General features: G+C 42.5%; 92 protein-coding genes and 3 pseudogenes (1 of these 95 running past the window's edge). 40 read left to right on the top strand and 55 right to left on the bottom strand.

What is annotated here, in order from left to right; all coding sequences use genetic code 11:
* Positions 1 to 1267, top strand: the 3' portion of a protein-coding gene (gene recN, locus HWQ43_RS22790) for a DNA repair protein RecN (protein ID WP_292738261.1). 482 nt of this gene lie to the left of the window's left edge; only the last 1267 of its 1749 coding nucleotides appear in the window; its start codon lies beyond the left edge, outside the window; its stop codon occupies positions 1265 to 1267.
* A 23-nt stretch (positions 1268 to 1290) separates the two neighbouring features.
* On the opposite strand, the gene HWQ43_RS22785 is transcribed toward recN, so the two are convergent.
* The 8 genes from HWQ43_RS22785 to HWQ43_RS22750 form a co-directional block, all read right to left on the bottom strand.
* Positions 1291 to 1965 (bottom strand): hypothetical protein, encoded by a 675-nt coding sequence (locus HWQ43_RS22785; protein WP_292738260.1) that lies wholly within the window; start codon positions 1963 to 1965, stop codon positions 1291 to 1293.
* A 326-nt stretch (positions 1966 to 2291) separates the two neighbouring features.
* On the bottom strand, positions 2292 to 3560 hold the full coding sequence (efeB, locus tag HWQ43_RS22780; protein ID WP_292738259.1) for an iron uptake transporter deferrochelatase/peroxidase subunit: 1269 nt from the start codon (positions 3558 to 3560) through the stop codon (positions 2292 to 2294).
* Between the two features lie 106 nt (positions 3561 to 3666).
* Entirely contained in the window at positions 3667 to 4854 is a 1188-nt protein-coding gene (gene efeO, locus HWQ43_RS22775) for an iron uptake system protein EfeO (RefSeq protein ID WP_292738258.1), read from the bottom strand.
* A 34-nt stretch (positions 4855 to 4888) separates the two neighbouring features.
* Positions 4889 to 5722: an iron uptake transporter permease EfeU gene (gene efeU / locus HWQ43_RS22770; RefSeq protein ID WP_292738257.1), complete on the bottom strand. Its 834-nt coding sequence runs from the start codon at positions 5720 to 5722 to the stop codon at positions 4889 to 4891.
* A 223-nt stretch (positions 5723 to 5945) separates the two neighbouring features.
* A complete protein-coding gene (locus HWQ43_RS22765) occupies positions 5946 to 7214 on the bottom strand; it encodes an MFS transporter (RefSeq protein ID WP_292738256.1) in 1269 nt (422 codons plus the stop codon).
* The gene (locus HWQ43_RS22760) at positions 7180 to 7653 is read right to left on the bottom strand and encodes a MarR family transcriptional regulator (protein ID WP_292738255.1); all 474 of its coding nucleotides are present in this window, start codon (positions 7651 to 7653) and stop codon (positions 7180 to 7182) included. Before HWQ43_RS22760 ends, HWQ43_RS22765 begins: the two co-directional genes overlap by 35 nt.
* A gap of 19 nt (positions 7654 to 7672) precedes the next feature.
* Complete coding sequence (locus tag HWQ43_RS22755; RefSeq protein ID WP_292738254.1) at positions 7673 to 8527, bottom strand: ABC transporter permease; 855 nt, start codon at positions 8525 to 8527, stop codon at positions 7673 to 7675.
* Complete coding sequence (locus HWQ43_RS22750; protein ID WP_292738253.1) at positions 8484 to 9335, bottom strand: ATP-binding cassette domain-containing protein; 852 nt, start codon at positions 9333 to 9335, stop codon at positions 8484 to 8486. The genes HWQ43_RS22755 and HWQ43_RS22750 overlap by 44 nt, the downstream gene beginning before the upstream one ends.
* Before the next feature lie 262 nt (positions 9336 to 9597).
* On the opposite strand from HWQ43_RS22750, the pseudogene HWQ43_RS22745 reads away from it, so the two are divergent.
* The 3 genes and pseudogenes from HWQ43_RS22745 to HWQ43_RS22730 form a co-directional block, all read left to right on the top strand.
* A pseudogene (locus HWQ43_RS22745) lies at positions 9598 to 9886 on the top strand (ISKra4 family transposase); the annotation flags it as partial.
* 744 nt (positions 9887 to 10630) lie between these two features.
* Complete coding sequence (locus tag HWQ43_RS22735) at positions 10631 to 10822, top strand: hypothetical protein (protein ID WP_292738387.1); 192 nt, start codon at positions 10631 to 10633, stop codon at positions 10820 to 10822.
* A 335-nt stretch (positions 10823 to 11157) separates the two neighbouring features.
* Positions 11158 to 12621 carry an MFS transporter gene (locus HWQ43_RS22730; RefSeq protein WP_292738252.1) on the top strand — a complete coding sequence of 488 codons (1464 nt, stop codon included), beginning with the start codon at positions 11158 to 11160 and terminating at the stop codon, positions 12619 to 12621.
* 266 nt (positions 12622 to 12887) lie between these two features.
* On the opposite strand, the gene HWQ43_RS22725 is transcribed toward HWQ43_RS22730, so the two are convergent.
* The 12 genes from HWQ43_RS22725 to HWQ43_RS22670 all read right to left on the bottom strand — a co-directional run bounded on the left by HWQ43_RS22725 (position 12888) and on the right by HWQ43_RS22670 (position 29807).
* On the bottom strand, positions 12888 to 13094 hold the full coding sequence (locus HWQ43_RS22725) for a hypothetical protein (protein ID WP_292738250.1): 207 nt from the start codon (positions 13092 to 13094) through the stop codon (positions 12888 to 12890).
* 237 nt (positions 13095 to 13331) lie between these two features.
* Positions 13332 to 14036: a UDP-glucose 4-epimerase gene (locus HWQ43_RS22720; protein ID WP_292738249.1), complete on the bottom strand. Its 705-nt coding sequence runs from the start codon at positions 14034 to 14036 to the stop codon at positions 13332 to 13334.
* 319 nt (positions 14037 to 14355) lie between these two features.
* On the bottom strand, positions 14356 to 16563 hold the full coding sequence (locus HWQ43_RS22715; RefSeq protein ID WP_292738248.1) for a family 1 glycosylhydrolase: 2208 nt from the start codon (positions 16561 to 16563) through the stop codon (positions 14356 to 14358).
* A gap of 676 nt (positions 16564 to 17239) precedes the next feature.
* Entirely contained in the window at positions 17240 to 19675 is a 2436-nt protein-coding gene (gene glf / locus HWQ43_RS22710) for a UDP-galactopyranose mutase (protein WP_292738247.1), read from the bottom strand.
* A 1286-nt stretch (positions 19676 to 20961) separates the two neighbouring features.
* Positions 20962 to 21978, bottom strand: coding sequence for a glycoside hydrolase family 43 protein (locus HWQ43_RS22705; RefSeq protein ID WP_292738246.1), 1017 nt, complete (start codon positions 21976 to 21978; stop codon positions 20962 to 20964).
* A 288-nt stretch (positions 21979 to 22266) separates the two neighbouring features.
* Positions 22267 to 23076 carry a phytanoyl-CoA dioxygenase family protein gene (locus tag HWQ43_RS22700; RefSeq protein WP_292738245.1) on the bottom strand — a complete coding sequence of 270 codons (810 nt, stop codon included), beginning with the start codon at positions 23074 to 23076 and terminating at the stop codon, positions 22267 to 22269.
* A gap of 165 nt (positions 23077 to 23241) precedes the next feature.
* The gene (locus tag HWQ43_RS22695; RefSeq protein WP_292738244.1) at positions 23242 to 23628 is read right to left on the bottom strand and encodes a signal peptidase I; all 387 of its coding nucleotides are present in this window, start codon (positions 23626 to 23628) and stop codon (positions 23242 to 23244) included.
* A complete protein-coding gene (gene galK / locus HWQ43_RS22690) occupies positions 23618 to 24700 on the bottom strand; it encodes a galactokinase (RefSeq protein WP_292738243.1) in 1083 nt (360 codons plus the stop codon). Before galK ends, HWQ43_RS22695 begins: the two co-directional genes overlap by 11 nt.
* A 5-nt stretch (positions 24701 to 24705) precedes the next feature.
* Positions 24706 to 25800 (bottom strand): M24 family metallopeptidase, encoded by a 1095-nt coding sequence (locus HWQ43_RS22685; RefSeq protein ID WP_292738242.1) that lies wholly within the window; start codon positions 25798 to 25800, stop codon positions 24706 to 24708.
* A gap of 186 nt (positions 25801 to 25986) precedes the next feature.
* Entirely contained in the window at positions 25987 to 26499 is a 513-nt protein-coding gene (locus HWQ43_RS22680) for a hypothetical protein (RefSeq protein ID WP_292738241.1), read from the bottom strand.
* A 372-nt stretch (positions 26500 to 26871) separates the two neighbouring features.
* Complete coding sequence (galT, locus tag HWQ43_RS22675; protein WP_292738240.1) at positions 26872 to 27972, bottom strand: galactose-1-phosphate uridylyltransferase; 1101 nt, start codon at positions 27970 to 27972, stop codon at positions 26872 to 26874.
* Complete coding sequence (locus tag HWQ43_RS22670) at positions 27951 to 29807, bottom strand: glycoside hydrolase family 2 TIM barrel-domain containing protein (protein WP_292738239.1); 1857 nt, start codon at positions 29805 to 29807, stop codon at positions 27951 to 27953. Before HWQ43_RS22670 ends, galT begins: the two co-directional genes overlap by 22 nt.
* Positions 29808 to 30482: 675 nt before the next feature.
* On the opposite strand from HWQ43_RS22670, the pseudogene HWQ43_RS22665 reads away from it, so the two are divergent.
* Positions 30483 to 30749, top strand: a pseudogene (locus HWQ43_RS22665) (hypothetical protein); the annotation flags it as partial.
* Positions 30750 to 30796: 47 nt separating this feature from the next.
* On the opposite strand, the gene HWQ43_RS22660 reads toward HWQ43_RS22665, so the two are convergent.
* The 4 genes from HWQ43_RS22660 to HWQ43_RS22645 form a co-directional block, all read right to left on the bottom strand.
* The gene (locus tag HWQ43_RS22660) at positions 30797 to 31690 is read right to left on the bottom strand and encodes a ribose ABC transporter permease (protein WP_292738238.1); all 894 of its coding nucleotides are present in this window, start codon (positions 31688 to 31690) and stop codon (positions 30797 to 30799) included.
* Between the two features lie 84 nt (positions 31691 to 31774).
* Positions 31775 to 32758, bottom strand: coding sequence for an ABC transporter permease (locus tag HWQ43_RS22655; RefSeq protein ID WP_292738237.1), 984 nt, complete (start codon positions 32756 to 32758; stop codon positions 31775 to 31777).
* Positions 32703 to 34295, bottom strand: a complete 1593-nt coding sequence (locus tag HWQ43_RS22650) for a sugar ABC transporter ATP-binding protein (RefSeq protein WP_292738236.1) — start codon at positions 34293 to 34295, stop codon at positions 32703 to 32705. Before HWQ43_RS22650 ends, HWQ43_RS22655 begins: the two co-directional genes overlap by 56 nt.
* A 302-nt stretch (positions 34296 to 34597) precedes the next feature.
* Positions 34598 to 35599, bottom strand: a complete 1002-nt coding sequence (locus HWQ43_RS22645) for an ABC transporter substrate-binding protein (protein WP_292738235.1) — start codon at positions 35597 to 35599, stop codon at positions 34598 to 34600.
* Positions 35600 to 35793: 194 nt separating this feature from the next.
* On the opposite strand from HWQ43_RS22645, the gene HWQ43_RS22640 reads away from it, so the two are divergent.
* On the top strand, positions 35794 to 36096 hold the full coding sequence (locus HWQ43_RS22640) for a type II toxin-antitoxin system PemK/MazF family toxin (RefSeq protein WP_292738234.1): 303 nt from the start codon (positions 35794 to 35796) through the stop codon (positions 36094 to 36096).
* Between the two features lie 54 nt (positions 36097 to 36150).
* Here the strand turns inward: HWQ43_RS22640 and HWQ43_RS22635 are convergent, their stop codons facing one another.
* Both HWQ43_RS22635 and HWQ43_RS22630 read right to left on the bottom strand, forming a co-directional pair.
* Positions 36151 to 36840 (bottom strand): SAM-dependent methyltransferase, encoded by a 690-nt coding sequence (locus HWQ43_RS22635; protein ID WP_292738233.1) that lies wholly within the window; start codon positions 36838 to 36840, stop codon positions 36151 to 36153.
* Between the two features lie 43 nt (positions 36841 to 36883).
* Positions 36884 to 37429 (bottom strand): dual specificity protein phosphatase family protein, encoded by a 546-nt coding sequence (locus HWQ43_RS22630; protein ID WP_292738232.1) that lies wholly within the window; start codon positions 37427 to 37429, stop codon positions 36884 to 36886.
* A gap of 545 nt (positions 37430 to 37974) precedes the next feature.
* Here HWQ43_RS22630 and HWQ43_RS22625 point away from each other — a divergent pair.
* The 3 genes from HWQ43_RS22625 to HWQ43_RS22615 are packed head-to-tail and all read left to right on the top strand — an operon-like array spanning position 37975 to position 39071.
* Positions 37975 to 38184 carry a DUF2997 domain-containing protein gene (locus HWQ43_RS22625; protein ID WP_094328129.1) on the top strand — a complete coding sequence of 70 codons (210 nt, stop codon included), beginning with the start codon at positions 37975 to 37977 and terminating at the stop codon, positions 38182 to 38184.
* 39 nt (positions 38185 to 38223) lie between these two features.
* Entirely contained in the window at positions 38224 to 38610 is a 387-nt protein-coding gene (locus HWQ43_RS22620; RefSeq protein ID WP_292738230.1) for a DUF1257 domain-containing protein, read from the top strand.
* Positions 38610 to 39071: a ferredoxin gene (locus HWQ43_RS22615; RefSeq protein WP_099099908.1), complete on the top strand. Its 462-nt coding sequence runs from the start codon at positions 38610 to 38612 to the stop codon at positions 39069 to 39071. Before HWQ43_RS22620 ends, HWQ43_RS22615 begins: the two co-directional genes overlap by 1 nt.
* A 158-nt stretch (positions 39072 to 39229) precedes the next feature.
* On the opposite strand, the gene HWQ43_RS22610 is transcribed toward HWQ43_RS22615, so the two are convergent.
* Both HWQ43_RS22610 and HWQ43_RS22605 read right to left on the bottom strand, forming a co-directional pair.
* Positions 39230 to 39424, bottom strand: a complete 195-nt coding sequence (locus tag HWQ43_RS22610; protein ID WP_366932884.1) for a YiaA/YiaB family inner membrane protein — start codon at positions 39422 to 39424, stop codon at positions 39230 to 39232.
* A gap of 326 nt (positions 39425 to 39750) precedes the next feature.
* The gene (locus HWQ43_RS22605; protein ID WP_292738229.1) at positions 39751 to 41349 is read right to left on the bottom strand and encodes a DUF4335 domain-containing protein; all 1599 of its coding nucleotides are present in this window, start codon (positions 41347 to 41349) and stop codon (positions 39751 to 39753) included.
* A 42-nt stretch (positions 41350 to 41391) separates the two neighbouring features.
* Between HWQ43_RS22605 and HWQ43_RS22600 the strand changes: the two genes are divergently transcribed.
* Positions 41392 to 41565, top strand: coding sequence for a hypothetical protein (locus HWQ43_RS22600; protein ID WP_292738228.1), 174 nt, complete (start codon positions 41392 to 41394; stop codon positions 41563 to 41565).
* 34 nt (positions 41566 to 41599) lie between these two features.
* On the opposite strand, the gene HWQ43_RS22595 is transcribed toward HWQ43_RS22600, so the two are convergent.
* A complete protein-coding gene (locus HWQ43_RS22595; protein WP_292738227.1) occupies positions 41600 to 42205 on the bottom strand; it encodes a DUF3038 domain-containing protein in 606 nt (201 codons plus the stop codon).
* 725 nt (positions 42206 to 42930) lie between these two features.
* Between HWQ43_RS22595 and HWQ43_RS22590 the strand changes: the two genes are divergently transcribed.
* The 3 genes from HWQ43_RS22590 to HWQ43_RS22580 all read left to right on the top strand — a co-directional run bounded on the left by HWQ43_RS22590 (position 42931) and on the right by HWQ43_RS22580 (position 45127).
* The gene (locus HWQ43_RS22590) at positions 42931 to 43845 is read left to right on the top strand and encodes a molybdate ABC transporter substrate-binding protein (protein WP_292738226.1); all 915 of its coding nucleotides are present in this window, start codon (positions 42931 to 42933) and stop codon (positions 43843 to 43845) included.
* Between the two features lie 72 nt (positions 43846 to 43917).
* A complete protein-coding gene (locus tag HWQ43_RS22585; protein ID WP_292738225.1) occupies positions 43918 to 44145 on the top strand; it encodes a ferredoxin family protein in 228 nt (75 codons plus the stop codon).
* A gap of 19 nt (positions 44146 to 44164) precedes the next feature.
* Positions 44165 to 45127 (top strand): HEAT repeat domain-containing protein, encoded by a 963-nt coding sequence (locus HWQ43_RS22580; protein WP_292738224.1) that lies wholly within the window; start codon positions 44165 to 44167, stop codon positions 45125 to 45127.
* Between the two features lie 36 nt (positions 45128 to 45163).
* On the opposite strand, the gene HWQ43_RS22575 is transcribed toward HWQ43_RS22580, so the two are convergent.
* On the bottom strand, positions 45164 to 45676 hold the full coding sequence (locus tag HWQ43_RS22575) for a 2'-5' RNA ligase family protein (protein ID WP_292738223.1): 513 nt from the start codon (positions 45674 to 45676) through the stop codon (positions 45164 to 45166).
* 100 nt (positions 45677 to 45776) lie between these two features.
* On the opposite strand from HWQ43_RS22575, the gene HWQ43_RS22570 reads away from it, so the two are divergent.
* Positions 45777 to 46808: an Mrp/NBP35 family ATP-binding protein gene (locus HWQ43_RS22570; protein ID WP_292738222.1), complete on the top strand. Its 1032-nt coding sequence runs from the start codon at positions 45777 to 45779 to the stop codon at positions 46806 to 46808.
* Positions 46809 to 47002: 194 nt separating this feature from the next.
* Here the strand turns inward: HWQ43_RS22570 and HWQ43_RS22565 are convergent, their stop codons facing one another.
* Both HWQ43_RS22565 and HWQ43_RS22560 read right to left on the bottom strand, forming a co-directional pair.
* A complete protein-coding gene (locus tag HWQ43_RS22565; protein WP_292738221.1) occupies positions 47003 to 47875 on the bottom strand; it encodes a CmcJ/NvfI family oxidoreductase in 873 nt (290 codons plus the stop codon).
* Between the two features lie 44 nt (positions 47876 to 47919).
* A complete protein-coding gene (locus tag HWQ43_RS22560) occupies positions 47920 to 48591 on the bottom strand; it encodes a glutathione S-transferase family protein (protein WP_292738220.1) in 672 nt (223 codons plus the stop codon).
* Positions 48592 to 48864: 273 nt separating this feature from the next.
* Between HWQ43_RS22560 and HWQ43_RS22555 the strand changes: the two genes are divergently transcribed.
* On the top strand, positions 48865 to 49614 hold the full coding sequence (locus HWQ43_RS22555; protein ID WP_292738219.1) for an aspartate/glutamate racemase family protein: 750 nt from the start codon (positions 48865 to 48867) through the stop codon (positions 49612 to 49614).
* Positions 49615 to 49633: 19 nt separating this feature from the next.
* On the opposite strand, the gene HWQ43_RS22550 is transcribed toward HWQ43_RS22555, so the two are convergent.
* Positions 49634 to 49807 carry a hypothetical protein gene (locus HWQ43_RS22550; protein WP_292738218.1) on the bottom strand — a complete coding sequence of 58 codons (174 nt, stop codon included), beginning with the start codon at positions 49805 to 49807 and terminating at the stop codon, positions 49634 to 49636.
* Between the two features lie 568 nt (positions 49808 to 50375).
* On the opposite strand from HWQ43_RS22550, the gene HWQ43_RS22545 reads away from it, so the two are divergent.
* The 8 genes from HWQ43_RS22545 (at position 50376) to HWQ43_RS22510 (ending at position 61734) form a co-directional block, all read left to right on the top strand.
* Entirely contained in the window at positions 50376 to 51692 is a 1317-nt protein-coding gene (locus tag HWQ43_RS22545) for an MFS transporter (RefSeq protein ID WP_292738217.1), read from the top strand.
* Positions 51693 to 52516: 824 nt separating this feature from the next.
* Entirely contained in the window at positions 52517 to 54349 is a 1833-nt protein-coding gene (locus tag HWQ43_RS22540; RefSeq protein ID WP_292738216.1) for a vanadium-dependent haloperoxidase, read from the top strand.
* An 85-nt stretch (positions 54350 to 54434) separates the two neighbouring features.
* Positions 54435 to 55517, top strand: coding sequence for a hypothetical protein (locus HWQ43_RS22535; protein ID WP_292738215.1), 1083 nt, complete (start codon positions 54435 to 54437; stop codon positions 55515 to 55517).
* A gap of 236 nt (positions 55518 to 55753) precedes the next feature.
* Positions 55754 to 56665, top strand: a complete 912-nt coding sequence (locus HWQ43_RS22530) for a formylglycine-generating enzyme family protein (RefSeq protein WP_292738214.1) — start codon at positions 55754 to 55756, stop codon at positions 56663 to 56665.
* 6 nt (positions 56666 to 56671) lie between these two features.
* Positions 56672 to 59053: a sulfatase-like hydrolase/transferase gene (locus HWQ43_RS22525; protein ID WP_292738213.1), complete on the top strand. Its 2382-nt coding sequence runs from the start codon at positions 56672 to 56674 to the stop codon at positions 59051 to 59053.
* A 120-nt stretch (positions 59054 to 59173) separates the two neighbouring features.
* The gene (locus HWQ43_RS22520) at positions 59174 to 60046 is read left to right on the top strand and encodes a bile acid:sodium symporter (RefSeq protein ID WP_292738212.1); all 873 of its coding nucleotides are present in this window, start codon (positions 59174 to 59176) and stop codon (positions 60044 to 60046) included.
* A gap of 195 nt (positions 60047 to 60241) precedes the next feature.
* Positions 60242 to 60685, top strand: coding sequence for a hypothetical protein (locus tag HWQ43_RS22515; protein ID WP_292738211.1), 444 nt, complete (start codon positions 60242 to 60244; stop codon positions 60683 to 60685).
* A gap of 359 nt (positions 60686 to 61044) precedes the next feature.
* Positions 61045 to 61734: an SDR family NAD(P)-dependent oxidoreductase gene (locus HWQ43_RS22510; RefSeq protein ID WP_292738209.1), complete on the top strand. Its 690-nt coding sequence runs from the start codon at positions 61045 to 61047 to the stop codon at positions 61732 to 61734.
* A gap of 13 nt (positions 61735 to 61747) precedes the next feature.
* On the opposite strand, the gene HWQ43_RS22505 is transcribed toward HWQ43_RS22510, so the two are convergent.
* Complete coding sequence (locus HWQ43_RS22505; RefSeq protein WP_292738208.1) at positions 61748 to 64054, bottom strand: FAD/NAD(P)-binding protein; 2307 nt, start codon at positions 64052 to 64054, stop codon at positions 61748 to 61750.
* A gap of 196 nt (positions 64055 to 64250) precedes the next feature.
* On the opposite strand from HWQ43_RS22505, the gene HWQ43_RS22500 reads away from it, so the two are divergent.
* Positions 64251 to 64436 carry a DUF433 domain-containing protein gene (locus tag HWQ43_RS22500; protein ID WP_292738380.1) on the top strand — a complete coding sequence of 62 codons (186 nt, stop codon included), beginning with the start codon at positions 64251 to 64253 and terminating at the stop codon, positions 64434 to 64436.
* 17 nt (positions 64437 to 64453) lie between these two features.
* On the opposite strand, the gene HWQ43_RS22495 is transcribed toward HWQ43_RS22500, so the two are convergent.
* Complete coding sequence (locus HWQ43_RS22495) at positions 64454 to 65743, bottom strand: hypothetical protein (protein ID WP_292738207.1); 1290 nt, start codon at positions 65741 to 65743, stop codon at positions 64454 to 64456.
* A 48-nt stretch (positions 65744 to 65791) separates the two neighbouring features.
* Positions 65792 to 66283 carry a hypothetical protein gene (locus HWQ43_RS22490; protein ID WP_292738206.1) on the bottom strand — a complete coding sequence of 164 codons (492 nt, stop codon included), beginning with the start codon at positions 66281 to 66283 and terminating at the stop codon, positions 65792 to 65794.
* Between the two features lie 250 nt (positions 66284 to 66533).
* Between HWQ43_RS22490 and HWQ43_RS22485 the strand changes: the two genes are divergently transcribed.
* Positions 66534 to 69908 carry a caspase family protein gene (locus HWQ43_RS22485; RefSeq protein ID WP_292738205.1) on the top strand — a complete coding sequence of 1125 codons (3375 nt, stop codon included), beginning with the start codon at positions 66534 to 66536 and terminating at the stop codon, positions 69906 to 69908.
* Between the two features lie 407 nt (positions 69909 to 70315).
* Positions 70316 to 70636, top strand: coding sequence for a hypothetical protein (locus HWQ43_RS22480; protein ID WP_292738204.1), 321 nt, complete (start codon positions 70316 to 70318; stop codon positions 70634 to 70636).
* A 106-nt stretch (positions 70637 to 70742) separates the two neighbouring features.
* Here the strand turns inward: HWQ43_RS22480 and HWQ43_RS22475 are convergent, their stop codons facing one another.
* The 9 genes from HWQ43_RS22475 to HWQ43_RS22435 all read right to left on the bottom strand — a co-directional run bounded on the left by HWQ43_RS22475 (position 70743) and on the right by HWQ43_RS22435 (position 84654).
* A complete protein-coding gene (locus HWQ43_RS22475; RefSeq protein ID WP_094348336.1) occupies positions 70743 to 71066 on the bottom strand; it encodes a DUF2103 domain-containing protein in 324 nt (107 codons plus the stop codon).
* Positions 71067 to 71077: 11 nt separating this feature from the next.
* Positions 71078 to 71404, bottom strand: a complete 327-nt coding sequence (gene clpS, locus HWQ43_RS22470; RefSeq protein WP_292738203.1) for an ATP-dependent Clp protease adapter ClpS — start codon at positions 71402 to 71404, stop codon at positions 71078 to 71080.
* A 286-nt stretch (positions 71405 to 71690) separates the two neighbouring features.
* Positions 71691 to 73721 (bottom strand): FAD-dependent oxidoreductase, encoded by a 2031-nt coding sequence (locus HWQ43_RS22465; RefSeq protein WP_292738202.1) that lies wholly within the window; start codon positions 73719 to 73721, stop codon positions 71691 to 71693.
* 241 nt (positions 73722 to 73962) lie between these two features.
* A complete protein-coding gene (locus HWQ43_RS22460; RefSeq protein WP_292738201.1) occupies positions 73963 to 75273 on the bottom strand; it encodes a hypothetical protein in 1311 nt (436 codons plus the stop codon).
* A 7-nt stretch (positions 75274 to 75280) separates the two neighbouring features.
* Entirely contained in the window at positions 75281 to 77257 is a 1977-nt protein-coding gene (locus tag HWQ43_RS22455) for a DNA cytosine methyltransferase (RefSeq protein ID WP_292738200.1), read from the bottom strand.
* A 191-nt stretch (positions 77258 to 77448) separates the two neighbouring features.
* Positions 77449 to 81468, bottom strand: coding sequence for a DUF4912 domain-containing protein (locus HWQ43_RS22450; protein WP_292738199.1), 4020 nt, complete (start codon positions 81466 to 81468; stop codon positions 77449 to 77451).
* A 416-nt stretch (positions 81469 to 81884) separates the two neighbouring features.
* Complete coding sequence (locus HWQ43_RS22445; protein ID WP_292738198.1) at positions 81885 to 82991, bottom strand: precorrin-8X methylmutase; 1107 nt, start codon at positions 82989 to 82991, stop codon at positions 81885 to 81887.
* Between the two features lie 3 nt (positions 82992 to 82994).
* Positions 82995 to 83543: a hypothetical protein gene (locus HWQ43_RS22440; RefSeq protein ID WP_292738197.1), complete on the bottom strand. Its 549-nt coding sequence runs from the start codon at positions 83541 to 83543 to the stop codon at positions 82995 to 82997.
* The gene (locus HWQ43_RS22435; protein ID WP_292738196.1) at positions 83530 to 84654 is read right to left on the bottom strand and encodes an AAA family ATPase; all 1125 of its coding nucleotides are present in this window, start codon (positions 84652 to 84654) and stop codon (positions 83530 to 83532) included. Before HWQ43_RS22435 ends, HWQ43_RS22440 begins: the two co-directional genes overlap by 14 nt.
* A 223-nt stretch (positions 84655 to 84877) precedes the next feature.
* On the opposite strand from HWQ43_RS22435, the gene HWQ43_RS22430 reads away from it, so the two are divergent.
* From HWQ43_RS22430 to HWQ43_RS22410, 5 genes are all read left to right on the top strand, one after another.
* Positions 84878 to 86818: a heavy metal translocating P-type ATPase gene (locus HWQ43_RS22430; RefSeq protein WP_292738195.1), complete on the top strand. Its 1941-nt coding sequence runs from the start codon at positions 84878 to 84880 to the stop codon at positions 86816 to 86818.
* A gap of 233 nt (positions 86819 to 87051) precedes the next feature.
* Positions 87052 to 87912 carry a 16S rRNA (cytidine(1402)-2'-O)-methyltransferase gene (gene rsmI / locus HWQ43_RS22425; RefSeq protein WP_292738194.1) on the top strand — a complete coding sequence of 287 codons (861 nt, stop codon included), beginning with the start codon at positions 87052 to 87054 and terminating at the stop codon, positions 87910 to 87912.
* Positions 87913 to 88302: 390 nt separating this feature from the next.
* Positions 88303 to 88581, top strand: a complete 279-nt coding sequence (locus tag HWQ43_RS22420; RefSeq protein WP_292738193.1) for a GlsB/YeaQ/YmgE family stress response membrane protein — start codon at positions 88303 to 88305, stop codon at positions 88579 to 88581.
* A 59-nt stretch (positions 88582 to 88640) separates the two neighbouring features.
* Positions 88641 to 89552 carry a hypothetical protein gene (locus tag HWQ43_RS22415; RefSeq protein WP_292738192.1) on the top strand — a complete coding sequence of 304 codons (912 nt, stop codon included), beginning with the start codon at positions 88641 to 88643 and terminating at the stop codon, positions 89550 to 89552.
* A 701-nt stretch (positions 89553 to 90253) separates the two neighbouring features.
* Complete coding sequence (locus HWQ43_RS22410) at positions 90254 to 93877, top strand: response regulator (RefSeq protein ID WP_292738191.1); 3624 nt, start codon at positions 90254 to 90256, stop codon at positions 93875 to 93877.
* On the opposite strand, the gene HWQ43_RS22405 is transcribed toward HWQ43_RS22410, so the two are convergent.
* Together HWQ43_RS22405 and HWQ43_RS22400 are read right to left on the bottom strand one after the other, a co-directional pair.
* Positions 93848 to 94576: a Uma2 family endonuclease gene (locus tag HWQ43_RS22405; protein WP_292738190.1), complete on the bottom strand. Its 729-nt coding sequence runs from the start codon at positions 94574 to 94576 to the stop codon at positions 93848 to 93850. The two genes, HWQ43_RS22410 and HWQ43_RS22405, sit on opposite strands and share 30 nt — an antisense overlap.
* A gap of 224 nt (positions 94577 to 94800) precedes the next feature.
* A complete protein-coding gene (locus HWQ43_RS22400; protein WP_292738189.1) occupies positions 94801 to 95817 on the bottom strand; it encodes a ribose-phosphate pyrophosphokinase in 1017 nt (338 codons plus the stop codon).
* A 734-nt stretch (positions 95818 to 96551) separates the two neighbouring features.
* Between HWQ43_RS22400 and HWQ43_RS22395 the strand changes: the two genes are divergently transcribed.
* The 3 genes from HWQ43_RS22395 (at position 96552) to bioD (ending at position 99486) form a co-directional block, all read left to right on the top strand.
* Positions 96552 to 96725 (top strand): hypothetical protein, encoded by a 174-nt coding sequence (locus HWQ43_RS22395; RefSeq protein WP_292738187.1) that lies wholly within the window; start codon positions 96552 to 96554, stop codon positions 96723 to 96725.
* 347 nt (positions 96726 to 97072) lie between these two features.
* Positions 97073 to 98791: a serine/threonine-protein kinase gene (locus HWQ43_RS22390; RefSeq protein ID WP_292738185.1), complete on the top strand. Its 1719-nt coding sequence runs from the start codon at positions 97073 to 97075 to the stop codon at positions 98789 to 98791.
* The gene (gene bioD, locus HWQ43_RS22385; protein WP_292738183.1) at positions 98791 to 99486 is read left to right on the top strand and encodes a dethiobiotin synthase; all 696 of its coding nucleotides are present in this window, start codon (positions 98791 to 98793) and stop codon (positions 99484 to 99486) included. Before HWQ43_RS22390 ends, bioD begins: the two co-directional genes overlap by 1 nt.
* Before the next feature lie 2 nt (positions 99487 to 99488).
* Here bioD and HWQ43_RS22380 read toward each other — a convergent pair whose 3' ends face one another.
* Positions 99489 to 100391, bottom strand: coding sequence for a phosphorylase (locus HWQ43_RS22380; protein WP_292738379.1), 903 nt, complete (start codon positions 100389 to 100391; stop codon positions 99489 to 99491).
* A 330-nt stretch (positions 100392 to 100721) separates the two neighbouring features.
* Between HWQ43_RS22380 and HWQ43_RS22375 the strand changes: the two genes are divergently transcribed.
* Both HWQ43_RS22375 and HWQ43_RS22370 read left to right on the top strand, forming a co-directional pair.
* Entirely contained in the window at positions 100722 to 101984 is a 1263-nt protein-coding gene (locus HWQ43_RS22375; RefSeq protein WP_292738181.1) for an HhoA/HhoB/HtrA family serine endopeptidase, read from the top strand.
* Between the two features lie 354 nt (positions 101985 to 102338).
* A complete protein-coding gene (locus tag HWQ43_RS22370) occupies positions 102339 to 102590 on the top strand; it encodes a hypothetical protein (protein ID WP_292738179.1) in 252 nt (83 codons plus the stop codon).
* 257 nt (positions 102591 to 102847) lie between these two features.
* Here the strand turns inward: HWQ43_RS22370 and aroF are convergent, their stop codons facing one another.
* The 7 genes from aroF to ldpA form a co-directional block, all read right to left on the bottom strand.
* Positions 102848 to 103906 carry a 3-deoxy-7-phosphoheptulonate synthase gene (gene aroF / locus HWQ43_RS22365; protein WP_292738177.1) on the bottom strand — a complete coding sequence of 353 codons (1059 nt, stop codon included), beginning with the start codon at positions 103904 to 103906 and terminating at the stop codon, positions 102848 to 102850.
* A gap of 286 nt (positions 103907 to 104192) precedes the next feature.
* On the bottom strand, positions 104193 to 104663 hold the full coding sequence (locus HWQ43_RS22360; RefSeq protein WP_292738175.1) for a PAM68 family protein: 471 nt from the start codon (positions 104661 to 104663) through the stop codon (positions 104193 to 104195).
* Positions 104664 to 104674: 11 nt separating this feature from the next.
* Complete coding sequence (gene rpsO / locus HWQ43_RS22355; RefSeq protein ID WP_094348354.1) at positions 104675 to 104944, bottom strand: 30S ribosomal protein S15; 270 nt, start codon at positions 104942 to 104944, stop codon at positions 104675 to 104677.
* Positions 104945 to 105545: 601 nt separating this feature from the next.
* Entirely contained in the window at positions 105546 to 105869 is a 324-nt protein-coding gene (locus HWQ43_RS22350; RefSeq protein WP_292738173.1) for a hypothetical protein, read from the bottom strand.
* Positions 105870 to 106047: 178 nt separating this feature from the next.
* Entirely contained in the window at positions 106048 to 106227 is a 180-nt protein-coding gene (locus tag HWQ43_RS22345) for a chlorophyll a/b-binding protein (RefSeq protein WP_094348356.1), read from the bottom strand.
* A 451-nt stretch (positions 106228 to 106678) separates the two neighbouring features.
* Positions 106679 to 108412, bottom strand: a complete 1734-nt coding sequence (locus HWQ43_RS22340) for a R3H domain-containing nucleic acid-binding protein (RefSeq protein ID WP_292738171.1) — start codon at positions 108410 to 108412, stop codon at positions 106679 to 106681.
* 82 nt (positions 108413 to 108494) lie between these two features.
* The gene (ldpA, locus tag HWQ43_RS22335; protein WP_292738169.1) at positions 108495 to 109655 is read right to left on the bottom strand and encodes a circadian clock protein LdpA; all 1161 of its coding nucleotides are present in this window, start codon (positions 109653 to 109655) and stop codon (positions 108495 to 108497) included.
* Between the two features lie 267 nt (positions 109656 to 109922).
* Here ldpA and HWQ43_RS22330 point away from each other — a divergent pair, with 267 nt between their 5' ends.
* From HWQ43_RS22330 to HWQ43_RS22315, 4 genes and pseudogenes are all read left to right on the top strand, one after another.
* Positions 109923 to 112877 (top strand): PAS domain-containing protein, encoded by a 2955-nt coding sequence (locus HWQ43_RS22330; RefSeq protein ID WP_292738167.1) that lies wholly within the window; start codon positions 109923 to 109925, stop codon positions 112875 to 112877.
* Positions 112878 to 112889: 12 nt separating this feature from the next.
* Positions 112890 to 113618: pseudogene (locus HWQ43_RS22325) on the top strand (PAS domain-containing protein); the annotation flags it as partial.
* 6 nt (positions 113619 to 113624) lie between these two features.
* The gene (locus HWQ43_RS22320; protein ID WP_366932883.1) at positions 113625 to 114632 is read left to right on the top strand and encodes a histidine kinase dimerization/phosphoacceptor domain -containing protein; all 1008 of its coding nucleotides are present in this window, start codon (positions 113625 to 113627) and stop codon (positions 114630 to 114632) included.
* Positions 114629 to 115282 carry a response regulator gene (locus tag HWQ43_RS22315; protein ID WP_292738165.1) on the top strand — a complete coding sequence of 218 codons (654 nt, stop codon included), beginning with the start codon at positions 114629 to 114631 and terminating at the stop codon, positions 115280 to 115282. The genes HWQ43_RS22320 and HWQ43_RS22315 overlap by 4 nt, the downstream gene beginning before the upstream one ends.
* The last annotated feature ends 61 nt before the right edge of the window (positions 115283 to 115343 follow it).

Raw genomic sequence — 115343 nt, 5'->3', positions numbered from 1 at the left:
CCATAAAGTCGCCACGAGCTTTAGTAGTTACCAACAGGCGCATTTAGCACTAGAAAAACGCCGGACATCAGAACGGGAAAGGTTGCAACAACTCGACTTGCTCACTTATCAAGTGCAAGAACTGGGAGCAGCCAATCTCAGTGAATCTAATGAATTGGAACAGTTGGGACAAGAACGGGAACGCCTAAATCATGTCGTCGATTTGCAACAAATGAGTTACAAAGTTTATCAGGCTTTGTATCAAAACGATCATGAAACCCCAGCCGCAGGAGATCTACTGGGAGATAGTGAGGCGACACTAAATGACATGGTGGAATACGATAGCCAACTACAATATCTGTTGGAATTGGTGCGGGACGCGCAAGCTGCGGTAATGGAAGTGGGAAGGCAAATTAATGCTTATGGGGACGGTTTGGAAGCCGATCCGCACCGATTAGAAGAGGTGGAAGAAAGAATTCAGGAGTTAAAGCAAATTTGCCGCAAGTATGGGCCGACACTTACCGAAGCGATCGCTTATTACCAACGTATCCAAGGAGAATTAGCCCAACTTAACGACAGCGAACAATCTATCGAAAACTTGGAACAGCAAGAAAAGGCATGTTTTGAAAAACTCACCCAAGCAAGTAATCAATTAACTCAACTGCGGAGTAAGGCAGCTGCTAATCTAGAATCACGTTTGATAGCTGAACTCAAGCCCCTAGCGATGGAAAAGGTGAAGTTTCTGGTTGAAATATTACCAGCTTTCCCAACTGCGATGGGAGCAGATAAAATTACCTTTACATTTAGTTCCAACCCTGGAGAACCACTGCAACCTTTAACAGAAGTTGCCTCTGGTGGGGAAATGAGTCGCTTTTTACTGGCGCTGAAAGCTTGTTTTTCTCAGGTTGACGTGGCTGGGACAATGGTATTTGATGAAATTGATGTTGGGGTTTCGGGAAGGGTAGCCCAAGCGATCGCGGAAAAATTATACCAGCTAAGTCAACGTAACCAAGTGTTATGTGTTACGCATCAACCTTTAGTTGCGGCAATGGCCGATCGGCATTTTCGTGTAGATAAGCAAACTATTAATCAAGGCAAAGGTAAAAAAGCCAACAATGACAATGCCGAACAGCGTACCGTTGTCAGAGTTACTACCTTGGATAATTTAAACACCCGTCGGGAAGAATTAGCACAATTAGCTGGTGGTAAATCTGCAAGTGACGCGATCGCTTTTGCAGAATCTCTGTTGTTGCAAGCTGCTAACCACCGACGAAGGGAACATACTTGACCAAACAATTACAAATTACGAATTTAGGCTGCTAATTCTGAAAGGCGTAAACCAGTGATATTCTCACAGGAAAAAGTCTCTTTACCTATCAATGGGCGGCAGATAAGCTCTATAATTTGGCCTGCCCAGTTGCGTAAAAACCATTGGGACAAGGAACCATCCTCTTGAGGAGTCATAGACAAAGGAAGAAAACCCTTCTTTTCCCAGACTTTTGCTCCTGCATAGATATCATCAACAAGAATGGCAACGTGATGGACAGTATTAAAACCTTGCTCCTGGAATAAGTGAGCAATCTGTTCATCTGGTGCATTCGGTGCAAGCATTACCAAAATCATGCCTGACGGCATTAAGACTGAGAGAAAGTACATGCTAGCATCTTCAGGCAATATGTTTTGCTCAGGACAAAAATCATCAGGCCATTTTCCTGGGCCTTCGGTGATTTTGGCATCATAGTTGATCAGAGTCTTAGCATAGTCTGTGAGAGTTTCTGAATCAGAAAACAACAGTACATAATGATCTACGATAACTCGTTCACCAAATAGATGTATGCAAAAGGATGAGTTTAAAAATTCTGGAGTCTTGCACCCATCTTTATACAAGAGCAATCCATCACTTTCCATAAAAGGCGACTCCTTATTCATTGAAGTCGAGGCTAAGTTAAAACCTTTTCCAGCGTCTGCTGGAAAGTTATTGCTCATAATACTCACCGATAAAAACAATCTGATCTATAGTATTCAAAATTTAGGCTTATAACCCAATACGGTTCAGTTAAGGGTAAAACTCTTTGTCAAATTCAATTTTTTTAACGAACCGCCAAGGACGCCTTCGCGCAGGGTCTTGTCAGAGAAGGACGCAAAGAGAAGAAAGAAATGCTTAACTGAACTGTATTGGCTTATAACCAGGCGCTTATATCTACCATTATACTAAGATTGCTTTGAGCCAATCTCAAGCACCTGCAATGCGATCGCTTTTGCGGAATCTTTGTTCTTATAAAATTCAAAATTTAAAGATAAATCTACACAATCTACACCGATGATGCTTCTAGTAATGACTGACCAAGATAACCTCCTTCAGCTTTGACACCAGGTAAAGCGAAGAAATATCCACCACCAATCGGGCGAATGTACTCCTCCAAAGGTTCCCCAATCAAGCGATTTTGCACCGTCACAAAGCCCTTTTCTAAGTCAGCCTGAAAACAGACAAACAACAAACCCATATCTAACTGTCCAGCTTTGTCAAACCCGCGTGAATAGTTGAAACCACGCCGCAGAATCAAACTCGACTCTGATTTGCGTGGATTAGCAAGGCGGATATGAGCATCTAGGGGGATTTGTTGACCCTTTGGGTCTTGAGCATAATTGGGAATGTCTTTCTCGTGCTTCATCCCCAAAGGTGCGCCAGAGTCCTTATTGCGGCCAATAATTGTCTCTTGCTCCTGTAGTGGAGTCCGATCCCAACGTTCGACTAAGTTGCGGATCACTCGCACCACTTGATAGCTTCCTCCTACTGTCCAAGCTGGTTCGCCACTATTTGGCTGTACCCAGACAATCCGATTCATCAATTTTTCATCACTAGCATTTAGATTTGCCGTCCCATCTTTAAAACCAAGCAAGTTACGCACCGTAGATTTGCCTTGTTTTTTGTGGGTATTCGGCGGTAGAAAACCTTCTATTTGCCAACGCAAAGTTATCAAGTCAGGCAAGTTCTTAATGATGTCGCGTAAAGCGTGGAGATTCGATTCCTCAGTATTCGCACAGAATTGTAACAGTATATCCCCATGACATAAATCTGGGTCAAGCTGATCATTGGGAAAACCTGGCATAGTGTCTAAGCGTTTGGGTTTTATTTTGCCAAGTCCAAAACGGTTATCGAACAACGAGTCACCCACTGCTAGAGTGATTGTCAGATTATTGGGAACCACCACAGGCCCAAGAATCCCCGAATCACTGGGTGGAAATTTGGGGTCGCGCGACTTGGGTGTTCCCCCTGCCATGAGAAACTGGATGCGCTCAGTTAAAGTTTTGAACAACCGCACTAAATCTGCTTTATTTTGAGCAGTTGTATCAAATGCGACCATCAAACCAGAAGCAGGAGTAGGGGTAAGAATACCTGCTTGGTGAAGCCCAAAGAACGGCACAGTCTCTTCAGATGGGTCTTCAGTAGTTTCCAAAAGAGTGCGATAGCCCAAAGTGGTCAAAGCTGCTACTCCACTTGCTGCTGCCATACCGATGAGCAAATCACGACGGCCTAGCTTGCGAGTAATGCGTAAACTTGGTTGCTTTGTAATAGACATAGTTTACAAATTAGACATTTGATGAAATTAAATATGCGTTATCCACAACCTTTGTAGAGACGTAACACTACTACGTCTCTAGATTCTTTTTCACTTTTATGTCTAATTAATTAACGCCCAGAGTGCCGCGCAGTTGAGACAAATCTTCAGAAAGGGCAGCGATCGCTGTTTTCATGTCTTTCTTGTCTATTTCACTCACCTTGTCGTAGGTAGCAAAACCACGATCAGGGGTTTTGTATTTAGCAAGTTTTTGGTTAACTTTGGTGAAATTTGTATCAACACGCGCCAGTAAATCTGGATTGGCTTTTTGAATGACGGGGCGCAATAACTCCACAATCTTTTGGGAACCCTCTACGTTAGCGCTGAAGTCCCAGAGGTCAGTATGGCTGTAACGGTCTTCTTCACCAGAAATTTTGGTAGCCGCCACTTCTTCAATCAAGCCAGCAGCACCGCCTACCATATTTTTCGGTTCAATGGTCAAGGTAGCAATGCGCTTTTGTAGCTCTAGTCCATCTTTCTGTAGCTTTTGGGCAAAGGGTTTCATGCCTTTTGTAGTTTTGTCCTGGAATAAAGCTTTCTCTATGCGATGGTATCCAGTGAATTGTGGATCGGCTTCTTTTTTGGCAAAGTCATCAGCACGGGAATCCATGCTTTTGTCAAGGTCAGAGAAAAGTTCAGCTATCGGTTCTGCACGTTCCCAGTGGACATGGGTAGAGGCATAGAGTTTCTGCGCCTTAGCAAGGTCGCCAGCAATCACGGCATCTGTGAAGGTCTTGTTGTCTGCCACCAGCTGGTCAGTTTCTTTAGTGACGTAGACTTTGTATTCTGCGATCGCACCGACTAATTGACCTTGATCTACAGTCCCTTTAGCTTGAGAATCCCCTCCTGCCTTTACTGTAAGTTTCCCTTTGGGATTGCTGCGTAAACCACAAGCCATATCATACTCACCCGGTTGTAGATTGGCTTTGAGTTTTTGAACGAAGCCAGGAGCAATATTTTCCCGTTCCTCAACGACTTTCACCCCAGACAATATCTCCCACTCCATAGGTTTGCTGCTTTTGTTGGTCAGCACAAAACTGTTTTGCCCAGATGTTACTGTCAGCTGATTGGGTTCGCAACCTTTATCTGTCACAGTCAAAGCAGTTTCCGCAGAATTGTTAGCAGAGGTATCACTGGCTACTTTAGCCTCTGGAGTATTATTTATGGCAGTATCGCTTGATTTGTTGGATTCACAGGCAGCTACTGTCAAGGCAATTAGACAGATAATTGTTGAATATTTTAAAATACTTTTCATTGTTGTTGTATTTTCCTAAAAATTATTGAAGTAGCTAAGAATGGCTTGCTGTAGTCTTCTGTCCAGCCTTTTCCCCCAAGAAGAACAGCGACATGGTAGGAATTAGATAGCCAAAATAGGCGATCGCCTCGCTAACGGTGGGAGCATCGTTATAGCCAAAAAATCCTGCCAAAAGTGAACCGATAAACCCGTTATTGGGAAGTACCCCACTAGCATCAAATACCACTGTTTGTAGTAAATTCCACACTCCGGCTTCATGGAAAGCTCTCACCCCACTTCCTAAAAGTCCAGCAGCAACCAGGATAATGAAGGCTCCCGTCCATTTAAAAAATCGCCTCAAGTTGATGCGAATACCACCCTGATAGATGCCTACACCGACAGCTAGTGCGGCTGCATATCCAAACAATGCTCCCACGGGAGCTTGAATTCCCAAATTTTGCTGAAACGTGGCTAGCAAAAACACTACTGTTTCCAGACCTTCCCGCAGCACTGCAAAGAATGACATCCAAACTAGTGCTGTACCCCATTTATCCCCCGACTGAATAGCAGTTTCAATTTGAGACTGTAACTCGCCTTTCATCGAACGAGCCGCACGACGCATCCAGAAAACCATCCAGGTGAGAACCCCAACTGCGACGATGGAAATTACCGCTTCAAATAGTTCCTGTTCTTTTTGCGGAAACTCCTGACTGGTTATTTGCAAAATAATCCCAGCAGCTAGACAAATAAAAGTCGCTAGTGCGATGCCAATCCAGACTGACTTCATCAAATGGGTACGCCCAGTTTGCTTAAGATAGCTGGCAATGATACCCACGACAAGCGCAGCTTCAACGCCCTCTCGGAACATGATCAAGAAGGGAAAAAGCATGGATAACCTTATTAACTATAATTACTATCAAATCATCATGAGAATAATAACTTACTTGAGAACATTTGTATATAAGTGCAATTTAAAAAATCTCTAAAATCCTGGAAGAATAAATTTTCGGATCAAGGACTGCAATAGTCAACAACAAGATCCCCGACTTCTCTAAGAAGTCGGGGATCTAACTCTTGTGATTTGAACGAATTAAAATAATTGATACGTACTTCTACTTGTACTCCTGCAAAGCTCCTAACTTGCTAATTCCCGGCCAAATCATTGCCGTAGCAATCACCACTACAATTGTGCCAATTCCACCACCCACAACGGAAATTACCGGGCCAAATAAAGCAGCAGTCAAGCCTGATTCAAAGCCCCCTAATTCATTCGAGGCACTAATAAATACGCTATTAATAGCAGCAACTCTACCACGCAAATGATCTGGTGTTCTGATTTGAACTAATGTATGGCGAATTACAACGCTAATACTATCTAGTGCGCCACCAAGAATCAGCATTAACATAGATAGCCAAAAGGAACGAGAGAGTCCAAAGATAATTGTGACAACCCCAAAGCCAACTACTGACCACAATAAGGCTGGGCCTGCTTTGCGTAACGGTGGTAAATACGCTAGGGTAATCGCCATAGTCAAAGCACCGATGGAGTGTGCTGCTTGTAGATATCCCAACTCCACTGGGCCCACGTGTAAAATATCTTTGGCAAAAATGGGTAGCAATGCGATCGCACCACCCAACAATACTGCAAACATATCTAATGTGATCGCTGCTAAAATTAACTGATTCTGCCAAACAAATTTAGCGCCAGCAGCAAGCGCTTGGAGTGAGATTGGTTCGGTTGAACGGATGACTTTTTGCTGTTTGATCGCCAGCGTTAAAATAAAACACAGCAACGCTGCGATCGCTGCTAGCACATAAACTCCTGTAGCACTTCCTAGTAGTGCAATACCAAATCCTCCGAAGGCTGGGCCGATAACAGCAGCTAACTGAAAGCTACTACTATTCCAGGTGGCTGCATTGGTAAAAGCACTGACAGGTATTAATTGCCACATCAAGGCATCACTGGCAGGTTTAAGAAATGCCCTCGCTACACCTGTTAATACTAAGCAGGCGTAAATTAGAAAAATTGCACCTTGAGTATAGGAAAGTACCCCTAAAGCTAGGGAGCAGAGAGCTAGCAACATTACCGAGAGTAACATGGTCACTTTGCGATCGCGGCGATCGGCAACATCTCCGGCAATTAAGGTGAGAATAATCATCGGCAATACTTGCGCCAGCCCCACACCGCCTAAAGCGATCGCTGAGTTAGTCCGCTCATAGAGTTCCCAGCCGATAGCTACAGTTTGCATTTGCGATCCCACGAACAGCAGCACGCGTCCGATGGTAAATAGCCGATAGTCTCGAAACTTAAAGGCTGCAAAGGGATCGTGCTGTGCAACCTCAAAGTTATGGGGCTTTGAGTTCTGTTTTCTCGAAGACATTTTTTAGTAGAGTTAAGCCTTCTTCAATGTTGGAAATTTGGTCTTCTGAAAGACCTTTCAGCAAATCGGTAATATGAGCGCGAGTTTGATCTTGGGATTGCTTGAGATGGTGTTTTCCATCTTCAGTTAAATTGAGCAGCACCCGCCGCCGCTCTTGAGGATGAGCAATCCGTTTCACAAAGTCGCGTTGTACCAAGCGTTCTATGGTTGCTGATGCCGTGGCAGAGGTGACACCTAAATGCTCTGCCAGGTCAGATAATGAAGCCCCAGGATTGCGGTTGATAAATGCTAGCGATCGCAATTGAGGTATAGATAAAAAAGCGGCACTATGGGCACGCATATCCGCTCGGATAAACCGCATCATTAATGGAACTGTTTCCATTACTCTAGCGGCACATTCTTCGGAAGTTGCACCTTGATTAGGTTTATCCAAGGTCATGGGCTTGTTGTTCTCCTAGTTACATGGCCACCCGTGGATAAAGTTTTCCACCAATGATGGCCAAAATTATTAATGTGAATAAGAGAATTGTACAATCCAGACCAAAGCCATAGATGCTAGTGCCGTTCAACAGCATGGTACTACGTAACCCGTCAACTAGATAAGTCAATGGATTTAAATGGGAAATGAACTTTAACCAACTGGGCATCAAAGAAATCGGATAGATGGCATTGCTTGCAAAAAATAACGGCATGGTTAACAATTGTCCAATACCCGTCATCCTTTCTCGGCTTTTCACCAAACAGCCAATAATTAATGAAAAAATACAAAAGGAACCCGCCCCCAGCATGACTAGCAGCAGTACTTGGAGAATAGCTAGGGGATTGAGATTTAGTTTGACACCTAATAACAATGCTAATCCGTAAATGAATATTACCTGAGATAAGCACCTCACCCCACACGCCAGGGCTTTACCCAACACCATCGCCACGCGAGGCGTAGGACTAGCTAAAAATTTATGGACAATGCCTAAATCTCGCTCCCAGATTAGCGTCATTCCACCACTAAAAATTGCCACAAACAGAATACTCTGAGCCAAGATGCCAGCAGAAATGAAGTCCAAATAGGGTAAGTTGCCTGTTGGAATCGCGCGAGTTCGGGCGAAAACTTGCCCAAAGATTAGGAGCCATAAAGCTGGTTGCACAGCCCGAACAACTAAATCAGTGGGATCGTGACGGAGTTTACGGATTTCCAATTCAGCGATCGCCAGGGTTTTCGTAACTAGCTCTTTAATTGCAGAGATCAAATTTACTCGGACAGTGGGTGGTGCTTTAACCCAACCGTTGAGCAGTACGTCTGGTTCTTGCTGTGTCACGGTAGTTCACTCCTGATGTTAACTGGTCGCCTGTATAGTGAATAAAGACATCATCCAAAGTTGCATTTGGGTTATTTAAAGAAGCTTTTAAATCGCTTGGTGTACCTGTGGTAACAACTTCACCTTGCTGCATAATCGCCACTCGGTTACACAGGCTATCCGCTTCTTCTAAAAAGTGGGTTGTTAAAAATATAGTTGTGCCGTAATCAGCACAGAGTTGTAGTACAAGTTGCCATACTTGAGTTCGAGCGATGGGATCTAGTCCGACAGTCGGCTCATCAAGAAACAGAATTTGGGGTTGATGTAGAACTGATATGCCAATTTCCAGCTTGCGAATCATCCCACCAGAGTAGTTTCGTACCAAGCGTTTCGCCGCATCTTGCAAACCCATGTATTCTAAAATTTCATAAATGCGGCGATCGCGTCCTTTGGCAGGTATTCCATACAGCTTGGCGAAGATTAAGAGATTTTCGTACCCCGTGAGGCTACCATCAGCAGATAGCGCCTGAGGTACATAACCGATAGCCCGTCTCACAGGATTAGATTGACGAGCCACGTCATAGCCAGCTAAGGTTGCTTTCCCTGCACTGATAGGCAGCAAGGTTGTCAACATTTTAATAACTGTACTTTTCCCTGCACCATTGGGACCAAGCAGTCCAAATACTTCGCCCTGTTCCACAGATATACTCAGGTTATTAACTGCAGTTAACTTACCAAAACGGCGTGTGAGTCCCTGAGTTTCCAAAATCAACCGTTTTGGTTCGCTAGGAGATTGCGATCGATTTATCTTTCCCGTCAGTATTGTCACAAGTTTGATGCACTTCTATTAATTAGTTAAGCTAACTATTAGCTTCTCAATAGATTTGTCTGAAGTCAATAGACTTGTGGCATAAATTTGAATCAGAGTAAAAGGAATCCCCAGAGAGTTATTCGCTGCGTGAGCGAAGTTCCGCCTGCCAGCTTTCAAAATTGCGCTGAAACTCCTCCACCTTTTTGAGTCTTGCATCTAGGTCACGGGTTGCCGTGCTGTTGACCTGAATTATCTCGTTCATCTTGGTGTTATAACTGATTCAGGATTACCGACCGCCACGGGAGTTATTGAGGGTGCCTGTCGTTATTTGATTAAAGACAGGATGGATATTATTGGGGCTAGATGGAGTCTTGCTGGTGCTGAGGCTGTTCTACGTCTTCGTTCTCTCTACATTAGCGGTGATTGGGATGAGTATTGGCGCTTTCATTTGCTGCAAGAGCATAAACGCAATCACCTCACTTTATACAAAGGTAGTATTCCTTTAATGAAGCAAGTTATTCAAGCTCGTTGTTCTTATTACCCCTTCACCTCTTGCAATGCCTGTCTAAACTCTATTCTGCGTCTTTCTAAAAGAGTTGCACCCAATTGATTTGGGTGGTGCATTGAAGAAAGGAGCAATCCCTGTGATAAAAAGCTAGGATAGAAATTTATAGTAAAATAATTTTCTCAAGACTTATGCAATTAGTCTTAGATTAGTTATTCAGCATCTCTGGGATTAGGAGGTAAATAGACAAACAGCGTATCTGGGAAATTTTCTCTCCACATTATCTAAAAAGACTACTCAAATAAGTTAAATTTCAACCCCAATCCTAACTATTGGTTATATAAATGCAGCATTCTTTATGTCTATGTGTACTAGTAGAAGCTAAATTTCAATATTCCTATATAAAGGTATTAATCCTCAAGAATGATTTTGAAAAAATTCTATTATTATCTCTTTACTAAAAATTAATTAAATGCTAAATTTTTATTATACTAAAGCCTCTAACAAAATTTGTATTAACTTTATGTCAAATAATTGACTTATTGGATAGAAGCCTAACCACAGTTATATGTTAGTTTTTTAGAGGATGTTTTAAAAGTCTTCTGGTCGGTAGCAAAACGTTTTATATCCCCGTAAAAAAGGGGGACTTATAGAGAATTTGCCCCCTTTTTTAGGCCTTGTCATTACCAACATATTTTGTTTCTACCGCTCAGTTTATGACGAATTAATAGTAAAATGTTAGTTTAATAAAGCTCGTAATCTAAAATTATCAAAATTACGAAAACCATATTCTAACCTTTTTATAAGCTTGAGTTTATTGCTCTGTGATGATTTAACTTTAGGTGAGTTTTGGAAGTGTGTTGCTCGTTTGGGTAGTTTTCTCGGTCGTAAAAGTGATGGGCTTCCTGGTTGGCAAACTCTATGGCGCGAATGGTGTCGATTAATGGATATCTGCTGGGCTATCGATTTTTCAACCCAGTCTTTGGAAAAATATTGGTAATGACAAGCCTTTTTAATGGGGGTTGGGGGTATCAATAAGTGTCTAAAATTACAGCCAACCACTTTTAAAACATCCTCTTATATTAAAACAGTTTATAGCCAATACTTACTATGGACTAGTCTTCTAGACAAGTAAGTAATTGCAATGTCTTAGAACTTATTGATTAAATCTTATATGGCGGTTCTTGATTGAGTGAGGTACAAGAACCCCACCACCGCAAGCAAAGAGAGGGCTAAAATGTACCTTGTATGGGTTAGGAAATGCTATATAAGTTTTGCTAATTTTGGTTAATAGTAGCTATAACAATTTAACTCTTTAAATCTTGACTAAATAATATGGTTCAGCCCCAAGAAGATGACATTTCAGTAGAAGCTAGTTCTCTTCCCCCTGTACCTATTCAAGAAATCTCAGAGGATAGGGCATTAACAGAGACGGTACTTTTTCCAACTCCAAAACTGTTTCTAAAAATTTCTAAGCCAGAAATTCGCCAAAGTCTCAGGACACTAACTTATGAAAGTGTCTTGGCTGCGGTTCTTTATAGCATCATCGGCGGCGCATTGCTCAGTAATTTCTTGCTAGAGTTAGGCGCTGGCCCAGTCGAAATTGGTCTACTCGCCGCTATCCCTCAGATGGTGAATTTACTCCAACCACTGGGAGCGTATTTAGTAAACCGAAGTACCAGCTTCCGTTGGTATTTTATGTGTATTTTCATCCCGTCGCGGCTGCTATGGTTGATTCTTCTACCAGCGATTTGGTTGGTTACTTCATCTCATATCACTGGATACCAAGTAGTACAGTTGACATTAGCAATTCTCTTAGTAGCTAATATCATCGAAGCTTTTGGTCGTGCGCCTTGGCTGGGGTGGTCAGCTGTATTAGTACCTCAGCGATTGCGAGGGCGATATTTCGGCTTTCGCAATAGTATTCTCGGTTTGACTAACCTTATTGGTGTACCTCTGCTAGGTTTAACGGTATCAGCTTGGCCTGGTGGAACTCTTCAAGGTTATGGCATAGTCTTGGTTTTAGGAATCATACTAGGGGTAATCAGTGTGGGCTGTCAGTTCTGGATGACTGATATAAACCCGCAGCTTTTAAAAGTTGGGGATTCAGACACATCACACCCGCAGACCCAAGGAATAGATTTTAGCTTCCTTAAAGATGGCAATTTTTTGAAGTTTGTGCTTTACCTGAGCATCTGGTGCTTTGCTGTTAACATCAGCGCTCCCTTCTTTAACCTCTATATGCTGGATAACCTGGATATAGATATTAGTGTGGTAACGATTTATCACGGCTTAGGAACTGGTGCAAATATGCTAATGCTGCTTTTGTGGGGCAAACTGGCTGACCGGATTGGGAATCGCCCGCTACTACTATTAGTGGGGGTCTTAGTCGCGGTGACACCTCTGCTGTGGCTTTTAGTTGGAAGCGATCAAATTTCTTTTTGGATGTGGCTACCTCTATTGCACGTACTAGCTGGCGGGACATGGGCCGCAATTGATTTGTGTACTAACAATTTGATGATGGGAATAGCACCGCTACGTTATCAGTCGAGTTATTTTGCGATCGCAGGTGCAATTGCTGGTATCACTGGAGCAATGGGTATTACTGTCGGTGGCTTTCTAGCAACTTTGCCTGGTGCTGCGGGTTTGCTGGGGCTATTTGTTATCTCAGGCTTACTACGGATGCTTGCAATTGTACCCTTAGTTTTTGTTCAAGAGCAACGCTCTATACCACTAGGCCAGCTAATGGGATTCCTATTCCCAATCAAGCAGTCAACTGATCTGATAGAAGTGGAATAATAAGTTTTCAATTATGTATTTCAACAACATCCCAGTAAACTATAGAGTCTTTGAGCATCACGAATAGCGTTTCCATCGGGGTCGTTGTTGAAATACACACCACTAGTACCGATTTGTAACTTACTCATTCAGTTATCTCAGTTATATTATTCTTCTGATGTTATGCAATGTAAAATTAATTAAATTTGCTCGTAGTAAGCGGCTATAGCCCTATTTTAAAAGCTATAGCCGCTTACTACAAACATTTAATATCCTTAAAATAATTTTCAAGCTAGTAGTTTTTGGCTGAATTTTTGGAGTTGAAATTGAATCCAATTACCGCCCTTGGCTATACATTGATGGCAGATATCTCCATAGCCTTCGCCTTGGTCATTGCATACAATTAATCTGGCTTCATCTGTCTGAAAATTTTCCTGGCAAATTAAACATATTTTGCTAATGTCGCCTGTATTACATTCTATTTGAAATTTCATGTCTTTTCTGCTGGATACATATATTTAAATGAAGTGAAAATTATGTATTTTAGGTTTATATTTTTCCGCCTTTTATTTTAATTTAATCTACCAAACGAAATAAGCACATTAGCTTTTCCATAATGCCCATTTTAATTGTTAAGCTTTTTGTAATTACACCAATTTTCTAACATCGGCATACAGATACTTTCTCTAGAAATTCAGATGAAATCTGGATTTCTTAATTAAGATTACGAATTACGAATTATTTATGTTGTGATGCCACTGCCAAGCATGGGCGATAATTTCGTTCAGATTAGGATACTCTGGATGCCAACCCAATATTTTAGTTGCTTTGTCGCTGCTGCCAACTAAAATAGGAGGGTCGCCTGGTCTGCGATCGCGTTCTTCACCCAGCAACCCATTAGTGTCAGCACCTGCGGCGTTAAAGTAACGGAAACGTACAGACTTTAAATTATAGGCTGTATCAAAATCAGATAGAATTCTTTCTACCATCCACTTGCTAGTAGCGTAGGGACTAATGGGATCTTGCGGATGTTCTTCGGTAAGGAGAACGAACTTTGGCACACCATAAAGAGCGCAAGTAGAAGAAAAAATAAATTTGTTAACTGACGCGGCAAGCATTGCTTTTAAAAGTGTCAGAGTGCCTGCAACATTATTTTGGTAATATTTGGCTGGGTCGGTAACAGATTCACCCACTGCGATATAAGCAGCAAAATGCATAACCGCAGTTATATTGTAAGTTGAAAATATGTCATCGAGAAGAGAGCGATCGCTCAAATCTCCAACAATCAATTTTACCTGTAAAACATCTTCTACAAGTTCTCGACGTCCGTTCGACAGATTATCTAAAACGATTACTTCATAACCTGCGTTTTTCAGAGCTAATACAGCATGGGAGCCAATATATCCGGCTCCTCCCGTTACTAAAATAGTTGACATAATTTTGCGATGGGAAATTGGGAATGGGGCATGGGGCATTGGGCATAGGAGACAAGGAAGAGGGGGAGACAAGAGAGAAGCTTGAATAATAATTCTCCCCTTGTCCTCTCTGTCGCGCTGCTCCCTTCCTTTCAAGGGTAGGTATTTTGTATTTGGTGATTTTTTGGCTATTTCAGCCGATGCTTAAATCCTAAAACGACCAAACCACGTTAAACAATTGAGAATTTTCTCAACTATTTTTGAGATTCTAAAAAACCTACCCTTGTGAGATGCTCCCTTCCCTCTGCTCCCCTTAAAATTAGATTGTCCAGCCAGACTACTAATTTCTTTCTTCCAAGTAGCGAGAAATTGCATTGTCAAGGTGTGGCATTAATTCACCTCGATTGCTACCGAGAACACTGTAAGCTGGACGGGGAGCAATCCAACCAAGTTCTTGTGTAGGACGAGCAATTAGATTGCTGACACTTACACCTGCTTTTTTCGCCGCTAATCGTGCCAAGTCAGACCAAGCAATAGCACTTTTGTTAGCCAAATGCCACAAACCGTTCTCGCCATCAATCAATAAATCAAGGCTGGTATGGACAAGATCGGGTACATAAGTAGGTGAAACGATCGCATCTTCGGCTGCGACAAAAGTATTTCCAGCAGCTAATTGTCGTAGGGCGATCGTGACAAAGTTGTAATCATCCCACGGGCCGAAAAATGCGCTGGTGCGAATCATTAGTGATGCCGGATGAGCCTGCAATACTAACTTTTCTGCCAAAACTTTGCTGCATCCATATACATTGAGGGGCGCAACGGTATCAGTTTCGACATAAGGATTAGACTCAGCACCATCGAATACCAAATCTGAAGAGAAAGTTACCAGCGCCACATTATGTTGAGCGCAAGCAGCAGCTAAAATCGCTGCCCCTTCAGCGTTTACCTTCAAACAAATATCAGGTTCACGTTCGGCATCGTCCACCCGGACGTATCCCGCAGCGTTCACAACTGCCCACGGTTGCAACTCGGTAAGTACTTTATTGACGGAAGCAGGATTGGCAATATCCATATCTTGCCGTCTTAGCAGGCAATATGAAATTCCTCGCACTTGACACAACCGAGCAAAAGCCTTGCCTAGTGTTCCTGTGGCTCCGACGATCGCTAGGGGACGATTGGAAGCAGGGGAGGAAAACGGGAGAGATGGGGGAGATATGCGACAACTGACGGCTGGGTATAATAGGCGCTCTTCTCGATGCCACCATCCTGGTGTATCAAGTAATGGATGATTGGGTTTATGTCCAGTGGCTAAATCTCGCACCATTTTAGCGATCGCTGTTTGTCTAGGGCGTGATGAACGCAAATCGAACACGCCTGACTCGTAGTATCCTGCGGAGCGAGTCACTAAACTATTCCAATCGTAGCTGCCGAGAAGTGCCCAAGCAGTCACAGCCCGAACATCTGCACCTTGGTTTCTTAATTCTTGTGCTGCATTCCACACTTCATTGAGCCAGCGTAGTTGTTCCTCACGAGTGCAACTCAAATGAACTTCAGTGACAGCAAGGGGCAGTTTGTAGCGTTCCCATGTCTCTTTGAGCAATGTCCCCGGCCCTGCCAAACCCTCAGCACAAACTCGCACTGCCTCTACATCTGCATACTTGTCCCGACCATTACCACCATGCGTCCAAGCTGGATAGTTTTCTAGGTTTTCATCTAAAAAGCGTTCGCTCGTCAGGTAATGGTTAATGCCAATAATGTCAGGCGGACAGGTATATTGCAAAAATTCTTCAAGTTCAGACTCGCCGATGCCACAATCGCGCAAGTAACCCCACATTGAATGAGTTGGGTTGATTCGGCCACACAATAAATCCAAACTCAACCAACGACGCTCGTTCTCAAATTCTGCTTGATAAGCCAGCTTTAGTGTACTATGAGTTTTACCCAAATCCTCAGTTTGTACGAGTTGAGCATTGGGGTTGACTTCCCGGATTGCCTGCATCGAAAGAGCGATCGCTTTACACTCTCCTAACAAAGCACGGGCAAAAGTTAAATCATCTTTTCCGTGAGGATACCAGTGACCGTACATTCCACTAAATCGTGCTGTTGTCAGTGGTTCGTTTACGGGTGTGTAATGTGTAACCCAAGGATAGCGTTCTGCAACCGCACGAGCAAACACCGCTAGTTTCTCAGGAAATTCTGGATCTACCAAGCTGGTATCACGCGGCCCACTGCCATGATGCACTAATCCTACAATCGGACGGATGCCGAGTTCGCGCAAACGCCCTAGTCTTTCATCTGCCCACGACCAATCAGCATTCTCCAAACCGTTGGGCGCTATCCTCTCCCAAAGTACTGGATAACGAATCGCGTGTATGCCAAGTTCAGCGAATAAATCTAGGTCATCCAAGCGGGTTGCATGACCATTGCGTTCTAACTGATCAAAATACTCTTCACCCACACGATTAACCGTACACTCAACACCAGCCCAAACTTCTAGAGGAAGTTGTGCTTTGTTAGCGTTGAGTGTCGAGTTGAAAGCAGAAATCATAATTTACAACTCAAGCTGATATTTTATTTGATGCGTTCTTTTTGAGTTTTTTAGTTTTGTAGGGTGTGTTATGCCCCAAGCTAACGCACCGCACCATCCTAGATTTTTAGTGCGTTAGGACTAGGGCGTGTTTTCAAAGTCTTATATCTCCCCAACCCCCCTTAAAAAGCTACGGTGTACACACAAGTTATTGAATCACTACCAGTTCTCGAATTACCCCACCCTAACCCTCCCCGTGTGTATTGGGGAGGGAACTAGATTTTCCGGTTTCCCCCCTTTGCAAGGCAAGGGCTGACAGGTGTAGGTTTTTTATTTGTGCATGAGTGGGCACTCTCAAACAAAGTTCTAAACATGGTTCAAATAACGAAATTTCGTTCTTGGGTGGGAAATCAGAAATTAGCATTTGAGTTCTCAACCAACGGAAAAACCCTATTTCAGCCACATTTGTTAAATACCTACACCTGTCAGGGGACTAAGGGGGTAATTCGACTTGTGTGTACACGTAGCCTTAAAAAGGGGGGCTAAGAATCTCATCTCTTAAAGTCCCCCTTTTTAAGGGGGATTTAGGGGGATCTAAAAAATTAGGAGACTAAACGAGTAGTTTGAAAACACGCCCTAATGTCCATAACGCACCCTACTAAATACAGAGCAGTCCTAATTACGAATTACGAATTATTTAAGCCTTAACCGCAATTTGTTTGTACACAGACAAAGCTTGAGCAACACATTGATCCATGTTGTAGTACTTGTAGGTCGCTAATCGTCCTACAAAATAGATCCCTGGAGTTTCATCTGCCAGCACCTTGTATTTCTTGTAAATTTCCTGATTTTCAGAACGCGGTACAGGATAATAAGGGTCTCCCTCAGCTTTGGGAAACTCGTAAACAATACTCGTTTTAGAGTGTTCTTGACCAGTTAAGTATTTAAACTCTGTTACACGAGTATAAAGCTGTTCATTGGGATAGTTAATTACTGGCGCTGCTTGAAACACACTCGTGTTGTGCGTCTCATGCTTGAAATCAAGCGAACGATAGGGTAGTTTGCCGTAGCGATAATCAAAGTATTCGTCAACCGGCCCGGAGTAAACCATCTCGCGGCAAGGTATCGCTTTTTGAATTTCTTGATAATCAGTGTTGAGCATTACCTTGATGTTCGGGTGATTGAGCATATTGTCGAACATCCGGGTAAAGCCGTGCAGTGGCATTGCCTGGTAAGTATCGGTAAAATAGCGATCGTCACGATTAGTCCGTGTGGGAATTCTGGCAATTACTGATTTGTCAAGTTCCGATGGGTCGAGTCCCCATTGCTTACGGGTATAATTACGGAAAAACTTTTCATACAGTACTCGACCAACTTTGCTGACCACCACATCTTCACTAGTGCGGATGTTTTCTACGGGTTCAGCAAGGGATTTATAAAACTCTTCCACCTCAAATGAATTGAGATTCATGCCATACAGCTTGTTGATGGTGTCGAGGTTGATTGGAATCGGAACAAGTTGCCCGTCTACACTGGCAAGGACACGATGTTCGTAAGACCGCCACTGAGTAAAGCGTGAGAGGTATTCAAATACTTCGCGGGAGTTGGTGTGAAAGATGTGCGGGCCGTATTTGTGTACAAGAATGCCATCATCATTGTAATGATCGTAGGCATTGCCGCCTATGTGGTTGCGCTTATCTACAACCAGCACTTTTTTACCTTGAGTTGCCAAACGTTCAGCAATGACGCTACCAGAAAAACCAGCGCCGACAACCAAGTAATCGAAGACAAAATCTCTGGTAATGATATTTGGTGCTTGTTTACCAGCTGCACCTGTGGAGTTAGCTTTGTCTTCACCATCACGGGCTGCAATGGCAGAGTCAATCAGCTTCATCATGGATGCCCAAGTGCGATCCCAAGAAATCTTCTCTAAAAAGACATCTACTCGACTCAACCATTCTGAGGCTGGGGTATCTTCTTGCATTGCTTGTTCTGCGGCAGCAACGAACTCAGAAACTGTGTCTGCAATTCTCACCAGCTTCGATTCTCCATAAGGACGAACCACATCTCGAATTGAGGTAGATACTACAGGTCTACCTGCGGCAAGATATTCTGGAGTTTTGGTAGGACTAATAAAACGTGTTGACTCGTTACGCGCAAACGGCAACATGGCTAAGTCCCAGCCTGCTAAATAAGCAGGTAGTTGTTTATAATCTCTGCCACCGAGATAATGGATATTTTCATGCTGTGGCAAATTTGCGGGATCGATTTTGACAACTGGCCCAATAATTACTAAATGCCAGTCGGGGCGTGCTTCGGCAATTCCAGCAAGCAGTTCAATATCCATCCGTTCATCAATTACGCCAAAGAAACCAAGACGAGGATGGGGAATATGAGCTTGATCTTCTGGTTCTTGAACATTTCTTGCCTGGCCAAAGTGGGCGACATCTACACTGCTAGGAAAGGCATAAACGTTGGGGTGCTGGTTCACTTTACTTTCGTAAAGGCTTTGTCCGCCTGTAAATACTAGGTCTGCACGGCTGAATAATTCGGCTTCGTAATTCTTTAAAGTGGGTGATGCTCCTTGGAATGCAGACAATTCATCCATGCAATCGTATACCACAGCTTGGGGTTGCAAGTGGCGGGTAAACGCGATCGCCATTGGTGTATAATACCAACAAATGTATTTGTTGATATTATGCTCTGCAAATAAATTATTAATTAGTACTTGCAAATCTGCGTTGATTGCTTCTTCAGTTAAACCTTGTGGTAGGTGTGGTACAACCACAACTACTCCATTAGAATCTTCGTTCACATCTAAACTTGCCAAGGGTTCTTCAGAGAAAATTGGCTCCTCAATAAAGAACACTCGCTTTCCTTGGGCGCAGCGACTAAGAAGATGTTGTGGTCTTTGATAAACGAAATTCCAACGCAAATGAGATAAACAAACTATATCAGGTGTGTCTTTAAAGGTTTCTGTTGATTGAACTTTTTTGTTAGACGAAGTTAAATTCAACCGTGATGGACTCGATGATTGCGTTTGGGCTAGCTGTGATCGCTTCGTTTTACGCTGCTTCGGCGAAATAACATTGCTGACACCGTTGTTGTTGACTTGAGATTTTTCACTTGTCATAGTTCGTCTCATTATTGAAATTATTAATTCTGACTAGCCAAACGCTAATACCTTTTCTTTGTAAGGCAGCACCAAGGTTACTATCATGCAAAAGCTTGCAACATATTTTGCTGCTTTTCAATATCGAATCGGTATAATAAATACTTGGTTGCATTAAATAACAATGTACTGTTTTATATCTAACTTTTTCATCTACCCAAATAAATATAAAGTTGCTTTTTTATTAAGTCCTAAGCACTATTTTTTATAAATATCTAAAATATAAGATTAAAAAAATATTAATTTATGTAACATAATTTTTTATTTATAAACCTATGCAAATATAGTTGTGTTTGTCTGTTCGGTTTCGTACACAAGATAATTAAAACAATTCTTTTTAATATTAAAATTAATAAAATTAGCTTATTTAGAAGCTAACTTTACTATTCATATTAAATATTTTACCCTAATAGTATATGTAAATTGATACTTTTTCAAGTAACAATAAGTATTGTTTTTTACAAACTACATATTATTTTGTCATCTTGAATACATATTGTTGTAACAATTATTTTATAAACCATAGTAAATAAAGCAATTTCTTTTATTTTTGGTTTGTTGGAAACAAGTATTATAAATTTCACTCTGATGAGATATATGTTCTATATATTCTCTGAAGCTTGGGTAGGTTAAAAGCCTTTTGGCTGTGTGTAATATTGGTTGTAATTCAATTCATAAACCTCACGCGATCGCTTCTAATGATGGAGCGCTCGCGTTTTTCTATCTCAGAGTTTTCAAATAAATAGGTAGTTAGTGCTGGAAGCCTTTTAAGTAAATAGACATAATTAAATATAAAATAAACTCCTAGTTTGTAGTGAGCGATTTATCGCTCAGAGCAAGGATTATCTGGACTAAAGTCCTTACTACAAACTTTAAATTTATTTCTGCCTTTCAATTAAAATTATGACTTTAAATATAAAAACTCAAACTTAATCTTAAAACAACTGACAGAGAATACATTTAAACCTGTGACAGATAATCACAAATTTCATATTAGCTACAACGTTAGTTATCACCCTGTAGCAATCCGATAGCGAAGCGGTAGCGAGTCATCGAGCGTCTTTGATTTCTGTTCGCGCAGGAAGGCAATAGGGAATCGTCAACATCAACATACTTCCCCAGAGAAAAAAGTTAATGCCATTGTTCGGCGCTAATGTTTTGCTTAATGCATTAGCAGCGATCGCAGCTGGCTAATATAGCGTTGTTATACCAGCCAAAGTTAGCGGTGTTAATGTATCGCAAAACCTTCAATAGTTACTGATAGTCTGCGGTGTCCAGGTAGGGCCATTGCAAGATGGCCCTACTGGTTTCCAGATCAGCATATCTAAGCAGATTTGCCGCATATCCATGTTTTCCGTCCAAGCATGATAGACAACATACTCAGTCTTACCATCTGGCCCAAGAACAATAGAGTTATGTCCCGGCCCTCTAACAAAATTAGGAACAGACTTTAGCACCCGTGGCCCGCTTTCATTACCTGCATCAGAGTAAGGCCCCATCACGTTGTCAGCAACGCCATAATCTACGCCGTAGTTCTCAGTTTCCCAGCGTCCACCACTATAAAAGCAATAGTATTTCCCTTCATGCTTACGAATACAGGGGCCTTCTAAAGTATGCCAATCATAAATTTCACCGTACATCAAACGGTTGGCTAAAAACCGTTGCCAATCGGATCGCGCACGTAAAACCACTTTCCCTTCACCAGCAAGCTTAGTCATGGTTTGGAGTCGATCTACTACTAATGCTGTGCCAGCACGCACTCCATCCGATGTATCTAGAAAGTCACGGGCGTAAAACAAATACCATTGTTTATCATCATCCTGGAATGGGTGCGGATCGATCGCAAAAGGACAGGACTTTGGATCTACGACTGGCTCACCAACATCTTGATAAGGGCCTAACGGAGTATCGCTTGTAGCCACACGTAACTGATGATTTTTGTCTTCATGCCCGACAGAATAGTAGAGATAAAACTGGCGATCGCAGAAAGCAACTTCGGGGGCCCAAAAATTATCCCCAAGGGCGGGGTCTGGCCGTTGTAGTGCGTTACCAACATAATCCCAATTCACAAAGTCGAAGGAGCGTAGCAGAGGAAAGACACGTGATTTGTTATTGGAGTTAACATTTGGTGTGTCCGCTATTTCATCTACCGTTCCTTCTGCTTCTGCTGCGCCAGTGCCGATTGCATAATATACCCCTTCGTGTTGCCAAACAAAAGGGTCGGCAAAATAACCTTTGTAGACTGGATTAGTATAGGTTTGCATCTTAATTATTTATGTATGGAATGACAAAAATTATTCTTCCACTAGTGGTCTGTCCCATTAATTATGATAGGTGAATCAGCTTTTCAATTTTTCTTCTTTACCTCTTCCTTTGCGTCCTTTGCGGTTCGTTTTCTTATCTCTCTAATTTAATGAGACAAGGTACTTAGTAGTCTTCAAGCGAAGTTTGAAGGGTAAAGCACGAACCACAGAGGCGCAGAGGGCACAGAGTCACAGAAAAAAGAGATGTTTAAGAGGTGTCTCACTCGTCAAAGTTAGCTTGAAAAACTACTAGTATTTGAAATTCACGTAAGTTTCGACTTTGTTCTTAGGTAAGCTTTCTACTAACTGACACCGTAGCATCTGCTTTAGTTTTTCTGGCAGGCTTTGATAATAGTCTTGTGGGAGAGTTAAATCTACCTTTGGTGTGTGCAACCAATGCATAGCATAGCCCATGACTACCATCGGTCTTGGGTGGTTTGTCCGATTTGGGGAACCCCGATGCAGTGCTAAAGGCGATCGCACCATCACGTCACCTGGCTGCATATAAAAGGATTCCATCGGAATTTCACCACTAGCAACTTTTTCTAATCCCTCTTCTCGCGGTATAACATGGGTTCCACGCGCCATTTGGAATGGGCCGTTTTCTGCGGTTACTTCCACAAGGGGAAAGTTGACTGCAAGGGCGTAAAGTGGGGTTACTATGCGATCGCTAAATAATGGGCGAAAATCCCGATGGGTTTCCTGATAATCTGAACCCTGGAATGGGACATCAACTCCCATCTGAACCATTACGTATTCTTGGAAAAACACGCGATCTAGGATACCCATAATCACTGGATTGGCAAAAACTAACTCATTAGCAAATGGGTAAATCCAAGGCAAGGTTAGATAGTAGCGGGAAACTTCACGAGGAGCCAACCCACCTGGTTGATTTTGACGCTCGTGAAATAATTTTTCAAAAGCTTGTGCCCACTCGTCAATTAATTTTTGCTCAAAAACACCGGGAATCACACAAATTCCGTCTTGATTCAGTTTTTGAGCAAATCGGTCTAGGTCGGTAGCTGAATATTTCGCTATACCGCCTATACTTTGAACCATCTTTTTTATCCTCTTCAACTTATAACTAGAGGTGTATTAATATTAGACCTCTAGGGGATTTTTTAATTGCTCGTCGATAGTAGCGCAGTATTTTGCAAATTAGTGGCTGATGCCAATTCCCCGTAACAATTAATTAGAATTATTTATGCCTAATTACTTTGCAAACTAACTCTTTGAGGCTCCAGCCATTGCAACACTATCACCCGGCTTTGAAGGCCATCTGACAGTCAAAATAGTGCAGTCGGACTCAGCAACCCACCAATGGGATATACCTGCACACCAAAGAACATAATCACCTTCACGAGATAATAAAATTTCTCTATCTTCAAATTGCAGGCGAAATTCTCCGTGAATGAGAATTGAAAGCGTCGCAGCTTGGTTATTTACTGCCCAATCAGTTCTACTCTCACCTGCTTTGTGAACAGCCCATTTTACTTCTAGCATTTCCGTAGAACGCGGATCGTCTTCAGGGGTGATAAAGTGACCCATGAACCATCCCCAACGATTTACACCTTCAACGCCTGCATTTCCATAAACAACTTTAGGCTGCATCACTTAACTCCAAAGAAGGAACCAAAATTTGTCCGGTGTAACCTGCTTGCTTGTATTGTTCAAGAACATGAGTTGCAATACTTCTGGCTTCACCAGCCGCAACTAAAGCGACACTTGCCCCGCCAAAACCAGCACCTGTAAGTCTTGCACCAAACACTCCTGGAGTTTTTTGCAACAGTTCGACTAGAGTATCCAGGGCAGGTACGGATACTTCGTAATCATCTCTCAAACTAGCGTGGGATGCGTTCATCAATTCGCCAAAGCGCTCAGATGTTACTCCCTGCAACACTTCCAAGACGCGGTTATCTTCTGTAACCACGTGACGGGCGCGACGGCGTAAAGGTTCGGGAAGTTTTTCTGCTACTTCAACATCAGTAATATCTCGTAGTGCCTTAACTCCTAGCGATCGCGCCGCCTCTTCACACTCAGCCCGACGCTGGTTATAACCGCTACTTGCAAGTGTGCGGGGTACACCGCTATCAATAACCAAAATCTCCGCTTTCTCAGGCAAAGGCATCACCCGGCGTTCTAAAGTTCGAGTATCTAAAAACAAGATATGCTCGGTATCAGCCAAGCTAGAAGCCATCTGATCCATGATGCCGCATTGCACGCCAGCATAATGAATTTCTGCTTGCTGGGCAAATTGGGCGATTTCAACATCATCAATGGGAAGTTTCAGAAGTTGGCGTAGTGCCCGAAGTGTTGCCACTTCTAAAGCCGCGCTGCTAGACAAACCCGAACCTATAGGAACCGATGATTGGACGTATACACAAAGCGATGGGATTGTATATCCTGCTTTTTGCAAAACCTCAATACAGCCAAAAATATAACTGGCGAATCCAGACGGAGTACGATTAATATCTGAAATGCTCACTTGCTCGTTGAGATTTTCCGAGTAAAAGTAATGCTGACTATCGCTACTAAAACCTAGCTGTACCGTCGTACATTGAGGAATCGCAGTTGGCAGAACGAATCCGTCGTTATAGTCGGTATGTTCGCCGAGTAAATTTACTCTTCCTGGCGCACTCGCTTTAGTTTCAGATGGTTTACCGAATACTTGTTGAAAACCCATAATTTTTAATTATACAAAGGTACAGGGCGTAACCTTCCTTCTACCTCAACATTAGGAAAATTTGGATCAAAAGTCAGATTTTCTAACTTTCCGTCTTTCAAAATCACAAAAGTATCTTCAATTTTTGCCCCTACTAAACTAGGGTTCCAAGCGACAGCAATACCTTCTGCCAAAGTATCAGTAGTGGTTGGATTTGCTACGATTTCTCGCGCTAAATATCCAGTGCTTCCTCCCTGGTGGTGTTCGCGGATGGCATTGGGAAATCCATGCTGCTCATAAGCCTGAGCTAGGGCGTGATAAACTGCATCGAGTGTGGTTCCGGGTTGGCACAAATTCAAAATTACTGCTTCTACTTCACGCACATGGGAATGCAATTCGGCCTGTTCGCCTGAAAGCTCACCAAAACAAACAAATCGAGTCAGATTTGCATACAAACCGTAACCTCTAGCGCAAAACACCAGCATCGCTTGCCGTCCAATCTGTTCTCCGGTGGCTGTTGCATGACGGTATAGCGGTAAACGCCTCTCACCCGCTACTAGTGTCAGCGCTGGATGCAGCCCTTGCGCCCATAACGCCTCTGCACCTGCACCTGCTAACTGATATTCTGTCCAAGTTGGCTTGGCGGCTTTGAGTACCTCTGTCATTGCCTGACTAGCTTTTTGCCCAACTTGGCGATATCGGTCTAATTCACTTGACATCATTACCCGTTTATGTATTTGCAGAGATGGGGGTAACGGCTTTTCTAAATTGGAAATGGGGCGATCGCTAATTGCTATTCCGCCGCCAATTACATCACGAACGAAAGACTCACGGGCAGCATAATCAGCCCAAGGGTTGACATACACCTTAAAATTAGCAGGCAGTTCTTCATCCTTAAGACGCTGGGCTTCAATTTCATCCGTCAATACCCAGGCATCTTCAGTAGTTACTAATACTTCTGCTACGCCAGTTTCAGCAGTCAGCAGCACGGTGTTAGAAGCGCCAGCCGTTGCCCAAGCAAACCAGTCTGTACCGCGCAAACGCACGCCTTGCACTTGCACTTCGGTTTCACGCAAGGTTTCCCTGATTAACTCTAGTTTTTTGGAGACTTCTTCGTTCATAGGAAAAACACAGATAGATACAGATGATTATCAAATTTACTTAGGTCTGTCTGCGTCTGTCTGAGGGATTGAACTGACGTTTCCTGGTACAAATACCTTTAGCATAAGGAGAATGCTTTTTTGTTCTCTTTTAATCTTCGTGGTTCAAAATCTTTGGGTATTACCCACTTTAAAACTAGACTACTATCAAATTAATTGATCTAAGTTGAGACTACGAATGGAGGGTGCATTAGAACGGATTAAATTACCACTACGGAATGGCAGTCTTTTATTACATCTGATTACATCATTTGTGTTTGGTGCATTATTTTCCCAAGGGGTTGTTGACATCCACACTAGCCGAACCCGTCTTGTCCACATCTTATCATTCTCATCATTCAATTCATTCAATTCAGGAGTGTCCGTAACTGTTTCAACAATATGGGTTACACGATGACCATACGTAGCATGGTTTTGACACAAGAGAATACGTTCTCCTAGAAGAGCTTTCTTTGCATCTCTTTTTTTCTCTAATAGCTTTTTATTTTTTTCCTCTAGATTCATAGTTTCTCTGGCATTTTTGTTTAATGGCCAATGCAAATAGAACTCTTCGCCGTTCCTAGATACTTTGTAAGACCATTCTTGTCTATTCTCATGAGTATAATTTACTAATTTCAGGTATTTAACATTTAGATTATAGGGATCGGATATTTCTGTCATTGTATTTACTTGGGCTTTAGCGAAATTTATGAGTAGTTTAATGGTTTGAGTAGTGTTTAAACAGTTCCTTATTCTAGTTTAAACCAGCATATTTACCTACGTATATATACGCAATATAAATACTAGACTATCTCAATTCAATAGATAAATAGGCTATAAAGTCTGAAAAATCACACACAATACCCGATCGCCAGTAAAACTTAGGTAAAAAAATCGCAGGTTGGTGTAAACAGTCGCAACCCAACAACAACTTCGATAATGTTGGATTTTCTACCGTCAAACTAATCTGCGTAGATTGGAATTGTGATTTTTTTCTGAACAATAAGCGCATCTCGTGACGGATGCGCTTGTTTTGGTTTACCTATTTTCTCTTTATGCGGAAATCAGCATTTCAATATCTACAGCCACAGCTTGTAGTTCCTTCGCTTTCTCCTCCGGTAAAGCATCATTGGCAAACATCCCGGCTGCAAGTTCGGTTCCCGCCAGATATTTCAGCCTTTCGCTTGTCCGGTATGGTGGGAAAAACTCGGCGTGTAAATGCGCTTCAGGATGGGCTAAACCGTCAGTTGGCGCTTGGAACCAAGCCATCAAGTAAGGAAATGGGCGATTCCACAAGCCGTCATACTTGAGAGTGACAGTTTTTAAAGCTTTGGCGAGTCCCCAACGTTGTTCAGGGGTGAGATCCATAAAAGTGCTAACTGGCTCTTTTGGTGCAATCCAGACTTCATAGGGGTAACGAGCGCAGACTGGGACAAATGCGATCGCATACTCATCTTGATAAATAATCCGTTGATCGGCTGCAATCTCCTTCTGAATCAAGTCTTGCAGTAAACCCCGCCGATGTTTTTCATAATACTCCTGCTGCATTGACAGCATCCGCGCCGGAACAGGCGGTATAAAAGGATAGGCGTAAATTTGCCCGTGGGGATGGTGCAATGTTACACCTACCTCTACACCCTTATTTTCAAAGGGCAGCACGTACTGAATTTCAGGATTTAGCCCTAGTTCACGGGTGCGATCGCCCCATACTTCCAACAGCAAATCTAAATGATCCAACTCTAAGGAACTCAAGGAGGCGCTGGCATCTTGAGTAAAAACCACTACCTCACAGGCTCCATTAGCTGGTAACGTTTCCACGATGGTATCAGGTGGATTGTTTGCTGTCGAACTCATTGAGGGAAAGCGGTTATCGAACACTGCCACGTCATACTTACCTTGGGGTAGTTCCGTTGGAAACTCAGGGTTGGTGGTAGGTGCGAGGGGATTATATTCTGGGGGCGGCATGAATGTCCGCCCTTGACGGTGACTAGCATAAGCTACCCATTCACCCCGCAAGGGATGCCAGCGCAAGTGGGGATTAGCTTGCACTGGCTCATTACTAGGGCTAGGGGCTTCTAACTGGTTAGTAATTGGATAGCGACTGTATAACTTGAGTTTGCGTCCGTCGGGCTTCAACAGCTTGTGGGAGTACATAATCCTTGTCCTGAGAGGGTTGCAGCGCGGATCGCCTCAATAGGAAATTTCGGGGTGCGATCGCCGTACAATAAACCGTTAGCTTCTTGAAAGGTATCTGTTAATTGGGTGTAACAGAATCCGCTAAATAGCTCAATGTTATTAACTGTTTCCAACAGTGCAGCGTATTTCATTTGTAATTCGGAGATATTCGAGCAGTTTTCATATCCCCAAGCTTGATCGGCATTAGGTTGATCGAGAGGGGCATAGGCGATGCCACCGAACTCGGTTAACATCACTGGTTGTCCCTGATGGGGATAGTTATCCAAGGTGAGAATACGCCCCCCAGGACGGCTACGCTCAAATAAATCTGATATCTGAATATCCGGTCTGTAACGATGAGCTAATCGCTCAGGCTGGCGTTCATAGTCGTGAATAGCGAGGATGTCGGTATCGGTACTTTCCCAACCATCGTTACCAATTACTGGGCGAGTCGGATCGAGAGTTTTAGTGAGGTGATACATTGCCAACACGTAGTTACGATGAGCCGCCGTCTCAATCAAATTTGGCACACCCCAAGATTCATTAAACGGCACCCACGCCACAATACAAGGATGGCTGACATCTCGCTTGATGATTTCCGTCCATTCACGGGTCATGCGTTCCACGGCTTTCGGCGTGAAGCGGTAAGCGCTGGGCATCTCCTCCCATACTAACAACCCTAAAACGTCTGCCCAATATAAAAAGCGGGGATCTTCAATTTTTTGGTGTTTGCGTACTCCGTTAAAACCCATAGCTTTCACGAGTTCTACATCACGTCGTAATGCTTCGTCACTAGGTGGAGTCATTAATGTCTCAGGCCAATAGCCTTGGTCGAGGACTAAACGGAGATAGTAGGGACGACCGTTGAGCATAAAGCGATCGCGCTGAATGCTGACAGTCCGCATCGCTGTATAAGATTGCACTTCATCTAAAAGACGATCATTATCCCATAGCTGAATTTGGGCATCTATCAGCGTCGGCTTTTCTGGACTCCACAGTAATTCATTACGGCAATCGTCAATACCCGGATCGCTCAGAACAATGCGGCGGGTAATTTCTCCATTGAATACTTCATAACTATCGCTTGCTAAAACGCGATCGCCAGCGCTGAGTTTAATTTTAATTTGTACACCTGAAGTAGGTAAATTACCAGCCAGCCCAACTTCAAACCCAATTTCCCACCGTTCGCAGTCGGGAATCCAACGAAGATTACCGATATAAGTCTCACCTACGCGTTCTAGCCAGACTGTCTGCCAAATACCACTCGTGCGAGGATACCAAATACTATGGGGTTTCAAATGCCAATCTTGTTTACCACGAGGTTTGGCGAGGTCGTGCGGATCGTCTTGCGCCCACACTGTTACCTTTGTTGTACCACTGTCATTTAAGGCATGGGTAATATCGAGAGTGAAAGAAGTGTGTCCGCCTTCATGCTCGGCTATGTATTTATCGTTTACCCATACACGAGCGCGATAATCCACAGCGCCAAAGTGTAACAGTAATCTGCCGTCCCCTGGTGGTGTTTCAAATTCCCGCTCGTACCAGCAGTTTGGATGAAAACCGCGATCGCTAATCCCACTTTTGGTAGATTCGGGCGCATAAGGAACTTCTATATGATGAGACCATTCGTTAAAATCGCTGGGTTCGACACATTTTCCTTGGTCATCAAATGCGAATTTCCATAGCCCATTTAAAGTTTGCCAGCGCGATCGCTTTAACAATGGTCGGGGGTGTGCTGCTGTTAAGTCCACAAAATTACTATCAGTTTTAGAGGCTAATTTAACCTCATGATTCTTTATATCTAACAATTTCATCAAATTTTCTCCCTATCTATAACTCAATCAACCCCTGCTATAGATTAAATCCAGACCCAAATATTGGATTCCGGTATATAGCACGAGTTTTGACCGGATCGTTCATCGATCGGTTCGAGCTAGTAGCATTATATTTTTTCGTAGCCAATACTGATACCTTACCCACTTAGGTGTTGAAGTATAGCAATAAGTTTATATACCCCTAGCTCGTGACATTATGGCATATACATTACTAATCTTTGCCAGGTTATCTTAAAAAAAAAGCATTAAATTTAGGTCGCTAATATCTATCATAAATCTGCCACGCAATAAAGTGGTTGTCATGAAAATTTTATTTATATAAATTGTTTAAGTAAATGCTTTAAAATCATTTATTAGTCAATAAGCATTAGCAAACAAAAGAAAAATAAATAAAATCAGGTTATATAAGGGAATAACGGAACCATTCATTGAATATTGCCAGATAGATAGTCTTTTTTCCTCCAACCACGCCAATTTTGAAGATAAAGCCAAATTTGCCAGTGCAAGTGCAACTGATTTGCATAAATGCTTGGCGACATCAATTAAGCCTGCGAATTATTAGTATCGCAAGAGACACTACAAAAAAACTTACTTATATGTGTGGCCTCCTAATTGTTTGGGATGTTACTCCCGCTTTAACAGAGCAAATTCTAGCCTTTCATTTGGTTAACAACTCCCAATAAATATTTAGCACTTATCAATGGTGGCACATACTTTTCTACTATTGGAGAATCAGCCAATACAGTTGTGTCTGTTCCTACAGAAGTAATTGGTTCTAGTCCAGCTTTGGCACGTCGTTATATTAAAGCTTTGAGTGTTCCCTTTATTGAAACTTATATTGCCGGACAATCAAGTTACCTTCCCTATTTGAGTGCAGATTATGTTAATAACATTAGTCAGCAACCACTACCTTTAAGTTGAATTACATCTCTGACATCTGAACAACTACAACTTCCGTTTCAATAAACTCAGCCCCTCTGCACAATACGCTGCTGAAAAAGCACAACCAAAAGTAAGAAGCCACCACGGAGTACAAGCTGCCACCAAGGAGTAATGGTTCCCTCAAGATTTAAAAGGTTGTACATCATTCCTAATAAAAGTACACCGACTAGCGTCGGAAACACGCTCCCCTGACCCCCTGCGAGAAACGTTCCTCCCATGACGGTCGCAGCGATCGCATCTGTTTCCCAGCCAAAGGCAGCCACAGGCTGACCCGCTCCTAAACGACCTGCGAGAATAATACCAGCAAGCCCTGAAAGTAACCCGCTAAATGTGTAGACTGCTAGCTTTACTCGGTTTGGGTTCACACCCATGAGTCGGGAGGCTTCCTCGTTGTTGCCAATAGCGAATATGTGCAAACCTAATCGGCTTCTGTGCAGCATAAACCAAGCAGCAAAATATAAGAGTGCAACTATCAGCACGGGTACAGGAATCCAACCAATAAATCCTCTACCCAGCCAAACAAATCCCGATGCTGTCGATGATACGGCAATCGACCTCTCCTGGGTGATGCTCAACGCCAGCCCACGTGCAGCGCTGGCAGTGAATAAGGTAACAACAAACGGCTGAAGCCGTGCGCGAGACACGAGAAGACCATTGACCACACCGAGCAACGTGGTGCTAGCAATGCCACCGGCGATCGCCACAAAGCTTCCTTGTCCGGCAAGCATTGTGGCGACGACACCGCCCAAAGCAACCAGCGAACCCACGGACAGATCGATTCCTCCACTGAGAATCACGATAGTCATGCCCAGCGCCACGATCGCCAGCATACTGTTCTGTCGCATGATGTTCATCAGATTAAGAGGTGTCAGGAAGGTTTCATAACGAAAGGATGCGAAAACAGCCAAACTAAGGAGCATGAGCAGCACGCCCTGGGAAGTGATGAGCTTGGCAAAACGCCGCAAACCCGCAAACGCAAGAGACTTTGTGGCAGCCATGACGCGTTAAACCTCCCTCGGTCGCTGCAAAAAAATGGCGAAAAGAATGATTACGGATTTCAAAACTAATGACCAGGTAAAGGGAATCAGCAGCATATTGAAACTTGTGGAAATCACCTGCATGAGCAAGGCTCCGACAACAGTGCCAAGGACATTTGCCCGACCACCGGAGAAGGGCGTACCGCCAACAACAACAGCCGCGATCGCATCAAATTCCGCGTTGACACCAACCTTGCTCGGATCGCCCATGCCAAGCCTCGCTGTCTCCACAAGTCCGGCAACCCCGGCAAGCAGGGCACTAATTATATAGACTATATATTTCACGCGCTCCGCACGGATACCCGCAAGCCGTGCAGCCTCCTCATTGCCGCCGACTGCAACGATATAACGGCCGAAAAGCGTAGAGCGGATACAGAAAAAAGCTCCTGCGATCGCTACTGCTGCAATGACAACTTGAATTGGTATAGAACCGAGATAGCCCTTTCCCAGCGCTTCAAATGTCGGATTGACAAAAGGAACGAGCTTACCGTCTCCGATAACCTGAGCAATCCCACGCCATAAGATGAGAGCCGCCAAGGTGGTAATCAAGGCATCAAGTTTCAGACGCGAGATCAGAAAGCCATTGATAAAACCAACCAACAGAGCCGCGCTCAAAGCGAACAAGATAGCAACAGTCATCCCATACTTAATTAGCAATGCCACAATGACTGAAACCAATGCCATAGTAGAGCCAACCGTCAGGTCGATGCCACGGGAAGCAATGACAAAGGTCATACCAACGGCAACCAACATTGTTGTGGATACTTGGAGCAACATATTTAATGTGTTGCTAACTGTTGCAAAACGCGGAGTAAAGACGGCGTTCGCAACATAGAGAATTAGGAGTGCCGCAAATGCACCGAAGTTTGGATTCCACAGGGTTCCCCAACCCCGATCAGGCTTCTGCTTCTTGCTCTTCATTTGGGTTTTGCTCTGTTTGGGATTGTCCACCGACGGCTTCCTGACGATCTGCACCTTCTGCCATTGCGTGCAGAATTGCCTTTATGTTCTTCTGCTCGCCACTGAGTTCCGCGATTGACTGCCCGTCACGCAGGACGACGACACGCTGCGAGCCTTCAACTAACTCTTCCACTTCCGATGAAATCATCAGAACTCCCAGCCCTTGCTCTGCTAGTTCGGCGATTAGCTGCTGGATCTCACGCTTTGCACCAACATCAATACCACGAGTTGGCTCATCGAGAAGAAGAAGTTTTGTATTCTTGCACAGCCATCGCGCCAGAAGCACCTTCTGCTGATTGCCGCCTGATAGTTCGTGGATCTTCTGCTCGGCGCTGGCGGCTTTGATATCAAGACGTTGCATGAAACGCTCTACAAGTTCGTTCTGTTGTTTTCTGGAAACAATGCCCCATTGCGTAAGGTTCGGTAGGGCAGCAAGCGTGAGGTTTTCGCGCACCGAAAGCTCAGGGATGATGCCGTCCGCTTTACGATCCTCTGAAAGGAAAGCTATGCCAGCAGCGATCGCATCATGAGGATCGCGCAGGGATAAAAGACTACCTTCGAGTTTTACAATTCCACCCTCAAGTGGTTCAGCCCCGAACAAGGCACGCACCGTTTCACTACGACCAGAGCCGAGCAAACCCGCAAGCCCAACGATTTCGCCATGCCGCATTTCAATGGAAACACCATTGAGCCGTTTTTTATATTTGAGAGCTTCCGCTTGGAGTAGCACTGGCTGACAAGGCGTGTTTTGCGACTGTCCTGAGAACGCCGTGACTCCTTTGCTCACCTCTTCAGGCTTACGACCTAGCATAAAACAAACGAGTTCCAGACGAGTGAGCGTGGACAGCGATCGCGTCACAATGTTGTGCCCATCACGCAATACTGTCACGCGATCGCATACGGCGTAAAGTTCTTCAAAACGGTGGCTGACGTAGACGATGGATGTCCCTTCCGACTTTAGTCGCCGCATAACATCAAAAAGAACAGCAACTTCAGTTTCCGTCAGCGAACTTGTGGGTTCATCGAGGATCAGCACCCGCGCACCAAAGGAGATGGCGCGGGCGATCGCTACCATCTGGCGATGGGCAATATTTAGCGAACCAACCACTGAGTGCGGGTCGATATGCAACCCCAGGCGCTCTAGGATATCGGCCGCCCTAGCGTTCATAGCCCGTCTGTCAATGATGCCGAAGCGATGCGGCTCTCTGCCCAGAAAAATATTCTCGGCAACAGTTCGGAAACCCACGAGTTGAATTTCCTGGTAGACGGCTACGATACCTGCCGCCTGCGCTTCAGTCGGGTTTTGGAATGCAACGGTTTTCTGGTCGTACTCTATAACACCCGAATCACGTCGATAAGCCCCCGTCACGATCTTAATCAGGGTCGATTTGCCAGCGCCATTTTCTCCGACCAGTGCATGAATCTCGCCTGCCTTCAGTTCAAAATCCACACCCCAGAGCGCTGGCACGCCGGAAAAACTTTTTTTTATACCCGTCATGCACAGGACATTTCTAGTCGCCTGATTCATCGGCTTTACCTAGTTTTTGTCTTAATTGCCGATAGTGGAGATCCTTCACTTTGCACTATAGTAAGTAATATTTATTTATCTATCGTGGAGGCTCAGGAAAATTCCAGGTTATCTTTTTTCTATTTTAGGGTGAGAACTACTTATACCAATTCTCAAAAATCCGGCAACACATTCAAACCCCGAAACCCAAATAATAGACTTTCTTAATTACGAATTACGTTAGCGTAGCGGGGCGTAGCGGGGCGTAGCGGGGCGTAGCGGGGCGTAGCGGGGCGTAGCCCATTACGAATTACAAATTGGTATTAGTATGCTTCATCTATAAAATCCTTAGCGTTGGTCACGTCGAAGAGTCTGTCCTTGAGAATAATCCGAGGAGGAATTTTCTTACCAGCAAAATACTCTTCCATCGTGGCGAAAACAAGTGAGCCAAAACGCGGGTTCGACTCGACACTCACGCCAAGCTCACCACGAATTATCGCCTCAAGCGCGGCTTTCTGACCATCGATTGAACCGACCATCACATCCTTACCAGGCTTCATACCTGCGGATTTGAGAGCCTGGATCGCACCTAATGCCATTTCGTCGTTGTGAGCATACACTGCGGTAATATCGGAACCCTTAGCCTGGATGATGTTTTCCATTACACGTTGGGCCGCAGCCCGCGAAAAATCTGCCGTCTGCGTGGCGATGATTTTCATGTTGGGATAAATGGCGATCGCATTACGAAACCCCTTAGCCCGATCAATTGCGACCGATGAACCGGCTGTTCCAGTGAGTTCCACGATGGATGCCTTGCCGTCGGTTGCCTTAGCCAGCCATTCGCCAACACGGCGGCCTTGGGCGATAAAATCCGACCCCAGAAAACTGACGAAATGTTCGCCTGGTCTTCCCGCCGCTTCACGGTCGATCAGAAAAACCGGTATTTTTGCCGCTCTTGCTGCTTCTAGGGCAGGCGTAAGACCCTCATACTCACGTGGTGCGAGAAATATGACATCAACTTGTCGTGCGATTAGATCCTCAATGTCGGCAAATTGCTTCGATGTCTGCCCCTGAGCATCCGTCATCAGAAAATCGTAAGTTTTTTTACGCTTGGCAGCCTCCTCCTTAATGCTGTTCGTTTCAGCAATGCGCCACGGGCCGATGTTCTCCGTCTGCGAAAATCCGACAATTTTTTTTGTTTTCTCGCGTATACAACCAGACAGCGAGAAAGCCGCAACAGTAATCACAGCGTAGGCGCTAAATACCAAGAACTTTGGCATATAGGCTCCGATACCTGAGCATCCAAAACAGGTTTTATTCTTCATAACCCAATTATGTCTGAACGCTAAATTGAGCTGATCTCATATTTTGCCGACATCACAGAAGTATTGCCTAAAGTATAAATTACCATTTTGAAGAGAAATGATGGCTTCATAACGTGAGTCACGGAAGTAGCTTTTTATAAGGAATTAAGCCCGCAAATGTGTAACTGTTCAGGGGGGTAGTCAATCGATTTGATGTGTTTTTGGTAAACCTCGACCCAACAGTTGGCAGTGAGATTCAGAAGACAAGACCCTGTGTAGTAATTTCACCAGATGAAATGAACAAATATATTGGCACGGTGATTGTTGCTCCGATGACAACTAAAGGACAGCTTTATCCGACTCGTGTCACTTGTGAGTTTCAGGGCAAGGATGGGCAAATCGTTCTGGATCAAATTCGTACTGTTGACAAAGCTCGATTAGTCAAAAAGCTAGGTCAGATTGACTCTGATGAACAAAAAGCAGTTTTAGATACCTTAACTGAAATGTTTGCTGAATAATATACCTAACAATCTATACACCGGATGGTTATACCAATTATTTATAGATACGAATTATATAACATATCTGGTTATCTTCAACATTTGGTTTCCACCAGGCTGTAGTTCGTATTCAACCTTTTCAATATCTATTTTATAACCAATTGAAGTGTAATATCTTACGATTTCATCTAAATGTTGTGAGTGTTTCCACATTAAAGTTAAGAGGGGAAATATTCTGACTTCTTTAGCAATACGCAACATCTCACCTACAGAATCTAGGTGAAAATCGTAATCGAGATGGTCTGAATATAAAAACAGTAAATGTGAACAAAGCGCTATGTCAAATTCTTGATTATTAAATGCCAATTTTGGCAATTCACCGATTGTATATCTGTTGCTTTTTTTGCCAGCTTCATAATCAGACAAAAATTCTCCAATAACTTTGACTCGATTGTGTCGCAAATCATCCGGGGATTTATGATAGCTCCATACCCACTGATTTGATGTAGCCTTTACTTGATTAATGATGTTATCTACCACTTTATTAAATCTTTTCAATATTTCATCACTGGAAAATTGGTACAGAGGGTCAACAGAAACTACACTTTTATCCTGACGTGTCATTTCTGCATTAAAGCTTGCCGGCCCATCCCCAATCCCAATGATTCTTTTATTTAAATCTGCATTTGTTAAATTGAATATTTTTGTATATTCATCCATTGACCTTCCAAAAGGAACTATTTTATCTAGAACCATTGCCATAGAATTTACCTCATCAATAGACTGATTAAACAGGATCATAGGATCAAAATGTTTTATTCAGTGCGAGACGGCAATCATTCAGAAGCACGCCAAGCTCTTTTACAACTGTCAAGGGATTTCTACCTCTAAATACAGCAGCGATCGCAGCTTCATAAGGATTTCTACCTGTTATTTTGACAGCATTTATTGCGGCTTGATTTGATAATCCTCGGACACTAACTAGCCATGCCGCTAATACATGTCCAGTACGTCCAATTCCACCAGAGCAATGTACAACTACTTTCTCATTTTCTTTATCTGCTTCTATTAAGAAAGGAAGTATTTTTTGTGTGAGGGTTTCTAAATCAGCTAAATGGAAATCTGCAATTGGTGCCCAACAAACTACCTGATTCCCAAATTCTTGTTTGTATATATTTAGAAGATCGGAGTAAGAAGCTAGCTGTTGTTCATCAAGAAGACAGCAAACACGCTTGATATTTTGGCGCTTCATGAATTCTATCCAATCCTGAACATTCTTGTCAGTGTATCCAGGTCGTGCAGCACCAAAGACTATTTGCTCCTTTTCCCAAGCTGGGGCAAACTTGTACATATTTAGCCTAGAGTCGAGGTTGGTAAATCTCACCAATGGCAAAAAATAGCTATGGCTGCGCCAACACTTTCAGCAATCGCAGTTTAAAAATCCCTTTACACCCAATGCCAACTAAAGTCACTAATGTCTACGTAAGTATACCCCATTATCTTGCTGTAGTCTGACACTGCGCTCTGTAAAATCTTAAGATAATAAGCTAAATCGAAGGGTAATAATAAAGTTTTTCAAGAAATTTTATATTTTTGTGAATTATCTTGCTGCCTATACTACCTCTAATGCTTATTTTTAGGACTTTTGCAGCTTACTTAGCTAGCTCCAGTAGTTACCTTGACTAATCAATGAGGTTAAGAGAAACTAACTAAATACTGATGTATGTGCTTATAATAATAATAAGTTTTGTAAAGATTCTGAGATATATATGTTGAAAGATGGAACATTAGTTAACAAATGGCGAGTTTGTATCTAAAAATGTTCCTACGGCTATATTTTTAGCCTTCTGCTAAGGCAGTACAATTTAAGCGTACTTATCCTGGTTGACCAAAAGAATGGAGACATTAGAGTTCATAATCTATCCAGACGGTCGGGTACAAGAGAAAGTCACTGGCATTGTGGGTAATTCTTGCGCTGAAGTTACAGCAGCAATAGAGGCACAGCTGGGGCAAGTACTTAATCATGAGCCAACCTCAGAATATTTCGCCGCGAAGGTGCAGCAATCTAATGTGGCGAATACACACACCACTTACAGCGATTGGTAAGTTTTCACAGTAGTTTAGTGTTATTAATTTACAACCACCATGTCACACTTTAGCCAAATTAAGACTCAAATCCGTAACCTTGATTCTTTGAAAGATGCTTTGACTGAATTGGGCGTAGACTGGAAACCCGGCCCACGCGAAGTCCGTGGCTATCGCGGTCAAACCCATCCTGCGGAAGTTAGTATTGAGCAGGAAAATGGCTATGACATCGGTTTTAGATGGAATGGCAAAGAATATGAATTGGTGGCTGACTTGCAATATTGGCAGCAAAATTTGTCTGTAGATGGATTTTTGCGCCAAGTAACACAGCGCTATGCTTATCAAACAGTTGTGAAAGAAACCACTCGTGTTGGTTTTCAAGTTTCTGAACAACAAAAAAATGAAGATGGTTCAATTCGCCTGGTAGTACAGCGCTGGAGTGCGTAATGGCTGATTTTCTGCCGTCGCCGGAAGAACAAGAAGATAACCGTTCCGGTTTGGAACCAGAACTAGGGGGTTTTTTACGGGATGCCCCAGAACGTTCTGGTTTAGAACCGGAATTGGGTGGTATATTGCGCCAAAATGGTGTTTATGTTGACGAAATCACCTGTATTGGTTGTAAGCATTGCGCTCATGTTGCCCGTAACACCTTTTATATTGAACCAGATTACGGGCGATCGCGCGTGGTTCGGCAAGATGGGGACGCTGAGGAAATTATTCAAGAAGCAATTGACACTTGTCCAGTTGATTGCATTCATTGGGTTGATTACACTGAACTGAGAAAGTTAGAAGACGAGCGCAAATATCAGGTAATTCCTTTAGTGGGTTATCCTGTAGAACAGGCAGTTGTTGCTAGCGAACGTCGGCGTAAAAAGCAAAAGTTAAAAACCAAAAAATCCCGTTATTAAGATAAAAACGTTAAATCAATATAATAAAGGACTGGTATATCCAGTCCTTTTGTTTTTCGTTATGTAGTTAATTTCTGATGTAAGGATAATTTTGAATTCCCTGTAAGGGCTAACTCTCTTCATTTGAAATTTAGAGGATCGTGTTGTAAAAGCAATTTTTATACTTTTGCCTCGTCTAACCTCGCAGTTAATCTTCTTATTTCATGTAAGTCTCTAGTAGTTTTTGCCAAAGTAAAAGTTGAGCCAACAGAGAAAGCCATACCCATACCCATAAAGCCTTTTACCAGCCATTTACAGGTAAGTTTACAATACCAAAGGTGGTCAGAGAAATAGAAATCACAAAAGCTGCCCAAGTTTGAATAACCCAAGCTACACTGTCTTTTTGGGTACCAATTGTTTGCATATTTCTTACCTTTGATATGAGTTATTAATACCAATTCTTAATTCGTAATTAAGAAGCGTAAGATTTAATCTGGGTTTCCAGACTTGTATCTATAGTTTAGTTTTGGAGAATTGGTGTTAACAGTAATTATATTTATTGGTAGGTTTACTGATATCAAAAGTAAGACCAGTTTCATAACTGGACTTTAACAGGTAAGCTCAAGAGCTATTGTAATTAGTAGAAACTGGCACAAGATTTGTACCAGTTTTACAAGTGGCATTAAAAGGATGAGTTTAGTTATTCATCCGGAAAAGTCTGTACCTTGCCATCAGGACTGAGAACAACTCGAATTCTGACATTTTGTCCATTTTTATTAGCGGAAACAAAAGGTTTGCCAACTTCAGGCATCCCAGCGTTATCAACGAATTCTCTTGCTGCCTTATTAAGGGGAAAAATTCGTTCAATTGTGCCGTCAACACCAACTATCAAACTGTACTCTAATGTTTGTCCCAGTCCAGTAGGTGGTTGCCAACGCTTTATTAGATATTCTCTAGCTTCTGCTACTTGAGGTGTGTCAAATAATGTGCCAGTAGCTACTTCTCTGGATGTGGGGTTTTTAGCTGCGTCCCCTAATTGATCGATAAATGGATTATTAGCAGCAGTTCTAGAAGAGGGAAGTTGTGAAGTAGGTTTCTCTCCAGCAGAAGATTGCTGCAAGGAACTGATTCTTTCGTCTAACTGTTGTGAAGTTAGTGGGGAGGGTTGGGTTGGGGTATTGACACGATTTTTATTGGGTATGGTGTCAAGAGATGGAGGGAGGACTGGTGAGATATTAGTTGGTAAGCTATTTGCGTTAGAAGATAGTCTGGGTGGCAAATTCCGCAGTTGAGGGATAGCACCGGGTTGGGAACTTGACCCGGTTGGATTCTGTCCCAGATTTGGTAATATGGCAATTTCCTGTCCTGGGATTTTGCTGGATGGTGCGTTAGCTCGATTACTAGGAAGGGTTGCAGTCGTCCCTTGAGGTATTGTCAATGCATTTGGTAGTGGTGGAGAGAAACTAGAACTAGGCGCTGTTAGAGGTGCTTGGGGTAAAGTGGATGTGGAAAGTGGAGGGGTGGAACCTAGCAAATTACTTGATGGAGGAGTTAGCCCAGGTTCAGGTGTGGGAAAGTTTAGTGAGGATGAAGGTTCTAGAGCAGTCTTTACTGCTTCTGAATTTGATGTTTTGGCTGTCTGCTGTTGCTTTTCTCTAATATTGTTAGCATATTGCCAAGTAACTGGTAAAAAACCTATACCTAATACTAATACTGCGGCAATAGGCGCCCAAGCAGGGAACCTCAGAGTCGAACCTGTACTGTTGAGACTTGGAAGTGCCATGACATCAGTTAAGTATTCATCTAAAGCACTTGCCAAATCGAATAGTTGCAGCAAACTGAGTTGAATTACGGGGCCAGATGAATAATTAGCAAGAGAACCAAGAAATAGGTTGTGAGTTAAATAGCTGCTTGGTTCTAAGTGGATATTTGCCCCTGGAATCTGGGTACTAAAGGCATTTAATGTTTTCGTTGAAGACTTTAATTCTGGCTCATCCAGTGCTGTGCTTGACTGGTGAGTACCGGAGAAACTGACCCAAAAGCTCTCTGGAGACTGTTGGAGGAATTGCTGTACATAGTTGGTGACAGCATCACATAAAGCTTCGAGTTGCTCGCGATCGCCCCGAATTGGAAATCTTTGTTCTTCTGGTAGTCGGGGATCGTCAAAACGTAGCTCAAAGCTCAGATGTTTAAGGACAGTTTTCCCCATCCAACGGGACAAAGGTGAGCTTTGTGCGAATACTTCTAGCGTGCAAGTCGGTGGTGTGTAGCAACGAATAACTGAATTTGATAGAGGCATGACAGGAACTACGAAGAAGACTATATTGGGATTTTGCAAAAATTGAGCCAGTTGCTTGCAAAGAAAAGTTGGAACGGTGGATTCCTCCACTCAGCAATTTGTCAGGTTCTTTCCGTTGTGCAAACTGGCGTGCAAGGAGAAAGCATTGCTGATAAGTGCATCGCCCAAGAGCTAATGACCATCAAAAAGGAATCCTTACCTAGCAAACTTTCATGAGCAAATTTTGATTGAGGAATTTCAAATCTAAAATTTAAAATTTTGTTGAACGGTCTATAAGTGCTAGCCAGAGACGGCGATGCCCACCAAGAGCGCTGTAAAAAAGTAAATCTACAAGCAGTTTTAAGGCCAGGTTGGTTAGTAAATCCGTTGAGATTTGCTCGTCCTCTTCCATCCGCTCTTGGTAAGTGTTGCAAAAAGCATCAATATAGTCTCCAAGTAAAGCAGCCTGGTGAGGTTCCCGGTTATTTTCTGCCATTTGTTCTAACAGACCAACAGCGCGGCGAATCAATTCCTGGTGCTGTTTGGCTAGATAGCAGATGATCAAAACAAGCGATCGCGCTTCTTCGACATCTAGCTTTTTTCGCCCTCCTTGACCTTTGCGTAGAGGATTTGATTGGCGTAATCGCCATAAAGCTACGCGGTCTGGCACTCTTGACTCTAAATTCAGATCGGTTGCCGCCGAAAGCATTGCCTCTGAACCAATTCCAGTTAAGGTTTCTAGCGCCAACAGCACCAAGTCTAATTGGGTTTTGATATTGTCCCATTGAACTGTGTTTGGGGCTGGAAGCTTGATTAAATCCTCCCACTGGGAATTTGGAGTGGCTGAGTTGGCGGCCGAGTGCATAACTTTTAGCATAGGTGATCGAGCTGATAGGGGATGTTGCTGTTACCCATTTTGAAACCAGACTCTTAAGAATCAAGCTTGGTTTCCCATCGCTATTGAGCCAGAGGCTTCAGCTAGCTTTTTTATGTGGTAAACAGTAGGTATCTTTGTCTTACTCTAGATGAAAATTTATTTTCGACAAAGTAAAAAATTATCAATTCTAATTAAGGTTTACCCGACTTTCGCTGTTAGCTCCGTATCAGAGTATAAATAAACTATTGTTTTAAATGCTAACCGCTAGCGATCGCTAAGTAATTATGTAGAATACCTCCTAATTTGTTTGCAGTTTTAAATTTTGAAATTTCTTGATATTTATTACTTGGTCTTAATGTATACATAATTACTATACAAATGTTTTGCCTGTTTCCTAAAGGCACTTTTTGCTGCTGGACATTATCTGTATGCAGCCAGTTATTTCAGTATAGGCTGGGCAACATCAGGACGATTGACGCCTCCATGAATAAAACTGATGACAAACTTAAAATTTTGATAAAGTCAGTGTTTGAAGATGTTGGGTGATTGATTTATTCCAACTTAGTTGGTAATATAACTCTAACCGCAAACCACGCACATATCAGAACTCATTTATAAAGTTAATGGGCTGAGGTAATAGTTTAGATATTTACCAAAACCCATACTGAAGTATGGGTTACAGATAATTCACTCAGTAAAAATAGCAACGCAATAATATAACAACTATGAAAAAGTATTTTTTTGCCTTTTCACTGATAGTTTGTGCTGTCGGTGTGACTTTGCCAACTCAGGCATTTGCAGTTAAGTTATACGGTGCTGGAAGTTTGCGTGATAGTCTCACAGAAGTAGCTGAATCTTTTAACGAAAAATATGGAATTCCAGTAGAAACGCGATTTGGCCCGTCTGGTTTAACACGAGAATTTATAGAACAAGAATTCTCTGAAACTGGAAAATCCGCAGATGTTTTTGCCAGTGCAGATATTAATAACCCTCAAACATTGTTTGAAGAAGGTTTGAGTGAACCTGTAGTGAACTTCACTAGCAACCGTATGACTGCTGTTGTCAGGTCGGAACTTGGTGTCACATCAGATAATTTGTTGGATTTTTTGCTAAAACCTGAAATCAAATTGGGAACTTCAACGCCCATAGCAGATCCATCTGGTAACTATGCATGGGAGATATTTGACAAGGCCAATCGGGTTACATGTGGTAGCTCTCAAATTTTGAAGAATAAAGCTTTACAGTTAGTAGGTGGTAATCCTAATGCTCCTATAGTTCCTAATGGCAAAAATAATTTAGTCTACTTTTTAGAAGAAACAAAACAGGCAGATATATTTTTAGCTTATTACACCAGTGGCAAGACTGCTCAAGCAGCAGAAGGTGGTGAAAATCTGCAAATAGTAGAGTTACCCGACTATTTAGCAACGAAAGCTAATTATGGACTAACTACACTGAAAAATGCCGATCCTGATGGTGAAAAGTTGGCCGAATATATCCTGTCACAAAAAGGGCAAGAAATTTTAGCAAAGTATGGATTTAGCGCACCTTCTACTTCTGTTCCCGAACATCAAGGTGTGGGTGGAATTTTGCTGGCGGTAGGGGTAGCTTTTATCTTGAATAAAAAATTGGTCAAATCGTGAGATAATTTATGCAAGCTTACCCCATTTATTTTATCGGTTAGCAGCTTGAGTACGAAATCATGGAGTTATTTTATGGCTTTAATAAATCAAAGAATAGATGTTCCTGTGATCGTTGATGAATCAAAATGTTTAGAAAAATGCACAGCCTGTATTGAAGTTTGTCCCTTGGATGTATTGGCAAAAAATCCAGCAACAGGCAAAGCTTACATGAAATATGATGAGTGTTGGTTTTGTCTGCCTTGTGAAAAAGAATGTCCAACCAATGCAATTACAGTACAAATCCCCTTTTTGTTACGTTAATTATCTGTGGTAAAAATTAATGAATAATGACCTCAAGGATTGGCTAGAAATGCTGCGATCGCCTGACGTAAATGATCGGATAGTAGCTGTCAAAACCTTGCAACATCTGGGTGATGAAGAAACAATAGACGCTTTAATTATTGCTTTAAAAGACGAACATATTACTGTTCAGAAAATAGCAATATCTGCCCTTTGGGAAATTGCCGATCCTGTGGCGATTCCTGCTTTAATTGAATGCTTAACTTCAGCAGATTCAGATATTCGCTCTGAAGCTGCATCAGCATTAAATGAATTGGTGACACCAAATGAATTGTTACTTTTATTAGATAAGTTGCAAACTAATGATGTCAATATACAACTAAATATTTTAGTGCTTTTGCGGAAAATACATGACATTCAATCTTTAACTGACATTTTACCATTTCTAGAATCAAAAAATCCTGAGTTAAGAGAAGCAGCCATTACGACACTGCGATATATAAATCAATTAGAAAAATGTCCACAAGCTTTAAATTTAATCTTTGATGAGGAAGCAAGTGTACGTCGTGCTGCTGCTTTAACTTTAGAACATTTACAAGATGCAGAAGTGATTACCATACTTTGTGAAGCACTTACAAATGATAGTGACTGGCAAGTTCGCCGGAATGCAGCGAAATCTTTGGCTATTCATGCAAATAATCAAGCAATTTCAGCATTAGAAATAGCTTTAAATGATGAACATTGGCAAGTGCGGAAATCAGCAGCACAAGCCTTGCAAAAAATTCCAGATATTCAAGTTATGCCGAGATTAATTCAAGCATTAACAGATGAATATGCAGATGTCCGCAAAGAAGCTGCGATCGCACTTGGGAATTTAGCTCACCCGGACGTTATTAACCCCCTCCAACAAGCCGTAGATGACCCTGACAAAGAAGTGTCCATCCAAGCACAACGGGCAATTCAGAAGATTCAAACAGATAAAAAAGTCTCAAAGGAGCAGTAAATAACTAGGGAAAATGCCAACACGATTAAAGCTTTGCTAATTTCGCAATACAAATTCCTGACTCCAAATTATTGACCTCTGCTCATCAATAATATTTATGAGGTGAACTTTATCGACAAAACAACGATAATTTAAATCTAAATGTTGTACTTCTTCTAACACTTGCAAAAATTTATCTGTATCTTTTATAAATCTTCCTAGCGTTAAATGTGGAACGAATGGTAAATTTTCCCTGAAATATTCAGCTAATATACCTGTATATAATTCGTTGTGTAGTTTTACCATATCTACTTTTCCTTCTTCAACCATTAAAAACATATACTCATCCCATGATTTTTGGAATCCTTTGAGACAAATAGCAAATGTTTTCCACTTACTCAAAATACTATCAATATGAAGAATGAGATTGTTTTTACTAATAGACTCGACTATGGGAAATACAAGTGTAATATGTGGTTCGATTAAATCAACTTGTGGGTCATATTTCTGCCTTATTTGATTGATATTCTCTGTGTTAATATTGGGGTAATGTACGAGTGCGTAAGACATAATTATAAAGTATTAAAAGTTATATAGCATATTTCAAATTCTCTAGGAGAGCTTACACCAATATGAGGTACACAAATATCCCTTATAACATCCAGAAAATATGACTACAGTCCATCAGCAAGAAGTCGTCCAACTACTCAAACAAATCATCGAACCTATTTTAAAAAATGACATCGTTAGTTTGGGAATGGTGCGAAATCTCCGCATAGTTGATGACTATATTTACTTACGTTTATATATTGGTTCTCATCAGCACCAATTACAGCCAGAAATTCAATCTAAATTATCATCTTTATCTTGGTGTAAAAAAACTTATATTCAAATTTGTACAATTCCCGGTGTTAAAATAACTCTTGCAGTTTCTAGTGGTAAAGGTGGTGTGGGCAAATCCACAACAGCCGTTAATATCGCCGCAGCTTTAAAATTACAAGGTGCAAAAGTAGGACTATTAGATGCTGATGTCTATGGTCCCAATGTTCCCCAAATGTTGGGTTTAGGAAAAGCTGATATTCAAGTGATTAATACTCCCACAGGTGATAAGTTTTTACCTCTAGAAGTTCAGGGAATAAAAATAATGTCAGTGGGTTTACTTGCAGCAGCAAATCGTCCGTTGGCATGGCGCGGGCCTGTATTGCATAAAATTATCACGCAATTTTTGCAAGATGTGGAATGGGGTGAATTAGATTATTTATTGATAGATTTACCTCCCGGTACAGGTGATGCTCAAATTACAATTATCCAAGAAAGTCCAATTTGTGGAGTCATTTTAGTGACAACTCCTCAACAAGTAGCTGTTGCAGATGTACGACGTAATATATATATGTTTCGCCAAGTGGGTGTTCCTGTCCTTGGCATCATTGAAAATATGAGTTATTTAATTTGTGGTGATTGTGGTTCACGCACACAGATTTTTGGTAGTGGTGGCGGCGAACAACTGTCCGCAGAATTACAAGCGCCTCTATTGGGACAAATTCCCATTGATCCCCGCATTTGTAGCGGTAGTGATACTGGAAATCCGATTGCGATCAGCGAATATGCTTCACCAGCAAAGGAGGTTTTTACACAAATAGCTACTTCATTAAATACTACTTTTATGTTACACGATAAAACTACGCAGCCTGACCAAGTTTAATAGCTTCAGGAACTTCAATCAATTGCCCTGTTTTGACATCGTAGATATAGCCTTTGAGTTTATGTGGGTGGATCTAGTAGGGGCGCAAGGCCTTGCGCCCCTATGACAGGTATGGTTCAAATACACGAAAACTGCTGTAAATTTATTTTACGCAGAGGCGCAGATAGTAGGAGTTTGAGACAAGTTTTTGCGATCTATGCGGGATAAAAGACCAATGTTCGGAGTTCGATGCTTTCTCGTGGGAGAGCGTTGGCTGGGCTGGTAGGGTCTTCAAAGGCAGTATGGGCGGCAAAACGGGCGTGTCCGTCTTCTGCGGAGTCAAAGCATTTGATAAATAGTGCTTCGTCTCTGTGCATTTGCGGGAAATAGAACCATTTATGTTGGGAGTTATACGTGACTCCGTATGTCTCACCAACCCGATCGCGGTACACAAGATCGCCAGCTACAAGGTCTGTGGGTGCGATACTTTGCGCGTCACACAGTGCTAATGGTGACTCTTGGATTGGTTGTGCGATCGCTCGCCAAACATTGATGATGGCAAATCGTTGTTTTAGTAATGTATCAATATCATCATCATCTATGCCTCGCGCTGCTAGTTCCAAACGGGCGCGAGTATAGCCTGATTTGGCGGTGAAATCGTTGTGTACACGCAAGGCAGGTTCTTTAATATTATTCTCACCTGGCTTTGACTGACTGGCATTACGCAGGGTGTGATCGAATATTACTACCTTCGTTGCACCTGCCACTTCTTTTAACAATTGCTCCGCTTCTGGATAGTAGACGCGGCGTACTTCGTCTTCATCGTAAAAGTTGCGGACATTAGTATTATGTCCAGTAAAGGCGAAACCTTCTCGATCTAACGAGATATTCTCTGAGATAGAACGAGCATTGTAAATTGGCAGTTTATGCGTCTGATAAGTTGCATTCGTGCGAGGAATCCCGGCTGGCGGTTCGTAAGTATAGTTAACAGGTTTTTCTGCCGTTGGAATCAGGTAAGTGAGGTTGGCCTCTACGTATGGCAGTTCTGCGGAAATTGGTTTGTCTAGAACTTGGTTATTTAAGCTCATAGGTTATCCCATTTTGGATTTTGGTTAATTGTTGGTCATGTGTCCTATTTCTGAGATGCACCAACGGGAAGAGGTTCACCGAGAACTTTGGCGAATCTTTGCAAATAGAAGTCCACAGGATTTGCAACTGCTTGAATTGACTGGCGATCGCTTACCAGATTCCACCATGTCTGCAAACGAGGTGTTTCTGTTGGTAGTGTGAATTTGCGGAAGTGTTCTAAGAGTGGTAAACGCTCAAACCAAGGATAGAAGCTGATATCAACTAGGCTAAACTGATCTCCTAATAAGTAATCGCCTTTGCCTAATCCTTCTTGTTCAATATATAGAAGTGCTTCTGTGAACTCTTTTCGTCCTTGTTCCTGTTCTTGGCTATCTTTACCGCGCAGAAATTTGTTAAAAGCTGGGACAAGGCGAGTATTGGCGTAGTCTATCCAAATCCGAGCGATCGCTTTAGCTGCGGGATCGCGGGGTAACAAAGGTGGTTCTGGAAAAACTTCATCTAGATATTCATTGATAATAGCGGACTCGTAAATTTCAACATCCCCATGTTTGATAGCCGGAACTTTACCATAGCGCGAAATCTGCGTGTACCCATCTGGTTTATTTTGTAAGTCAATTTCTATCGGGGTGAAGTCAATACCTTTTTCCAGTAAGACGACGCGAGTACGTTGAGAGAAAGTAGAAGCTTTGGCGAAGTATAGTTGTATGTTGCTCATGAAATTTTTTCCTTGTAATCATTGTAGATGCAGACTATTTGAGATTGCACAACTCCAACTAAAGCAATAAGACAAAAGCCAGATGTGTTGATTAGTGCAGTTAAATAATTGACTGGCAGGTATCTATGTCAGTTAAGTGATATATTACAGTTTATCGGTCGGTTTAGCGTATTTTTTATATTATACAGTTTTCCTGAAAATATGTATACCTAATTATTAGTGTAACTAAATAAATATCTAGACATAATCAGGCTTGTCAAAAAGAGGTATTATATGTACTCGAAAGCTGACTCTAATAGGCAGATCCGTCTTGGCTTGCTAGTACCCGCAGGTAACACCACGTTTGAGCCTGACTTTAACTCTGCTTTTTCCAGTCAAGTGAGTATTCATAGCCATCGTGTGATTGCTCAAGGCTCACACGCATTTGAGAGCTATGAATCAATGGATGACATCAATGAAGAAGCTGTTAAAGAAGTAGAAAAATTAGCTAGAGCCGGGGTACATTTTGGAGCATACGGTTTCACAACAGCAACATTTTACCGAGGGCGAGTTTTTGCCGAACAATTAGAGCAACGGTTGACGCAAGTGCTAGGAGTACCTGTTGTTGTGCCTGCTCTGGCTCTATTAGAAGCCTTGGCATATCTAGAGATTAAGAAAATTTCTGTAGTTACTCCTTATCCAGAATGGAATAACCAAACGCTAAAAACGTTTTTGAGTGAAGCGCCTTTTGAAATAGTGGGGTTTAAAGGTGATGAACGCTCAAAAGAAGTAGCAAAAAAGAATTACCTTTGGCATCCGTTACCCAATGAAGCCGCAACTTTTATCAAAGAGGTATCTCACAAAGATGCAGATGCTATTGTCTTGCCCTGTACGGCATGGAGAACATTTGAGGTAATTGAGGAATTAGAAGCAGATTTAAAGATTCCTGTAGTTACAGCAAATCAAGCCACAATATGGAGTTTAGCAAGGCGTGCTTCTATTGAATCGGCACTTCGTCCTAGAGGAAAACTATTTGCTATTTAGTCACAGAAATTTTCATAGATTAAATCTTAAAAATAAGGGCCGCATCTGGCAGCCAAACAACTTGGACACGATAAACTCTGTCCTGTTCAATACGATCGCGTTTGGCTGTGATGTCAACTGTGTTTAATTGAGCATCAATCACCTCAAACCCTTGCTGTTTAGCGGTAGAGGTTATGGCTATTCGACCAAACATGGTATAATATGCACTCTGGGCATAGTGCCGCTGTTTTTTTTGCTTTAATACTAAGCATACAAACTTTCTGGTTTGCTAACATTAAGCTTTGCTAATACTATTTCAATGCTGGTGATATGCAAGTCTGCTAAAACTTGATCAAAAAAATTAGTAGAGACGTTGAAATGCAATGTCTCTACCAATGTCCTCATCCGTGCAAATTATCTTAATCCAAGCATTATGACCAGAGTGAACGCAAAGCGCACGCAAGGCAACACAACCTAACAACTAAAAATGTCTATCCCCCCTTAACCCTGGTTTGTCACTCTCGGAAAACAATAATCGAATCTAGATTCTGAGACTTAGATTGCATCAAGGTTTGAGGCTTTATTTTTTAACAGAAACTAAAATTTATAGATAAAAAGTGAAAGCCAAAGTCCCATAAACCTTTGGGTTATTGCATTTTCCAAAAGTGACAAAAGAGGATTAAAAAGGGGATTAGGGGATCTCTTGTGCGGAAGTGCTAACAACGAACGAAGGATGAAAACCTTAAACAGGGTTGCAATAATTTTCAGATAGGGAAAAACTGATGATACCAAGTAATAGAGAAAAAGTCCAAAAACACAAGCCAAAGTTTTTTTTTGAACTTCCACCTGCGCTTAAATCTGTAAACTTTTCTTGTTTCGTTATTGGACAAAGCTTATCTTTTTTCGGGTCTTGGATGACTCAAATTGCTTTAGTATGGCTAGTTTATCAACTAACTAATTCGGCTATATTGGTAGGTATAGCTGGATTTACAAATCAAGCTATGGGCTTATTTATTACACCCTTGGTAGGAGTATTGATAGATCGCTGGAACTTACGATATGTTCTATTAACTACTCAGCTAGTATCTATTCTGCTATCTTCTACCTTAACCTTTTTAACTCTTAGTAATAACATCAATGTTGCATGGATTATTGCCATAGGCACGCTTCAGGGAATTGTAAAAGCTTTCGATTTACCAGCACGCCAGGTAATTATTCCCAGGCTTTTAGATAAGAAATCAGATACTTATAGTGCAATGGCTTCCCATTCATTCTTGATTAATACAGCAAAGTTTATTAGCCCGATGATTGGGGGTTTACTAATTGCCAGGTCTGGTGCAGCTTCCTGTTTTTTAGTAGACAGTATCAGCTATTTACCATTTGTATCTGCAATCTTAACTATCAAAGTCAACCCAGTTATCAATAATTCCTTGGGTCAAAAACCCCAAATATGGAAAAATCTTAAAGAAGGGTTTGTTTATGCATACGAGTTTTTGCCGATTAAATATTTATTGATATTACAAGTTACTATTTGTTTTATGGGAATGACTCATGTCAATCTAGTACCGATTTTTGCTCAAGAAGTACTAAAGGGTAACGCTGAAACTATGGGATTTTTGATGACAGCTTCGGCTTTTGGTTCCATAGTTTCAGGTATTTATCTCATCTCTAGAAAAAATGTTATGGGACTGGGAAAAATTATAGCAATCTCTGCCGCACTTTTAGGTTTAGGTTTAATAGTTTTTTCTCGCTCAACAAATTTTGAAATTTGTCTTGTATTCATGTTTATCATCGGCATGAATAATACTCTAACCTTGGCTTCAATTAGTAATTTTATGCAATCAATTCTTATTGAGGAAGATAAAAGAGGTAGAGTAACTAGTATATTTACAACTGGTTTTTTAGGAATACTGCCTTTTGGTAATTTATTTTTCGGAGCATTGGCAGGTTACTTTGGCGTTGATAATTCTTTATTATTTGGCGGTGCTTGTTGTATTTTAGGAGCATATTTTTTTAGTAGACAACTGCCTAAAATAAGAAAAATAGTACATCCAATTTATGCAGAGTTGGGCTTAATTACCCATCCCAATAAAGGCTAATTCTATTTTTATGAGATGTTGTCTGGAAGCGATGTCTAAGAGTGCTTACAACCAGTTCTATCAACTTAACCTTTCAACAATAACCGCCTTTGATACTCGATCAAAACCCATCGCGTCGCGTTTCATCCATAGTCTCAAGCAGAGAATACGACGCTGTGCGCCTGTTTCTCTGGGGCTTTCACGCTCTTGCTAAGTTTATTGTAAAAACCTCTTGATTTTTATTACCGATTGTGAGAAAGTCTGATTTAATATCTATAAAGTCCGGTAAACCGATAGATTTACAGGATTATCTAGCTTGACTGGAAACAAGCGGTGGTTTTAGCTGTGCTTTAATCCCGGCAACATCCGATCAGACTGATTACAACTACAAAACTATAACAGCCATGCAATGAAGGCATAGTATCGGCATTCAGTGCTGGTATGACTGTCAGGAGAATCATATCAAGTTTGGGTGATTACTTCTAATAAAATCTATCAATGTAGGTTGAGTTTAACGGCAGTAAAACCAAGATGAACAAGGATCAAATGTTGGGTTCTCCTGCGGGAAGCCCTTCTCTAGGAGATGCTATTCGCATTAGATTCTAGGTTCTTCAACCGAAGCTACAGATATTATTAAGTGTTTAACCGAACCTGATATCACTCTTATGCAAGTTACCTTCCAGTACCAGTAAAGTAATCCCAGATATCATCCCAAATCTGGTTCGATTTCCCTGTTTCTCTAAGAGTGGGCATTTTCTGTGTGGCTAGTTGTTCTAGTTTTCAGATGCTCATGTATTCACTTATGACTAAATTTTTGCATTATTTTTTCTAGTGGAGAACATCTCATGCAATTAGATCCAAATTCTCATCAAGGTTCCGAGCAAGATACTCAGGTTAATAGTGAAGATAAACTGAAACAACCCCGTGTAGCTAGCAAACGTTTTTTTGGTAGTCGGGGCAGCAGACGTTTATTTCTCGGTCGCGCCGGTTTGTTTAGTGCAGCTAGTGTTGTGGCAGGAGTTTTCAGCTCATCCTTTTCCTTGAAGAAAGGAGGAAATGTTGTCCAGGCCCAAAGACCTGGTGCAAGGTTTAACTATAGCAACTTACGTAATAGAGCTTTTCAAGTACGTACAAGAGCAGCCAAGGTTAATTCGGAAATTCCTATTCCTCCTCATCCCACCAATGGAGATGAGGCGAAGTATGCTAACAAAATTGCGACGGATACACGAGGATTACCCCATAACAAGCTGGGCGAAGTGGATTTGAAGGCTTATCAATCTTTTATTAATGCGTTGAACTCCGATGATCCCAATGAGTATGAAAAGATCATCCTGGGTGGCAAACGGAAGTTGGTACAACCGCTCGGTCCATTAGCGGTTAGCTTGAGTGGGCTGAGTCCGAGCCAATTGACAATTCCAGTGCCACCTACCCTTGATAGTGCAGAGCAGGCGGCTGAATTCCTCGAAATTGCTTGGCAACAACTGTTGCAGGATATACCCTTTAGCGAGTTCCGCAATAATACAACTAACCCGCTGATTCTGGCAGCAGTTCAGGATCTGAATCGGTTGTCAGCATTCAAAGGGCCTAAACAGAACGGACGAGTTACACCCGAACTCCTATTTCGAGGCACCGCGATTTACGTTAATGGCTCTGGTGGAACGACTTACTACACGTTACCAGGGGTAGATGTGGGGCCATACGTCTCCCAGTTTTTACTGCGTCCTGTGCCCGCAGGAACACAGAGTTATGTTCAGCTTAACCGTGTTCCCCTAGCTATTCCCGAAAACAGTTTTCAAACCAACTATAACGAGTGGTTGCTGGTGCAAAATGGTGGCGATTCTGGTCGAACGATTAAGTTTGACTCAACCCGTCGCTACTTTATCAACGGGCGCGACCAGTCAGAGATTGCCCACACGCCACCACCCGTCTATGCAAATGCTGCTCTAATTCTACTCGCCAAGCCAGCCATTGATAACCTCCTAGCTGGTGGCGTTGGCTCACCTTACAATCCCGGTAATCCTTATAACAACTCGAAGACCCAAGCGAGTGGTTCTGCGACATTTGGTCCAGGGTATTCACAATCTCTCATCGCTTGGGTTAGTCCACATGCAATCAGAGCGGCTTATTGGCAGAAGTACTATGTTCACCGTCGTCTGCGAGCAGAGGCTTATGGTGGGTTGGTTCACAACAACAAGGTGAATAAAACAAACTATCCGATTCACCCCGATGTTTTTAACTCAGAAGTACTAGACCGCTTCTTTAGTAAAAACAAATCTTATTTGCTACCGCAAGCTTTTCCTGAAGGGGCACCATTCCACTCTTCTTATCCAGGGGGCGCTTCGGTGTCCGCAGGTGCCAGTGTCACGATTTTGAAAGCACTATTTGATGAGAGTTATGTGATTCCGAATCCGGTGGTACCCGATCCCAAAGATCCCACCAAGTTGATTCCCTATCAAGGCCCAGTGCTGACCGTGGGCGGCGAATTGAACAAACTGGCGGCAAATATTGGCTTGGGTCGTGATAGTGCTGGGATTCACTGGCGCACAGATGCAGCAGCGTCGTTGGCCCTTGGCGAAGCGATCGCCATCAGCATTCTCAGAGATGAAAAGCTAACGTTCCGCGAAAAATTTGCAGGTTTCACCTTCACCAAGTTTGATGGTACAAAAATCACAGTTTAAGGCTTTAACTGTTTGGAAAATATAGAGACACGATATTTCGCGTCTCTACATTTACTTAAATCCTATTTAGTTTCAGAGTTCTACAATGTCTGATCTTCGGAGATTTTTCTCTCGATGCCTGCGGCGGGCTGCGCCTACGCGATCTATGTTATTGAGCATAGCAGTAGCGATAGCTTTGCTAACGTCTTCGACGAACGCGTTTTTTATATCTACAACACAAGCACTCAATCCCAAAAATATAGTATCAGCAAAAGAAGCATCGCCGGACATAGAACTAGCTAAGAAATTAGGGAAAGAAATTATTGCTGCTTGTCCCGTTGTCTCTGATACTAAAAATTTAGGTGCCTTCAACTCATGCGCTGACAAACTCACTAAGCTAACAACTCTCCGCGAAACCATGAATGCACCCTTCTTGTGGGGCGCTCAAAGCAAAGTCGGTAATTACAATCTCAAAGATAATCAAACAACTGTATTTGATCCATTGGTTTGGCGTCGCATATACCTAGCCACTTTTATGTTCAAAGGTGAACCAAAAGTTGAACAGGTAAACAATTTAATTGTGATTCACCTTCCCATTCAGTTCCGCAATCAGCTTGATATTGGTGCTTATCCTTATCCTTTTTGGCACTCATCGAAAAAGTGGAATTCTTACCAGCAAAGTACTGAATTACTTCTGTTTCTAGAACAGAAAAAGCTCAAAGGGGCGCTACGTTCAGCTGTGGTTGACTCACAAAGACCAGTAGTAAATCATGTATGGGATGGTAACTGGGTTTGGAATGATGCTCATGGCAAAAAGCAACCTTATGTAACACTATATACCCGTTTGTTTTCTCCATCAAACCCACACGTTGCTAAAGTTGATGCTGCTTATCGTGCATTTGAAGTTAATCTACGTCAACACGCTTGTATTGTTTGCCATAGTCCAGATAACGCAGCGAAGCAGAATCCTTTATTATTGCTGAGTTATCCAAATCAAGCGCTCTCTTTACGACACGAAACGGTGCGCCAAATTAAAGAAAAACGAATGCCGCCTCCGACTGGTATCGTTAACGAGCAAGAACGACAAAAACTGCTTGAACTCGCCCAAACATTTGCCCAAGCAGGCGACCAAGCCCTAGCTTACGAAGGAGAAAAAATAACTTCTTCTCAAGTTCATTCAAACAACTGATGATTGAAAATAATATAAGTTTTAAGAAAAGTTGAATCTTATTGATGAACTACAGGCATTCAATTAAAAGTAACAAAATTGAGAATATTAGGGATGGAAAAATATATTGTTTTCTCACACTAATATTCATTCAGGGAATAGCGATCGCACTCTTATTCATTAATACAACCGCATTGGCAGCCACAGTCAATCCCTGTCCCCAAGGTATGGCGATGATTTCAGGAGGAGCGTTCAAAATGGGGTCTGATAATTCCAGTTTTGTGGAGGAGCGATCGCCTGAAGATGTAACGGTGACTAACTTCTGTATTGATAAATATGAGGTAACAAATGCACAATTTGGTGAATTTGTCAAAGCTACAGGATATGTAACAGTTGCAGAGCGCCCCTTATCTCAAGAACAGTTTCCCGATTTACCCGATGAGCAGCGATTACCGGGTTCTTTAGTGTTTGAGATGGCAAAACCGGGTGTCAAACAAGTTTCCTTTCTAAGTTGGTGGCATTGGACTACTGGCGCGAATTGGCAACATCCCTTTGGGGCAGACAGTGCGTTGGCGCAGCCCGCCGCAGGCATCGCTAGCAAAGCCAACTACCCAGTTGTTCACATAGCTTACGAAGATGCTTTAGCCTATGCCAAATGGTCAGGAAAATCCCTACCCACCGAAGCCCAATGGGAATACGCCGCCCGTGGTGGCTTGGATGGTGCAACCTATGCTTGGGGCAATGAATATTCTGAACATAGAGCTAACACTTGGCAAGGAATTTTTCCCTTTTTCAACACCAAAGCTGATGGTCACTTGGGCATTGCTCCCGTCGGTTCTTTTGCACCCAATGGTTATGGACTCTATGACATGACCGGCAATGTGTGGGAATGGACTAGTGATTTATTTCAAATCGGACGCGATCGCAAATCCGATCAAATTAATCCTATTGCCTTAAATCAAAGCTTTGATGCCAAAAAGCCCGATGAATCAGAGTTACACGTAATCAAGGGGGGATCGTATCTCTGCGCTCCCAATTACTGTAGCCGCTTCCGTCCGGCGGCGCGGGAGTCAGAATCACCCGATACGGGAACTACTCATATCGGGTTTCGGCTAGTTAAAAATTTGCCTTCCAGCACACTATCTATAAATCCAAAATCCAAAATCTAAAATTGTATGACTGATCCTCACAAGAGAGATTCTTTGTATGTATCTCTCAAGTTAACTTCTGGTGCGATCGCATTTTTGACAGCCCTGACGCTAATATTTTCTACTCTGTTACCTCTACCTGCTTGGGCAGACTATGGTGAGAAATTACCATTACCCCAACCATCTTTTAAAGGCAAAATTGGTCTGACTTACAAAGAATCCGAACCAGACTTCCCCAAACCAATTAAGGCTCCAGAAAATGCACCAAACGTCTTGCTGGTGTTACTTGATGATGTAGGTTTTGGACAAACTAGTACCTTTGGCGGTCTGATCGAGACGCCTAATTTAGACCGTCTAGCAGCAAGGGGATTGCGTTATAACCAATTCCACACTACAGCACTCTGCTCTCCTACCAGAGCCGCATTGCTCACGGGACGCAATCACCATTCTGTGAATACAGGTGTGGTTGAGGAGTTAGCCACAGGCTACCCAGGTTATACTGCGATTTTACCTAGAAGTGCGGCAACGATCGCGGAAGTATTGCGAGACTATGGATATAACACGGCGGCTTTTGGCAAATGGCACAATACCCCAGACTATGAAACCAGTGCAGCCGGCCCATTCGATCGCTGGCCGACAGGTTTAGGTTTTGAGTACTTCTATGGATTTCTGGGCGGTGATACCAATCAATGGAGTCCAGCCTTGGTGGAAAATACCCAACATATTCAGAAACCAAATCGCCCTGATTATCACCTTACCCCCGATCTAGCAGACCATGCAATTAAGTGGATTCGTACCCAACAAGCGATCGCTCCAGATAAACCCTTCTTTACCTACTTTGCCACTGGCGCTACCCATGCCCCACACCATGCGCCCAAAGAATGGATCGACAAGTATAAGGGTAAATTCGATCGAGGTTGGGATAAATTACGCGAAGACATCTTTGCTCGTCAGCTAGCCTTGGGTGTAATTCCCGCCGATACTAAGCTGACTCCTCGCCCGGCGGAACTCCCGGCTTGGGATTCCCTCACTCCCACCGAGCAGAAAGTTTATGCGCGTCAGGCGGAAGTATTTGCAGGTTTCCTCAGTCATACCGATGCACAAATTGGTAGAGTCATTGATGCGATCGATCAACTTGGTGAATTGGATAACACCTTAGTCTTTTTCATTGCCGGCGATAATGGTGCGAGTGCTGAAGGCGGCTTAACAGGTAGTGTTAATGAATTAAAAGTCTTTAATGGCGTAGCAGAAAGTCCTCAAGAAGTTCTCGCGGCTTTTGATGATTTAGGTGGGCCAAAAACCTTCAATCATTTTCATGCAGCTTGGGCTTGGGCAGTGGATAGCCCCTTCCAATGGACAAAACAAATTGCTTCTCACTTCGGCGGAACCCGCAATGGTTTAGTTGTGGCTTGGGGCGAACGCATCAAAAATCGTGGTGGACTGCGGAGCCAATTTCATCATGTAATTGATATTGCCCCTACAATTCTGGAAGCTGTGGGGATTGAAGAACCAGAGGTAGTCAACGGTGTAAAACAACAACCCATCGAAGGTACTAGCCTTGTTTATAGCTTTGATGATCCTGCTGTACCATCCCATCACAAAACCCAGTATTTTGAGATGTTTGGCAATCGTGGCATTTACGATCAAGGTTGGGTAGCAGCTGCCCGTCATGGACGCTTACCTTGGGAGCGTGTGTCCAAAACTACCTTCGATCAAGATAATTGGGAACTATACGATATTACCAAAGACTTCAGTGAAGCCAACGATTTAGCCAAGCAGAACCCTGACAAGTTAGCGCAACTACAAAATCTATTTCTGAAGGAAGCAAAGAAATACAAAGTTCTGCCCTTGGACGATCGCTTACTTCAACGGTTTGATGTCAAAATCCGTTCCAACCTAATCACAGGACGCAATAGCTTTACTTATTACACATCTGTTGCAGGCATTCCCGAAGGTAGCGCTCCCAATATTAAGAATCGCTCCTTTAGCATCACTGCCGATGTGGATGCTGCCAAAGATGGTACTGAAGGCGTTTTAGTTACCCAAGGCGGACGTTTTGCGGGTTGGAGTTTCTTCTTGCAAGAAGGTAAACCCACCTTTGCTTACAACTTGTTAAATAGCGATCGCACAATCATTCAATCTTCTCAACCAATTGCGAGCGGCAAATCCCAAATTAAATTTGACTTTACTTATGACGGTGGCGCTCCGGGAGCAGGTGGTACTGGTAAGCTCTCGGTCAACGATCAACAGGTTGCCGAAGGCCGCATTGATAAAACCATAGGCTACCGATTTGGTTTAGATGAAACCTTTGATGTTGGTCAAGATACTGGCACACCTGCGGCAGATACTTACCAAACACCCTTTGCATTCACCGGCAACTTACAGCAAGTCACCCTGGAATTGAAGTAATAGCGACTGGGCATTGGGCATTGGGCATTGGTTATTCTCCTTATCTCCCCCTGCTCCCTGCTCCCTGCTCGCCTGCCCCCTGCCCCCTGCCCCTCCGCAACTCTGCGTAGAAAAAAAATTATGAACGAAATCTTGTCACTAATCGATAAACTCGCACTTTTCACATTTATCGTTTTCACCATGCTGGGTGCAGGGTTAAGTCTCACCGTACAACAGATTTGGGAACCACTCCGCAACCCCCGCTTAGTTATCTCATCGCTACTAACAAATTTTGTGCTAGTGCCGCTTTTTGTATATTTGTTACTGCAAGTAGTACATTTAAGCGAACCACTAAGAGATGGCTTACTGATTATGGCAGTAGCATCAGGGCCTCCAGCACTACCTAAACTTGCCCACATAGTCAAAGGCAATATAGCTTTCTCGGTGGGATTAATGATGTTGCTAATGCTGGGCACAATTTTTTATATGCCGATTGTACTGCCCTTAGTGGTGGAAGGTGTGCAAATTAACTCCTGGGACATTGCTAAACCCTTATTGTTAATGATGGTTAGCCCATTGATCGTTGGTTTATTCATCAAAGCAAAATTGAGTGCGATCGCCCCTACTATCCAGCCAATTTTGTTCAAATTATCTAATGCTGGATTGCTTTTAGGTCTGGTTGTCAGGCTGATAGTTCACACTAACGATATCATTGGCTTATTACAAACAGGTGCAATTTTCGTTTGTGCCGTTTTCATAGTCTTCTCCTTTAGCGTGGGTTATCTTTTGGGCGGCCCTGGTATCGATACCCAACGAGTGCTAGGAGTTGGAACAGCTCAACGTAATTTTGCCGCAGCATTGTTAGTAGCTACAAGTAATTTTGAAGATCCCAGCGTCGTGAGCATCATCATGGTGACGAGTATTTTAATGATGATCGTAGTTCTGATCGCCTGGCCAAAGTTCATAGAGCTAGACCAAGCAATGGGTGTAGAGATAGAGCAGGTAGAGGGTTAAGTTAAAAAGTCAGGAGTTTGACTGAATAGCTAACTCTATCAGAGCTAATTTGTAAACTTAAGTAAAGTGCTTGTCTTGTTAGGACAGGCTTAATAATCGCTTCTAAAGTGGGAAATATATGAAAATCGACTTCGACGGAATGACCAAACCCTTTAAGTGCGAGTACAATTTGTTTGATTAATTAGGAGATATATCATGGGTGAATCCAAACGTAGAAAACAGCAAGATCCCAACTACGGGAAAGTTAAAAATCCTATCAAAAAGCTCATGAAAATTGTTTGCCCATTTTTTGAGGATTACAATAATTTTTCTCATCTCGATGATGATACTATATCGTTGATGATAGCTAAGGAAGGGTACAAAGAAACGGGATTAAAAGGAATAATTTTAAAAGGATATCTAGCCGAACATTTAGTAAAAGATTATCCGCCTGAATATGAAATGATAGAAGGTTTCAAGCAACATGGAAATATTTATGTCACTTCAACATTAGCTTTAAGTTATTTAGAGAATGCTATAAATAAAGAGGAAAATCTCAAAAATTTCGATGCCTATAAACCATTAAATGAATTTATTCGGATTGAAAGCGACTCTAAAGAGTACCAAATAGATTTGATATCAGTATTACAAACTCCTTAGAAAGTAGCTAGTAGTTAACTGTGTTTATATTTAGGGACTTCCAGTTAAAAAATATCCAATCGTAGGGGCACAAGACCTTGCGCCTCTACAAATCTAGAAATAATTTGGGATAATTTAGGACTAGCCCTTTCAAGGTGACTCGTAAAATCTCTGTTTTTCTCTCTGCGCTCTCTGTGCCTCTGCGGTTTAAAAGTAATTTATTTAACCACAGAGACGCAGAGAACACAGAGTTAAGAGATTAAAGAGGAATTTTTTGAGCAAAATTTTTACTCACCTTGAAAGGGCTAGTTCTATAATTTATTTTTTGCAAGTCCCTAATTGCGATCCGTCAAGGGTATGAACAAGGAGAAATTGAGGATATGGCAAATGTTGCATTGATTGTTGGGGCTGGTAGTGGACTCAGTGCCTCACTAGCCCGTTTATTGGCAAAAGAAGGCTTTACTATTGCTTTAGCAGCGCGACAAATTGATAAGCTCAAAGCATTGTCTGATGAAATTGGAGCCGTCACTTTTACTGCTGATGCTTCTCAACTAGATGAAGTTGAACAACTATTTACAGATGTCGAACAAAAACTAGGAGTACCAACATTGGTTGTGTATAATCCTAGCTGGCGCGTTCGGGGTTCATTTGTGGAACTTGACCCAGCCGATGTTGCCAAAACACTAGAAATTACTGCGTATGGTGGCTTTTTAGTAGCACAAGCGGCGGCAAAACGTCAGTTAGCTGTGGGTGGAGGAGCGATCTTTTTTACAGGTGCTTCCGCCAGTGTTAAGGGTTATCCTCAGTCTGCACCGTTTGCAATGGGTAAATTTGCTTTACGGGGTTTGGCTCAAAGCATTGCCCGTGAATTGGCTCCTCAGAATATCCATGTGGCGCATTTTGTGATTGATGGAGGAATTCGTTCTGCTACCCGGATAGAAACAGACGATCGCCCAGATAGTTTACTCGATCCAGATGCGATCGCTCAAACTTATCTCAGCATTCTCCGCCAACCTCGCAATGCTTGGACTTGGGAAGTGGAATTGCGACCTTGGGTAGAAAAATTTTGATTTTCACTCTGCTCTAGATATACATAGCAAAGTAATCATTGTAGATTTCTGTATTAGTCATGACTGTGAGTTCTATTTGTTTTTGTTCTTCATCTGTTGCCGAACTCGTAGCCGGGTCTAAGCTTTCTTGAGGAATAAAATCACCACAGTATTCATTCGCAGGTACTGTTGCATTCATCTTCTGGGGATAACTCAATTTGAGATTATTCATGATGGTAATGAATTGGCTGCGGCTGCGATAGCAAAGCTCTCCGTAGGAATCGCTAAATCTGGGATTAAGCCGCTTTTCTTCGCCAATGGTGGAAACTGTGCGTCCTTTATAGTCATGGGCAGGATATACCCAAGTATCATCTGGCAAGGTGAATAAGCGTTGTGTCACCACATCGTATAAAGTTCCAGGATCGCCCCCCTGAAAATCTGTGCGTCCACAACCACGAATAAATAAGGCATCACCAGTTAACAGATGGGTTTTGTTCACCAAATATGCTATGTGACTGGCGCTGTGTCCTGGTGTGAAAATTGTTTCGATGATTACCGATCCTACCTCTAGGATTTCACCACCGACAAGGGAGCGATCGGCTTTTGTCACAGCAGTATTCTGGGGAACAATCACTTGACAGCCTGTTTGTTGCCTAAGTTTGCCTGCCCCTGTAATGTGATCGGCATGGAGGTGAGTTTCTAGACAGTAGCGTAGCTTTAATCCCAGTTCATTCAAAGATTCCAAATCGCGGTCAACTTGCTCTAATACAGGATCGACTAGAACAGCATCTCCTGTCTGGCGATCGCCAATTAAATAAGTATAACTACTAGTTGCAGGGTCAAAAAATTGCCGAAATAGGAAAGTTGACTGCGGTATCTCTGCACTGCGCTCACTTAACAAAGGCATCGTCGGAATAGTCCGCACACGCACTGGTAGCGACTGCAACAACGCTTTAGATAATTCTTGCGCCTGTCCCCGTAATTCTGGTACAGCGATAGTTTCCCACAAGTCACCCTTGCGGGGAGTTCCCAAGGTATAAAGCAGCGTCGAAACGTTACCGTCTACTGCATATAAAGCACCGTGGGTATCTGTATCTAATCCTAAACCGATGGCATTGGGGCGAATTAATTTCTGCGATCGCAAATTAGTAATCAGAGGATGAGGCGATCGGCGGTAATCTGCTGCTACGCCTGTACAATTAACTACACGGCTGACGTGCAAGATATGATTAGTTTGGGTTTTGCGCTGGCAGACGGTAACAGCTACACCGTCCGCCAAAGCTTGATACTCCTGAATCCGTCCGGCAGAGATGGTGAGTTGACCAGAATCGAGCATTTCAGTTACAACATCCGCCACCCTTGGGGCAATGCGGTGACGATGCACATCCCAATAGGGTGTTAGATGACGCAAAAAACGTTGCTGTTCTTCAGTCGGTAGTTTTTGCCAGATTTTGTGATTTATGGGACGCAGAGAATCAATTACTGCCCGCCAGTCGTAGCCTTGGGCAGCCGCAATTTCCACCTCGGTACGTAGCCGACGTAACCAGTCGCGTACACTTTTCGGTGAATTTTCTGGCGTCAAGAAGCAGGGATAAGGTTGAGCCGCTTGATGTTTTAAGGGAAATAATCCTCGTCGGGACACAGCATAAATTTTACCTCTATGCTGGCGATCGCTCAGAGATAAAACCATATCCACCATCGTCAGTCCCGTACCAATTAGCAACACAGGTGCATCAGCATCAAGGTCTGCTAGGGCATCGGCTGACCAAGCATTCCGTAGATAATCATCATTACTATTGGGGTTTTGAATAGCAGGGGGTGCAGAAGGTGAGTTCCCCAATGCCAACACAACTCTGTCTGCGGCAAAACAGCGACCACTACGCAGAGAAATCATTGCGCCTTTTTCTTCAGGCTGTACGCCTACAACTTCATCGGTCAAGCGTTCTAGTCGCACATCACTAGGTGCTGTGGCTTCTGCTTCTGCTAAAACCGATTGAATGTATAAACCATAGACCTTACGAGGTATGAAGGTACTGGCATTGACTTCTTCCGGCAAAAATGCTGTTAACTCATCGCGGTTGTGCTGAAGCCAACGTAACAAATGCCCTGAATCGTGGGCAAATGAACTCATGTTACCTGCCGATACATTCAGCAAATGACAGTTGGTATCTGTGCTGTAGGCAATTCCCTTGCCAATTTGATCGCTACGCTCAATCAGCTTAATGGTGAGGGGTTGACTAGCAGTTTTCAATAGGTGGGTAGCGACTAGAGAACCACTAAAACCTCCGCCAACAATAGCGATCGTGGTTGGAGTGTGGGCAGTTAAAAAACTAGGGTTCATGGCGGTCTTAGTTAGAATCAATAGTTACACTGATTTCATCGAGTCTCTTTACTGGGACTCAATGCTTTTCCAACCCAGATGTAAGAATTAAGATTTGATTTTTTATTAATTCTTATAATACCTGTTTTCAGGCATTAAATGCATCTAATCGATAAATTAACCGTAGTTTTTGGTTATACAGTAATCATCAAGGGCGATCGTTCAAACTTGGCGTATGGGTGTATCTCCTGAAGAAATTCCCCAAGGTTTACCTCATCTAACCCTGGCACAAGTGTTTGATGCATTGAGTTATTACAGCGATCATCAAGATGAAATTAATGCTTATATTGAACGTAACCGAATCCCTGATGAATTGATTGATCCGTTAGTGCGAGATTTATGAGTAACTTGTTCATTCGCTTATCGCAATCTTTTTCTCAGCCACCAAACCACAAAACCAACAATTATTCCAACCATCAGGCTGGCACTGAAAGGATATTCGCACAATAAGTGAACGTTACCTTTTATAAATTTATCTTGACACTCTTTTGCAGGGTCTTTTAGCAGAGATACGGTTGCTATCCCAGCACCAGCAACAGCTACAAGCTCTTGAAAGTTACGCTCTCGTTCAGATTTTTCAACTTCTATGCGGCTGCGAGTAGCGTTAATTGTATCTTCTAAAAGTTGCAAGCCAAGCTGCATATTTTCGATATCTTTGGTAATTTGTGGTAAATATTTTTTATTGGCTAGTTCGCTAAATTTTTCTAAAAAAACTAACTGATTATTTCCGCCTGTTTTTTCTTTAATCAAAGCCAAGCGTGTTTGATAATTGGATAAATTAATTTCAATAATTTGTTTTTGGAAAGAGAGGTTTAGTAAGTCGATTGTGTATTGCTGAAGAATGTTATCAACGTTATTTAAAATTTTGCGAGAAGTGACAAGGTTTTGCCTTTCTTGTAAATAGTTAATTTGGTTGGTGATTTTTCTATTTTCTTCTATTTTTTTATAATGATTTAGCAGAGATTCTTTGACTAAACGACTTTGCCAATAAGCCCACGAAATCTTACTGCGATAACAAAATAAACCCATCCAATCTTTATAAAATTCTGCCGATTGTTCTGCACTTTCTCGATTATTATAAATAGTAATAATCACATGATGCTCATTACTATTTAGAGGAGTTTTTACGTTTATTAAGCTCTGATTTATATATTGCGATCGCCCTACTTCAAAAACTTTCCCATCTAAAAAAGTGCCTTTGTCTGGTTGCCAAGAAGTATTTTTAAATAAAGCATAATAGCAATCTTTGGCAATATCTTCATGGTTATGAGATGAGTTTTCTGGTAGCCAACCAGAAAGCAGCCAGGTTTTTCCAATTATTGCCAGTTCTTTATTTACTTTTTTTTCTATTTCAGTTTTTAAGATTGCAAAAGACTTAGCTGGTTGAGTTTCGGTTTGATTATTAACAGAACAATCAATTTTTAACCCATAGGTGTCATTTAATCTAACAGGATAATAGTATTCTTCTAAACTTTTATTATTAGAAATAAAGTTAATTTGAGGAGGATTGGTAATCTCTAAATACTCGGTTTCAATATCAGGATCGTAGAATTGAGTATCGGAGGGAAATTGCTCTAAAAAAGCTGCTTGGTTTTTTTGTGTTTCTGCGTCAGTTGTGTTTAAAGTAGTTTTTAAAGCATATAGAAACAAATCAAATCGAGTGTAAGATAGATTAAATCGCTCATCACAATGGCAAAACTAATTTGATTGATTGGATTGAGATAAAAATTGTTTCCATTTTTCTAAAAATTTGACTTGTTTCACTGTTTCTTCTGGTTGAGAAGAACTACCAACAATGACTACAACATTATTGATTTGGCTTTCGTAACCTGTAGCTTCATATTTGGGTTTAAAGCCTCTAGTTATTGTGAACTTTTCAAAAGTATTGAGCCTACTAATTTCTGCTTCAGTCGGAAGTAAATCATCAGGAATTTCTTCTAGATTATCTAATTGAGATTTATACAATTGATAAGACTGATTTAACTCAGGATTAGGGGTAATTATTTCTAATAAAAGTCCTTTAATATAATCTTCCCAAGCTTTGGGTTGGGTGTCTAATTGCTTGGCAACTTCTTTTAAATTCTGTTTTTCTTGTTCTCCAAGGGCGGTTTTTAAGTCTTGAAACGCCAAGAGAAAAGCAATGATAGTATTGTCAGCCTTTGTATTCATAGGTTTTTGTACCAAACTCACTACGAATAGTATAAACGTAATTTCAGTGAGATAATTACAGCATATATTTGATGTTCAGTTTTGATTTTCTATGTCTAAAAAGAATAATTTATTAAAATTAATGTTCTTTATTATACCTTTGGTTTGGGTAAATTAATCTAGTTTATTACACTGGATTTTAGTAATTTTTCATACAACATAAACGAATGCTGTGGACAGATTTTGCCTACAGTTTAACCAAAAAGTTATCAGAGTCAGTCAGGTAATAAAAATGGCATCGGAATGGGCGGCTATTGTTATTGGAATTAATTATTACCCAGAGTTCACCACTCTAAAGCCGCTAACAGCAGCAGCAGAGGATGCAGAGAAAATTGCCCAACTATTAGAACTATACGGTTATAGACCTTTTCGCGCTCAGTGTTTACCTAGAACTTTAAACCCGAAGGGAGAAAGTAAAATTGACCGCCAAGGAGCGGTAAAGGTGCAAGAATTGAGAGAAGCGATCGCTAATCTTTTCAATCCTCCCGATCCTAACCCCACGCCAGAAACAGCGTTATTCTTTTTTTCAGGACATGGGTGGTGCAAAACTGTAGCGGGCAAAGAAGAAGTATTTCTAGCTACCAGTGATGTTTTACCTGAAGCAGAAATCTATGGTATACCTTTAAGTTGGTTGGGTGAGCAGTTGCAAAGAAGTCAGGCTAAACGAGTTGTTGTTTGGCTAGATTGCTGCTATAGCGGTGAATTGTTAAAATTTATTCCCGCAGATAAAGACTACTGTTTAATTACTGCAACCCGTTCTTACGAAACTGGAGTGGAAATTCCCCACGCGCAGGGGTTGTTGACACAGGCTTTACTTGCAGGATTGAACCCGGAAAATGACGCAGATGGGATCATTAATAGCCACAAATTGGCAGATTTCATTATCAGCCGAATGCCGAATACAGTCCAGCGTCCGTTAATTGCCAATTCCCCACGAGCAATTTTGCTGACAACTAAGTTTTCGCAAAAAAGCTTTCAGGATAAGTGTCCTTATCGTTCTCTGTCGTATTTTAGCGAGACAAAGGAAGATGCTGAGGTTTTTTATGGGCGGAGTGCGTTAACTGGGCAGTTGATTCAACAGGTAAGAGATAAGCATCGTCTCATTGCTGTATTGGGCGGTTCCGGTAGTGGGAAATCATCTTTGTTACGGGCTGGGTTATTCTACCAACTTAAGTTAGGACAAGAAATTCCAGGGAGCGATCGCTGGACTTATATTACACCGTTTACGCCTAAAGAATCTCCTGTTAACAGTTTACAGGAGGCTTTTGCAGTTTCCTTGCCAAGCTACGGTGTACAGACAAGTCAAATTACCCCCCTTAATCCCCCCTTGCAAAGGTGGGAGACTGGAAAATCTAACTCCCTCCCCTTTGCAAGGGGAGGGTTGGGGAGGGGTAATTTTACCCATATCATCGGCGAGGAGTTAAAAGCATTAAACACACCAGTCATCTTGATTATCGACCAGTTTGAAGAATGCTTTACTATGTGCGATGACAGCCAGCGCCAAGAATTCTTTGACTGTTTGCGGGAATTAATTGACTGTACAGATAACCTCTATATTTTCATTGGGATGCGATCGGATTTTCGGGGGAGATGGCGAGAATATCCCGAATTTGCCAGCAGAATCAATAAACCTTACATCAACATCGAACACTTAAGCCGTGAGGAAATTCAAGAAGCGATTACTAAACCGGCTGATTGGGTAGGATTAGGCATAGAGGGAAGGTTAAAACAGCAACTAATTAATGATGTTGAAGATTACCCCGGAAGTTTGCCCTTGCTGCAATATACGTTGACAGAATTGTGGCGTGAGTCGAGAAATCAAGGCGATGAGGTTCTCAGCCTGAAAACTTATCAGGATTTAGGCGGGGTGGAAGGAACGCTACAAAAACGCGCTGATGCAGTTTATGAAAGTCTTTCAGCAACAGAAAAAACTGTGGCGCGGCGGATTTTTCTGGAATTGACGCAAATGGGAGAAACCACAGATGTACGGCGGCGCGTGCGTTTGGGCGAGTTGGTTAATTCTCATCATTCTTTGGAACTTTTGCAACAGGTGAGTGAGAAGTTAGCGGATAAAGATGCACGATTAATTACGAAGAGAGATGAGCCGGATTCCCAGGATGTAATTTTAGATGTTGTCCACGAAGCCTTAATCCGTCACTGGCAAATGTTGCGGGAGTGGAAAGAGGAATATAAGTTGGGAATAGCCATTGAGCGACAGATTGAAGCGGAAGCCCAAGAATGGGAGAGGAATGAGAAAAAACCAGGGTTTCTCAGACAAGATGACAGGTTAGCAGTAGCAGAAGCATATTTAGCTAGATTTGGTGATTGGCAAATGCTGAATGGCGTAGCCGAGGAGTACATTCGGGAGAGCCAAGAACTGCAAAATTGCCTGGTTCGAGAAGAAAAGGAACGCCAACAAGAAAAGTTAGCAGCAGCACGGCGGCAAAACCGAGTTGTTACATTGTTTAGTATGGGGTTAGCTGGAGTAGCTATCTTTGCAGGTTATCAATGGTGGAACGCCCAGAATAAAGCCAAGGAAGCAGCAGAACAAAGTGCCATTGCTCTGGCACAAACTTCTGAAACTTCCCTAGTTTCTAACAAGCAACTTGAGGCTGCGGTTGCAGCTATACAGTCAGGTAGACAACTTTCAGGTAGACCACTTAAGGATGCCAATCTAGAACAAACAGCTAACCAGCAAGCTGTAGTGTCACTCAAGCGAGCAAGTTACAATCTGCAAGAACGAAACCGCTTGGAAGGGCACCGCGATGAGGTCTGGGGCGTAGCATTTAGCCCCGATGGCAAGACCATCGCTTCTGGTAGTTATGACACGAGCGTCAAACTCTGGAATGCAGCTACAGGTAAGGAAATCACCACCTTCAAGGGGCATAGCGATGAGGTCAATAGCGTAGCATTTAGCCCCGATGGCAAGACGATCGCTTCTGCAAGTTCTGACAACACCGTCAAACTCTGGGATGCAGCTAAAGGTAAACCCATCTCCACCCTCAAGGGGCATAGCGATGGGGTTGGGGGCGTAGCATTTAGCCCCGATGGCAAGACCATCGCTTCTGGTAGTTATGACACGAGCGTCAAACTCTGGAATGCAGCTACAGGTAAGGAAATCACCACCTTCAAGGGGCATAGCGATGAGGTCAATAGCGTAGCATTTAGCCCCGATGGCAAGACGATCGCTTCTGCAAGTTCTGACAACACCGTCAAACTCTGGGATGTGGCTACAGGTAAACTCATCTCCACCCTCAACGGGCATAGCTCTGAAGTTAGGGGCGTAGCATTTAGCCCCGATGGCAAGACCATCGCTTCTGCTAGTTTAGACGTGAGCGTCAAACTCTGGGATGCGGCTACAGGTAAAGAAATCACCACCCTCAACGGGCATAGCAATTGGGTCTGGGGTGTAGCATTTAGCCCCGATGGCCAGACCATTGCTTCTGCAAGTTCTGACAACAGCGTCAAACTCTGGGCATACCTAAATAACCTAGATGATTTAATCGTTTACAGTTGCGCTAGGCTACGTGTTTATTTACAATCAAATCCCAATGTGAGCGATCGCGATCGCTCACATTGGGATGGCATTAATACCAAAAGCAATTAGCTTTGCAGCCAGAAATCAATTACTGCTAATGTGTAATTTTACTTAAAAAATTAAAATATTTTAAGTAAGATGAACTCATAAGTGAATTACAACAATTGCTGCAATCATTTAAACCTTTCTTATACATGAAGAAGCAATTGTTGCAAAGTATTAAACATTTGCAGGAACTGCTTATACATTTCTTGGAAATACTTAAGCCTTTCTTATACATGATCAAGCAATTGTTGCAAACGCTTCAATTTTGGCAACTAGCCTTGAAGATTAATGGAGTTACAAGTGCTGAGTTGCAAGTGAGATTGTTCACTCAGCACTATTGAATCTATTGAGGTTTGTAAATAATTTGTATCTCTGCAAGGAATATTCCTTTAGACTGAGTTTCAACTGAAAAAATGTAGGAATAAACACAAATGCATTCGTTAAATATATTTTGTCACGAATCTGTAGTTGCTGTTTCCTTTGTCGCTTGCATTATTGGGCTGTTGTTACTGTGGAATGGTAAGCAGCAAACAAATGAGATGGAAGAAACAGAGAAAATTCTATTTAGAATGAGCTTTAGTTACTGGCTAGTTTACTGTGTAGCTTTTGGCATCGAAAAAATAGTTTTACCCGGCTGGGAATCTGTAGTCATGACTTTGAAAATAACTACAGCTCTGTCATATTTCTTAACTTTTTCTTGTATCGTTAGTCTACCGCTACACAAATTTGCAGTACATCGGGTTGAGGAATAGTTATTGGGGATTGGGCATGGGGCATTGGGCATGGGGCATTGGGCATGGGGCATTGGGCATTGGGTAAAAAAGTGAGATTCCCAACTCAGCACTCAGCAATCAACACTCAGCATCTCATGGCGATCGCTAATGCAGCTTCTAGTTGATCCTGGGGTAAAGTCGTTAAAATAAAGACCTCTTGTACCGTTTTTCCCTGCCGTGCAATGACTTTATAGCCGCCCCGAATGGGTACTGAGACGCGTAGTTGCATTTTTGGACAATGACCCTTCGATCGCCCAATCACTCCCGGCGTCACAGTTTGGATACCATCCTGCTGACAAAGACGTTCTAAAATGGGGATAAGACCAGAAAGGTGTGTTGAGTGATTCCAAACCAGTCTGGCAGCTTTTTGTGAAGCCGTGCGGAGGGGATCTACGGAGGGTTTGCCCATAATAATTAAGGTTAAGCTGCTTCTAGTGGTGCCATTGTCAAACCTGCTCGGCGCAGCTGCTGGTGATAGAGTTCCGCAGGTTCTTGGGGCCCGACCCAGACGATCGCTTGACCTTCATAGTGTACCTGATTAGTCAAATCCCACGCGCGATCGCCGCTCATTCCCGGAATATATTTCATTAAACATTCACACACGTGTTGGAATGTATTAAAGTCATCGTTTAATACAATCACTTTGTAATTCGGATAAGTCTTACGGATAACTTGATTAGACCGTTCAGGAGCTATAGTTGGTGCTGTGGACATCCCGTAAACATCTGCTGAAAGTGTCATAACCATAAACCAATTGGTCAAGATAATTTTACAAAACTACACTACTACACTATAAGTAACTTAGTTTAGTTGTCATTTGTCCTTTGTCATTTGTCCTTTGTCATTTGTCCTTTGTCCTTTGTCCTTTGTCATTTGTCCTTTGTCATTTGTCCTTTGTCATTTGTTCTTAACCAATGACCAATACAACTCTTGGAGAGGCTGCGCCAATGACTTCCTTCCCTACGGGACGCTACGCAAACGACTGCGCTCAGGGCAAGTAACAAATGACCAATGACAAATGACAAATGACAAATTATTTCCAATTATCCCAGTTTTCGTTAAAAATAGATGTATCTGGGAAGGCGGTAGGGTTGCCATTTTGTTGCAAAAGCCGTTTGAGTGCTTCTAGTTGTGGCTCTTGTTTAGGTAAATCATCAACTAGTTGGTAAGGTGCGATCGCATTTTTGAGTGCAAAATTAGCAACAGTGCCCGCAGCTGCGCCAGCTGACCATTCAAAGGAGTGTACCCGATAGGCAGCAGCGGCAATATGACTAGTCGCAATACTTTTGCCACCTACGAGCAAATTATCAATTTTCTGAGGAATCATTGCTCTCAAAGCAATTTGGAAGGGATAAGCTTGACCCGCACCGCGTCTTTCGCCTGGACGTTCTGTGTTACCAGGGGCTTCTGGGGGACTATTGACCATGCAAGGATGGAAATCTATGGCGTAGTGACCAATACCCACTGCATCGGGGAAAACGGTAGAACGAGTCCGTCGCATTGCTTTGTCTGGTGGAACTTTACCGTCAATTACTGATATTGCTTCTAAACCTGCAACTGCTGCTCGTAGCCGACGATACATATCTGCTGGCAGAGTCTTGGAGTAATACTCGTCATTATAATCTCGGCGGGAAATATCAATTTCCCAAATACCAAAACCTCCGGTTTGTCCCCAACTGGGGCGGCCAATAATCCGCCGCCCTTCTCGCATATAGGGATATTTTGATAAACCATGCATTGTCCCCATTGGTGAATTTAAACCAGAAACAAAGCGGTTATTAGTTTGCTGCTGCTTGACACCATCCCCTAGTTGAGAATCCGTAGTCCCAGCTACCAGCCAGTAATAGAAAGATAAGGCATTTTCCTCAGCCTTGCGGAGGGCTTCTGTCCGCAGTCCTCCCATCCAACCCCCTGGTTCTAACTGTCCAGTACCTTGTAACTGTTGACGAGTGTAAATTAGGTTATCCTGGGCTGTTCCGGGGCGGTAGTCGTTACCCCAAGTCCAGTTTTGCATGGAGATATCGCCTGGTGCAGCCGCAGTAAAACTTACACCGCCAAATTTTGCTGGTTTCCCTTTGTTTGGACTCCAAATGCGACGATAGCTAAAAACTAAATCAAAGTTAGCTAGTCGCTTCAATTCATAGCTGAAATATGGCGCGTATTGTGGATAAAATGCAGGCATTGTCTGCGGTTGCGGTTCCTTAGTGGCCTCCATTGCAAAGGTGTAGGTAAAGCCTTGGGGGCAATAGGGGTCATTATTAGCGCTAGAAGCAGAAGGTTCTAGGTAAGAACGGGCATCAATGCCTAATCGGTAAGGGACATCAGCAAGGGCGATAATTTCTCCAGTTTCGCTAGCGTCTACGACATACCATTTAGGAGCATCCTCTTTCACTACCTTGGGGATAAAACGAACAATAGTTTTAGTAAACCGAGATGAGTTTTCGTAGCGATAAGCATCTTCAATACTTTGAGATAACGTAAAAGTATTAAGAGGTGGTGCGCCTTTTGGTGGTTGATGTTGAATTGCGATGGCACTATTAATTATTTTGCCATCAGCAGCGATTTCCAAATCCTTAATTACCGTGTTGGGAAACCATTGCAACTTCCCTTTGCCCTGCTTTTCGGCATCTTTAAGCATCTGGGTCAAAATTGTGTGAGCATCGTGGGGAAGAAAACACGATTCACTTACCCAGCATTCACCGGGGTTAAGCTTACCATATTTCCGCCCAATGCGGTTTCGCAATTCTAGGTAGCCGCGAGAATAGAATTTCAAAGCTCGTTGAGTTGGGCGTTCATCTAATGCAGATGTCCCTTGAGCAGAAATTTGTCCTCCCAGCCAGTCAGTAATTTCTGTGAGACAAACTGTTCGCCCTGCTAGCAAGCCCTCGTAAGCTGTGGCTACTCCAGAAAGTCCACCACCCACAACTAAAATCTCGCAATTTACACTTTTGTCTGGGGTTCTCGGTGGTGCAGCGTTCGCCCGATCAAATGCGACTAAGCTAGAGATTAAATTAAGACCGATTAACGATGTTAAGCTAAAAGCTACTTTGTGTCTATGCTTCATAGTAAAAAAAAACCGCTCCAAATCCTGTGTCACCTTGTAGACGTTAGCATTTAGGAAATGTCTAACTCAAGTAATTTTTCAGGAGACAGAGGGGAAACCTACGGGCCATAGCGTATAGCCTAGATTGAAGCTTTTGATGGGAATCGCATACTCGATTAGGTGAAAGTCTTAAGATAATTAAGTGTGAGTAACTTGTTGAATTCCTCATTTGAGCCAAATCTTGAATATGAGCAGCATTCAGCTATTCAATTCTCAGAGTCTCGTTTAGTTTAAGCAGCCATTGATAACATGGCTCATCAATTGGAGCAATGTCCCTACGTCGCTGTGCTAAAGATTCTGTATAAGCTATGAGCCAAGTAGAAGCAAGTTCTTGCTCGGTTGCAGCCTCATCCGCCAATGTCCGAGCAAACTGTAGCTCTACCCATTCTTTAAAAGTAACTATTTCAAGGGATATCCCAAATATTTCTTCAATTTCATTACATCTAGGTATCAGTTCATCAATTCGTTCAGTTTCAAGACTTGTAACGAAACCAGCTTTTCTAACGCTGGGATGTACTTCGAGTTTTTCTGATAATTCCTCAATTTCATCTCGCAAGTATGACTTACCATACTTGGCATCCCAAGCTTCCACAATTTGCCTATCCTCTAAAAGTTCAATATCACCAACATTGCCATGCTTTTTATTGGCTGAACGCATTTGTGAAAGTGGTTTTAGCAAACTGCCGTGAAAAATTTGGTGTTCTTGCATAGCCTGCATTAAGCTATGCATGGCTATCTCCATTAAACGAGCTGCATAATCAGATTGATTAATGTGACGCAGTATGACACTTAATGAAATGCCTTTATCAACAACTGTTGCTCCGAGAAATAAGGTCAGATTCTCAATAGTTTGTAAAGCTAATCTTCTAAAGTTATCTGCTTGATTGAGTAGTTGCGAAAGAAGATAGCGCAGTGCGACTTCAGAAACTACTTCGTCTTTCTCAATTACCTCAACAAGACTTACCCACTCAGAACGTGCGCCTCTCATGTTGGCTTTATATACAAATGAATACGGGTAATTTTCTGCTAAACTGCGTGTCATCATGAAACCATCCGCATTCAATCTTAGAAGTTCATATTTTCGTAACACAGGTGTAATGTATTGCTTATCAAGAGAACGCATAGAGATACCATCACACCAAGAAAAGTCTCTTATAGCCGTACTCCCTTTGTGTAGCCTAATACTCTGCTCTGGCTCAATTGCCTTAACGCACAACTGTAGAATTGATAAACCCACTAATGCTCTACCAACTTCGCTAGTCACTGACTGTACAAGTCTATCTAAAAGATGTTTATGTGGTTGGTTCAAGGTCAAGAAATCAAGATTCGATGAATAATCTCTACAAAATAAAATTTGTCTTTCCAAGTAACCTGTAGATAGTTCTACTGCTATTTTCTTGTACCGTATCTTTGCAGCTTGACTCATTCCTCCTTCTTGAAAGTATTGGATTGTTCCATCAGGTAAAACCAACTCACTTCTGTTTGTATAGACTCTCAGGTGTATCTCATTCATGATCTGTTTATAGACTTTTGCGAAGTTGCACGCTTTTAGGGTTTAATGTAGGAAAGGCGTAAGGAATCAAATACTCATTTTTAGGAATTTGTGGATTTGTGTTGTGATTTCTAACTTCGTAGCCCATAGATCGCATAGACTGAAGATAGGAGAAGACATCCTCTGCTTTTACACCCCATCGGTCTGCAAGCTCTGTAGCTGAAAGTTGAGTAGCAGTACCAATACACCTCGTCACACATTGGATTACACGCCAAAGTGGTTTAACTTTCAACTGAGGATGAAAAGTTATTATTCCACTAATTCGGGCATTATATTGATAATATCCAGATAACTGAACTAAATCCGCTTTTCCTGTAGCTTCAGTTAACTTTTCTTCAAAAGCTTTCCAAAGAGATGTATATAACTGTGTATCAAGAGTTTTAGCACAAAGTTTAACTGAACACGTTCCCAGAACCCATTCATCATGACCGCAAGACGGATTAATATCTATCACGAATTGATCTTCTTCTTCGCATTTATCATTAATACCTGCTGTGAACAGCCAGCATGAATCATTCAAATCGTAGGATATATAAATTTTTACACCTTCATAAGTTTCTTCTGTTGTCCAAGAAAAATCAGCAGATAAAAATCTGATCATTTGTCCTTTGTCTTCATATTTAAAACGAGGGATAGATAAAATTTTTCCTGTTTTATGCAAATCTATAATTGCAGATTTAGCCTTTTGAGAATAAATTTCGGTTAACTTTCTTTTACGCTGGCGAAAGCCTAGTTTTTTATTTTCAGGTAAGTAAGTTATAGGTAAAGGTAATTTAAATTTAATTACTTGTTCTAGAATACTAAGAGCCAATATCCGGCCAAGTTGAGGAGGCACTGAATTTCCAATTTGTTCAATAGAAACTTGCCTATTTCCAATAAGTTCATATTCATCAGGAATAGTCTGTAATCTCTTTAGCTCTGCAATAGAAAACTTACGATTTTCCCAACTGAAAGGCCCCGTGTATTGTCCTCCTTTTGCTTTAATTGTTCGTACTGGATTTTTTGGATCTGCTTTGTACAGAAAATCTGAGAACTTTGATCTCCAGCTAAATATTGGGTTAGGATAACCCATCTCTTTTGTATAAAAACTATAGTTGAGTCCAGGTGGAATATGTTCGAGTAGATGTCCAAAACGTCCGCCTATACCTGTTTCCATTTCTGAAATATCAGCGCCTTCTACAGCTTCTCTTGCTGAATAATAAGAATTTTGATTCAGAGAATCTGGGCCATGAGTAGGATAGGGAAATAAATATTCGCCTTCTTTTAATCCAACAATAAATAAACGTTCTCGATGTTGCGGTACTCCATAATCAGCGGCATCAAGAATCCGAAAATAAATATTATAGCCAACTTCTCTAAAAGCTTTTTGAATTTCTTGCCAAGCTTTTCCTCCATTGGCACCAGTTATTCCATATACATTTTCAAATAAGAATCCTTTCGGCTTAAGTATATTGAGAATACGAACATATTCTTGAAATAGTGTACCTCTAGCATCAGTTGTTCCAGAGACTCCAGCAGCTCTACGTCCGGCAGCAGAAAAAGTTTGACAAGGGGGGCCGCCAATAATAAAGTCTATTGTCAAATGAGATTCAGGTAAATAATCTTTAATATCAATGCAGACAGCTTCAGACCCTTCTAGCCATTTCTCTGGTAAAGAATTCCTTTGTAAAGTCTGAACATATTTAGCTTCAAGCTCTACCATTTGAATGATTTCAAAGCCAGCATCATGAAATGCAATGTCTAATCCACCACCACCAGAAAATAAGCTGAGTGTTTTAATGGGAGTAAGCCCCTGTTGCATCAGCCATTGGCGGAGAGATTTACCAAAATTGTCAGTCCATGCTGGTTCTTGGCTGACTCTAAGAATGGCTAAAATATCTTGAAACCAAGTTGTATTAATTGGCTCGGAGCTAGACAAATCGAAAGAAAGAGACAACTGTCGCATTATGTGACCTAAATATAACGCTTGTCGGTTGTGTAAAATACACTTTGGTAAAGGAAATGGACTAGGGGATTAAGGATTAGAGTAGTGTATTCTATCCCTCTGAAAACCGCTATCTATATATAATAAAATCCCCCCTTCCTACACTCCCTAAAAAGAGAGAATCGGGTTAGAGGGGATAACTCAGCGTAATATTAGCTTTCGGAAGTTTCCTGAGAGAACTTCTTATGAATAGTTCTTGGGGATTCCCCATCAGCAGCTACCGTGATGAGATAGTCCATTAAACCATCTGAAAAGGGAAGACGTAGGTGGAAAGTACCATCGGGTTTAATTTTGATAGCATGTCCACCAATGTTTACGTTTGTATTTGGTTGAGTTGCTCCGTGAATAATTAACTCAGCATCAGCCACAAACCAGAAATCTCCGTAGGGACGACTGAATACCCGAACATTAGCAGAACGGGCTACAAGTAACCAACGATCGCCATCAGCAATATAGCCAATTTCAACCATGTAATCGCGATCGCTTACGGGAATTGCCACAAAGCGATCGCGTGCTACTTCTTCAGATTCATACTGCTGGATAAGTTGGGGACTTTGATAACTCAAGTCAATGCCGGTAACATCATAAAGCCGCACTACTAATTGGGAACCGCCCTGTTGATGCAGTGCTTCAGATTGAGCTTTGGAAATGTACCAAGAGACATAAGCCCATTTGGGAGTGCGGGGTGTGAGGACAATACTGCTCTCTTCTGGGGCAGTTTCTTCTTCTACATCTGCCAAGCCAATAGCGGTTTCGCTTACTGATGCTACATTTTCAACGACGGGATCTTTTGTCGTCGAATCTGTAGGCACTGGACTAAAGACACGAACGATCGCAGAACGGGCAATGAATAACCAGTGTAGTTTACCGCCGTAGGCATCGCCATCAGCGACATAGCCAATTTCAGCTATGTAGTCGCGATCGCTGATGGGAATTTCCACAAAGCGATCGTGTGCTGTCTCTTCACATTCATACTGCTGGACAAACTGAGGATTTTGATAACTCAAATCTATTCCAGTCACATCATACAGCCGCACTACCAATTGAGAGCCGCCCTGTTGTTGCAGTGCTGTTTTCTTAGCTTCGGAAATCTCCCAAGAGACTTCAGCCCATTGGAAAGTGCGGGGTGTGAGGACAATACTGCTCTCATCTTGGACATCTACCAAATCAACAGCTGTTTTATCCGCGATTACCACGTCATCAACTACGGGATCTGGATTCACAGGACTGGAGACATGAACGATTGCAGAACGGGCAATGGATAACCAGCGTTGTTTACCGCCGTAGGCATCGCCATCAGCGAGATAGCCAATTTCAGCCATGTAGTCGCGATCGCCCTGGGGAATGTCCACCAATCCTTCGTTTTCTGTTTCCTCAGATTCATACAGCTTTACAAGCTGCGGAGTTTGCTCGCTCAAGTTAATGCCAGTCACATCATACAGCCGCACCATCAATTGAGAGCCACCTTGTTGCCGCAGTGCTGCTTTCTTGGCTTCGGAAATATCCCAAGAGACATGAGCCGATGTATCAGTATCTGGTGTAAGGACAATACTGCTTTCTTCTTGAGTATCTACCAAACCAATAGCTGTTTCGGCTGCAATCGCCACATCATCAACTATGGGATCTGGATTCACAGGACTGAAGACACGAATAATTGCAGAACGGGCAATGAATAACCAGTGTTCGCCATAAGCGATATAGCCAATTTCAGCGATGTAGTCGCGATCGATGAGGGGAATTTCGACAAAGCGATCGTGTGCTGTCTCTGCACATTCGTACTGCTTGACCAGCTGCGGAGTTTGATAACTCAAATCAATGCCAGTCACATCATATAGCCGCACTACCAATTGAGTACCGCCTTGTTGCCACAGTTCTGCTTTCTTGGCTGGGGAAATATCCCAAGAGACATGAGCCGATGTATAAGTATGTGGTGTGAGGACAATACTGCTTTCTTCTTGAGTATCTATTAAACCACTAGCTGTTTCGGCTGCCATCGTCTCATTTGGAGTATCCGATCCGAAAGTGCTAGCCCAAGCGCCAACTCCCGCGCCTGTTGCTAAAGCTGCGGCTGCGGCCAAATCTGTAGAGTTAGCTTCAGCAACACCTTCCCCAACAGTCGGCTCGGCGGGAAGTTCTTCCTCTGGCAAAGTTAAAGTGGGTTCGGCTGCGTCCGCCACCACATTCAATGCATCTTTACTCCATAAATCTTCTGGGAATTCCGGTAAATCGAGCAGTGAGGATGTATCTGTCGCTGATGCTTCCTCTTCGGCTGTCACTCCGTCAGATTCCGCTAAGGGCAATTCATCTACTGAGGCTGTATCTTCAGTTGAGGTGATACTCTCCAGCCAGTTCAATTCTGCCTGAAGTTCCTCATCTGCCTCATCTTCACTAATTGCTGTGTCCCAATATCCAAAATCAGATGTGACTTGTGGCACATTTGGTAATTCTGGGAGTGGGGCTGTTGCCTCAGATGAAGGCAGTTCTACATCAGACACTTCTTCTGGAATATTACCTGGGTAAGGATATGAAGTATTTACTACAGCCGCCGGGGCTTCTATATCCCACGCCACTTCATCAGAATCAGGAGTGTTTGTCTCCATATAATTATTTAGCCCAACTGTCTCATCAGTTGCGTTTGGTTCTGTTTCTTTATTGCTAAAGGTAGACCAGGTAGCCGTCCCGATGCCTGTTGCTATAGCCGCACCACCTAAAGCTGCGGCTCCGAAGTTGTTATTTTCCGAGCCATTAGCTACGCCTGATGTCGCGCCTTCATAGAGGTTAGAAGTACCATTACTTGTCTCTTGTACTAAATTTGCTGTCCCCTGAGTAGCATTTTCGTTCAGATCGGATTGTGTTTGAGCGTAGATGTTGAAAGGAGTGCGATCGGGGGTTTCTTGCTCTTGGAAATGCGGTACTGCCTGTTCTTCTAACGTCGCTCCATTCAGGGAGGAAGTTGTGCTGGCATCGAGCGCCGCCGTTGCTCCATTGGGTGGATGAGGATTTGATTCTGGTAAATTGTCTGTTTCCTCGGTGGGCAATGGGCGTTTTTTCACAATCCACCATAGTATAGAGCCACCTACAGCCATAAAAAAGACAGGTAGCAGCAACCACAATGGTGTTTCTTTATTTACAATTGGAGCGCTTTGTGCAGCAGGAGCAGCCACAAAGGGCTGTTCGCCAAATGCAGAACTAGTAGCACTAGGGGAAGGCGTAGGCGCTGGTGTAGTTTCCACACCGGAGGAAGTCGCAACAGCAGGTTGTAATAGGCTGGCTGCGATCGCCTCAGCTTCGGCAGTTCTACCTTTTTCTATCGCCTGCTGTCCTGCGGGTGCTAGGGTAAAGCCAAGAAAATCTACTGTGGTTAAACTCTGATCTTTTTTGTAAACGTAAACTAAAGGTTGTGAGAAAGGATATCTCGCATCATCTGGCAAGGCTTGATGTAATTGCAGAACTCGCACACCTTTCAACTTCGACACCTGATTAGCTAACACATAACTGATGCCGTCTTTGCCCAGTTGTTTGATGATTTCTGCGGTATTATCCTCACTTACTTGGGTAGCATTAGCCCCTGTAGCAAATTCAGCATTTTTGAAGGCTGGATAAGTACGAAAAGTATTGCGAGTTTCACTCGTGTTCGGGTGATCAATTAACCGAATCTTCCCTGAAGGCGCTCCCAGTTGTGACCAATTTGTAATTTGCCCCCGAAAAATCCGGGCGAATTGCCTACTAGTCAAGCTTCCTTTAAAAGGATTGTCTGCACCAACCACGATCGCAATCTTCTCACGTTGCAAACGAACTTGTTCTAGTCCTTGAGCTTTTTCGGCTGGCGTCAATCCGCGCCCCATTGCCACTATATCGATTTTGCCATCTAGCAAATCTTTCAGCGCTGTCTCAGTGCCGTTAGCAGCAACTTCAACCTTTTTACCGACAAACTGTTTTTCAAAACTTTCTTTCAGGCTTTGATTGATTGCACTCAAGCTACTAGAACCGTCAATCCGTACTATCGGTTCATTCTGCACTGTTTGTGGCAATGGCGAAGAGGTAGCTTCAGGTGTAGATTGTGCCAGCATCGGTGCTGATACCACCAGAGATGCTGCCATCGGGGTTGTAGCTAAGGCAACCCATAATACCAGTCTGACTATCGAAGTATCTTTTTTTTCTTGTTGCCACATAAGCCTCTTAATTAAAGTAAAAAATAGAAAGCCTGCCAGTCCTAAATCGCGATCTTTATAAAGATAATGGAGGAGACGGGCTAATTATACATCTGAGTTATCTTTAGTTCTAATTGCTTCAAAGCACTTATGCTGATTTATACTTCGCTGTAGCTTGGATAGCATGATAATTTATACTCTAATTGCCAAAGTCTGTTGTACTATAAATTTTTCTAAGTTATATTGCAACTTATACCAAGTTGGTGGTTTATGGCCACAATTATGAATTATTGAATTACTAAAATTGGTAAAGTGTAGCAAATTCAATATTATTTAACAATATTATTTTCAGTAGTGCTGAGTTATGAGTGCTGAGTTTTGAGTGGTGAGTAAAAATCCCATGAAACTGTCTTAAGTAAATACTTATTGTTCAGCACTTATTTGAGATAACAATGACAATCTGGCTTATCTATCAGTGACTCAACCAAAGCATTTAAGGCAGTCGCAGCTAATGCGCCACCTCCCAAAGTCCCTTCAACTGTAATAAAAGGTATCCCTTGTTGCATCAGTTGTCGCTTGGCTGCGGGAGCATGACTAAAGCCAATGGGCATTCCAATTACTAATGCAGGCTGAATTTTCTGGTTGGCAATCGCCTCACAAACTTCTACAAGTACTGAGGGAGCATAACCAACTACCAACACACAACCCCTACTTACTTGCGGCAATTTTTCTCGCCATTCTCGATGTTGCCAAAAAGCAACTTCGGCTTCAGTGGCGGTGGTAATATGGGGATTATCAATTAAGGTTTCAGTGCGGCATCCCAAGTGAAGTAATCGGGTTTGATCCAAAGCAGCCGCAACGGTTTGGGTATCGACAACAATTTCACAGCCTGAAGATAAAGCTTCTCGACTAGCTGCGATCGCATCTCGACTCAATTTGATAAAAGATACTAAACTGACATCGCCACAAGCCAAAACCAACTGAGAAATTAAATGCTGTTCAATTTCCGAACGGTGAGATAAATCAGGTAGTAAGCGTTGTAGCGATTCGGTAAAAGCTTCCGAGTGGGTATGAATTTCGGCATCCAAGCCACTCCAGAGATTTTCCAATCCTCCCAATCCCGCTTGAGTTTCAACATCGAGTAACTTCAGTTGCGCCAAAACTTCCGCCTGGATAATTTGACAATGGCGATCGCGCCCCAATAATCCTTCTAATGCTGATGCAGTTTGCCGCAGTTGGGAGATTTGCTGCATCACCGCCCGATATTGCTGCTGGAGTTGTCCCATGAGGTTAACCGTTGTATCGGCTTCTGGTTCCACTTCCAAAATATTGCGGATATGGTTTAGCTGAAACCCTTGTTGCTTAAGCGCGACAATCCGTTGTAACCGGAGAACATCTTTTTGGGTGTAGAGACGATAATTGCTAGGCGATCGCACTGGTTGCGGTAACAGTCCCAATTGATGGTAATGGCGCACCATCCGCGGAGTCAAACCGCCGCCAACTGCATCAGTGAGTTCTTTAATAGTTAAGCAACCAGCGTTCATAATTTACTCCAATAACGGCAAAATTCTTTGTAATTCTCCACAAGCCGCCTGAAGAGATGGCGGTGCATTTTCATCCAAACCTTGATAACACCGATTTACCAAGTTTTCTACATCTGGCTTGCAAACTGACTCATTGTTGAGAAATTTTGAATATTCTGTTTCTTCATCAACAGTTTCACCTTGTAAATAATGTATCCAAGTTTCTATATTTCTTTTGGGGATAAATATTGCGATCGCTTCTTTAGGCTGGCGAATCTGCTGTAAATCTTCTATCAGTGCATCATCTAATTGCTTCAGCCTTTCCTCTAGCGTTTTTTTATCCGCATCAATCAAAACGATAAGCATTCCTGAAAGATAGTTTTTGCTACGATATGCTTTTACTTCTGCGGGATAATGCTTTCTGACGAACTGTTCTCCTGCACCTTTTGGGCAGATTTCAATTCTGAGATTTCTATCTAAAATAAAACCTCGCTTTTTCAGAAAATACCGAGCAAAAACTTCTTGTTGCTTATCCTCACACAGAATTACAATTTGTACTCTACGCTGGCTCATATAGCCATCCTCGCGCAATCAGTTCTGAAATGGGTAATCCAGTATTTTCAGCAACTTCATTACTAATTTTTTTCACCCGCACAGGAGCATTGCTCTGACGCTCAAACCAATAACCTATGGGTGATGCTAAAAGATAATTAATTAGTTCAGGATGATGGGAAATTAGCAAAGCCTGAATTTTTTTCTCACTGCAAAGATCATAAAGCTGAACAAGCCAAGGCTGAATTTCTGGAAGTGCTAAAAAGTTCTCTGGCTCATCAATACACAACGTGTAATCTTCAGACTGAGTGCAATATATTAATGTATACAGAGCAATTAATACTTTTTGTCCATCAGAGAGTTCATTAAAGTAATAGTCAATAATATTTGCACGATTTTCAATAGATGCAAATCGTAATTTTAAAGTTGTATAGCCTACGCCAAACTGGTCAAATTTAAAACTAATAAAACCCTCTAAAATATTTTTTAAAACATTTATTAGTTCAGCTACCTTGCCCTGATCATGGGAAATATAACGATACCAAGAAATAAAATTTTCCAATTTAGGACTCAATTGTACTTCTTCTTTTTCACTCCCATTAATTATCATACTAGGAATAATTTGTACAATAATAAATCGCTCCATTCGCTGTTTGAACCAGGTCAGCTTTGTGATATCATTATTTGCCAGAAATAAAGGTAGTATGGACTGAGACCAATTAAAAGGAGGATATTTCGTCGGACTGATTAAATGATTGTCATAAAAAATTTGAACTTCGCCCATCTCGAACTTTAATAAAGGTTGGTTATCATACCACAAACGCTCATATTGTACCTGGCTATTTTCTCGATTGTGTTCAATAGCAAGTTCATATTTATAGTTGCCATCATTTCCGTCAATTTCTATTTCAAAACGCTGAATTGGTAAAGTTTGCCAGCGAGTGCAGTCAAAAAATGGGAAAATTACTTCTACCTTAGCGACGCCACTTATAAAAAGTTGAATTCTCCGCAAGGCTTCAAAAACAGTTGATTTACCTGAACCATTACCACCAAGAAAAAGGTTAATTGAGTCAAAGTTCATCTCAAAATTTACCAAGCCGCGAAAGTTATCAATATATATTCGCTTTAGCATAGATTTTTTCCTACTAGTGCAATTTTAAAGCTAACAGTTAAATCGTCCCATTTACCTACATCCCGCTTTTGAAAAACACTCCCAGAACCCAGATAAAAATTTAACTCTGCGTACCTTTGCGCTTCCCTCAGCGCCCCTCTGCGTTTCAAAATCATTATAAATCCTTGACATTAACATTAACGTCAAGGTTTAGCTTGAAAGTGTCCCTGTTAATTCACCTCTCATGCTTTACCCCCAACGTTTGAGCCAATTCACCAGAGAACACGCAGATACCGTAGCCGCCCTTTTGTGTGGATTCCTATTATTTCTCGGATGGTTCGCCTTGCATCTTGGCGCTTTGGGATTTGCATTCCTGCTACTACCCGCTGCTTATATAATTGGCGGTTATGAAAGTGCGCGAGAAGGATTGACTACCCTCTTCAAAGAAAAAGAACTCGATGTAGATTTGCTGATGATTGTCGCCGCCATTGGTGCTGCTAGCCTCGGCTTATGGCGAAGAGAATATCATTTAATTATTGATGGGGCAATTTTGATTCTAATTTTTGCCATCAGTGGCGCATTAGAAGGCTATGCAATGCAGCGAACTGAGCGGAGCATCCGCAGTTTGATGAGTTTGACACCCGATACAGCAAGGATTTTACTTCAAGGAAGGGAAGAGGAAATTCCTATCAGTCAGCTAAAAGTGGGCGATCAAATTGTCGTCAAACCTGGAGAGCTAATTCCTACTGATGGGATAATTTTATCTGGTTACAGCACCCTCAATCAAGCTGCAATTACAGGCGAGTCTTTACCTGTAGAGAAAACTGTGGGCGAAGAAGTATTTGCCGGTACACTCAATGGCTATGGTGCATTGCAGATTAAAGTACACAAACCAGCCCAAAGCAGTTTGATTCAGCGTGTGATTCGTTTGGTAGAACAAGCGCAGACAGAAGCACCACCTTCCCAAGAGTTTATCGATCGCTTTGAGAAAGGATATGCCAAAGTCATTGTAGTCGCTGGGATATTGCTGGCAACTTTACCGCCATTTCTTTGGGGTTGGGATTGGGAAACAACTATTTACCGCGCTCTTACTTTCCTTGTAGTGGCTTCTCCCTGTGCATTGATGGCTGCAATTATGCCCACCCTGCTTTCAGGAATCGCCAATGGTGCAAGACAGGGGATTTTGTTTAAAAATGGGGCGCAGTTGCAGAAGATTGGCAAAGTCCGAGCGATCGCATTTGATAAAACTGGTACTCTCACAACAGGACAGGTGCAGGTATTTCAGGTGGTTTCAGTTAGTGAATACACTAATAATGATGTATTAAAAGCCGCTGCCAGTGTAGAATCATCTTCCGAACATCCCATCGGTAAGGCAATTGTGCAAGCGGCTGGCGATTTAGATTGGGTTGCTGCCATCCAAGTACAAGCTATACCAGGACAGGGAATTGTCGGAATTGCTCAAGAACAACAGGTAATTGTCGGAAATGCCATTTTTTTACAACAGTATGTCACAAATTTACCTGAACAATTGCAAGAAATGGTTAAATCTTGGGAACAAGAAGGTAAAACTGTGGTTTGGGTAGCACAGGAAGGAGGGGCAGCAGGGGAGCAGGGGAGCAGAAGGGGAGAGGTGATGGGTGTAATTGCGATCGCAGATCAGGTGAGAGTCGAAGCAGCCGCAACCATCAGCCGATTAAAGAAACTGGGAGTTGAACAAATTGTCATGTTAACCGGGGATAATCAGGAAACTGCTCGCAGTGTCGCCAAAGCAGTTGGAATCGATCGGGTATATGCCCAACTTCTACCAGAAGATAAGCTGAATGTTATCCGCGGTTTACAGCAACAATATCAAACTGTAGCAATGGTAGGCGACGGAATTAATGATGCACCAGCTTTAGCGCAAGCATCCGTGGGTATAGCTATGGGAGTATCTGGTAGCGATGTGGCATTAGAAACCGCAGATATCGTACTGATGGCAGACAGGTTAGAAAAAATTGCTGTAGCGATGGATTTGGGAAGGCGATCGCAAGCCATAGTAAAACAAAATATAGTTGTAGCGTTGGGTTTCATTATGTTGCTTTTAGTCGGCAACTTTCTAGGAAATATTAACCTACCCATCGGCGTCATTGGTCATGAAGGTTCCACAGTGTTAGTTACCCTCAGTGGACTAAGATTATTGAAATAAGATAGCACGCCAGATGAGCAACAAAACCCAGATGTAGAGACGCGATTTATCGCGTCTTAAAAGACCAGAAATAACCGAAATCACTGAAATTGATGAATTAGAAACTTTCGTTGTGTTAAAAAAAACAAAATTTGAGTATGAAATGTAGCCAATACTCAATTCACATTACACGTAAATTATTATTTTGACTTCTTAACTCTTAACTCCTAACTCCTAACTATTAACTCTTGCTCATGCAAACCGATCCAAAACCAGGAACACTTTACGTTGTCGGCACACCAATTGGCAACCTAGAAGATATCACCTTTCGAGCAGTGCGAATTTTGCAAACTGTGGATATCATTGCTGCGGAAGACACGCGTCATACTGGGAAACTGCTACAACATTTTCAAGTTAAAACACCCCAGGTGAGTTACCACGAACACAATCGTACTAGCCGTATTCCAGAATTATTAGAGCATTTAGTTAATAATAAAGCGATCGCTCTGGTGAGTGATGCTGGGATGCCAGGTATTTCCGATCCTGGATATGAACTGGTGAAAGCCTGTATTGAAGCGGGAATTCCAGTAGTTCCGATTCCTGGCGCTAGTGCAGCAATTACCGCTTTGAGTGCAGCAGGATTACCAACGGATCGATTTGTCTTTGAAGGCTTTCTCCCGGCGAAAACCCAACAGAGGCAAGAACATTTAGAATCTCTGCAAACAGAATCTCGCACCTTGATTTTCTATGAATCGCCGCACCGTTTACGAGATACTTTGCAAGACTTAGCTCTTGTTTGGGGAAGCGATCGCCAAATTGTGCTAGGACGGGAGTTAACTAAATTGTATGAGGAATTTTGGCGGGGGACAATTGCCGAAGCGATCGCTTACTACACTCAACGAGAACCCCAAGGTGAATATACATTAGTAGTGGCAGGAATTCCAGCCAGTCAGCCCCAACTGACAGAAGAAGAATTAAAAGCCGAATTGAAACAGTTAATTAGTCAAGGAATATCGCGATCGCAAGCTAGCCGTCAGTTAGCAAAATTTACTTCCATTCCCCGTCGCCAACTCTATCAACTAGCTCTTTCTATAGTCTCCAGTCCTGAGCCTTGAACGGCTGATATCGCTTTTTTTTAAATCAAAAATCTAAATGTGAAATGTATATATTTCTTTATTATTTCTTCCTTTTCTGTCCTTCTCTGCGAGATACTATACTTACCCATACAGGGAAGTAAGCTACACGTCGTGTCTCATATAGAATGCGGTTAGCTTCCTTATGTACATCTTGTATGATGTCAAATAGGACTGATATCTAAATACTTGAATGTACAGAATGTGACTAATTTCTATATTCATCCTCAAAGATGACGTAGCGAATATTAAAATGATATCTAAAGATTTTTGATATTAGTTCTCTAGATAGATCAGAAATTCTGGAGGCAAACTTTAATATGAAATTAGTCAAATGCAAACAAAGCAGATTTTCAGTGAAGGAGAAATTCAATGACTAATATTATTGCTTGGTTGGTTTTGGGTTTAATCGCAGGTGCGTTAGCTAAGTTATTTTATCCTGGAACCCAAGGTGGCGGTATTATCTCTACCATTATATTAGGAATCCTGGGAGCCGTATTAGGTGGCTATTTGGGTCAAGTATTGCTAGGAAGTAGTTCGGCAGCAGCTGCATCCGTAGGAGCTTTATCTCTGGGAAGCATTTTATTTGCTGTTATTGGTGCCATGATACTAATTTTCCTTTGGGGTTTACTGACTCGTCGAGCTGTGTAATTACCTCAACTTGAGGTAAAAACTTTGGGAATCACTTCTAACTGCAATAAACCGATAAAATGACATTAGAAAAAGAGCGAAGAACTATAGGAGTTTTCGCTGGGTATTCCGATGCACAATTGGTACTAAAGGAACTAAAAGCTTCTAATTTTCCAATGGACAAAGTTTCTGTTATTGCACGGAATACAGAAAAAAAAAGTGATATTGCTGGTGTTGAAATTCCAGATTGCACTAGCAATACGTCCTCAGAAGATGCTGCTGGAGCCGTTACGAGTGATGCTTTAGACGGTATTACTGACTTATCAGTTGGTCTAGCCCTCTTGGTAATTCCTGGTATAGGCCCAGTCATCTTAGCCGGAGCAGAAGTAACTGCGATCGCTACCACTTTAGCAGGTGGTTTGCCTGCTTTGTTCCTAAGTTTAGGAATTGCTGAAAAGCAAGCACAGGGTTATAGCGATCTTGTCTGTAAAGGTTACTATTTGGTGATACTAACCGGTATAGACATAGAAATTCGTCTCGCCAAGAGAATTTTTAATCGCCGTGATATTCAACAATGGGGAGTCTTTGAGCCATACTCAACCCCCAATAATCGCTATAAACACGCACTTGGTATTTTTTATCGGCGTCAAGAGGCAGAAAGAGCGCTTACTGAACTGAGAAGCGCTGGCTTCCCAATGAGTCAAATATCAATAGTTGTTAAAAATACAAGCAATCTAAGCGATATTTCAGAGGTAGACATCAGCAGTTCCCAAGATAGATATACTACTTTAGGAATTTCTGATGAGTTAGCTAGATATTATGAGCATCATTTGACTCTTGGTCATTACTTGTTAGTCTTAAAAAGTACTGATATCTATTTAGCAGGCGCAAGAGCTATTTTAGAGAGTAACAAGATTCAACATTTTAGTATTTATAGTCAATCCGAACTTGATGCAGCTAGAAGCGATCGCCAGGTTATTAACAACTTCTAGTTAATCCTCAAGTTAATATTAATAGTTTTTACGACACATGATGATTGTGCATATTCCTCATAATTTATAGTACAAGCAATACGCTTGTACTATAAATTATATCCTTCTATGGGTATAGGTTGTGTTTTGAAACCTTAACTTTGCTGTGGAATGAATGCTGCTTGCGATCGCTAAAGTTACGGTTGCTCTGTAGTATTGATGTATAATGTCATAGATGTCATATTCAACCGCAAAAGTCACTATATTTAGTGTTTAACTAAATTGTGTTTTCATTAATTTAATTTTTACTATGCAGCTGTTTAATTTTACTATCCAGCCTATTTGTATAGCTCTTAACTATTACAAGAGATTTTAAGAAATATCGTTTTTTAGTAAAATCTAATGTTAAATTTATAATTTAAGCACAAGTGTTTAATTATCCACAGCGAGATTCAATTACAAAATCAGGTAGTTCTTATCTTGAAATAAGTTATACTATCAAATGGTTTATTGTTAATAAAATTGTCAAAATTTAAATAAATATATAATTATTTAAACTAACGTTACATTGGGAAAAATTAGGATAAAAATGGTAATCGTTGGTATGCAAAAAACTAAGCATATCCTAACATTAACTAAATATCCTCCATTTATTTGGGATAGCCAAAACATAATCAAAATAGTCTCAGAAACAGAAATAATTTGAATACCTGTTTGGAATAATGTTGAACCGTTTGAAGATTGGAACCAAGATTGGAGTAAGTTTTGCTTTGAGTTTGGCAACTCTGACCACCATTGGTCTAATCTCCTACCAAAGCACCAATGAGCTAATTGAAACTTCGCGCAAGGAAAGCCATACTTACCAGGTGTTAAGTCAGCTTGAAGACCTCAACTTGCAACTGACAAATGCTGAGACAGGGCAACGCGGTTACATTATTACTGGAGAACAGCGCTATTTAGAACCTTATAACGCTGCCATTCAAGTACTGAATCAAAAAGTTAGGGAAATTCAAAGGTTAACGGCAGATAACCCCAACCAACAAAATCGGCTTGATATTTTGCAGCCATTACTAACCGAGAGAATGGCTGTAATGAAAGAAGTCGTAGAGCTACGGCAAAGCCAGGGTTTAGAAGCTTCTCAGAAAGCTGTTCTGACAGACCAGGGTAAGAAGCTGATGGATAATATCCAGAAAATTATCCAGGCGATGAAAAATGAAGAGAATGCACTGTTAAAACAGCGCTCAGAAAAAGCACAAGCAGCTGCTCGGCAAACCCTCGCCAGTATTGTTTATAGTATTCCCTTATTTTCTTTGCTCTTAGCTTTGATTGGATTCACTCTGACCAGACATATCTCAGTACCTCTGAAGCAAGTTTCTGATTTGGCAGAAAAAATGGCGGATGGGGATTTATCGGTAAGTTTACCAGATAGCGATCGCCAAGATGAAATTGGCGTGTTGACGCGCACCTTTAACCAGATGATCGTTAATCTGCGAAACACAACTCAAACAAATGAGGAGCAAAACTGGCTAAAATCTAACTTAGCTGAATTTACCCAGATGCTCCAAGGGCAAAGAAATCTGGAAAGTGCATCTCGCCTGATATTGTCGAATTTAGCACCACTGGTTGGGGCCTCACAGGGTGTTTTTTATGTAATGGACTCCATCAACGACCAGCCTGTGCTGAAGTTGTTGAGTGGTTATGCTTACAAAGAGCGGAAAAATTTGGCGAATCAGTTTCACTTGGGTGAGGGACTGGTGGGACAATCGGCTCTAGAAAAACAAAGAATCCTCCTCACGGAAGTTCCCAATGACTATATCCGCATCAGTTCCGGTTTAGGAGAAGCACCACCGCTAAATATTATTGTGTTGCCCATACTATTTGAGGGGCAGGTAAATGCTGTTATTGAACTTGCCTCTTTTGGGTCTTTTAGTGAGTTACACCTGATATTTCTAGAGCAATTGAGTGAAAATCTGGGTGTATTTTTAAATAACATCGCCTCACAATTGCAAACACAGCAACTACTTGAAGAGTCTGTTGCTTTAACAGAGGAACTGCAAACCCAGCAAGAAGAACTACAGCAAAGCAATCAACGCTTGGAAGAACAGGCGCACGAGTTAGAAGAATCACAATTTATTGTCAAGCAATCTAACGAAGAATTGCAACAACTAAATGAGGAGCTAGAAGAAAAGGCAGAATTATTAGAAGTTCAAAATCGAGAAGTAGCCCGCAAAAATCAGGAAGTTGAGCGGGCGAGGAGGTCTTTGGAAGAAAAAGCTGAACAACTGGCCTTGTCTTCTAAATATAAGTCAGAATTTCTGGCGAATATGTCCCACGAGCTGCGGACACCGTTAAATAGCCTATTAATTTTAGCAAGGCTGCTGGCAGATAACTCTCTTAACAACTTGACCGACAAACAGGTAGAGTACAGCCGGACTATTTACTCAGCTGGAACTGATTTGCTGGAATTGATCAATGACATTCTAGATTTGGCAAAAATTGAGTCGGGTACTATGTCGCTCGATATTGAGCAAATTACTCTTGCAGATTTGGAGACATCTCTAGAGCAGACTTTCCGGCAAGTTGCCCACAATAAAGAAATCAGTTTTACTATTGAACGGGATGAGAAGTTACCCCCAACAATTTATAACGACTCCAAACGTCTGCAACAAGTGCTGAAAAATCTCCTAGCTAACGCCTTTAAATTTACAGAACAGGGAGGCGTGAAGTTACAAATATTCCAAGTTGATAATTCCACGATCGCTTTTGCCGTCAGCGACACGGGCATAGGCATTCCAGCCGAAAAGCAGAAGATTATTTTCGAGGCATTTCAGCAAGCAGATGGCACAACTAGCCGTAAGTACGGTGGGACTGGATTAGGCCTGTCCATCAGCCGTGAATTAGCTCAACTATTGGGAGGGAGAATTGAACTACTCAGCCAAGCAGGACAGGGAAGCACCTTCACCCTTTACTTGCCCAGGCAACAGGAAAAGCATGGCCCAAATATCACTACACCACCCCTTGAGCCAACTACCTCTATCCGCACAGCATCGACCATAAAAGAAATTTCGATACTGGAAAACAGACCCACAACCGTGGACATCTCTCCATCAGTGAAAGTACTTCCCAGCTTACCCCACGATATTCCAGATGACCGGGAAATAATTCAACCGGGCGATCGCATTTTGCTAATTATCGAGGATGACGATAAATTCGCCCGTATCTTACTAGATATGGCACGTCAACAGGGCTTTAAAACGATTGTTGCTTTACAGAGCAAACAAGGTCTAGCACTAGCGGAACAGTTTAAGCCTAATGCAATTATGCTAGATATCCACATGCCAGAGATGGATGGTTGGACGGTGCTGGATCGTCTAAAGCATAAACCAGATACTAGACATATACCAGTACACATACTTTCTGTTGATGAAAGACAACAACGAGGATTACAACTAGGAGCGATTACCTATCTCCAAAAACCCGTGTCTCCAGAAGCGCTAACTCAGGTATTGACTGAGATTAAAGGCTTTATTGAGCGTCAGGTAAAAAATCTGCTAATTGTAGAAGATGACCCCGTACAAGCCCAAAGTATTATCGAACTGATTGGTAACGGCGATGTCCAGAGTACAGCAGTAGGTACGGGGGCAGAAGCCCTCTCGATTTTGCGATCGCATCACTTTGATTGTATGGTACTGGATCTCGGTCTGCCCGATATGAGCGGGTTTGCCCTAATTGAGCAGATAAAACTTGAACCCAGGCTTTTGAAACTGCCGATAATTGTTTACACCGGCAAAGAACTCAGCCGACAAGAAGAAACCCAGCTGCGGGGACTTGCAGAGACAATTATTATTAAAAATGTGCGATCGCCAGAGCGGTTGTTAGACGAAACTGCCCTATTTTTGCATCGAGTGCAAGCAAATTTGCCTACACCAAAGCGGCAAATGCTAGAGCAACTACATCAAACTGACCCGGTGCTAGCTAATCGGAAAATTTTGATTGTAGATGATGACCTGCGAAATATTTTTGCCCTGACCAGCTTTTTAGAAAGCTATCAAATGCAAGTGCTGTTTGCCGAAAACGGCAGAGATGGTATAGAGAAGCTGCAAAATAATCCTGAAATTAATATAGTTTTGATGGATATCATGATGCCGGAAATGGATGGTTACGAAACCACCCGCGCCATCCGTCAGCAACAACAGTTTCGCTCACTACCAATCATTGCTTTAACTGCCAAAGCTATGCCAGGCGACAAGGAAAAGTGCATCGAAGCTGGAGCCTCTGACTACATCACCAAACCTGTAGATACTGAGCAACTGCTTTCACTGCTCCGGGTTTGGCTGTATCGGTAAGGGAGTGGGCAATAGGGAGTTATTCTCATTCAACTTTTGCATAAATTCTTCATGTTCTGTGGCAGCTAAACCTGCTTGTAACACAGATAACACCGTTGCCATTTCTCCTGAGAGTAAGGCAGGTACTGGCAACCATAACCCCGGAAACACCTGACTGCGAATAATTCCCTGCTCATCGGTTGGTAGCGAAACATACTCGTCCGCTTGCAGCCTAAACCAATCCAACTGATTATCTAATGTTCGCCAGACAATATACTCCTGTACTCCATTCCGCCGATAGGTGCGTTTTTTATCATGTAAATCGATGGCTGCACTGCTTGCTGCCACTTCTATCACCAGTTCGGGTGCGCCTTGGATATAATCATCCTCACTAATCAATGCCTGTCTGCCCGGAATGAATAGTACCGCGTCAGGCTGTGGTTCATTATCTGGATCTAAACGCACTGTGGGTTCAATTCCCAGAACAAGCCCAGGCGTTGCCGTTTTATAGTTCCACAACCACCCGATCAGGTTTCCATGTGGTTCCCCATGACTTTTAATTCTGAGTGGCGATGCCATGATATACACAACTCCTTCAACCAGTTCAGCTTTTCTTAAATGCGGCATTGCCTGATAGCGCCGCTCAAATTCGCAGCGAGATAAGCGATCGCCATTTTCCAGAGGTAAAACTGAAATCATTTTTTTAGGAGTTGCAACCATCCCTTTGTCCTCTTTACCCAATTGTCCAAACTGAATCAAAATATTCTAATTTGGCAGTGCTGCATCCATTTTACTACCGCACATGAAAAAGCTCTTGTGCAGCGATTAGGGGTTTCGCCCACAAGGGACGTTAGTGTTCGCGTAATAACTCAAAGCAAAAGCCCACACTGCACCCGATCAAGGGGTCAATGTGGGTAATTTATCCCTGTAACACGAATAACAGTCTAGCGGAACATACTACTAACTGAAGTATCTTCATGAATTCGCCAGATAGTTTCTCCCAACAGATTAGCTACTGACAGCACCACTAGTTGGGGAAAACGATTGTTTTCTGGTATGGGAATGGTATTGGTGACAATGACTTCCTCAAACAAGCCACTAGACAACCGCTCCATCGCTGGTGGAGAGAATACCGCATGAGTTGCACAGGCATATACCTGACGCGCTCCTTCTTCACGCAGTAATCGCGCTCCTTCTGCGATCGTACCCCCAGTGTCGATCATGTCATCCACCAACACTGCCGTTTTGCCTTTAACATCGCCAATGACATTTAACACTTCTGCGACATTATGTGCCTGACGACGTTTGTCAATAATCGCCAGTGGAGCATCACCCAGTTTTTTCGCAAATGCCCTAGCTCGTGCTACACCACCAACATCAGGAGAAACAACTACCAAGTCTGGCAGTTGTTTGCTTGCTAGATAATCCAGCAATACTGGAGAACCGTAAACATGGTCAAAGGGAATATCGAAATAGCCTTGAATTTGCGCCGAGTGTAAATCCATTGCTAGAACGCGGTTGGCACCTGCTTCGGTGATCAAGTTAGCAACCAGCTTGGCGGTTATTGACTCTCGTCCTGCTGTTTTGCGATCGGCACGAGCATAGCCATAGTAGGGAATTACTGCCGTTACCTGTCGCGCAGAAGCTCGACGACAGGCGTCAACCATAATCAATAATTCCATCAAATGATCGTTGACGGGTTGACAACATGGCTGGATTAAATAGACATCACAACCCCGAATCGATTCTTGGATTTGAACGTAAAGTTCTCCATCCGCAAATCTTTTGCGAATCATTGGTCCCAAGTCCATGCCCAGATAACGAGCGACTTCTTGAGACAGTTGTAAATTGGCAGAGCCAGAAAACAGCCGCAGGCGATGATTATCGTTCAGTCCTGTTGCAGATGGTTGCATTTTGAAAGTAGCAGAACTGAGCACAGCAGATCCTCTATGTGCATTCATAGCAATATTATCATTAGAGATTTAATAGATTTAACCAAGAAATAGCCTAAAAAAACATCTGTAAGTTTTATTGAAGCTTCCATACAAAATTTAAACATTTTTGCATAAAATTATTATTCGCTAATTATCTAGTTTTCTTGGCAAACAAGCTATTGATAGCTTAACTGACATCAAGTTAATGCATTAGGTCTATAGTTCAATTTTTTGGTTGAGGTAAATAACCCTAATTGCTTAAATATTATTGGTGTGGTAGGTTCTTCTAATTACCTCATTGATAGCTGACAGTAAAGCATTGACAACTTTAGTGATATTAAAGAGTTTGTCCTCACACAGTATAGCACCTATCACTAAGTAGTCAAAGGGTAACTTATTACTCTATGACTTACGCATTGGCAAACATGACAATCATAAAAAGCCCAGAAGAGGCTAGCAGTAGACAAAATTACTCCACATATAAGCACGTTTTTAGATAAAGTTTAAATAAATATTAAATAAATATTAAATAAAGATATTTTTTTTTGATCCTAAAACATTACTCAATAAAAATAATCCTATCTAAGTAAACTCATGTAAACATTTTTACTTAATTTTTTTAATTAAATCTAGAAAAGTTTTTCAATATCAATAACATTGTAAATGTTGAACCTGAACCTGAGCATCCTGTCAAGTGTAAGCTACCAATTGCTGCTGAATTAGTTAGTATCCGTATTGCTGCCGGGATAAAATTAGTACTGTTGGATGTTGCTCTAATCTTTAGGTGGTTGCGATCGCTCCAGGTGGGTGCAGCAATACTGCATATCGCCTACAATCTGCGACTCAAACGGATGATAATTTTGGATGTTGGGGCGATCGCCACTCGAATAAATTTGGTAAATAGCCGAATAGCAGAAAAATTGACAAAATATTGATTTTTAGTGCTAAAGGAATCATTCTCGATCTTGATTCTGAATTCTGAATTCTGAATTCTGCATTCTTCTTCAATTTCCCCAAGAATTGATTGAAAAACAGAAGAATGATTTGTATAATCTGGATTCTCAAGTTAATTTTGCATATTTCCAAATCTCTGGTTTTTCTAGAAAGAGAAATTAAATGGAAGATTGGGGACTCTTAAGTTGTGGAGTAGGAAAAACCTTGCTCTGGTGGAGTGTACTTGTTGGGTATAGTAGAATATTGCCGCAGGTAACTGTCCGTCGCCTCCTGGACTTAATCTTTGTGGGTGATCTCCTCAGTTGCTACTACACTCAATCAACCGATCATGCAACCACCGATTACAGTTGGCACTGTCTTGCAAAACCGTTACCGGATAATTCAAATTCTCGGACAAGGAGGATTTGGTAGAACCTATCTGGCAGAAGACCAGAGGCGCTTTAACGAACTTTGCGCGATTAAGGAATTGAATTCAACAGCAGGGTCGGCTTTGGATTGGGAGAGGGCACAAGAGCTTTTTCACCGAGAAGCTGCCATTTTATATCAAATCGAACATCCACAAGTGCCGAAATTCCGGGAAAGATTTGAGCAAGACCAACGCTTATTTTTGGTGGAGGACTACATTGCAGGTCAGACGTACCGCACTCTGCTGGCTGAACGTCAAGCTGTGGGTAAAACTTTCACAGAGGCTGAAGTATTACAGCTGATAGAGTTGTTGTTGCCTGTTTTAGAGCATATTCACAGTCGAGGAATTATTCATCGGGATATCTCGCCAGAAAATATTATTTTGCGAGATAGTGACGCTAAACCTGTGTTAATTGACTTTGGGGTGGTGAAGGAACTGGCAACGCGTTTACAATCGCCAGATAGTCCCATACCAAAAACCACCGTAGGAAAATTAGGCTACTCTCCCAGCGAACAAATGCAAACAGGGGGAGCTTATCCTAGTAGTGATTTGTATGCATTAGCGGTAAGCGCGATTGTTTTGCTGACTGGTAAAGAACCAAAGGATCTATTCGATCAAAACCAACTAACTTGGAATTGGCAACGGTGGGTAAAAGTGAACCCGCGATTTGCTGTAGTGTTGAATCGAATGTTGAATCATATACCGAGCGATCGCTATCAAAGTGCTGCTAGTGTATCTCAAGCACTACAACCTTTACACGAAATCAATCTTCCGAATGTGAATGTGTCTAACTTGCAGACAATGGCAGTTAGTCGCCGTCCTGACTTAGTAGCACCAGCAGCTTCGCCCAAGAAACCCGATCCTGTGATTCCACCAAGTTCCACTAGCTCAATCTTGGATAATCCGTTAGCGATCGCCGCCATTGCCATTGCTGTCGTGATCGTAGCAGGATTTGGTTCTTGGGCACTAGTTAGTTCTATCCGCGGTCAGTCAAAAACACCAGATGAGACGCTTCCACAAAATTTCCCTTCACCAGTAATTCCTAGTGGTACTACATTCACACCCACACCCACGCCAACACCGACACCGACACCGACACCCACAGCAACTAACGATCGACCTGTTATATCTACTAAGCGCCTCAAGCTGACAGCATCTAACCCAATCACGGTTGAAGGTACTCTCAAAGCAAATCAAATCATTCAGTACAGCTTTTTTGGGCGAGAAGGTGCTAAATTAAACACGTTTATTGACCCAGGAAGCAGCATTCTGCTAACAATCTTAAGTCCCAATGGACAACCAATTGAGAGTACTGCCCAACAAGTCACATTTTATCAAGGCACATTGTTGCTTACTGGTAGATATACTATTGAGTTAACTCTGCTTTCAGGAGTTGCCGAAAGCAATTACAATCTCAATGTTGCATTAGAAAAACCAGTCAAACCAACACCGACAGAAACACCTTTGCCAATTCCCACAGAAGCACCCTTACCAATTCCCACAGAAACACCTTTGCCAATTCCCACAGAAACACCTTTGCCAATTCCCACAGAAACACCCTTGCCAATTCCGAACACTACTGAAGCGCCAACTTTTCCGCCGGCTGATGGAACCCAACCATTTTCTGGTCAAAGAAATTAATGTTAAACACACTACTAATTACTGGAACTGATACGGAAGCTGGTAAAACTGTTTTAACAACAGCATTAGCAGCTTATTGGCAAAAATATTACCCGCAGCGTCGCTGGGGAATCATGAAACCGATTCAATCGGGGGTTGGCGATCGCGAGTGGTATCAAAAGCTATTTGCGCTAGAACAATCTGCTGAAGAAATTACACCTTTATACTTTCAAGCACCTCTGGCTCCTCCTATAGCAGCAGCACGGGAAAATCGCCGAGTAGATTTAGCAGTAGTTTGGCAAGCTTTGTCTAAACTGCGATCGCAGCGTGATTTTGTGCTTGTAGAAGCCTTGGGAGGCTTAGGTTCGCCAATAACTGAGGAATTAACGGTAGCTGATTTGGCGGGGGAATGGCGTTTACCAACAGTATTGGTAGTACCAGTGAGATTAGGTGCGATCGCTCAAGCAGTGGCAAATGTGGCATTAGCTAGACAATCGCGCATCAATCTCAAAGGCATTGTTTTGAACTGCGTACAACCCCGAACGGATGCAGAAATTGCCGACTGGGCACCATTTCAATTGATTCAATCACTCACTAACACGCCAGTTTTAGGCTGCTTACCCTATCTAGATAACCTGACTGATTTAGATAAACTTGCTCAAATAGCATCAGATTTAGATTGGGAAACACTAACACTTGAGAATGATTTAAATTGACATTATCGAAAAAATACAGCAACATTTTTCAGGATAGTCATCGGCCCTTGGGTTTTGAGAATCTCCATTTCTGCTGCGTTTCGCACCAGCAGGGCACCAGCGAATCCTAATGAATTCACAGAGATAGATTGGAAATGCTCCTGCGATCGCGGTACGATTAACATCCATTCTCGTGTCGCTAGCAGATTGTAAGCACCAGATTGCTTTGCATCTAAACCCACAGCATGACGCAAAGTGTGATAAATTTCCAGTGTTGCTTGGGCCCCTGCCAATGGCGATCGCACCCAATTAGAATTTAATGGTGCGAAAGCATGTACAAAAGGAAGTTTTGCTAAAGTTGCATTCGAGTTTTGAAATTGTGCTGATGTTAGCAAAGCTTCAATCGGTATTTGCAAGCCTGAAGGGGCAAGTGGTAGTGGCACTAATTGTAAGTGCTTGTGTCGCTGACTAGCACCTGCGATTTTGCTACTGTTGTAAAATGCTAAACCATCGAAATCAGCTAAACACGCCCACATAGCCGTAAAATCTTCCAGGGTGAGTAAGCTTTCTTGTTCCTCGAAAGCACGGGTGATGATTAGCAGATGATAATCTACAACATTGAATTTATTTAAAATACATACATGAGTATCAGAGATATCCGCCACAAATAAATCTTCTTCGTAGGGCAAGAAAGGATTAAACTCTTCACCAGCAGTAGCAGATTGTTTTTCCTGTTTATCCTTAGCCGCTTTTTTGCGATTCAGGTTAGACAAAATCCGCACCAAAAAGCGCACGCCATCCTGTTCAACAAATTCAAATTCTGTCGGAATCGATAGTAGCGCCCCGCATTGCAAAGCATATTCAGTCCGTTCTTTAACACTTGTCCATAAAGTGCCAGGTTTAAGTAAGATTTTCCCCTGTGCCATTTTCATTCCTTCAGGCATGATGAAGAGTGCTGAGTTCCGTTAGCGGTAGCGAGGCGTTTAGCCCGTGCTGAGTTCTGAGTTTAAAGACCGCCCACAAGGGGCCTTGCTCAAACCCAAGTACATAAATACTGAGTAATTCTTAATTTACTTTAAGCCGAGGCACTAAGTTTGGTAAAGAGTACGCAGCGATGTACGTCTCTACGAATGACTATATTCCAATACGGTTCAATAAAATACCAAAGCTTTCACAACAACGCAATACCTTTGCAACAAAACTGTCACAAATCATATCTACATTAGTAATACATCTAAATATCCTTCCAGACAGCAATGCAAAACGAATCTCGCGACAGAGAACACCCATCAAATAGCATTTTACATAACACTGCTGATGCCAAATATCATAAAACCTGGAGAAAGGCTGCCGCCTCTCTATCGCTGGTGCTGCTGGGATCAGGTATGACATTGGCAGGCGGCTATATGGCTGGACACTCCCAGCAGGTGTCTGAAAATGCATCTAATTTGGCAGTAAGTCGAGTAAATGCTGCTCCTCCATTACCAGCAGGCACAGATCCTAACTTTGTTATCCAGGTAGTACAAAAGGTAGGGTCTGCTGTAGTGCGAATTGACTCTTCCCGAACCGTAAAAACCCAGTTACCAGATGAATTTAACGATCCATTCTTCCAACGCTTTTTTGGCTCTCAAATGCCAGAACAACAGAATCGCGTAGAAAAGGGTACTGGTTCAGGTTTTATTATTAGTGCTGATGGTCGTATTCTTACCAATGCCCACGTAGTTGATGGTGCTGATACCGTAACAGTTACACTCAAAGATGGGCGTAGCTTTAAAGGTAAGGTGTTAGGAAAAGACGAGCTGACCGATGTTGCTGTTGTCAAGATTCAGGCAGATAATCTCCCGTTAGTAGCCTTGGGTAACTCAGATCAACTACAACCCGGAGAATGGGCGATCGCGATCGGCAACCCCCTTGGATTAGATAATACAGTAACTACCGGAATCATCAGTGCCACCGGACGCAGTAGTAATCTAATCGGCGCTCCCGATAAGCGAGTAGAGTATATTCAAACCGACGCCGCAATTAATCCCGGTAACTCCGGCGGTCCCCTACTAAATTCCCGTGGCCAGGTAATTGCCATGAATACAGCCATTATTCAAGGGGCACAAGGATTAGGCTTTGCTATTCCTATCAACACAGCACAACGCATTTCCAGTCAACTAATAGCTACAGGTAAAGTAGAACATCCTTACTTGGGAATTCAGATGGTGGGGTTAACACCTCAGCTAAAACAAAATATCAACTCAGATCCCAACAGCGGTTTGAGTGTGAATGAAGATAAAGGTGTATTAGTTGTAAAAGTTATACCAAATTCACCAGCTGCTAAAGCAGGGATACGTGCTGGTGATGTGATCCAAACGCTTGGAGGTCAAGCAGTCACAGATGCCAGCAGTGTCCAAAGGGCTGTAGAAAATAGCCAAGTCGGGAGCGATTTACGTATGGAATTACGCCGCAATGGGCAGAATCTTAACATCGCTGTGCAACCTGGTGCTTTCCCCACCCAAACCCAAGTGCAATAAACGTTTTGCTATCAATTGAATAAAAGTGAATTTTCTGGGATGGGTATTTTGCTCGTCCCTTTTTTCTGGTGGCAAAATTGAGTTGCAGTAACCGTATTGCAGTCAGGTAAGCACTACCACAAACATCAAAATCGGAGTTTTCGGTATTAGCAGTTCTACCTTGGAAAAATAGTTTTATTCAATAGCAGAGTCATATTTACATTTTTTATACATGACATTAGTCATGGTTCAACTAATTACCTTTTTCACTAGTGTATAGCTCTTTTCAGTCCTAGTATTTATTTGTCAAAGGAATTCATATTTTATGAAAAATTAATTTCTTTGATGTCAATATCATAAAAGGGAAGTTTGCGAATGAGTATTAAAAGGATGCTTGCTAGTGCAGCGCTGATTTTACCAATTGCTGTTACCTTTATTCCTTTTCAAGCCGATGCTCAGATTAGACGACCAGTTAGGCGATCGGTTCCAGCTAGAATAATCAGAAGACCAGTGCGAGTTAGGGTTCGTACCCCTGTTCAAGTGAGAAGGAGAATAGTGATTCCTGGACGTTGGGTGCAAACAAATCGTGGTCGCCGCTGGATACCTGCTCGCTCTGTATATAGATAAGAAGTCTTACAATTGCAAAAAAATATTGTCCATCAATATTAATTGCAGATTTGTTTTTTCATAGCTTTAGTTAGTGTTTAAAATCCCCTTTAGAATATTTCTAAAGGGGCATTATTTCATATTTACAATAGACTTCAGCCCTCACCCTAAATCCTTCTCCCAAGCTTGGGAGAGGGACTTTTAAATTGGCTCCTCTTCTCCCAATTTTGGGAGAATTTGATTTATCAGGACTTTAGTCCTGACGTTGCAACTGAATTTTAAGCTAGAGCAACTGCTGGTTGTTGCCAGCGTCCCACCGCTTTACCAATTACTGCCAATTCTTGCATCAAATTATCGAAACGGTCTGGTGTCAGAGATTGGGGCCCGTCGGATAAAGCTTTGGCAGGATTAGGGTGAACCTCTATCATCAGGGAATCTGTACCAGCTGCGATCGCAGCCATTGCCATTGAAGGCACAAATTCAGACCAACCTACGCCGTGACTTGGGTCAATCATAATTGGCAGGTGAGTCAGTTTTCGCAACACTGGCACTACCGATAAATCTAGTGTATTTCGCGTATACTGACGGTCAAAGGTGCGTATTCCCCTTTCACACAAAATGACATTAGGATTACCAGATGCCAAAATATACTCGGCTGCCATCAACCAATCTTCAATAGTAGCTGCCATTCCCCGCTTCAACAGAACTGGTTTCGGCTGCGCTCCCACTTTTTTGAGCAAAGAGAAATTCTGCATATTTCTTGCCCCCACCTGAATCACGTCAGCAACTTCGGCAATTTTATCCAGGTCTGCGGCATCCATCACTTCTGTAATAATCCCTAGTCCGCTGACTTCCCGCGCCCTTGCCAACAAATCTAAGGCACTCTCGCCGTGTCCTTGGAAGGCATAAGGTGAAGTCCGGGGTTTGTATGCTCCTCCGCGCAAAAATGAGGCTCCAGCAGTCTTGACGCGTCGTGCCGTCTCCACAATCATTTCTTCATTTTCTACGGAGCAGGGGCCGGCAACGACTACCAAAGGCTGGTGTTCGCCAAATACCACCGCTCCATTGGGAGTATTAACCACCACATCCGAAGCTTCGCCGTGGCGGTACTGACGGCTAGCTCGCTTGTAAGGTTGTTCTACGCGTAACACCTGCTCAATCCAGGGGCTAAGTTCCTGAATTTGTAGTGGATCTAAGTTGGCGGTTTCACCTACTAGACCAATAACTACTTTGTGTTGACCAACAATTTTTTCTGGAGTTAGCCCCCAGCTAGTTAATTCCTCATCAATGCGGTTTATTTCCGCCTCTGGGGAACCAGTTTTCATTACTATAATCATCTGAAAGTTCCTGATTAATTAATTGAGTAAAATTTTCTGTAAATAGGCTAACTTTATTGTTGCCTATTGGCCTAATTACAAATAGTTAAAAATAAAGTTTGTTTACAAAATAAATAGACAAAATGTAGCGCTCAGTCAGTACTTTTACTGCTAAATAACTAGATATGGGGTATAAAAAGGATTATATAATTTTAATTAGCAATGTTGAAGTTATAAAATTTCAACTTCAACATTCACTTTTTCATTTACCCAATATCACAGTTACTTAATACCTGAGCGCTGTTCATTATAAGTTTTTTTGCCGAGTTTTGCGCCAAGCTGCCACCATTCGTCCCCAATTGGTGTTGAACTCACCCAAACCCAGCAAACTTCCAACTTTTTCTTCATCCCAAGAGGCAGAGAGAACGCCATAAGTTATCCCTAAAACCCCCAAACCAAATAATCCCATGTTCACCAATAACACGGCGATGGGAGGTAGTCGGATGTCGGAGTAGATAGCAAGCAGATAACTAACAACCAAGGCGCTAATGCCCAAAGCTGTTGGTACACCACAGAATCCAGCTACCCGTCGGATCATCCGCTGGCTGACGACTTGGGGAATTGCCATCTCTTGTTTGGTGTAAACCACTTTTTTTTCAGCCTGTTTGACGGATTCTGAGGGCTGTGCAGCGGGTTTACTTTGAGTTTTTGCGGGTTTTTGGCGCTTTTTGTTCGGTTCAAAGGGCAAACGACTGCGTTCAGATTCTTCAGCAGACATAAGCGGTAGTCCTATCCACGAATACCGAGACGAGCAATCAAAGCTAGATACTTTTCCCGGCTTTCTTGCGATATATAAGCTAGAAGACGCTTGCGCTGACCGATTAGCTTCAACAGTCCCCGCCGGGAAGAATGGTCTTTTTTATTTGCCTGGAGATGTTCGCTGAGGCGGTTAATGCGCTCAGTTAGCATAGCAACTTGGACATCGGCCGAGCCAGTGTCAGTTTCGTGAACTTGGTAGTTGGAAATTATTTCTTGTTTCCGCAGTTGCGTGAGGGCCATGGTCGATTCGGTTTCTTGTTTTTCTAAATGTATGCAGCAGTCTCCTATAATATCACAGCCCTCAAGCTGGATGTGGAATGACCTTTGAAGTAATATTTGTAATTTTTGATACTAATTTTTACAGGTTAACTCTCGGTATACGTTTTAATCCCTGATAGGGATTTTAATTGATTGCGATTTTGCCGGATGGGGGGGTGCATTTCGCTTCAGGTTTCAATCCCTAATAGGGATTTTAGTTGATTGCGATCGCAGGCTTCTAAAAGCCTTGTGTTATTTGGTTTTCAAGGTTCAATAGCACGAATGCGAAAATCATAACATAAAAAGTTGCAATTATGCTAACTGTAAATAGCTGAAAGTCAGTCTATATAAGGTGCGCGGATGGCTTCAAGATACTAAAGCCCTCAAATCCTTGCATATACGGCAATTCAGCTATTTTTGTAGTTTCCCCTTCTTCAACACCTACCCATCCGCGCATTTAGCGAAAAAACTAATTCGATTGGAAAGCTGTTTCTGTTTAGTTATAGATATCCTACTCGATTAGGTTAGCTGACTTTCGGTTGATGCCTACGCTTACGCAATTCCAGCATTCCCATAACTAACCTTATTTAGCAACGTCTTCAAAATCTGTTATCGCACAAGCAAATTCTCTAAAAGCTGTTTTAATCAGAACCTCTTTCGTTCCTCTTTCCAGAGAAGAGTTGCGTATGAGGTCTGTTAATTCTATGAACAACAGAGAAAACATAAAACGATCTTGGCGGTCAACTTGTTTCAAGCAAGACGATATAAACTGATAAAGCTCTGTTTTTCTGGGTTTGGTCTGTTCATCCCATATTTGCAAACCAAGCCGAAAAGTTCTCAAGCGGATTTCATTGGTGTTAAAGGACGCGTCTTTGTAGCGGACTGATACGCGTTGGGGTAGTTCCATGAGTTTTAGCTATACATATTCAATGTAAAGTAATTATTCACTTATATTTTGGCTCAACCGGAAAAATCTGGTATTTTGCACCAATAGTAATAGCCGCCAGATGTTAGAAACGAATGACTTGCGTGGAATATACAGAGTTTTGCAGGGTAGTACAAACGTTCTGCCCTGCATCGCCAATTTAGAGGATACCCCAGAAATGGAGTAGCCCTTGACCAGAAAAAGCTTCAATCAAAATCGCAGATACAAAACCAATCATTGCTAGACGACCGTTCCAATTTTCACTCTGAGGAGTGAAGCCAAAACGCACAGCATTAGGATCTTCTGAAACAATAGGCGCAGGATTCTTAAAGCCTGACATGAGCATAACTCCAAGGTTCAAGTGTTGTAGCAGTTGTAACTGTCTGTAAAGTAATGTAACAGATGTTTAAAAAAATGCAAGATTGAATGAATTAGGACTTACTCACTCTCTACGAATTCTTTGTCTGCGAGACGCTGCGTGATGTTGATGATAACAGCGAATTAGTGCAAGAAAATTGGACTATTAGCTTTAGTATAGATAATGATTTTGGCGATTTTTGATGGTTAAAGCGCTTTTCAAATGCATAAACTTTTCTCCTAAAAGGTTACGCTGTACACATAAGTTATCCGATTACCCAAAAGTCCTCCAAAACCTCACCCTGTCCTAATCCTTAGTAAAGAGAGGGACAGGTTGAGGTATCTCAGGGGCTATCTATGAGACTAACCGTAAATTACCTTGACAAAGGCTTGTGTGTACATCGTAAGTAAACTCTTTGATAGAGTTATTAAAGTTACGCCGGATAAATCCGTAATCTTCTATTTGGTTCTTCGCCAAAACTATGCGACTTGAGGCGATAATGTTCTACCAACTCATGTTGCATTTTGCGGACTTGGGGAGAACGCGGCAATAACTCGACTGGCTGTCCTTTAGGAATCACAATTTGCTCAACGGCAAGTCTAGCTTCTTCAAGAGCATCCATTTCATCATCGCTACCATTGTGCAAAAACAATTGTAGTTCTCTATCATCGGCCATTTCTGGGTCGTCGATGTTCAGCAACCGCCGCAAACCACGGGTAATTTGGGGAATAGTGCTGGACTTAATTACGTGGATGGGTACATGACGGGCTTTGGCCATTTGGCGTAATTTAGCGTGGTTTTTGACGTGTGATCGCAGTGCTAAAATTGCATCAGCACTATCTATATCTTTTGTCAATATCACGGGCAAAGTTAGCACGCTAATTACTTGTTCTAGTTGGTGACGGCTAACCCCATAAGGGTAAACGTGCAATGGCAAATCTTCACCATTCGGCCCTGGCACTCTTGTAGCAGCATCAAAATCAATGCTCTCAGAATAATTGAAAGATTCATCCAGTAAACGGTCAAACTCGCTGCGCCCAGTTACCCGCTCTACAGGCAATTGGGGTAGTGCAACCATTTGTCCAGATGAACGCCAGCCATTAGACGGTCGTGCCGGCGGGAAAGAATCTTCCACTGTTGCTAGCTGTCCACCACGACCGTTGACAACAGCTAACTGCCTTGTAACCGCAATTTTGCCGCGATCGTCAACGGTTCTCGTTTGTGGGGTAGGTTGACGCCCCCGCAACAGATTATCTACGGTGTCAGCAACACTTTCGTGTACTGTCCAGCGTTGGCGTTCCAACATTTCCACCGCAATTTCAAAGGTAGGCGGCGCTTTCCGCTCCAAAACGGTCTTTTGAGAGCCTCGCCGTCTAGCTTCATCGTCTCCCAACGTCACAGCTTGGATACCCCCAACTAAATCAGCCAGAGTGGGGTTTTTAATCAGGTTTTCGATCTGATTCCCGTGGGCAGTACCTACCAACTGTACACCCCGTTCCGCAATGGTACGAGCCGCTAAAGCTTCCAGTTCCGTGCCAATTTCATCGATGACAATGACTTCTGGCATGTGGTTTTCTACTGCCTCAATCATCACCTGATGCTGTTCATTTGGATGAGCCACTTGCATCCGCCGAGCGCGACCAATGGCGGGGTGAGCAACATCACCATCCCCAGCGATTTCATTGGAGGTGTCAATAATCACTACTCGCTTATGCAGATCGTCCGCTAAAACACGGGCTATTTCCCGTAAGGCGGTAGTTTTGCCCACGCCTGGACGCCCCAGCATGAGAATCGATTTACCAGTTTCTACCAAATCGCGGATCATGCCAATGGTTCCGAATACCGCCCGACCAACGCGACAGGTCAAGCCAATAATCTTACCAGTGCGGTTGCGAATGGCGCTGATCCGATGCAAAGTTTGCTCAATTCCTGCTCGATTATCTCCGCCAAAGATTCCGACTCGTTGAATGCAATCATCTATTTGTTCTTGAGTAACGGGTACTTCGCTCAAATACTCAGCTTGATTAGGAAAGCGAGCCTCTGGGCGACGACCCAAATCCAAGACCACTTCTACTAAACTATCTCGTTTGGGATGACTCTCTAGTACTTGTTGCAGGTCTTGGGGCAAAATGTCTAATAACTTTTGGAGATCGTCTGTAATCGTCATGCTTTCTATGGTGACGTTTTTAGAGATAGCGAGGACATTTGCGTGCAGGAGAACCCGTCCTGGGTATTTTCCGAACGAGCGATTAATGCTCCTGCTGTGACTTGATCTGGGAAACGAGAGAATGGGCAAGTTCTACAGCTTGCCAAAGTAATACTTCATCTTCTTCTAGGCGAACATTCGCCTTCACATTAGTGTTACTTACCTCCTTATTCTCTAACTGTTCGAGAATTGGTGACAGCAGTACGCGGGCGTAGCTACCGTAGGCGACCCCAGAAATGGAGGAGGGGGGGCAGGGAGCGGGGAGCAAGGGGGAAAACTTTTCTCCTCTGCCCCCCGCCCCCTGCCCCTCTGCCTCTTTGAGTAGTCCCATTGCCTTTAACTTAGCAACGGTATACTTATTTGTGCCGCCTGCTAACTGCACATATCCCGGTAACTTAGCTGCCAAAACTTTTTGCCCTAATTTCACCGCAGCTATTGTGGTGCCATCGCCAATATCACCACTCATCGGACGACCATCGGTTTGCCAAATTAAAGCACCCTTGAGTGGGGCAATCCTGTCATACAGCGCTCTCAAATAGTCAATCATCCCTTCGCCATCAGGACAGCTGATGGCTAGTAACTTTAGTTGATCCGCCCACGGTGAAATTGCTTGCCATAATCGCTCAAATTCTGCCAACCGCCCGACTTGTGTATGGATTTCTACGGCATCTACTCCCGTTGACATTACCAATGGTGCGATCGCTCCCGGCGTTGTCACGTATGAAGCTGTATAAATTATACTATAAGGGCAAATTGGTATGCAACGACCGCAGCCATAACACTTTTCGGATACTACTCCTGAAAAGTCTTCTTTGATACTGTCAAACACGATCGCTTGTGCCGGACAAATCCGTTCACAGGGTCTAGGGCAGTCTGTAGGACACTCATGAGGATTAAATTCTGCTTTGCGAAAATGGGGGTCTTCTCCATCGTTTAGGCTGACCATCAAAAAGGGTAAATTGCCTTTGTAGTCAAAGCCTCGCTTTTGGGCATCCTTAGCCAGAGATTTGGCTGCTTGTAGCCCTGATTGCGCTGCTGCAATTACTGCTGGATCAGCTGCAACATCTATGCAGTCAGCGCCCGCCAAAGTATAGGCTAACGTTAAACTTCTGACTGCCGGCAAATGCTGGAAGCTGGCTCCGCAGATCAGCTTGAACCAGTCACCTTGTTTGAGAGATTGTAAAGGTACGAACAGATCAGTCACTATTCTATTATGCGTTTATGCGACTAAAAATAGTAGTCTGCGATCGAGAAAAAGTCCGAATTTGCTGATTTAGGTATTGAACTGGGGATTGGGCATGGGGCATTGGGCATGGGGCATTGGGCATGGGGCATTGGGAATGGACAAGAGACAAGGTAGACAAGGGAGAGACTTGTTCAATAATTCCCCCTTGTCCCCTTGTCCCCTTGTTTCCTCTGCTCCCCTGCCTCTTGCTCCCCACTCCCGCAGCCATCTTAGGAGGCCGATAACATGAGAACTGTATTTTTTGTAGAAGACTCTGCTGAAGATAGAGCTTTGTATCGACGCTTCCTAGAGCGAGACGATCGCTACACTTATGATATTTACGAATTTGAGTCTGGAAATAAGGCCCTACAAGCTTGTCAAGCAAAAATACCAGATGTGATTTTGTTGGACTATCGATTACCAGATTTAGACGGGTTGGAATTTCTCACGAAGCTACAGAGGCAAACTTCTAACAGCCAAATTTCGGTAATTATGCTGACTGGACAGGGAGACGAAACGATCGCAGTCCAAGCGATCAAGAGTGGGGTGCAAGATTATCTAGTCAAGGGAAAACTGACCTCTGATAATTTACGTCGAGCGGTTCATGGGGCGATCGAGCAGATACAGCTAATGCGGCAGCTAAAACAGCAACAGGAACAACAAAAGTTAGTAGGAGCGATCGCTCTTAATATTCGCCAATCGTTGAGGCTTCAAGATATCCTTGCCACGAGTGTTCAAGAAGTCCGCCAATTACTGGGTGCCGATCGGGTAATGCTGTATCAATTCACACCTCAAATGCGGGGTAGCATCGTCGCGGAGTCGGTATTATCCCAATGGACACCAATCTTAGGACTGGAGATTGAAGATACCTGTTTTCAGGAAAATCAGGGAGAAGAATATCGCCAAGGAAAAATTTGGGCAGCGACGAACATCTACGAAGCAGGTTTAAGTGACTGCCATATTCAACTTTTGGAACAGTTTCAGGTGAAGGCGAATTTAGTTGTCCCCATTTTGTTAGAAAGCAAGGGGACTCAAGCAGTTGAACTTTGGGGGTTATTTATTGCACATCAATGTTCTGCCCCGCGACAATGGCATACATTTGAGGTGGAATTGCTCAAGCAACTGACAGTGCAACTAGCGATCGCTATCCAACAAGCCGAACTTTACCACAATCTCCAAACCCTCAACACCGAGTTAGAAGCCAAGGTACAAGAACGCACTGCCAAATTGCACCAAAGCGATCGCCGTTTCCGTGCCATTTTCAATAACACTTTCCAGTTCATCGGACTGCTAACGCCATCTGGCATTTTACTGGAGGCGAACCAGACGGCGCTAAGTTTTGCCGGACTGAAACTGGAAGATGCGATCGATCGCCCTTTTTGGGAAACACACTGGTGGACAATTTCACCGCAAACTCAAGCAGAATTAAAACAAGCGATCGCTCGTGCAGCCCAAGGAGAGTTTATCCGCTATGAAGTTGATGTTCTCGGTGCAAATAACCGAGTAGCAACAATTGATTTTTCACTCCGTCCGCTTTTAGACGAGACAGGTCAAGTTATTTTGTTGATTCCAGAAGGGCGAGATATTACCGAACTCAAACAGGCCAAAGAAAAACTCCAACAAAGTGAGGCCCTGCTAGCCACTACTCAACAAATCGCCCATATAGGCAGTTGGGAATTTAACTTAGTAACCAAAAAGCGCTGCTGGTCTATGGAAACCTTTCGCATCTTTGGTCTAAATCCAATTGAAAGTGAACCGACTCAGGCAGAATTCCTCCAGATGCTTCACCCAGAGGATCGCACACAGTTCCAGACCAATTTTGAACAAGCCATCGCCCAAGAAACCCCTTTCAGTATTGAGTTCCGAATTGTCCGACCCGATGATTCAGTGCGCTACCTTGAGGGGAAAGCAGAGATAGCTTATAACGCTCAAGGGCAGGCAGTTAAGGTGTTGGGAGCTATTCTAGATATTACAGAACGTAAACAAAATGAATTAGAAATCATCCGTAGTCGTGACCTGCTAGAAGCTGTTTATAACGAATCCGCTGATGCACTTTTTTTGGTAGATGTAGAAACATTATTGACTATTGACTGTAACGATCGAGCAGTGAAGCTATTTGCAGCCTCTAACAAAGCTGAACTCATTAACATTGCAGGTCACACTCTGCAAAAACAACAGTTCACTCCTGATGAGTTAGACTCCATAACCGAAGAAATTAACCAGCAAGGGTTTTGGAGTCTAGAAATTGAATACATTACCAAACAGGGCAAATCGTTTTGGGGAAATATCGCAGCCAAACAAATTACCGTTGCTGGTAACGTGATGAACCTAGTGCGAGTCACAGATATAACTGTGCGTAAGCGCGTAGAAGAAGACCGCAAACGGGCAGAAATAGCGCTCCGAGAAAGTGAAGAACGACTACAGTTAGCACTTGAGGCTTCGGGGGATGGTTTGTGGGACTGGAACATTCTCACTAAAGAGGTGTATTACAGCCCGCGCTATTTAGAAATGCTCGGATACACTTTTGATGAACTCCCACAAGATTTTAGTACTTGGGAGCGATTAGTTCATCCAGAGGATTTGCCTTGGGTTGAGAAAATCTTGGCAGATCATCTCAAGGACAGTTCAGTACCCTACAAATTTGACTATCGACTTCAAAGTAAATGGGGTGAATACAAATGGATTGCTAACTACGGCAAAGTTGTCATCCGAGATGGACAGGGAAAGCCTCTGCGAATGACTGGTACTCATCGGGATATCAGCGAGCAACAAGCCGCGCTACGCGAACACAAACAAGCCGAAGCAGCCTTAGCCAAAAGTGAAGAACAACTGAGGCTAACGTTAGAATTTAACCACATCGGTCTTTGGGATTGGAATGTTCAAACAAATGAAGTTACCTGGAACGACAACCATTATCGTTTGTTAGGTTTAGAGCCAGAAATATCAGCAGCCAGCTATCAACTATGGCGCGATCGCTTGCATCCAGAGGATGTTGACCGAATCGAACAGGCTGTATCAAATGCACTGGCACAACATATTAATTTTCAAGGTGAATATCGAGTGATTTTTCCCGATGGCAGGGTTCACTGGCTCACGGGGAAAGGACGTGGCGTTTACAACGAAGCAGGCGATCCTGTACGGATGTTAGGAGTAATTATTGATATTAGTGAGCAAAAGCAAGCAGAAGCAGCTTTGCAATAAAGTGAAGCCCGATTCCAGGCATTTATGAACAATAGCCCAGTGCTAGCTTGGATCACTGATACAGATGGGCGTGTACTTTACTTAAATCAAACATACCTGCGGACATTTAAATTACTACCCGAACAGGTGATTGGGCAATCTATTTCTGACCTCTACCCAGATGAAATTGCTCGGCAGCATTTCGATCACATTCGCACAGTCATAGAGACAAATCAGGTAATGGAGGTGATTGAAGTTGCTCCCCGACCAGACGGTTCCCTTGGTGAGTTCTTAGTATACAAATTCCCAATTCTCGGATTGTCTGAACAAAAGCTAGTGGGTAGGGTGGCGATTGACATCACAGAACGCAAGATTCTAGAGCGAGAACTAGCTCACAAGCAAAAGTTATTGGATACCTTCATCAATAATGCACCTGTTGGTATAACCATTCTCGATCGAGAACTGCGTTTCTCATTCATTAATGAAGCATTAGCAGAAATTAATGGCATTCCCGCGACGGCACATATTGACAAGACACCGTGGGAGATTATCCCGAATTTGGCATCACAACTGGAGCAAGTCTTTCAACATGTTTTGACAACGGGTGAACCGATTCTGGATTTGGAAATCAGTGGAGAAACCCCAAAACTTCCAGGTGTAATCAGAACTTGGCTAGCTTCCTATTTTCCAATTCAGTCTGAAGCCGATGAACCTATTAGTATGGGCATTGTGGTAGTTGAAATCAGCGATCGCAAACGTGCTGAACAAATGTTAGAGTTGCAAGCAGTCATTACCCGCAACATGGCGGAGGGAATTTGCCTAGTTCGTGCCACAGATGCCGTGTTTGTCTATGCAAATCCTAAATTCGAGCAAATGTTTGCTTATGACCCTGGTGAATTAATCGGTCAGCACGTGTCGATTGTCAACTACGGTGATAAATATCATACACCTGAAGATGTTAATCAGGCGATTAGAACTACTATTTTGAAACACGGTGAAGCAACCTATGAAGTCCATAATATTAAAAAAGATGGTACTCCATTCTGGTGTAGCGCTACCGCTTCCGTTTTTGAACATCCTGAGTATGGAAGCGTCCTTGTCGCCATCCATCAAGATATCACTGAGCAAAAGCAAGCGGAGGAAAAAATCAAAGCCTCTCTAAAAGAAAAGGAGGTATTACTCAAAGAAATTCATCATCGTGTTAAAAATAATTTAGGAATTGTCAGCAGTTTGCTGCAAATGCAATGCAGACGAACACAAGATCCTGTGGTGACAGCTATTTTGCGCGATAGCCAAAACCGCATTGCTTCCATTGCCCTAGTTCATGAAAAACTATACCGTTCTGAAGACCTTGCTGATATTGATTTCGCTCAATACATTCCAGATTTAACAACTCATTTATTTGATTCCTATAATGTCAGTTCTAGCCAGATTAAACTAAATATTCAAGTTGATAATGCTAGCCTCGACATCGAAACCGCCATTCCTTGCGGCTTAATTATCAACGAACTGGTTTCTAATGCTTTAAAATACGCTTTTGTTGGTAATCGTGGGGGAAAAATTGAGGTTAAGTTTTATCAAAAATCCGAATCTAATTTGATACTCATTATTAAAGATAATGGTGTTGGCTTACCTGAAAATTTTGATAGCAAGAAAACCAAAACGCTGGGCATAACCCTTGTCCAGGGTTTAGTCAAGCAGCTAAGAGGAAAACTTGAAATTAACTCTCAACAAGGTACAGAGTTCAGAATTACTTTTACAAACAGTCGGACATGAAAATAATTGACATCTTATCAAACACGCAGACAAAAGAGACAGTTAGAGTCCTTGTTGTTGAAGATGAATATATCCTTGCTATCAACTTACAAGAAACTTTAGAGTCTTTAGGATATGTTGTTTTAGATATCGCCGATTCTGCCGAAGAGGCAATTGCAAAAGCAACTGAATTACGCCCAAACTTAATTTTGATGGATATCAGGTTACGGGGTGAAATGGACGGCATCCAGGCAGCGGAGCAAATTTGGCATCATTTGCAAATTCCGATTATCTACGTCACAGGTCACTCCGATAACAGTACTGTTGAGCGAGCAACGCTAACATCCCCCTTTGGATACATTCTCAAACCCATAAAGGAACAAGAACTTTACGTTGCAATTCAAACAGCACTCAATCGCTACGATCGCGAGCAATTTTTAAGTTCTGTACTTCGGGGAATGGGTGATGGGGTAATTGTAGTCGATACTGAATTAAATATTAAATACATGAATCAGGTAGCTGAAGCTCTGACAGGGTGGCAATGGAATGAAGCTAAAGACAAGATGTTAGCTGAAGTTATCAAAATTATTGATGAACAAACTCAGCTACCGATAGAAAATCTAATTATTGCAGCTCTCCAAAAAAAAACTACTATGAACCTATCCCACTAATAATATTTTGTTAATCCAGATATGAATTGTAGCAAGGTCAATGAATGCGTCAAAGTAAACT

Origin of the sequence: Nostoc sp. JL31, assembly GCF_017114965.1 — a bacterium.
Taxonomy (GTDB): Bacteria; Cyanobacteriota; Cyanobacteriia; order Cyanobacteriales; family Nostocaceae; genus Nostoc; species Nostoc punctiforme_A.
The sequence above is the reverse complement of the archived record's forward strand: the minus strand, read 5'-3'. Positions and strand labels throughout refer to the sequence as shown.

What these genes read in the sequence shown, in the direction of transcription:
- HWQ43_RS22785 (WP_292738260.1), bottom strand. Translation starts at nt 1,965, where the DNA reads ATGAGCAATAACTTTCCAGCAGACGCTGGAAAAGGTTTTAACTTAGCC.
- efeB (WP_292738259.1), bottom strand. Translation starts at nt 3,560, where the DNA reads ATGTCTATTACAAAGCAACCAAGTTTACGCATTACTCGCAAGCTAGGC.
- efeO (WP_292738258.1), bottom strand. Translation starts at nt 4,854, where the DNA reads ATGAAAAGTATTTTAAAATATTCAACAATTATCTGTCTAATTGCCTTG.
- efeU (WP_292738257.1), bottom strand. Translation starts at nt 5,722, where the DNA reads ATGCTTTTTCCCTTCTTGATCATGTTCCGAGAGGGCGTTGAAGCTGCG.
- HWQ43_RS22765 (WP_292738256.1), bottom strand. Translation starts at nt 7,214, where the DNA reads ATGTCTTCGAGAAAACAGAACTCAAAGCCCCATAACTTTGAGGTTGCA.
- HWQ43_RS22760 (WP_292738255.1), bottom strand. Translation starts at nt 7,653, where the DNA reads ATGACCTTGGATAAACCTAATCAAGGTGCAACTTCCGAAGAATGTGCC.
- HWQ43_RS22730 (WP_292738252.1), top strand. Translation starts at nt 11,158, where the DNA reads ATGGTTCAGCCCCAAGAAGATGACATTTCAGTAGAAGCTAGTTCTCTT.
- HWQ43_RS22725 (WP_292738250.1), bottom strand. Translation starts at nt 13,094, where the DNA reads ATGAAATTTCAAATAGAATGTAATACAGGCGACATTAGCAAAATATGT.
- HWQ43_RS22720 (WP_292738249.1), bottom strand. Translation starts at nt 14,036, where the DNA reads ATGTCAACTATTTTAGTAACGGGAGGAGCCGGATATATTGGCTCCCAT.
- HWQ43_RS22715 (WP_292738248.1), bottom strand. Translation starts at nt 16,563, where the DNA reads ATGATTTCTGCTTTCAACTCGACACTCAACGCTAACAAAGCACAACTT.
- glf (WP_292738247.1), bottom strand. Translation starts at nt 19,675, where the DNA reads ATGACAAGTGAAAAATCTCAAGTCAACAACAACGGTGTCAGCAATGTT.
- HWQ43_RS22705 (WP_292738246.1), bottom strand. Translation starts at nt 21,978, where the DNA reads ATGCAAACCTATACTAATCCAGTCTACAAAGGTTATTTTGCCGACCCT.
- HWQ43_RS22700 (WP_292738245.1), bottom strand. Translation starts at nt 23,076, where the DNA reads ATGGTTCAAAGTATAGGCGGTATAGCGAAATATTCAGCTACCGACCTA.
- HWQ43_RS22695 (WP_292738244.1), bottom strand. Translation starts at nt 23,628, where the DNA reads ATGCAGCCTAAAGTTGTTTATGGAAATGCAGGCGTTGAAGGTGTAAAT.
- galK (WP_292738243.1), bottom strand. Translation starts at nt 24,700, where the DNA reads ATGGGTTTTCAACAAGTATTCGGTAAACCATCTGAAACTAAAGCGAGT.
- HWQ43_RS22685 (WP_292738242.1), bottom strand. Translation starts at nt 25,800, where the DNA reads ATGAACGAAGAAGTCTCCAAAAAACTAGAGTTAATCAGGGAAACCTTG.
- HWQ43_RS22680 (WP_292738241.1), bottom strand. Translation starts at nt 26,499, where the DNA reads ATGACAGAAATATCCGATCCCTATAATCTAAATGTTAAATACCTGAAA.
- galT (WP_292738240.1), bottom strand. Translation starts at nt 27,972, where the DNA reads ATGTACTCCCACAAGCTGTTGAAGCCCGACGGACGCAAACTCAAGTTA.
- HWQ43_RS22670 (WP_292738239.1), bottom strand. Translation starts at nt 29,807, where the DNA reads ATGAAATTGTTAGATATAAAGAATCATGAGGTTAAATTAGCCTCTAAA.
- HWQ43_RS22660 (WP_292738238.1), bottom strand. Translation starts at nt 31,690, where the DNA reads ATGCTCCTTAGTTTGGCTGTTTTCGCATCCTTTCGTTATGAAACCTTC.
- HWQ43_RS22650 (WP_292738236.1), bottom strand. Translation starts at nt 34,295, where the DNA reads ATGAATCAGGCGACTAGAAATGTCCTGTGCATGACGGGTATAAAAAAA.
- HWQ43_RS22645 (WP_292738235.1), bottom strand. Translation starts at nt 35,599, where the DNA reads ATGAAGAATAAAACCTGTTTTGGATGCTCAGGTATCGGAGCCTATATG.
- HWQ43_RS22635 (WP_292738233.1), bottom strand. Translation starts at nt 36,840, where the DNA reads ATGGCAATGGTTCTAGATAAAATAGTTCCTTTTGGAAGGTCAATGGAT.
- HWQ43_RS22630 (WP_292738232.1), bottom strand. Translation starts at nt 37,429, where the DNA reads ATGTACAAGTTTGCCCCAGCTTGGGAAAAGGAGCAAATAGTCTTTGGT.
- HWQ43_RS22625 (WP_094328129.1), top strand. Translation starts at nt 37,975, where the DNA reads ATGGAGACATTAGAGTTCATAATCTATCCAGACGGTCGGGTACAAGAG.
- HWQ43_RS22620 (WP_292738230.1), top strand. Translation starts at nt 38,224, where the DNA reads ATGTCACACTTTAGCCAAATTAAGACTCAAATCCGTAACCTTGATTCT.
- HWQ43_RS22615 (WP_099099908.1), top strand. Translation starts at nt 38,610, where the DNA reads ATGGCTGATTTTCTGCCGTCGCCGGAAGAACAAGAAGATAACCGTTCC.
- HWQ43_RS22605 (WP_292738229.1), bottom strand. Translation starts at nt 41,349, where the DNA reads ATGCCTCTATCAAATTCAGTTATTCGTTGCTACACACCACCGACTTGC.
- HWQ43_RS22595 (WP_292738227.1), bottom strand. Translation starts at nt 42,205, where the DNA reads ATGCTAAAAGTTATGCACTCGGCCGCCAACTCAGCCACTCCAAATTCC.
- HWQ43_RS22590 (WP_292738226.1), top strand. Translation starts at nt 42,931, where the DNA reads ATGAAAAAGTATTTTTTTGCCTTTTCACTGATAGTTTGTGCTGTCGGT.
- HWQ43_RS22585 (WP_292738225.1), top strand. Translation starts at nt 43,918, where the DNA reads ATGGCTTTAATAAATCAAAGAATAGATGTTCCTGTGATCGTTGATGAA.
- HWQ43_RS22580 (WP_292738224.1), top strand. Translation starts at nt 44,165, where the DNA reads ATGAATAATGACCTCAAGGATTGGCTAGAAATGCTGCGATCGCCTGAC.
- HWQ43_RS22575 (WP_292738223.1), bottom strand. Translation starts at nt 45,676, where the DNA reads ATGTCTTACGCACTCGTACATTACCCCAATATTAACACAGAGAATATC.
- HWQ43_RS22570 (WP_292738222.1), top strand. Translation starts at nt 45,777, where the DNA reads ATGACTACAGTCCATCAGCAAGAAGTCGTCCAACTACTCAAACAAATC.
- HWQ43_RS22565 (WP_292738221.1), bottom strand. Translation starts at nt 47,875, where the DNA reads ATGAGCTTAAATAACCAAGTTCTAGACAAACCAATTTCCGCAGAACTG.
- HWQ43_RS22560 (WP_292738220.1), bottom strand. Translation starts at nt 48,591, where the DNA reads ATGAGCAACATACAACTATACTTCGCCAAAGCTTCTACTTTCTCTCAA.
- HWQ43_RS22555 (WP_292738219.1), top strand. Translation starts at nt 48,865, where the DNA reads ATGTACTCGAAAGCTGACTCTAATAGGCAGATCCGTCTTGGCTTGCTA.
- HWQ43_RS22550 (WP_292738218.1), bottom strand. Translation starts at nt 49,807, where the DNA reads ATGTTTGGTCGAATAGCCATAACCTCTACCGCTAAACAGCAAGGGTTT.
- HWQ43_RS22545 (WP_292738217.1), top strand. Translation starts at nt 50,376, where the DNA reads ATGATACCAAGTAATAGAGAAAAAGTCCAAAAACACAAGCCAAAGTTT.
- HWQ43_RS22540 (WP_292738216.1), top strand. Translation starts at nt 52,517, where the DNA reads ATGCAATTAGATCCAAATTCTCATCAAGGTTCCGAGCAAGATACTCAG.
- HWQ43_RS22535 (WP_292738215.1), top strand. Translation starts at nt 54,435, where the DNA reads ATGTCTGATCTTCGGAGATTTTTCTCTCGATGCCTGCGGCGGGCTGCG.
- HWQ43_RS22530 (WP_292738214.1), top strand. Translation starts at nt 55,754, where the DNA reads ATGGGGTCTGATAATTCCAGTTTTGTGGAGGAGCGATCGCCTGAAGAT.
- HWQ43_RS22525 (WP_292738213.1), top strand. Translation starts at nt 56,672, where the DNA reads ATGACTGATCCTCACAAGAGAGATTCTTTGTATGTATCTCTCAAGTTA.
- HWQ43_RS22520 (WP_292738212.1), top strand. Translation starts at nt 59,174, where the DNA reads ATGAACGAAATCTTGTCACTAATCGATAAACTCGCACTTTTCACATTT.
- HWQ43_RS22515 (WP_292738211.1), top strand. Translation starts at nt 60,242, where the DNA reads ATGGGTGAATCCAAACGTAGAAAACAGCAAGATCCCAACTACGGGAAA.
- HWQ43_RS22510 (WP_292738209.1), top strand. Translation starts at nt 61,045, where the DNA reads ATGGCAAATGTTGCATTGATTGTTGGGGCTGGTAGTGGACTCAGTGCC.
- HWQ43_RS22505 (WP_292738208.1), bottom strand. Translation starts at nt 64,054, where the DNA reads ATGAACCCTAGTTTTTTAACTGCCCACACTCCAACCACGATCGCTATT.
- HWQ43_RS22485 (WP_292738205.1), top strand. Translation starts at nt 66,534, where the DNA reads ATGGCATCGGAATGGGCGGCTATTGTTATTGGAATTAATTATTACCCA.
- HWQ43_RS22480 (WP_292738204.1), top strand. Translation starts at nt 70,316, where the DNA reads ATGCATTCGTTAAATATATTTTGTCACGAATCTGTAGTTGCTGTTTCC.
- HWQ43_RS22475 (WP_094348336.1), bottom strand. Translation starts at nt 71,066, where the DNA reads ATGGGCAAACCCTCCGTAGATCCCCTCCGCACGGCTTCACAAAAAGCT.
- clpS (WP_292738203.1), bottom strand. Translation starts at nt 71,404, where the DNA reads ATGGTTATGACACTTTCAGCAGATGTTTACGGGATGTCCACAGCACCA.
- HWQ43_RS22465 (WP_292738202.1), bottom strand. Translation starts at nt 73,721, where the DNA reads ATGAAGCATAGACACAAAGTAGCTTTTAGCTTAACATCGTTAATCGGT.
- HWQ43_RS22460 (WP_292738201.1), bottom strand. Translation starts at nt 75,273, where the DNA reads ATGAATGAGATACACCTGAGAGTCTATACAAACAGAAGTGAGTTGGTT.
- HWQ43_RS22455 (WP_292738200.1), bottom strand. Translation starts at nt 77,257, where the DNA reads ATGCGACAGTTGTCTCTTTCTTTCGATTTGTCTAGCTCCGAGCCAATT.
- HWQ43_RS22450 (WP_292738199.1), bottom strand. Translation starts at nt 81,468, where the DNA reads ATGTGGCAACAAGAAAAAAAAGATACTTCGATAGTCAGACTGGTATTA.
- HWQ43_RS22445 (WP_292738198.1), bottom strand. Translation starts at nt 82,991, where the DNA reads ATGAACGCTGGTTGCTTAACTATTAAAGAACTCACTGATGCAGTTGGC.
- HWQ43_RS22440 (WP_292738197.1), bottom strand. Translation starts at nt 83,543, where the DNA reads ATGAGCCAGCGTAGAGTACAAATTGTAATTCTGTGTGAGGATAAGCAA.
- HWQ43_RS22435 (WP_292738196.1), bottom strand. Translation starts at nt 84,654, where the DNA reads ATGCTAAAGCGAATATATATTGATAACTTTCGCGGCTTGGTAAATTTT.
- HWQ43_RS22430 (WP_292738195.1), top strand. Translation starts at nt 84,878, where the DNA reads ATGCTTTACCCCCAACGTTTGAGCCAATTCACCAGAGAACACGCAGAT.
- rsmI (WP_292738194.1), top strand. Translation starts at nt 87,052, where the DNA reads ATGCAAACCGATCCAAAACCAGGAACACTTTACGTTGTCGGCACACCA.
- HWQ43_RS22420 (WP_292738193.1), top strand. Translation starts at nt 88,303, where the DNA reads ATGACTAATATTATTGCTTGGTTGGTTTTGGGTTTAATCGCAGGTGCG.
- HWQ43_RS22415 (WP_292738192.1), top strand. Translation starts at nt 88,641, where the DNA reads ATGACATTAGAAAAAGAGCGAAGAACTATAGGAGTTTTCGCTGGGTAT.
- HWQ43_RS22410 (WP_292738191.1), top strand. Translation starts at nt 90,254, where the DNA reads ATGTTGAACCGTTTGAAGATTGGAACCAAGATTGGAGTAAGTTTTGCT.
- HWQ43_RS22405 (WP_292738190.1), bottom strand. Translation starts at nt 94,576, where the DNA reads ATGGTTGCAACTCCTAAAAAAATGATTTCAGTTTTACCTCTGGAAAAT.
- HWQ43_RS22400 (WP_292738189.1), bottom strand. Translation starts at nt 95,817, where the DNA reads ATGAATGCACATAGAGGATCTGCTGTGCTCAGTTCTGCTACTTTCAAA.
- HWQ43_RS22390 (WP_292738185.1), top strand. Translation starts at nt 97,073, where the DNA reads ATGCAACCACCGATTACAGTTGGCACTGTCTTGCAAAACCGTTACCGG.
- bioD (WP_292738183.1), top strand. Translation starts at nt 98,791, where the DNA reads ATGTTAAACACACTACTAATTACTGGAACTGATACGGAAGCTGGTAAA.
- HWQ43_RS22380 (WP_292738379.1), bottom strand. Translation starts at nt 100,391, where the DNA reads ATGGCACAGGGGAAAATCTTACTTAAACCTGGCACTTTATGGACAAGT.
- HWQ43_RS22375 (WP_292738181.1), top strand. Translation starts at nt 100,722, where the DNA reads ATGCAAAACGAATCTCGCGACAGAGAACACCCATCAAATAGCATTTTA.
- HWQ43_RS22370 (WP_292738179.1), top strand. Translation starts at nt 102,339, where the DNA reads ATGAGTATTAAAAGGATGCTTGCTAGTGCAGCGCTGATTTTACCAATT.
- aroF (WP_292738177.1), bottom strand. Translation starts at nt 103,906, where the DNA reads ATGATTATAGTAATGAAAACTGGTTCCCCAGAGGCGGAAATAAACCGC.
- HWQ43_RS22360 (WP_292738175.1), bottom strand. Translation starts at nt 104,663, where the DNA reads ATGTCTGCTGAAGAATCTGAACGCAGTCGTTTGCCCTTTGAACCGAAC.
- rpsO (WP_094348354.1), bottom strand. Translation starts at nt 104,944, where the DNA reads ATGGCCCTCACGCAACTGCGGAAACAAGAAATAATTTCCAACTACCAA.
- HWQ43_RS22350 (WP_292738173.1), bottom strand. Translation starts at nt 105,869, where the DNA reads ATGGAACTACCCCAACGCGTATCAGTCCGCTACAAAGACGCGTCCTTT.
- HWQ43_RS22345 (WP_094348356.1), bottom strand. Translation starts at nt 106,227, where the DNA reads ATGTCAGGCTTTAAGAATCCTGCGCCTATTGTTTCAGAAGATCCTAAT.
- HWQ43_RS22340 (WP_292738171.1), bottom strand. Translation starts at nt 108,412, where the DNA reads ATGACGATTACAGACGATCTCCAAAAGTTATTAGACATTTTGCCCCAA.
- HWQ43_RS22330 (WP_292738167.1), top strand. Translation starts at nt 109,923, where the DNA reads ATGAGAACTGTATTTTTTGTAGAAGACTCTGCTGAAGATAGAGCTTTG.
- HWQ43_RS22320 (WP_366932883.1), top strand. Translation starts at nt 113,625, where the DNA reads ATGTTAGAGTTGCAAGCAGTCATTACCCGCAACATGGCGGAGGGAATT.
- HWQ43_RS22315 (WP_292738165.1), top strand. Translation starts at nt 114,629, where the DNA reads ATGAAAATAATTGACATCTTATCAAACACGCAGACAAAAGAGACAGTT.